The 115,343-nt window shown below is 40.1% G+C and carries 93 protein-coding genes, 3 tRNA genes and 1 other RNA gene (2 of these 97 cut by a window edge); 36 read left to right on the forward strand and 61 right to left on the reverse strand.

Annotation, left to right across the window (positions count from 1 at the left end):
* Both recB and recD read left to right on the forward strand, forming a co-directional pair.
* Nucleotides 1-14: the final stretch of an exodeoxyribonuclease V subunit beta gene (gene recB, locus L2737_RS12225; protein WP_248955892.1), read on the forward strand. 3,820 nt of this gene lie to the left of the window's left edge; 14 of the gene's 3,834 nt are visible here — the last part of the coding sequence; its start codon lies off the left edge, out of view; its stop codon occupies nucleotides 12-14.
* Nucleotides 11-2,041 (forward strand): exodeoxyribonuclease V subunit alpha, encoded by a 2,031-nt coding sequence (gene recD / locus L2737_RS12230; RefSeq protein WP_248955893.1) that lies wholly within the window; start codon nucleotides 11-13, stop codon nucleotides 2,039-2,041. The genes recB and recD overlap by 4 nt, the downstream gene beginning before the upstream one ends.
* Nucleotides 2,042-2,157: 116 nt before the next feature.
* Here the strand turns inward: recD and L2737_RS12235 are convergent, their stop codons facing one another.
* The 7 genes from L2737_RS12235 to L2737_RS12265 all read right to left on the reverse strand — a co-directional run bounded on the left by L2737_RS12235 (nucleotide 2,158) and on the right by L2737_RS12265 (nucleotide 11,082).
* Nucleotides 2,158-3,069 carry a DMT family transporter gene (locus tag L2737_RS12235; RefSeq protein WP_248955894.1) on the reverse strand — a complete coding sequence of 304 codons (912 nt, stop codon included), beginning with the start codon at nucleotides 3,067-3,069 and terminating at the stop codon, nucleotides 2,158-2,160.
* 250 nt (nucleotides 3,070-3,319) lie between these two features.
* Nucleotides 3,320-3,925 carry a LysE family translocator gene (locus tag L2737_RS12240; protein WP_248955895.1) on the reverse strand — a complete coding sequence of 202 codons (606 nt, stop codon included), beginning with the start codon at nucleotides 3,923-3,925 and terminating at the stop codon, nucleotides 3,320-3,322.
* Between the two features lie 99 nt (nucleotides 3,926-4,024).
* Nucleotides 4,025-5,230, reverse strand: a complete 1,206-nt coding sequence (gene prpF, locus L2737_RS12245) for a 2-methylaconitate cis-trans isomerase PrpF (RefSeq protein ID WP_248955896.1) — start codon at nucleotides 5,228-5,230, stop codon at nucleotides 4,025-4,027.
* 124 nt (nucleotides 5,231-5,354) lie between these two features.
* The gene (gene acnD / locus L2737_RS12250; protein ID WP_248955897.1) at nucleotides 5,355-7,964 is read right to left on the reverse strand and encodes a Fe/S-dependent 2-methylisocitrate dehydratase AcnD; all 2,610 of its coding nucleotides are present in this window, start codon (nucleotides 7,962-7,964) and stop codon (nucleotides 5,355-5,357) included.
* A gap of 128 nt (nucleotides 7,965-8,092) precedes the next feature.
* On the reverse strand, nucleotides 8,093-9,217 hold the full coding sequence (gene prpC, locus L2737_RS12255) for a bifunctional 2-methylcitrate synthase/citrate synthase (protein WP_248955898.1): 1,125 nt from the start codon (nucleotides 9,215-9,217) through the stop codon (nucleotides 8,093-8,095).
* Between the two features lie 191 nt (nucleotides 9,218-9,408).
* Entirely contained in the window at nucleotides 9,409-10,287 is an 879-nt protein-coding gene (gene prpB, locus L2737_RS12260) for a methylisocitrate lyase (protein WP_229368396.1), read from the reverse strand.
* A 120-nt stretch (nucleotides 10,288-10,407) separates the two neighbouring features.
* Nucleotides 10,408-11,082 (reverse strand): GntR family transcriptional regulator, encoded by a 675-nt coding sequence (locus L2737_RS12265; RefSeq protein WP_248955899.1) that lies wholly within the window; start codon nucleotides 11,080-11,082, stop codon nucleotides 10,408-10,410.
* A gap of 246 nt (nucleotides 11,083-11,328) precedes the next feature.
* On the opposite strand from L2737_RS12265, the gene L2737_RS12270 reads away from it, so the two are divergent.
* Together L2737_RS12270 and L2737_RS12275 are read left to right on the forward strand one after the other, a co-directional pair.
* On the forward strand, nucleotides 11,329-12,414 hold the full coding sequence (locus L2737_RS12270) for an acyltransferase family protein (protein ID WP_248955900.1): 1,086 nt from the start codon (nucleotides 11,329-11,331) through the stop codon (nucleotides 12,412-12,414).
* A gap of 318 nt (nucleotides 12,415-12,732) precedes the next feature.
* The gene (locus L2737_RS12275; RefSeq protein ID WP_248955901.1) at nucleotides 12,733-13,734 is read left to right on the forward strand and encodes a D-alanine--D-alanine ligase; all 1,002 of its coding nucleotides are present in this window, start codon (nucleotides 12,733-12,735) and stop codon (nucleotides 13,732-13,734) included.
* On the opposite strand, the gene L2737_RS12280 is transcribed toward L2737_RS12275, so the two are convergent.
* From L2737_RS12280 to L2737_RS12325, 10 genes are all read right to left on the reverse strand, one after another.
* Entirely contained in the window at nucleotides 13,731-14,036 is a 306-nt protein-coding gene (locus L2737_RS12280) for a hypothetical protein (protein ID WP_102528317.1), read from the reverse strand. The two genes, L2737_RS12275 and L2737_RS12280, sit on opposite strands and share 4 nt — an antisense overlap.
* 234 nt (nucleotides 14,037-14,270) lie before the next feature.
* Nucleotides 14,271-15,008 (reverse strand): substrate-binding periplasmic protein, encoded by a 738-nt coding sequence (locus L2737_RS12285; RefSeq protein ID WP_248955902.1) that lies wholly within the window; start codon nucleotides 15,006-15,008, stop codon nucleotides 14,271-14,273.
* Complete coding sequence (locus L2737_RS12290; RefSeq protein ID WP_248955903.1) at nucleotides 14,998-16,836, reverse strand: ABC transporter substrate-binding protein; 1,839 nt, start codon at nucleotides 16,834-16,836, stop codon at nucleotides 14,998-15,000. Before L2737_RS12290 ends, L2737_RS12285 begins: the two co-directional genes overlap by 11 nt.
* Nucleotides 16,837-17,009: 173 nt before the next feature.
* Nucleotides 17,010-17,609, reverse strand: a complete 600-nt coding sequence (locus L2737_RS12295) for a cytochrome c3 family protein (protein ID WP_229368403.1) — start codon at nucleotides 17,607-17,609, stop codon at nucleotides 17,010-17,012.
* Between the two features lie 8 nt (nucleotides 17,610-17,617).
* Nucleotides 17,618-18,088, reverse strand: a complete 471-nt coding sequence (locus L2737_RS12300; RefSeq protein WP_102528768.1) for a nitrate reductase cytochrome c-type subunit — start codon at nucleotides 18,086-18,088, stop codon at nucleotides 17,618-17,620.
* Nucleotides 18,089-18,099: 11 nt separating this feature from the next.
* Entirely contained in the window at nucleotides 18,100-20,589 is a 2,490-nt protein-coding gene (napA, locus tag L2737_RS12305) for a nitrate reductase catalytic subunit NapA (protein ID WP_229368468.1), read from the reverse strand.
* Nucleotides 20,590-20,591: 2 nt separating this feature from the next.
* Nucleotides 20,592-20,852, reverse strand: coding sequence for a chaperone NapD (locus L2737_RS12310; RefSeq protein WP_102528769.1), 261 nt, complete (start codon nucleotides 20,850-20,852; stop codon nucleotides 20,592-20,594).
* Nucleotides 20,853-20,891: 39 nt separating this feature from the next.
* A complete protein-coding gene (locus tag L2737_RS12315; RefSeq protein WP_102528770.1) occupies nucleotides 20,892-21,050 on the reverse strand; it encodes a periplasmic nitrate reductase, NapE protein in 159 nt (52 codons plus the stop codon).
* Between the two features lie 536 nt (nucleotides 21,051-21,586).
* On the reverse strand, nucleotides 21,587-22,516 hold the full coding sequence (locus L2737_RS12320) for a class I SAM-dependent methyltransferase (RefSeq protein WP_248955904.1): 930 nt from the start codon (nucleotides 22,514-22,516) through the stop codon (nucleotides 21,587-21,589).
* A 53-nt stretch (nucleotides 22,517-22,569) separates the two neighbouring features.
* Nucleotides 22,570-23,751 (reverse strand): AI-2E family transporter, encoded by a 1,182-nt coding sequence (locus L2737_RS12325; protein ID WP_248955905.1) that lies wholly within the window; start codon nucleotides 23,749-23,751, stop codon nucleotides 22,570-22,572.
* 515 nt (nucleotides 23,752-24,266) lie between these two features.
* Between L2737_RS12325 and L2737_RS12330 the strand changes: the two genes are divergently transcribed.
* A complete protein-coding gene (locus L2737_RS12330; protein ID WP_248955906.1) occupies nucleotides 24,267-25,166 on the forward strand; it encodes a TIGR01777 family oxidoreductase in 900 nt (299 codons plus the stop codon).
* Nucleotides 25,167-25,341: 175 nt separating this feature from the next.
* Here L2737_RS12330 and L2737_RS12335 read toward each other — a convergent pair whose 3' ends face one another.
* The 4 genes from L2737_RS12335 to L2737_RS12350 form a co-directional block, all read right to left on the reverse strand.
* Nucleotides 25,342-26,220: a LysR family transcriptional regulator gene (locus L2737_RS12335; RefSeq protein ID WP_102528774.1), complete on the reverse strand. Its 879-nt coding sequence runs from the start codon at nucleotides 26,218-26,220 to the stop codon at nucleotides 25,342-25,344.
* A gap of 222 nt (nucleotides 26,221-26,442) precedes the next feature.
* On the reverse strand, nucleotides 26,443-26,736 hold the full coding sequence (locus tag L2737_RS12340) for an antibiotic biosynthesis monooxygenase family protein (protein WP_102528775.1): 294 nt from the start codon (nucleotides 26,734-26,736) through the stop codon (nucleotides 26,443-26,445).
* 34 nt (nucleotides 26,737-26,770) lie between these two features.
* On the reverse strand, nucleotides 26,771-29,254 hold the full coding sequence (locus tag L2737_RS12345; RefSeq protein ID WP_248955907.1) for an ABC transporter permease: 2,484 nt from the start codon (nucleotides 29,252-29,254) through the stop codon (nucleotides 26,771-26,773).
* Nucleotides 29,254-29,985, reverse strand: a complete 732-nt coding sequence (locus L2737_RS12350) for an ABC transporter ATP-binding protein (RefSeq protein WP_248955908.1) — start codon at nucleotides 29,983-29,985, stop codon at nucleotides 29,254-29,256. Before L2737_RS12350 ends, L2737_RS12345 begins: the two co-directional genes overlap by 1 nt.
* Before the next feature lie 67 nt (nucleotides 29,986-30,052).
* Here L2737_RS12350 and L2737_RS12355 point away from each other — a divergent pair, with 67 nt between their 5' ends.
* The 4 genes from L2737_RS12355 (at nucleotide 30,053) to L2737_RS12370 (ending at nucleotide 36,159) form a co-directional block, all read left to right on the forward strand.
* The gene (locus L2737_RS12355) at nucleotides 30,053-30,616 is read left to right on the forward strand and encodes an arylesterase (protein WP_198589586.1); all 564 of its coding nucleotides are present in this window, start codon (nucleotides 30,053-30,055) and stop codon (nucleotides 30,614-30,616) included.
* A gap of 191 nt (nucleotides 30,617-30,807) precedes the next feature.
* Nucleotides 30,808-31,875, forward strand: a complete 1,068-nt coding sequence (locus L2737_RS12360; protein ID WP_102528779.1) for a DUF3083 family protein — start codon at nucleotides 30,808-30,810, stop codon at nucleotides 31,873-31,875.
* Nucleotides 31,876-32,140: 265 nt separating this feature from the next.
* On the forward strand, nucleotides 32,141-34,789 hold the full coding sequence (locus tag L2737_RS12365; protein WP_248955909.1) for a parallel beta-helix domain-containing protein: 2,649 nt from the start codon (nucleotides 32,141-32,143) through the stop codon (nucleotides 34,787-34,789).
* 143 nt (nucleotides 34,790-34,932) lie between these two features.
* A complete protein-coding gene (locus L2737_RS12370) occupies nucleotides 34,933-36,159 on the forward strand; it encodes an SO2930 family diheme c-type cytochrome (RefSeq protein ID WP_248955910.1) in 1,227 nt (408 codons plus the stop codon).
* 76 nt (nucleotides 36,160-36,235) lie between these two features.
* On the opposite strand, the gene L2737_RS12375 is transcribed toward L2737_RS12370, so the two are convergent.
* The 3 genes from L2737_RS12375 to L2737_RS12385 all read right to left on the reverse strand — a co-directional run bounded on the left by L2737_RS12375 (nucleotide 36,236) and on the right by L2737_RS12385 (nucleotide 40,901).
* Complete coding sequence (locus L2737_RS12375; protein WP_248955911.1) at nucleotides 36,236-37,264, reverse strand: AraC family transcriptional regulator; 1,029 nt, start codon at nucleotides 37,262-37,264, stop codon at nucleotides 36,236-36,238.
* A 12-nt stretch (nucleotides 37,265-37,276) separates the two neighbouring features.
* Nucleotides 37,277-38,290 carry a protease SohB gene (sohB, locus tag L2737_RS12380; RefSeq protein WP_198589587.1) on the reverse strand — a complete coding sequence of 338 codons (1,014 nt, stop codon included), beginning with the start codon at nucleotides 38,288-38,290 and terminating at the stop codon, nucleotides 37,277-37,279.
* A gap of 121 nt (nucleotides 38,291-38,411) precedes the next feature.
* Complete coding sequence (locus L2737_RS12385) at nucleotides 38,412-40,901, reverse strand: VolA/Pla-1 family phospholipase (protein WP_248955912.1); 2,490 nt, start codon at nucleotides 40,899-40,901, stop codon at nucleotides 38,412-38,414.
* Between the two features lie 259 nt (nucleotides 40,902-41,160).
* Here L2737_RS12385 and L2737_RS12390 point away from each other — a divergent pair, with 259 nt between their 5' ends.
* The gene (locus L2737_RS12390) at nucleotides 41,161-41,898 is read left to right on the forward strand and encodes a YciK family oxidoreductase (RefSeq protein ID WP_248955913.1); all 738 of its coding nucleotides are present in this window, start codon (nucleotides 41,161-41,163) and stop codon (nucleotides 41,896-41,898) included.
* Nucleotides 41,899-42,012: 114 nt separating this feature from the next.
* On the opposite strand, the gene L2737_RS12395 is transcribed toward L2737_RS12390, so the two are convergent.
* The 6 genes from L2737_RS12395 to pspA all read right to left on the reverse strand — a co-directional run bounded on the left by L2737_RS12395 (nucleotide 42,013) and on the right by pspA (nucleotide 46,615).
* Nucleotides 42,013-42,351, reverse strand: coding sequence for a ComEA family DNA-binding protein (locus L2737_RS12395; RefSeq protein WP_248955914.1), 339 nt, complete (start codon nucleotides 42,349-42,351; stop codon nucleotides 42,013-42,015).
* 186 nt (nucleotides 42,352-42,537) lie between these two features.
* Nucleotides 42,538-43,632 carry a TIGR01620 family protein gene (locus L2737_RS12400; RefSeq protein WP_248955915.1) on the reverse strand — a complete coding sequence of 365 codons (1,095 nt, stop codon included), beginning with the start codon at nucleotides 43,630-43,632 and terminating at the stop codon, nucleotides 42,538-42,540.
* Nucleotides 43,632-45,074, reverse strand: coding sequence for a YcjX family GTP-binding protein (locus tag L2737_RS12405; protein WP_248955916.1), 1,443 nt, complete (start codon nucleotides 45,072-45,074; stop codon nucleotides 43,632-43,634). Before L2737_RS12405 ends, L2737_RS12400 begins: the two co-directional genes overlap by 1 nt.
* Nucleotides 45,075-45,278: 204 nt before the next feature.
* Complete coding sequence (pspC, locus tag L2737_RS12410; RefSeq protein WP_102528789.1) at nucleotides 45,279-45,674, reverse strand: envelope stress response membrane protein PspC; 396 nt, start codon at nucleotides 45,672-45,674, stop codon at nucleotides 45,279-45,281.
* A complete protein-coding gene (gene pspB, locus L2737_RS12415; protein ID WP_102528790.1) occupies nucleotides 45,661-45,900 on the reverse strand; it encodes an envelope stress response membrane protein PspB in 240 nt (79 codons plus the stop codon). The genes pspC and pspB overlap by 14 nt, the downstream gene beginning before the upstream one ends.
* Nucleotides 45,901-45,919: 19 nt before the next feature.
* Complete coding sequence (pspA, locus tag L2737_RS12420) at nucleotides 45,920-46,615, reverse strand: phage shock protein PspA (RefSeq protein WP_248955917.1); 696 nt, start codon at nucleotides 46,613-46,615, stop codon at nucleotides 45,920-45,922.
* A 178-nt stretch (nucleotides 46,616-46,793) separates the two neighbouring features.
* Here pspA and pspF point away from each other — a divergent pair, with 178 nt between their 5' ends.
* The 7 genes from pspF to fabV all read left to right on the forward strand — a co-directional run bounded on the left by pspF (nucleotide 46,794) and on the right by fabV (nucleotide 54,619).
* Nucleotides 46,794-47,921: a phage shock protein operon transcriptional activator gene (gene pspF / locus L2737_RS12425; RefSeq protein WP_248955918.1), complete on the forward strand. Its 1,128-nt coding sequence runs from the start codon at nucleotides 46,794-46,796 to the stop codon at nucleotides 47,919-47,921.
* A gap of 73 nt (nucleotides 47,922-47,994) precedes the next feature.
* Nucleotides 47,995-49,623 carry an ABC transporter substrate-binding protein gene (locus tag L2737_RS12430; protein WP_248955919.1) on the forward strand — a complete coding sequence of 543 codons (1,629 nt, stop codon included), beginning with the start codon at nucleotides 47,995-47,997 and terminating at the stop codon, nucleotides 49,621-49,623.
* On the forward strand, nucleotides 49,623-50,651 hold the full coding sequence (locus tag L2737_RS12435) for an ABC transporter permease (protein ID WP_248955920.1): 1,029 nt from the start codon (nucleotides 49,623-49,625) through the stop codon (nucleotides 50,649-50,651). Before L2737_RS12430 ends, L2737_RS12435 begins: the two co-directional genes overlap by 1 nt.
* Nucleotides 50,641-51,531, forward strand: a complete 891-nt coding sequence (locus L2737_RS12440) for an ABC transporter permease subunit (RefSeq protein WP_102528795.1) — start codon at nucleotides 50,641-50,643, stop codon at nucleotides 51,529-51,531. The genes L2737_RS12435 and L2737_RS12440 overlap by 11 nt, the downstream gene beginning before the upstream one ends.
* Nucleotides 51,532-51,534: 3 nt before the next feature.
* On the forward strand, nucleotides 51,535-52,545 hold the full coding sequence (locus L2737_RS12445; protein ID WP_248955921.1) for an oligopeptide/dipeptide ABC transporter ATP-binding protein: 1,011 nt from the start codon (nucleotides 51,535-51,537) through the stop codon (nucleotides 52,543-52,545).
* On the forward strand, nucleotides 52,523-53,311 hold the full coding sequence (locus tag L2737_RS12450; protein ID WP_248955922.1) for a peptide ABC transporter ATP-binding protein: 789 nt from the start codon (nucleotides 52,523-52,525) through the stop codon (nucleotides 53,309-53,311). Before L2737_RS12445 ends, L2737_RS12450 begins: the two co-directional genes overlap by 23 nt.
* Before the next feature lie 105 nt (nucleotides 53,312-53,416).
* Nucleotides 53,417-54,619: an enoyl-ACP reductase FabV gene (gene fabV, locus L2737_RS12455; RefSeq protein ID WP_248955923.1), complete on the forward strand. Its 1,203-nt coding sequence runs from the start codon at nucleotides 53,417-53,419 to the stop codon at nucleotides 54,617-54,619.
* 303 nt (nucleotides 54,620-54,922) lie between these two features.
* Here fabV and L2737_RS12460 read toward each other — a convergent pair whose 3' ends face one another.
* Complete coding sequence (locus tag L2737_RS12460) at nucleotides 54,923-56,695, reverse strand: flavocytochrome c (RefSeq protein ID WP_248955924.1); 1,773 nt, start codon at nucleotides 56,693-56,695, stop codon at nucleotides 54,923-54,925.
* A gap of 379 nt (nucleotides 56,696-57,074) precedes the next feature.
* Here L2737_RS12460 and L2737_RS12465 point away from each other — a divergent pair, with 379 nt between their 5' ends.
* The 3 genes from L2737_RS12465 to L2737_RS12475 all read left to right on the forward strand — a co-directional run bounded on the left by L2737_RS12465 (nucleotide 57,075) and on the right by L2737_RS12475 (nucleotide 60,460).
* A complete protein-coding gene (locus L2737_RS12465; RefSeq protein ID WP_248955925.1) occupies nucleotides 57,075-58,139 on the forward strand; it encodes a porin in 1,065 nt (354 codons plus the stop codon).
* Nucleotides 58,140-58,315: 176 nt separating this feature from the next.
* On the forward strand, nucleotides 58,316-59,191 hold the full coding sequence (locus tag L2737_RS12470; protein WP_229368429.1) for a LysR family transcriptional regulator: 876 nt from the start codon (nucleotides 58,316-58,318) through the stop codon (nucleotides 59,189-59,191).
* 36 nt (nucleotides 59,192-59,227) lie between these two features.
* Complete coding sequence (locus tag L2737_RS12475) at nucleotides 59,228-60,460, forward strand: DUF819 family protein (RefSeq protein ID WP_248955926.1); 1,233 nt, start codon at nucleotides 59,228-59,230, stop codon at nucleotides 60,458-60,460.
* Nucleotides 60,461-60,660: 200 nt separating this feature from the next.
* On the opposite strand, the gene L2737_RS12480 is transcribed toward L2737_RS12475, so the two are convergent.
* The 11 genes from L2737_RS12480 to L2737_RS12530 form a co-directional block, all read right to left on the reverse strand.
* Nucleotides 60,661-61,551, reverse strand: a complete 891-nt coding sequence (locus tag L2737_RS12480) for an AraC family transcriptional regulator (protein WP_248955927.1) — start codon at nucleotides 61,549-61,551, stop codon at nucleotides 60,661-60,663.
* 93 nt (nucleotides 61,552-61,644) lie between these two features.
* Nucleotides 61,645-62,235 (reverse strand): HAD-IB family hydrolase, encoded by a 591-nt coding sequence (locus L2737_RS12485; protein ID WP_248955928.1) that lies wholly within the window; start codon nucleotides 62,233-62,235, stop codon nucleotides 61,645-61,647.
* A gap of 119 nt (nucleotides 62,236-62,354) precedes the next feature.
* On the reverse strand, nucleotides 62,355-64,226 hold the full coding sequence (locus tag L2737_RS12490; protein WP_248955929.1) for a SurA N-terminal domain-containing protein: 1,872 nt from the start codon (nucleotides 64,224-64,226) through the stop codon (nucleotides 62,355-62,357).
* Nucleotides 64,227-64,445: 219 nt separating this feature from the next.
* The gene (locus L2737_RS12495; protein WP_055023877.1) at nucleotides 64,446-64,718 is read right to left on the reverse strand and encodes an HU family DNA-binding protein; all 273 of its coding nucleotides are present in this window, start codon (nucleotides 64,716-64,718) and stop codon (nucleotides 64,446-64,448) included.
* Nucleotides 64,719-64,984: 266 nt separating this feature from the next.
* Nucleotides 64,985-67,336, reverse strand: a complete 2,352-nt coding sequence (gene lon / locus L2737_RS12500; RefSeq protein WP_102528569.1) for an endopeptidase La — start codon at nucleotides 67,334-67,336, stop codon at nucleotides 64,985-64,987.
* 130 nt (nucleotides 67,337-67,466) lie between these two features.
* On the reverse strand, nucleotides 67,467-68,747 hold the full coding sequence (clpX, locus tag L2737_RS12505) for an ATP-dependent protease ATP-binding subunit ClpX (RefSeq protein WP_102528570.1): 1,281 nt from the start codon (nucleotides 68,745-68,747) through the stop codon (nucleotides 67,467-67,469).
* 129 nt (nucleotides 68,748-68,876) lie between these two features.
* Nucleotides 68,877-69,488, reverse strand: coding sequence for an ATP-dependent Clp endopeptidase proteolytic subunit ClpP (gene clpP, locus L2737_RS12510; RefSeq protein ID WP_102528571.1), 612 nt, complete (start codon nucleotides 69,486-69,488; stop codon nucleotides 68,877-68,879).
* A gap of 88 nt (nucleotides 69,489-69,576) precedes the next feature.
* Complete coding sequence (gene tig, locus L2737_RS12515) at nucleotides 69,577-70,881, reverse strand: trigger factor (RefSeq protein ID WP_102528572.1); 1,305 nt, start codon at nucleotides 70,879-70,881, stop codon at nucleotides 69,577-69,579.
* Nucleotides 70,882-71,165: 284 nt separating this feature from the next.
* Nucleotides 71,166-71,241 (reverse strand) — tRNA-His (locus L2737_RS12520).
* Between the two features lie 7 nt (nucleotides 71,242-71,248).
* Nucleotides 71,249-71,325 (reverse strand) — tRNA-Arg (locus tag L2737_RS12525).
* Nucleotides 71,326-71,433: 108 nt separating this feature from the next.
* Nucleotides 71,434-71,510, reverse strand: a tRNA-Pro gene (locus tag L2737_RS12530).
* A 254-nt stretch (nucleotides 71,511-71,764) separates the two neighbouring features.
* On the opposite strand from L2737_RS12530, the gene folD reads away from it, so the two are divergent.
* The 4 genes from folD to L2737_RS12550 all read left to right on the forward strand — a co-directional run bounded on the left by folD (nucleotide 71,765) and on the right by L2737_RS12550 (nucleotide 78,413).
* Nucleotides 71,765-72,619 (forward strand): bifunctional methylenetetrahydrofolate dehydrogenase/methenyltetrahydrofolate cyclohydrolase FolD, encoded by an 855-nt coding sequence (gene folD / locus L2737_RS12535; RefSeq protein ID WP_248955930.1) that lies wholly within the window; start codon nucleotides 71,765-71,767, stop codon nucleotides 72,617-72,619.
* Nucleotides 72,620-72,828: 209 nt separating this feature from the next.
* Nucleotides 72,829-73,842, forward strand: coding sequence for an AraC family transcriptional regulator (locus L2737_RS12540; RefSeq protein ID WP_248955931.1), 1,014 nt, complete (start codon nucleotides 72,829-72,831; stop codon nucleotides 73,840-73,842).
* A gap of 221 nt (nucleotides 73,843-74,063) precedes the next feature.
* Nucleotides 74,064-76,322 (forward strand): outer membrane protein assembly factor BamB family protein, encoded by a 2,259-nt coding sequence (locus L2737_RS12545; protein WP_248955932.1) that lies wholly within the window; start codon nucleotides 74,064-74,066, stop codon nucleotides 76,320-76,322.
* A gap of 126 nt (nucleotides 76,323-76,448) precedes the next feature.
* A complete protein-coding gene (locus L2737_RS12550) occupies nucleotides 76,449-78,413 on the forward strand; it encodes an alkyl/aryl-sulfatase (RefSeq protein WP_248955933.1) in 1,965 nt (654 codons plus the stop codon).
* Nucleotides 78,414-78,560: 147 nt separating this feature from the next.
* On the opposite strand, the gene cysS is transcribed toward L2737_RS12550, so the two are convergent.
* On the reverse strand, nucleotides 78,561-79,940 hold the full coding sequence (gene cysS, locus L2737_RS12555) for a cysteine--tRNA ligase (RefSeq protein ID WP_248955934.1): 1,380 nt from the start codon (nucleotides 79,938-79,940) through the stop codon (nucleotides 78,561-78,563).
* A 142-nt stretch (nucleotides 79,941-80,082) separates the two neighbouring features.
* Between cysS and L2737_RS12560 the strand changes: the two genes are divergently transcribed.
* Together L2737_RS12560 and L2737_RS12565 are read left to right on the forward strand one after the other, a co-directional pair.
* Nucleotides 80,083-80,577 (forward strand): peptidylprolyl isomerase, encoded by a 495-nt coding sequence (locus L2737_RS12560; RefSeq protein ID WP_102528575.1) that lies wholly within the window; start codon nucleotides 80,083-80,085, stop codon nucleotides 80,575-80,577.
* A 6-nt stretch (nucleotides 80,578-80,583) separates the two neighbouring features.
* Nucleotides 80,584-81,306 carry a UDP-2,3-diacylglucosamine diphosphatase gene (locus L2737_RS12565; protein ID WP_248955935.1) on the forward strand — a complete coding sequence of 241 codons (723 nt, stop codon included), beginning with the start codon at nucleotides 80,584-80,586 and terminating at the stop codon, nucleotides 81,304-81,306.
* 102 nt (nucleotides 81,307-81,408) lie between these two features.
* On the opposite strand, the gene miaE is transcribed toward L2737_RS12565, so the two are convergent.
* Nucleotides 81,409-82,161 (reverse strand): tRNA isopentenyl-2-thiomethyl-A-37 hydroxylase MiaE, encoded by a 753-nt coding sequence (gene miaE / locus L2737_RS12570; protein WP_248955936.1) that lies wholly within the window; start codon nucleotides 82,159-82,161, stop codon nucleotides 81,409-81,411.
* Between the two features lie 333 nt (nucleotides 82,162-82,494).
* Between miaE and L2737_RS12575 the strand changes: the two genes are divergently transcribed.
* Nucleotides 82,495-83,091 carry a Yip1 family protein gene (locus L2737_RS12575; RefSeq protein ID WP_102528578.1) on the forward strand — a complete coding sequence of 199 codons (597 nt, stop codon included), beginning with the start codon at nucleotides 82,495-82,497 and terminating at the stop codon, nucleotides 83,089-83,091.
* A 103-nt stretch (nucleotides 83,092-83,194) separates the two neighbouring features.
* A complete protein-coding gene (locus L2737_RS12580) occupies nucleotides 83,195-84,244 on the forward strand; it encodes a glucosaminidase domain-containing protein (protein WP_248955937.1) in 1,050 nt (349 codons plus the stop codon).
* A 123-nt stretch (nucleotides 84,245-84,367) separates the two neighbouring features.
* On the opposite strand, the gene glnS is transcribed toward L2737_RS12580, so the two are convergent.
* The 16 genes from glnS to L2737_RS12660 form a co-directional block, all read right to left on the reverse strand.
* On the reverse strand, nucleotides 84,368-86,038 hold the full coding sequence (gene glnS / locus L2737_RS12585; protein ID WP_248955938.1) for a glutamine--tRNA ligase: 1,671 nt from the start codon (nucleotides 86,036-86,038) through the stop codon (nucleotides 84,368-84,370).
* A gap of 156 nt (nucleotides 86,039-86,194) precedes the next feature.
* Nucleotides 86,195-88,489 carry a Fe(2+) transporter permease subunit FeoB gene (gene feoB / locus L2737_RS12590; RefSeq protein ID WP_248955939.1) on the reverse strand — a complete coding sequence of 765 codons (2,295 nt, stop codon included), beginning with the start codon at nucleotides 88,487-88,489 and terminating at the stop codon, nucleotides 86,195-86,197.
* Nucleotides 88,482-88,721: a FeoA family protein gene (locus L2737_RS12595; protein WP_102528582.1), complete on the reverse strand. Its 240-nt coding sequence runs from the start codon at nucleotides 88,719-88,721 to the stop codon at nucleotides 88,482-88,484. The genes feoB and L2737_RS12595 overlap by 8 nt, the downstream gene beginning before the upstream one ends.
* Before the next feature lie 225 nt (nucleotides 88,722-88,946).
* Nucleotides 88,947-89,483: a GNAT family N-acetyltransferase gene (locus L2737_RS12600; RefSeq protein ID WP_248955940.1), complete on the reverse strand. Its 537-nt coding sequence runs from the start codon at nucleotides 89,481-89,483 to the stop codon at nucleotides 88,947-88,949.
* 75 nt (nucleotides 89,484-89,558) lie between these two features.
* On the reverse strand, nucleotides 89,559-89,837 hold the full coding sequence (locus L2737_RS12605; RefSeq protein ID WP_102528584.1) for a peptidylprolyl isomerase: 279 nt from the start codon (nucleotides 89,835-89,837) through the stop codon (nucleotides 89,559-89,561).
* A 97-nt stretch (nucleotides 89,838-89,934) separates the two neighbouring features.
* A complete protein-coding gene (locus L2737_RS12610) occupies nucleotides 89,935-91,770 on the reverse strand; it encodes a DUF885 domain-containing protein (protein ID WP_248955941.1) in 1,836 nt (611 codons plus the stop codon).
* Nucleotides 91,771-91,977: 207 nt separating this feature from the next.
* Entirely contained in the window at nucleotides 91,978-93,228 is a 1,251-nt protein-coding gene (locus L2737_RS12615) for a tetratricopeptide repeat protein (RefSeq protein WP_102528586.1), read from the reverse strand.
* On the reverse strand, nucleotides 93,228-93,848 hold the full coding sequence (locus tag L2737_RS12620; RefSeq protein ID WP_102528587.1) for an energy transducer TonB: 621 nt from the start codon (nucleotides 93,846-93,848) through the stop codon (nucleotides 93,228-93,230). The genes L2737_RS12615 and L2737_RS12620 overlap by 1 nt, the downstream gene beginning before the upstream one ends.
* Nucleotide 93,849: 1 nt before the next feature.
* Nucleotides 93,850-94,254, reverse strand: coding sequence for an ExbD/TolR family protein (locus L2737_RS12625; protein WP_102528588.1), 405 nt, complete (start codon nucleotides 94,252-94,254; stop codon nucleotides 93,850-93,852).
* Between the two features lie 14 nt (nucleotides 94,255-94,268).
* Entirely contained in the window at nucleotides 94,269-94,796 is a 528-nt protein-coding gene (locus L2737_RS12630; RefSeq protein ID WP_102528589.1) for a MotA/TolQ/ExbB proton channel family protein, read from the reverse strand.
* A complete protein-coding gene (locus tag L2737_RS12635; protein ID WP_102528590.1) occupies nucleotides 94,796-96,151 on the reverse strand; it encodes a MotA/TolQ/ExbB proton channel family protein in 1,356 nt (451 codons plus the stop codon). Before L2737_RS12635 ends, L2737_RS12630 begins: the two co-directional genes overlap by 1 nt.
* Nucleotides 96,151-96,933, reverse strand: a complete 783-nt coding sequence (locus L2737_RS12640) for a DUF3450 domain-containing protein (RefSeq protein ID WP_102528591.1) — start codon at nucleotides 96,931-96,933, stop codon at nucleotides 96,151-96,153. Before L2737_RS12640 ends, L2737_RS12635 begins: the two co-directional genes overlap by 1 nt.
* Before the next feature lie 602 nt (nucleotides 96,934-97,535).
* A complete protein-coding gene (locus tag L2737_RS12645) occupies nucleotides 97,536-98,711 on the reverse strand; it encodes a DUF547 domain-containing protein (RefSeq protein ID WP_248955942.1) in 1,176 nt (391 codons plus the stop codon).
* A 78-nt stretch (nucleotides 98,712-98,789) separates the two neighbouring features.
* The gene (locus L2737_RS12650) at nucleotides 98,790-101,642 is read right to left on the reverse strand and encodes a TonB-dependent receptor domain-containing protein (RefSeq protein ID WP_248955943.1); all 2,853 of its coding nucleotides are present in this window, start codon (nucleotides 101,640-101,642) and stop codon (nucleotides 98,790-98,792) included.
* 452 nt (nucleotides 101,643-102,094) lie between these two features.
* The gene (locus L2737_RS12655; RefSeq protein WP_248955944.1) at nucleotides 102,095-103,282 is read right to left on the reverse strand and encodes a porin; all 1,188 of its coding nucleotides are present in this window, start codon (nucleotides 103,280-103,282) and stop codon (nucleotides 102,095-102,097) included.
* Between the two features lie 223 nt (nucleotides 103,283-103,505).
* Entirely contained in the window at nucleotides 103,506-106,025 is a 2,520-nt protein-coding gene (locus L2737_RS12660) for a DNA polymerase II (protein ID WP_248955945.1), read from the reverse strand.
* A gap of 235 nt (nucleotides 106,026-106,260) precedes the next feature.
* On the opposite strand from L2737_RS12660, the gene dinG reads away from it, so the two are divergent.
* Genes dinG through L2737_RS12690 form a run of 6 tightly spaced genes read left to right on the forward strand, consistent with a single transcriptional unit; the run spans nucleotide 106,261 to nucleotide 111,806 of the window.
* Nucleotides 106,261-108,336: an ATP-dependent DNA helicase DinG gene (gene dinG / locus L2737_RS12665; protein WP_248955946.1), complete on the forward strand. Its 2,076-nt coding sequence runs from the start codon at nucleotides 106,261-106,263 to the stop codon at nucleotides 108,334-108,336.
* Between the two features lie 8 nt (nucleotides 108,337-108,344).
* Nucleotides 108,345-109,118, forward strand: a complete 774-nt coding sequence (locus L2737_RS12670) for a sulfite exporter TauE/SafE family protein (RefSeq protein WP_102528597.1) — start codon at nucleotides 108,345-108,347, stop codon at nucleotides 109,116-109,118.
* Entirely contained in the window at nucleotides 109,115-109,780 is a 666-nt protein-coding gene (locus L2737_RS12675) for a primosomal replication protein (RefSeq protein ID WP_102528598.1), read from the forward strand. Before L2737_RS12670 ends, L2737_RS12675 begins: the two co-directional genes overlap by 4 nt.
* 9 nt (nucleotides 109,781-109,789) lie before the next feature.
* Entirely contained in the window at nucleotides 109,790-110,497 is a 708-nt protein-coding gene (locus tag L2737_RS12680; protein ID WP_248955947.1) for a DUF2057 domain-containing protein, read from the forward strand.
* A 33-nt stretch (nucleotides 110,498-110,530) separates the two neighbouring features.
* Nucleotides 110,531-111,436, forward strand: a complete 906-nt coding sequence (locus tag L2737_RS12685; RefSeq protein ID WP_248955948.1) for a histone deacetylase family protein — start codon at nucleotides 110,531-110,533, stop codon at nucleotides 111,434-111,436.
* A gap of 37 nt (nucleotides 111,437-111,473) precedes the next feature.
* Nucleotides 111,474-111,806 (forward strand): late competence development ComFB family protein, encoded by a 333-nt coding sequence (locus tag L2737_RS12690; RefSeq protein WP_102528601.1) that lies wholly within the window; start codon nucleotides 111,474-111,476, stop codon nucleotides 111,804-111,806.
* 151 nt (nucleotides 111,807-111,957) lie between these two features.
* On the opposite strand, the gene ffs is transcribed toward L2737_RS12690, so the two are convergent.
* Nucleotides 111,958-112,054: signal recognition particle sRNA small type (ffs, locus tag L2737_RS12695), an RNA gene on the reverse strand.
* A gap of 696 nt (nucleotides 112,055-112,750) precedes the next feature.
* Here ffs and L2737_RS12700 point away from each other — a divergent pair.
* Nucleotides 112,751-114,883, forward strand: a complete 2,133-nt coding sequence (locus L2737_RS12700; RefSeq protein ID WP_248955949.1) for an OmcA/MtrC family decaheme c-type cytochrome — start codon at nucleotides 112,751-112,753, stop codon at nucleotides 114,881-114,883.
* A 278-nt stretch (nucleotides 114,884-115,161) separates the two neighbouring features.
* Nucleotides 115,162-115,343: the start of an OmcA/MtrC family decaheme c-type cytochrome gene (locus L2737_RS12705; protein WP_248955950.1), read on the forward strand. Its footprint extends 1,795 nt past the window's final position; 182 of the gene's 1,977 nt are visible here — the first part of the coding sequence; the start codon lies at nucleotides 115,162-115,164; its stop codon lies beyond the right edge, outside the window.

Raw genomic sequence — 115,343 nt, forward strand, 5'->3', positions numbered from 1 at the left:
AGTCAACATCATGAGTCAATTACTCCAGCTGCAAGCGGCCATACATCAGCTACTAAAGCATTGGCAGCAACAAGGGCTTATTACCCCACTTGATCGCCATTTCGCTTTAGAAATGGCCAAGATACAGTCCAGTAAAAGTGATGAGTTTTTATTGTTCATCTGCACCCTACTAAGTCAGCAGTTATCCAGTCAGCACAGCTGTTTGGTCATCAGTGGGATAGATTTAGCTAATCCGTTTTGTGAGCAACAAGCCCTATGTAAGCTCAACGTCGATCATCAGCAGTTAACTGACTCAATTACCAAATTAGATTGTGTGGGAGAGCCTAGTGAAAATACTCCGATGATTTTCGAACATGGCCGTTTATACCTAAACAAGTATTATCATTTCGAAACCGAAGTGGCGAGTCGCTTAAATCAGATGGCGAATATTGACTTAACTGTCGATACCAATCTGTTACCCGCTTACCTTAACGACTTATTTGATGAGGCTAAGCCAGCTTCATCACAAACCATTAATTGGCAAAAAGTGGCTACTGCAACGGCATTAACCAAAGCCCTAGCGGTGATTACCGGTGGCCCCGGTACTGGTAAAACGACCACAGTCACTAAACTATTATTATTGCTACTCACCCAGTCTGAACTCAGCATAAAGTTAGTCGCCCCAACCGGCAAAGCAGCGGCGCGATTAAGTGAGTCAATCAAAGCCTCTAAAGCCCGTTTGTTTACCCAAGTGAGTCAAACAGGTAAGCCAGAACTTCTCAAGGCGCTCAAAAATATCCCTGAAGAAGCTGCGACTTTACACCGATTACTTGGGGTTATTCCAAACTCCCATGCTTTTCGCCATAACAAAGACAACCCGTTACGATTAGATTTATTGGTGGTCGATGAAGCCTCAATGGTCGATTTACCCATGATGCATAAACTGCTCAATGCCTTACCCAGTCAAACAAGGTTGATATTGCTAGGCGATCAAGACCAGCTCGCTTCAGTTGAAGCTGGCGCAGTCTTAGCCGATATCTGCTCTGGGCTTGCAAATACGGACTCATCGTCTGTGCAGCCGTGGAAAATGCGCTATTCCGCTAAACAAGCTGATTTACTTGAGCAACTCACAGGTGAAGCAACCAGCGAGTTTATTCATCAATCGCCCATGATTGGTGACAACCTGTGTATGTTAATGCACAGTCACCGCTTTAAAGGTGATGCAGGGATTGGCTTATTAGCTAGTTCAGTAAACTATGTCGATATTCAAGGAGTCCGCCGAGAATGGCAGCATGGCCATCAAGAACTTACTTGGATTGAGCATCAAGCTGAAGGTCAAAGCTTGCCGTTAATGCAACTTTCGGTGGCAGCTTACAGTGAATATCTGCAGATGATCCTCGATAATCAGCATGTTTATGAACAAGCTAAACTGCTCAATGGTGAACAAGGTCATGAGCTAGGTTCCGTACAAGACAGTGATTACAATTCCCAGCGTCATCAGGCTGCAGATATTATCGAAAGCTTTAACAAATTCCGGATTTTGTGCGCCATGCGATCAGGTGAATTTGGCGTTGATGGTATTAACCTCGCCATCACCAATGTGCTTAAGCAAAATCATTGGATTAAGCCTAACCAGGAGTTTTATCTTGGCCGTCCAATCATTATCCAAAGTAACGATTACAACTTAGGATTATTTAATGGCGATATTGGTTTGATTTTGCAGGACGAACAAAAACCTGAACGGCTCATGGCTTATTTTGTCAAAGCAGATGGTAGCTTATTGAAAGTACAACCCGCGCGATTACCCCATCACGACAGTTGTTTTGCGATGACCGTACATAAAAGCCAAGGCAGTGAATTTGAACAAGTGGCGTTTGTGCTGCCGCAAAAGCCCAGTAATGCGCAATGGCAACTGCTGACTAAAGAGCTGGTGTATACAGCAATTACCCGTGCTAAAGAACACTTTATCTGCTTAGGCTCGCCTTATGTATTTGAACGCGCCTGTAAACAAGTGACCTCACGAGCATCAGGGTTGGCGCTGAGGTTATGGGGCAAGTCATAAACAGAACGAACAGGTTTTAAGAATATAATCGAAACTTAAGATATCAGTTTAGGATGTAAGATTTAGTATTGAAAAATAAATCCTAAGCTATTCAGCTAAGGCCGCTGTTAGCGGCTTTACTTTTTACTCTGACTCTTCCCCAGCACTACCATTAACATCCCCGTCAACACCACAATCGATGCAATCATTAAACGGCTAGTTAGGGTTTCAGCAACAAATATCACCCCGCCAAAAGCGGCAATAACGGGTACAGAAAGTTGCACGACGGCAGCTTTAGTGGCGCTAAGTCCATTAAGCGCGACATACCAAATACTGTAACCCATTGCAGAGGTCACGCTGCCCGCGATAATCGCTAGCCATACACCTTTGTCACTTAATTCAAGCTGCCCTAAACTGACTAGAAATAATACCAGAACTAAAGGTATAGACCTGACGAAATTGGCACATGTATCGCGTAGCGGCTGAGTTGTTTGTTTACCTTTTAGGGTATAAACACCCCAAGCAATTCCTGAAATGGTCATAAATAATAAACCATCCATCGAAGGTGAATTGATATCGGGAACAACTAAATACACAAACCCTACAAATGCCGTAATAACCCCAAGCCATTCAATCAGCTTGAGCCGCACTCCCTTAATGATTGCAAGCAGGATCATGGTTAATTGAACTGAGGCAAACAAAATCAATGCCCCTGTGGCGGTATCAAGTAGTGTGTAGGCATATGAAAAGCTGGCAGCGTAAACAAACAGCATCACACCACCTAACCAACTCCCAGCTGATTGATGTTGCTTTAGCATTAACTGTTGCTGCTTAATTAAAGATTGTTGATTATTCTTGCCCGTAACTTGAGCATCTGGATATCGAGGTTTTGTTAAAACTCCATTGATTTTTAAAATCAGTAATAAGGTTAATGCTCCAGATAATAAACGTATAACCGTAAAGCTCACCCAGTCAATGCTACCATCGCCCAGTGCTAAACGGCACAAAACAGAGTTCGCCGCAAAAGCTATCAATGCCAATATTGTCATCGATAAGGTTTTTACATTGGATTGTTGAATAAGGTAAACCTTCTAAATATTAATGGATGATTGTTGTGACTGATTGCAATAACTCGCTGCACTTACTTATATGCACTTACTTAGTTTCACTTACTTAGTTTCACTTACTTAGATGCAATGGCTGAGTGAAAGCTCGACTTATATTAAACAAGATAACTTGAATCCCCCCAATCCACATAATGTCCTGTCGTCATAAGTTGTGACAAATCGTGATAACGGGTTAACTTTGCAAGCTAAACACCAAAGAAACTAACACAGTAATGACTAATAAGATCGCAAACACTAATCGAATAGCTTTAGCATGCTTTGGCGAAGAAAAAGCTGGCTTTAATAAGCTGCCAAACACCAACCAAAGACTATCGACCAATGCTGCAACAACAATGCATATTACTGCTGTCATCAAATAACTGGTCGAAGAAGATGAAAGCGGTAGTAGAAACTGAGAGAAAATCGCGATAAAAGCGGCATAGGCTTTAGGGTTAAGTATATTCAACACTAAGCCATCTCTAAATTTAGGTGCTGACTGTTCTGTAATGTTTGGCACTACTGAAGCTGTGGCAATTTTAAAGGCAATATAAACCATATACAGCGAAGCAATAATTTGACAGATAATTCTAAAGTTTGGATAAGAAGTAAATAAGGCTGACAAGCCAAGTACCGTAGCCAGGATAACCAACAATAATCCTGACAATATGCCACACAAAAATGGCAGGCCTTGTTTAACACCAAATGTAGCCCCTATTGCAGCGAGCGCAATGGGCACAGGGCCTGGTGAGCCTAATAATAAGCTTGTGGCAATAACTAACGTCATTAAGGGTTCGAGCAAAATAACATTCCCTATAAAAAAGGCTTATAACGTTATCGTTATAAGCCTTGAAAAATCGATATTTAAAATTGTCTCTGATGATTAGGCCACTTTAAATAATTAAAAGCTATCGCCCGGAACTCTAACCCAGCCTTCCATTAATACTCTTGCACTGCGACTCATACTGGCCTTGTTAACTTGCCAGTTGCCATCAGTTAATGTCGCTTCTGCGCCCACTTTAAGTGTGCCAGAAGGATGACCAAATATCACTTGAGTGCGAGACGTGCCACCAGCAGCTAAATTTACCAATGAACCTTTAACTGCAGCGGCTGTGCCAATTGCCACAGCCGCCGTCCCCATCATCGCATGATGCAGTTTACCCATAGATAACGCTCTCACTTGCAAATCGATATCAGTGCGAGCAATGGCTTTACCACTTGATGATGTGTAATCACTGGGGACAGATACAAATGCAATTTTCGGCGTATGTTGACGGGCTCTAGCCTCATCGATGTGCTCAATTAACCCCATTTTTACAGCGCCATGAGCACGTAACATTTCAAAAAAAGCTAATGCATTTTCATCATTGTTAATGTCATCTTGCAGCTCATGACCCTGGTAGCCAATATCAGTAGCGTTGACAAAAATGGTAGGAATACCCGCATTGATCATTGTCGCCTTTACCGATGAAATACCTTTAGCTTTAAACTCAGGGGTAGATTGTGGCAGAATCAACTCATCAACCACATTACCAGTTGGAAACATAGCAGCATTCGCATCTGCTGGCGCCATGAACTCAACTAAGACTTCAGCAGCTGGAAATGTCACCCCATCAAGTTCAAAATCACCGGTTTCTTGCACTTCACCATTCACAATTGGCACATGGGCGATAATGGTTTTATTAATGTTGGCTTGCCAAATACGAACGACAGCAATGCCATTTTGCGGAATACGGCTCGTATCCACTAAACCATTTGAAATGGCAAATGAGCCCACTGCAGCCGTTAAATTACCGCAGTTACCACTCCAATCAACAAAGGGTTTATCAATCGCCACTTGGCCAAATAGATAGTCAACATCATGATCAGCTTGAGTACTTTTAGATAAAATAACCGTTTTACTGGTACTTGAGGTTGCCCCGCCCATACCATCAGTTTGCTTGCCATAAGGGTCTGGGCTACCAATCACTCTTAGCAATAACGCATCTCGCGCCGCGCCCGCAATTTGAGCGGTTTCAGGTAAATCAGTTAACTTGAAAAACACCCCTTTACTGGTGCCGCCACGCATATAGGTTGCAGGGATTTTTATTTGTGGAATATGAGACATATTATTTCCTAGACTATCGATAAGAACCGACAAAATCGGTAAAAACCGATACAAAATCAATACGAAAAGGCCGACGCTTAAATTACTAAAGCGCCGCCTTATGTTATGAATTCAACACCAATAATTAATGGTTCGCTTCTAAAAAGTCTTGAGCAAAGCGCTGTAAAATGCCGCCCGCTTCATAAACCGACAACTCCTCAGCAGTATCTAAACGACACTTCACCGTCACTTCAGTCTGTGAACCATCACGGCGATGGATAACTAACGTCATCATTGCACCAGGCGTGCGCTCGCCAATAATATCGAAAGTTTCAGTGCCATCAATTTGATAAGTTTGACGCGTTTCACCATTAATAAATTCAACCGGTAACACGCCCATTCCCACAAGGTTTGTACGGTGAATACGCTCAAAGCCTTCAGCGACAATCACTTCAACGCCCGCTAAGCGAACCCCTTTGGCTGCCCAGTCACGACTTGAACCTTGGCCGTAATCTTTACCAGCAATAATCACCAATGGCTGTTTACGTTCCATATAGGTTTCAATTGCTTCCCACATGCGGCTTTCTTGCCCTTCTGGCTCAATGCGAGCATAAGAGCCTTGTTTGGTTTGGCCGTTGTGTTGCACCATTTCATTAAGCAATTTCGGGTTGGCAAACGTCGCACGTTGAGCGGTTAAATGATCGCCTCGATGGGTCGCATAAGAGTTAAAGTCTTCTTCTGGCAAGCCCATTTTATCAAGGTAAGCACCGGCGGCACTATCAAGCATAATCGCGTTTGATGGTGATAAATGATCGGTAGTGATGTTGTCACCTAATACCGCTAATGGACGCATGCCTTTCATGGTGCGCTCACCCGCTAATGCGCCTTCCCAATAAGGAGGGCGACGGATATATGTGCTCTGAGGACGCCAATCATACTGTGGATCAATCTTTGCTGAAGAGCCATCTTGTAAAGAGCCATAGTCCACTTTTATATCAAACATAGGCTCATACACTTTGCGAAATTGCTCAGGTTTAACGCTTTGAGCTATCACTGCATCGATTTCAGCATCAGATGGCCACAAATCTTTTAAGCGAATGTCATTACCCTCATTATCTTGACCAAGCACATCTTTTTCAATATCAAAACGAATGGTGCCAGCAATAGCATAGGCAACAACCAGTGGCGGTGATGCTAAAAACGCTTGTTTAGCGTAAGGGTGAATACGACCATCAAAATTTCGGTTACCCGATAACACTGCAGTGGTGTATAAGTCGCGTTCAATCACTTCTTTTTGAATAACTGGATCAAGTGCGCCACTCATACCATTACAAGTGGTACAGGCAAAACCGACAATACCAAAGCCTAGGGCTTCAAGTTCAGTTAATAAGTTGGCATCTTCAAGATAGAGCTGAACCGCTTTAGATCCTGGCGCCAGTGACGTTTTAACCCAAGGTTTACGAGTCAGGCCTTTAGCATTAGCGTTACGGGCTAATAAACCAGCAGCAATGACATTGCGTGGGTTTGAAGTATTAGTACAACTGGTAATAGCGGCAATAATACAAGCGCCATCAGGCATCAAACCCGCTTCGTTTTCAACTTTGCCACTAATCCCTTGCTTAGCCAAATCACTCGTAGACACACGGCGATGCGGGTTAGAAGGTCCTGCGATATTGCGGCCAACGCTTGATAAATCAAAACGTAAAACACGCTCGTATTCAGCATTTTCTAGTGAGTCTGCCCATAAACCATTGGCTTTAGCATAGGTTTCCACCAATTTAACTTGGCTATCTTCACGACCTGTTAATGTCAGATAGTCTAAGGTTTTGTCATCGATGTAGAACATCGCTGCAGTCGCACCAAATTCTGGGGTCATGTTTGAAATTGTTGCACGATCGCCCAATGTCAGATTAGCAGCACCTTCACCGTAAAACTCAAGATAAGTTGAAACCACTTTTTGTTCACGTAAAAACTCAGTGATAGCTAACACGATATCGGTGGCGGTTATGCCAGCTTGGCGTTTGCCAACTAACTCAACGCCAACGATATCAGGCAGACGCATCCATGATGGACGGCCAAGCATTACGCTTTCAGCTTCTAATCCACCGACACCGATTGCAATGACACCAAGTGCATCTACATGTGGTGTATGACTGTCGGTACCCACTAAGGTATCAGGAAATGCCACGCCTTCACGTGCTTGTATCACTGGTGACATTTTCTCAAGATTGATTTGATGCATGATGCCGTTACCCGGCTGGATCACATCAATGTTTTCAAACGCCGCCTTAGTCCAATTAATAAAATGGAAACGGTCATCGTTACGTCTATCTTCAATGGCGCGGTTTTTCTCAAAAGCATCTTTCTCAAAACCTGCGTGTTCCACTGCCAAAGAGTGATCGACAATAAGTTGGGTTGGTACTACAGGGTTAACTTTTGCAGGATCCCCACCTTTTTTTGCAATCGCATCACGTAGACCGGCTAAATCGACTAACGCAGTTTGGCCTAAAATATCATGACAGACCACACGTGCAGGATACCAAGGAAAATCTAAATCGCGTTTGCGATGAATAATTTGTTTGAGTGAATCAGTAAGTGTTTCAGGTGAGCAGCGACGTACTAAATTCTCGGCATAAACACGAGAAGTATAAGGCAGTTTTTCAAAAGCCCCTGGCTCAATATCGTTGATTGCAGCTTGTGTATCAAAGTAATCAAGCGAGGAACCTGCAAGCGGTTTTCTATAGTTAGCGTTCATAACTACATCCATTGTTATTTGTTTTATGTAGGCAAATCTTAAGTGACAAAGCTGAGCTAAAGGTTAGCGAAAAGATTTGCTAAAAGACTGACGAAAAAGGCTAACGTAGTATCGTTAGCCTTTAAGGTTTATCTTTCGCTAATTGGCGTTACTGTACGAGGTTCAGCCCCGGTGTAATCAGCACTTGGTCTGATAATACGGTTATTAGTACGCTGCTCCATCACATGCGCAGCCCAGCCTGTTAAGCGTGAACAAACAAAAATAGGCGTAAATAACTTAGTTGGAATACCCATGAAGTGATACGCCGATGCATGGAAGAAATCTGCATTACAGAATAACTTTTTGCTATCCCACATGAACTCTTCACACGCAACAGAAATATCATAAAGGCTGGTATTGCCAAATTCATCTGCAAGCTTTTCAGACCAGGCTTTAATGATCACATTACGCGGATCTGAGGTGCGGTAAATCGCATGACCAAAGCCCATAATTTTTTCTTTACGCTCAAGCATGCCAGCCATTTGTGTTTTAGCATCGCTTGGTGAAGTAAATTTTTGAATCATATCCATAGCCGCTTCATTCGCGCCGCCATGAAGAGGTCCACGCAGGGTACCGATAGCACCCGTAATACAAGAGTACATGTCTGATAAAGTTGATGCACAAACACGAGCGGTAAAGGTAGAAGCATTAAATTCATGCTCAGCATATAGAATAAGTGACACGTCCATTACTTTACGATGCTGCTCAGAAGGCGTTTCACCGCGTAATAGCTTTAAGAAATGGCCACCAATTGAATCTTCATCGGTCACACAATCAATTTCTACGCCTTCATGGCTGAATTTATACCAGTAGCACATGATGGCAGGGAAAGCGGCAAGCAGACGATTGGCTGCTGTATTTTGCTCTGTAAAATCAACTTCTGGCTCAAGGTTACCTAGGAATGAACAACCCGTACGCATCACATCCATTGGGTGTGCATCTGCAGGAATACGCTGCAATACTTCTTTAAGCGCTTGCGGTAAATCACGCTGTGCTTTTAGGCCTGCTTTGTATGTTGCTAACTGGTCTAGGTTAGGTAATTCACCGTTAAATAATAAATATGCGACTTCCTCGAAGGTGGCATTTTCAGATAAATCAGCCACATCATAACCACAATACGTTAAACCAGAACCTGATTTACCCACTGTACATAATGCTGTTTCACCTGCGCTTTGACCGCGAAGGCCTGCGCCACTTAATTTCTTGTCTACCATAATGATGTCCTATTCTTTTATGTTCTATTTCTTATGATCAATTTCTTATGTTCTGAGCTTTGTAGGGGGCGGTTAAACCACACTATTTAACCTATCCATTTGCGAGTAACTTACCTTGTCCCAAAACAAGATTTGTGCATTTTTCATACAAACACACTCACAATTGGAGATATTTTATAAATAACTCATGTTTACTTGTTTTTGCCTTCAGCAAATAAGCTATCTAGCTTTTGCTCGTAATCGTGGTAACCCAAGTAATCGTACAAATCCATGCGGGTTTGCATCGTGTCGACAACGGCTTTTTGATCGCCATCTTTTAATATTGCGCTGTAAACATGTTCAGCGGCTTTATTCATCGCACGAAATGCACTTAATGGGTAAAGCACCATGTCAGCGCCCCACTCACCTAGCTGCTCTTTGTTCCAAAGTTCTGTTTGACCAAACTCAGTGATATTGGCCAAAATCGGCACATCTAATGCTTCAGAAAATGCACGATAATGTTCTTCAGTTTTAACCGCTTCAGCAAAAATGCCGTCAGCACCCGCTGCAACATAAGCTTTAGCACGAGCGATTGCAGCTTCTAAGCCTTCTTGAGCAAATGAGTCTGTACGTGCCATGATGAAAAAATCTGGGTCAATACGCGCATCAACTGCTGCTTTAATGCGATCGACCATTTCATCAGTTGACACGATTTCTTTATTCGGGCGATGACCGCAACGTTTTTGCGCCACTTGATCTTCCATGTGCACTGCTGCTGCGCCGGCTTTTTCCATATCGCGAATGGTTTTAGCGATATTGAAAGCACCGCCCCAACCAGTATCAATATCAACCATCAAAGGCAAATCACATGCTGATGTAATACGTTGTACATCAACAATGACATCATTGAGTGACGTCATTCCTAGATCTGGTAAACCGTATGATGCATTTGCTACGCCGCCACCCGAAAGATAAATGGCTTGATGACCAATTTGCTTTGCCATCATTGCTGAATAAGCATTGATAGTACCGACAATTTGTAATGGTTTATTGTCAGCTAGTGCTTGACGAAATTTTTTGCCTGCGCTCATGACTTCCCTCTCTTTTTTATGCTTTAAGCAGTATGAATTGCTAACTGGTTGATTATTCTTTTTACTATTTACTGTTCGTAATATATTTATTAATTGTTACTTTTAGTTGATAGCTACTTTCTAGTTGATAACTAATTTGGTTTCTAACTTGGTTTCGATATTTGCTTTCGAGTACATGATATGACGACGCATTAGCATTTCTGCCAGCTCTTCATCACGATTCGAAATCGCTTTAACGATATGTTTATGCTCATCAAATGCGGTTGTGACTCTTGGCCCCGCCATACCGAGTTGTACGCGATACATACGAATAAGGTGATACATACCTTCAAGAAGAACTGTAATGAGGTGCTTGTTTTTGCTGCCAATTATGATGCGGTAATGAAAATCGACATCACCCGCTTCTTGGTAATAGGACTCGCCTGTTTGAACTTCATCAAAATGACGGTTAAGTAATCCATTTAAATCTGCAATCTCAGACTCTGTCATATTCTTAGCAGCCAATCTTGCTGCCATGCCTTCTAAAGATTCTCGAACTTGATACAGTTCAATTAAGCCGTCAGGCGTTAACGCCACAACTCTAGCGCCAACATTAGCTTTACGTTCCACCAAATGGCATGACTCTAAGCGATTGATCGCCTCACGAATGATAGCTCTACTGACTTGGTACTTTGTCGACAGCTCAGTTTCACTAAGCTTTGAACCCGCTTGAATCTCACCTTCAACAATATCTTTGCGTAATTCAAAGAAAGTCTTATCTGCTGCAGTTATTGGCTGTTCGTTAAAGAATGTCATTGGAATATGATTGAACTCTACTTCGAATAATTGTCGACAATATAGGCTTATTAATGAGTATGGTCAATATAAAACCTGCACATTGTCGACAAAGGTCTAACGTGCACGTCAAGATTTCAATACATTTCGAGTGAGCATAAGAGGATTCAAACAAGCAAGGTTAATAGTTGTTATTTATTAACAATAAAAGCACAATGGAGTAACACTGATATTTCTAACTAAATAATAATAGAATCAAGGCTTAATATGTCAGATAGCGCTGAGTCACCAAGGGTAAATCCTGCTGAAAAAAAAGGCTTTTTAAACAGCATTAATCATTTTCGTGGTATAGCGATTATTTTTATCGTTATGGCTCATTGTTATAGGCCTGCAGGTTGGGAAGTTGAAACCCTTGCAGATAAAGCTTGGTTCAACTTAATGATGAATGGCACAGTATTTTTTGTGTTTATTTCTGGTTTTTTATTCCATCACGTGTTTTATCACCGTTGGGACTATAAAAAATACATGAAGAACAAAACCAAATTTGTCTTTTTACCATACATACTGTTATCGCTACCTTGGATATTCTGGCATTTGACGGTAGGTACTGATCCAGCGCTACATGTGATGTATGCCGACATTGAAAAGCCTGCAGTAGCAGCAAGCTGGTATGTCATCACAGGGAGGACCCTAACAGCTTACTGGTATATCCCAATGGGAATGATGTTATTTGCCCTTTCGCCATGGGTCATGCATTTAATTAAACGCCAGCACCTTCTGATAGTTGCTGTACCACTGTTTATTATTGCGATGTTAATTCACCGACCTGAATCAAACCTCAATGCGATACAATCACTTTTTTATTTTTTACCTGTTTATTTATTGGGTGTTTGGGGTTCAGCTCATCGAGACAAACTTTTCCCATTCATCGATAAGTACTGGGCAGTCATGCTGCTGTTAGCCATTGGATTAGCTGCTGCACAAGCTCATTGGTTTGGTGCTGGCACCCTTAATAAAGCGGCGCTAGAGTTCACTGTTCCGGATTTAATGTTGCCACAAAAAATGTTGCTCACATTTGTGATATTGGCCATTTTGAATAAGTTTGAACATATCAGTATTAAACCCCTACAAAAATTAGCAGAGGTCAGCTTTGCCATATATTTCATCCACCCTTGGATAACAACGCCTTGGTGGATGATATATAACAGTCCAGATATTTTCGGTTTTGAAGGAAGTGGCAACTTGCTTACGACATTAGTCGTTACGATGGGAGTAATAATCGTTTCATACTTTATCGCTACCGCTATTAAGACAATATTGAGCAAGAAAAGTCGCTATATTATCGGTTGGTAGCTGTCATCAATCGCAGTTTCATTACGTGTTTTAATCTAATAAAAAGCACCTATTAACGAGCATTTCATAAAAAGTATCTCGTAAAGACAGCTAGCGCAAAAACTAAGCCTTGTTATGAATAATAAGGCTTTTTATTTTACTCTTTGAAGCTCACTGAATCCCGTATAACAATTTATGACCCCTGTGTAAGAATTAATGACTGCGATTGTTGATTTGATAAGCAGTTATCTAAAACCTTGCTTGCACTAAACCTTCTCAGTTCATTATCATGAGTACACGACAAACCAGTTTTACACGGTCAACTTCTCTCGGGGCTTTATGACAATTATCAATGTACTTCTAATCTGCGGCGGCGGCAGCGCTGAACATGACGTTTCAGTATTGTCAGCAAACTATTTTGAATCGTCATTAGCTAAGTCAGATAGAATAAACCTACTTAGACTAGAGCTTGATGGTAACGGCCATTACTTTGATCAAGATGGTCACCGCTGCGAGTTAACGAGTCGCCGTGAAGTGCGTTTTGATGACCAAAACAAACCCGCTTGGCCTGTTGATTATGCTATTCCTTGTATTCATGGTTTCCCAGGTGAAACCGGTGATATTCAATCGTATTTTAATCTTATTCAACTGCCTTATTTTGGCTGTGAATCTGAAGCATCAAGCAACTGCTTTAATAAAATCACCGCCAAAATGTGGTTCACAGCGCTCGGTATTCCTAACACGTCATATATCTTCCTAAATGATATGAACCAAGATGCCATTGAGCAGACTCAAACGGCACTCAATGAGTGGGGTTCGGTATTTGTAAAAGCCGCATCTCAAGGTTCATCTGTTGGCTGCTACAAAGTGGATAATATCTCGCAAGTTGAGCAAGTTTTGAAAGACGCATTCAGTTTCGCTCCCTCAGTGGTGGTTGAAAAAACCATTGTTGCTCGAGAATTAGAAGTTGCGGTGTATGAGTATCAAGGAAAAGTGATTGCCACACTGCCAGGGGAAATTATTTGCGCCAGCAATACGTTTTACACTTTTGAAGAAAAGTATAATGCCAGTAGCAAAGCCAGAACCGATGTTGTAGCCCAAAACTTATCTAAAGAAGTGGCAGAGCAAATCAGAGAGTATGCGATTAAAGCATTTAAAGGGATGAAGCTCAGACATTTATCGAGAATTGATTTCTTTTTGACTGATAAAAATGAGATTTTGTTAAACGAAATTAATACCTTCCCTGGCTCTACTCCTATTTCAATGTTCCCCAAAATGCTCCAAAATCACGGTGAGGATTTTACCGCTTACCTTGTAGATAGCATCGAAAGTCAGCTTTAGCGCGACATATTAATAGAAATGATATTGGAAAATGTTTGCTGATGGCCAGCATTTTCTAATTCATCTCGCCAAGGGTTATCCTGCACTTTTACCATATAAAAATGCTGCCTGTATGTGTCTGTCACAAACGCAATACCGTGCTGCATCAACTCATAATGAATATCATTGATAAACACCAACGAGAAGCCTTGTCTTCCAGTTAATTGATTAATATCTTCTCTTGTTAAACTGACACCAGACTCTAATTGATCAAATTGCAGCTTAAGCCAATTAGCAAAATCTTTAGAACTCACCATAGACATAATACCCCTCCAAACAAAGCTCATATTGTTATCAGCGGATATCTCATCCGTTGAGAGCTGGCTGAATATGATAAGTATAGTTTGTTAAGGAAATTTTATACGAGACAATACTTTTTATAGACTAAACAGGAGTAGATCTAGCACTTTAGTACTGATTGCATTCCAATAAACCTGAGCGATTAGCGGATTGTTTTATCATTTCGTATGATATCAGTTCAGATGTCAGTCCATCCCTCATAACGAAGCTCCGTAGGCTAAATTGATTTTCGCCATAAAGCCATCTTGATACATTTCATTTAGTGCATTGACCAACGCCTGATGTTTAGATACATCTAAAGCCTCATTACACGCCATCGCCCGTAAAGATGTGTGGAATATAAGTTCAGGTTCACCTAATTGCATTTTTGATTGCGTCATTAATGCTTTAGCACTAATCAACTCTGCTGCCCAAAGGTCAATTCGGCTTCTATCAAGTTTCTTAATATTTAATCCATCTTCGTTTGTTAGCTGAACCTGATAACGAAACGAATCTAAATATTCACTAATACCACTGCCTAAATAAGTGCCAATAGACAAATGCTTAGCATCTTGAAGCGTTACCAAAGGGATTGATTTACTTTCCGCACTGAATAAACCATATCTTGAAATTAAAATAGGTCCAACCCAGCGATATTCACTTTCTATCTGTTGTGTGCGAACTATAGGTAACACACAGACATTTTGGTCTCTTGCGGTCATCGTTAAACCACGTTTAAGTGGGTTAAATATCACTTTGTATTCCATATTTGCACGAGTAAATAACTCATCAATGATGTCAATAATCATGCCTTGATGATGAGCATCAGTTTGCTCTGCAAAAGGTACGTGCTGATAGGTATATACAGTGATTTCAGAAGCAGATACAGAAGTGACAGCATTGATTGATAAATACCAAACACACAACAATAAATAAGCTAGCTTTTTACCAAGCATTTATTGCCTCCTCAAAAGGTAAGGTTTTTCCTTTTACTTCTTCTGGCATTAACTGCTTTGGCGAGCCAGGTTTATTTAACCAAATAGAAGGTTTTACCTGCTTATTCACTTTTGGCCCGCAAATTAAATCTTGATCTTGCAAACGAATTAAATGCTGATCTATTTGCGCAGCTAAAGCATTCATTCCATCAGTAACAGATAACTCACCTTCAATAATACGACTGATAGCTTGCCACCAATAACCAGCCATACCGGGATAGTCTGGTACATTGGTGCCTGTTGGTGTCCAAACATCCCTTGCATGGCTTCGATAAAACTCTACTAGCCCACCAAGATAAGGAGCTTGTTCAGTCATAATATCTGATGCGATGTCCGATTGACGTATTGGCGTTGCGCCGACTAACGTTTTCTTTAATGAAACCGTTTTAGACACAACAAACTGTGCATATAGCCAAGCTGCAATTTGATTTTCTTCTGGAGTGTGATTTAAAAAAGTCCAAGCACCAGTATCTTGATAACCTGATTTCATGCCTTTTTGCCAATACTTGCCTACAGGTGAAGGTGCAACACGCCACTTAGGGGTGCCATCATTATTCATCACCGATAAACCCTTTTTTGTGTAATCAGGCACAAAGGCGGTATACCAAAATATTTGTTGGGCAATATTGCCTTTGGCAGCCCAATCCCCAGACTCTGAGAACGTTAACTGTTTCGCTTCAGGAGGCGCGTATTTTATTAGCCACTCTTTATACTTCTCTATAGCATAAATCGCTGCTGGACTATTTAGTGCTCCACCTCGTTCAACACTAGCGCCCACTGGACGGCAATCTTCAACACGGATGCCCCACTCATCTACAGGAAGTCCATTAGGTAAGCCTTTGTCACCTACTCCAGCCATAGACAACCATGCATCCGAAATACGCCAACCTAAAGAAGGATCAGATTTAGCGTAATCCATATGACCATATACTTTGGTACCTGCGATTTCGCCAATATCATTGGTAAAAAAGTTGGCAATATCTTCATAGGCTTGCCAGTTCTGAGGAATTCCTAAGGGGTAACCATATTTTGATTCAAATCGCTTTTGATAATCTGAATTAGCAAACCAATCACTCCTATACCAATATAAGTTTGCAAACTGCTGATCAGGTAGTTGATAAATTTTCCCGTCAGGTCCTGTAGTAAAAGCAAGCCCAATGAAGTCGCTTAAATCGAGCGTTGGTAAGGTGAAATCTTTTGCGTGATGATTGATTAGATCAGTAATCGACATTACATGCTGCTGCCTAAAGTGACTGCCAATTAGATCACTATCACTGATATAAGCATCATAAAGTCGCTGACCTGTCATCAATTGAGCTGAAAACTTTTTAATCACATCATCTTCATTGGTCAACTCATGAATAACGTGAATACCTGTAATGTCGAAGAAAGCTTTAGCTAGCACATTGGCTTCGTATTGATGAGTATTTATTCGCTCCGACACCACCCGAATTTCCATTCCCTTAAAAGCTTGTGCTTTATGCTGAAACCACAGCATCTCTTTTTTCTGTTCAGCTAAAGATAAAGTAGATGGTTGAAATTCAGATTTTAGCCATTGAAGCTGCTGAGGGTTAAGCTGCTGTTCATAGGTATCTTGTTGAGTATGGTCAAGCTGCGAGTTTACGAGAAGTTTGCCTTGAGGATCAGCTTTATCAAATATTTGAGGTTCGACAGCGCTAACAGTAGTAGCGACAACAGCCGTACTAAGCGTGACTGAGACTACAACTCTCAGTAAGACTTTAGTGATGATTACAATACTAGTGTTCAATAATGGTATCAATTTCTGCATGCATCCTGCTTCAGTGTTCGATTCAAGATAAGTTAGCCAAATTAAGTCTTTATTACTACTGAATTATTTATCTATTTAATATAGCCCTATATGTATGAAAAAGGCCAGCTAATGCTGGCCTTTTATTGTTAATTTAAAATCTAGTTAAGATAAAATTTAAACGTTAAATATAATTAAAAACCTTCTACGCCAGCCATGTCAGGTAATTGATGTGCAATACCTTTATGACAATCAATACAGGTTTTCTCACCACTGGCGAGTGAAGTTGAATGCATTTGTGATGCACGTTTAGATTGACGCGTAAAATCCATGTAGTCGAAGTTATGACAATTACGACACTCTAATGAATCATTCGCTTTTAATCTATTCCACTCATTCTCGGCCAGGTGGCGACGTTTAGCTTCAAACTTTTCACGAGTATTAATGGTGCCAAATACCTTACCCCAAACCTCTTTAGAAGCTTGCATTTTACGGGCAATTTTATCAGTCCAGTTATGGGGAACATGACAATCAGGACACGTAGCGCGCACACCACTTCGGTTAGTGAAATGAATGGTCGTTTTCAACTCTTCGTAAACGTTATTTTCCATCTCATGGCAACCAATACAAAACTGTTCTTGGTTAGTTACTTCTAAGGCAGTGTTAAAGCCCCCCCAGAAAATCACACCAGCAACAAAGCCACCAAGAGTTAGAAAACCTAGACTGTAGTGAACACTTGGACGATTAAGTACCTTCCAAATTAACTTCAGGTTTTCTAGTAATTTTGAAATCATAAACGCTCCTAGTGCTCAGTTGTTGAAGAATGTTTCATTAACTCTTTAACATCAACGAAATCATTCTCGACAAGTATCTTGGCATCTAATTGAGATACATGGCATTGAGTACAGTAATAACGACGCGGCGATAAAGATGCCAAGAAGTTATTTTCTCTATCCATATAATGCGTCACACTCACCATAGGTGCTTGTGAGTGCCCAGTACTATTACGCGCATGGCACTGCATACATTTGTTTACTTTCAAATCAATCTGGTAACCATCAATGCGATGCGGAATAACCGGTGGTTGCATTGGATAATTGCGCACCTGTTTTACGTCAGAGTTAATCACCTTTTGCATCGCTGGCGGTGTTGGCTCAACTTCAATTGGTGCTAAACGCAACGTGGCAATTTTTTCTTCAGGTACTGATGCAGCCATCAAACTAAAAGAGAAGCCCAATAACGCAATCATTGATAAAATTTTACCTGCTTTCATGGTCGTTCTCCTTAGGCTTTGACAATCTTAACCGCACACTTTTTAAAGTCAGTTTGTTTCGACAATGGATCTGTCGCATCAAGTGTGACTTTATTAATCAGCTGGCTAGCATCAAACCATGGTACGAAAACCAATCCAACAGGTGGCTTGTTACGTCCTCTAGTTTCAACGCGGGTTTTAATCTCACCACGACGTGAAATGACTTTAACTTCATCACCTCGACGTAAACCACGCTTTTTAGCATCATCTGGATGCATGAAACACACAGCATCAGGGAAGGCTTTATAAAGCTCAGGAACACGTTGAGTCATTGAACCTGAGTGCCAATGTTCTAATACGCGCCCTGTGGATAACCAAATATCAAATTCTTCATCTGGCATTTCAGGCGCTGGCTCATATGGCAAGGCAAAAATCACTGCTTTTCCATCTGGCTTACCGTAGAACTCGAATCCTTTACCGGCTTTAACATAAGGATCAGCACCTTCTCGGAAACGCCATTTAGTTTCTTTACCATCAACCACAGGCCAGCGAAGACCATGCTCAGTATGATAGCGATCAAAGTCAGCTAAATCATGACCATGACCACGGCCAAATTCAGCATATTCTTCAAATAACCCTTTTTGGACATAGAAGCCAAAGTGCTTAGCTTCGTTATTCATAAACTTAGGATCAGTGTCACTTAACGGGAATTTCTCTACGTTGCCATTTTGGTAAAGGACTTCAAATAACGTTTTTCCTTTAAACTCAGGGTTAGCATCAAGCACATCTTTTGACCACACTTCGTCAGTGGTAAAACGCTTAGAAAATTCCATCAACTGCCATAAGTCAGACATTGACTCGCCTGGAGCTTGAACCATTTGATGCCAGAACTGAGTACGACGTTCTGCGTTACCGTATGCCCCTTCTTTCTCTACCCACATGGCAGAAGGAAGAATCAAATCGCCCGCTTGAGTCGTGACTGTTGGGTATGCATCTGACACCACAATGAAGTTATCAGGGTTACGGTAGCCCGGTAAGCCTTCTTCATTCATGTTCGCAGCAGCCTGCATATTGTTATTCACTTGCACCCAATAACAGTTTAAATCTCCATCTTTAAGACGTCGATTTTGCTCAACAGCATGGTAGCCCGGTTTAGGTGGGATAATACCACTTGGAATATTCCAAATATCTTCTGCAAGCTTACGGTGCTTAGGATTAGTCACAACCATATCTGCAGGTAAACGATGTGAGAATGTACCCACTTCACGAGCAGTACCACATGCAGAAGGCTGACCGGTTAACGAGAAAGGACTGTTACCAGGAGTCGAAATCTTACCGACTAACAAGTGAATGTTATAAATCAGGTTGTTACACCACACACCACGTGTGTGCTGATTAAAGCCCATGGTCCAAAATGAAGTGACTTTCTTCTTCGGATCAGCGTATAACTCAGCAAGTTCAATCAGTTTATGCTCTGGCACACCCGATAATTTACTGACACTTTCAACATCGTAATCAGCAACAAACTTTTTGAATTCTTCAAAATCGATTGGGGTTGAATCACCAGCAGTATCAACATTCTTGGCTTTTTTCTGCAACGGGTGTGATGCACGTAAACCGTAACCAATATCCGTTTCGCCTTTACGGAAATTAACATGCTTACTGATAAAGTCTTTATCGACTTTGTCATTTTGAATAATGTAATTCGCAATAAAGTTAAGCATTGCTAAATCTGTTTGCGGGGTAAATACAATCGGTAAATCAGCCAAATCAAATGAACGATGTTGGAAGGTCGACAGTACTGCCACTTTTACATGTGGTGCACTTAAACGGCGGTCAGTCACGCGAGTCCAAAGAATGGGATGCATTTCAGCCATGTTTGAGCCCCATAATACAAATGCGTCAGCCGCTTCCATATCATCGTAACAGCCCATTGGCTCATCAATACCAAAGGTACGCATGAACCCACCTACCGCTGATGCCATACAGTGACGCGCATTAGGGTCAATATTATTTGAACCAAAACCCGCCTTCATCAGCTTAACAGCTGCATAACCTTCCCAAACGGTCCATTGGCCCGAACCAAACATACCTACTGCAGTCGGCCCTTTAGCTTTAATGGTCTTTTTCCATTTTTCAGCCATGGTGTCGAACGCCATATCCCAGCTAACTGGGGTAAATTCACCATTTTTGTCGTATTTGCCGTCAGTCATACGTAACATCGGGGTTTGCAGGCGATCACGGCCGTACATAATTTTTGAAAGGAAGTAACCTTTGACACAGTTAAGGCCTTTGTTAACTTCACTTTTTGCATCGCCATGAGTAGCAACCACTTTACCGTCTCTGGTGGCTACGATAACTGAACAGCCCGTACCACAAAAACGACAAGGCGCTTTATTCCACTCTAATTTTGTCTGCTCTGAACTCGTAATCAGGTTACTTGCTGTTGCAGGTAATGCCATACCGGCTACGCCAGCTGCTGCTATAGCAGCATTGGCTTTCATAAATTCACGTCTGTTCATACTCATTCTTCACCCTCTTCTAGCTCTTCGCTTTGGTGATAAACCATAGTGGCTGTTAACACACCAGGGATAGCATTTATGGTAGAGATGTCATCCATTAAAGAACGCTGAGTCGGTCCTTCAATCACCACTACAATCTTCATTTCGTTGTTTACTGATAGTTCAGCATTTTCCATCGCCATAATCTTTTCACGCACATCACCCATTTGATCAGGATGGACTTGGACGATTAGGCTGGTTACATGAATTTCTTTTTTGCTCATCAAGAATACTTCTCTTTTATTTTTGTTATTAATTAATGGCTAACCAGCACCCGGTGGGCCTGAAAGGATTTGACTGAACCATATGGTAAAACCGAGTGCACTGACTAATAGTGCCGATAAGATTGGCGCTAAAAAAACCGTCAAGAAGATAAAAATCTTAAATTCCAGGCTTTTTTCGCTTTGCGGATCTGTACTCATGGAGCCTCCAGTAGAGGTTTAGAATAAAAGTGATGTAACTTAGTTGTTACATACTAAGATTTGCGAGAATTTTATCTTTAATCAAAGACTAAACTATATACTCACAAATTGGTAAAACGTATCTTTGTTGATCTAGATCATAAAAACAGATTAAACACTTGCAATACAAAGGTATCTTTTTGACTTATTCAACTAGAACTGATGGAAGGGAAAAGCATTAGCATACTTACAACAATCACAAAGGTTTGTTCAAATCAGAATATAATACTTAAGTATATATAGTCGCTTCCAGAGAAGTTATCAACTTGTTAAGTTATAATTTGCTAATATAGGAGAGTAAAAAGAGTTATTTTGAGTGTTTAAAGCTTCAGCGATTTCCATTTACGCAGCTTGGACTCGCTTACTTTGGTTCAATTGCTTTAGTTCAATTGCTTTGGTTCAAGATAAAACGACAAGTAAACGCATTTTCATAAAAAAGCACAACTGAATATATATTCAATTGTGCTGTTAAATTTCCAGTTTATTGATAATTATAATTACGGATTAACACTATATCGAAGTACTTTTAGCGACTTCTGCTCATCGATATCAGCAAAGACTGGTGGATTTTCAATACGCTCAACAAATGTCAAACTTGGCGCGGTTTCAGCAACCTGTTGCATCAAAAAATCGCAACCTAATTCAGGCGCATTCAAACACAGCAGCACTTCACCATCTTCTGCAAGTAACTCAGGTAGTCTACGTAAAAGTCTTACATAGTCTTTAGTTGCCACAAAACTGCCTTTTTGATTACTCGGTGGATCGGCAACAATTAAATCATAAGGGCCTAATTTAGTTAGCTTGCCCCATGACCTAAAAATATCATGACCTAAAAATCTAGCCCCTGATTCAAATCCGTTAAGCAAATGATTTTGTTTGCCAATGCTCAGTGCGCCTTTACTCATATCCATGTTAACAACTTCGGTAGCGCCGCCTTGTAAACCAACCACTGAGAATGCGCAAGTATATGCAAAAAGGTTTAATACTTTTTTATCTTTTGCATGCTCCTTAACCCAGCGACGACCATTCGCCATATCAAGAAAAATACCGTGGTTTTGACCACGCAACAGATGCACTAAAAAATCTGCGCCATTTTCTGAGACAATGTGCTTTTCAGGCACTTCACCTGCCACAATTTCAGTAACCGTTTTACCTGCATTACGGTATTGAAATACCAAGTTAAAGTTCAATTCACTATGATGTTGTTGCCAAACAGCTGCAACGGCATCAGTCAACATTAAGCGCTCACCTTCAGACAGCTCTTTAAAGCTGGTTAATAACAGTACAGGCTTAAACCAATCCAAACATAGGTGCTCTAAACCTGTAAAACGACCGCCTCGGCCATGGAAAATGCGGCTAAGTTCATCAGTTAATTGTACTTGGGCAAGTGCTTGGCCAAGTGGAAATTCATCACTATCAAAATTCATTTTTTACTTTCACAATATTCAATTATTTAATTAATTTATCGACGTTTTGCTGTTTAAGATTTTTCTGCCGTCTTAACAGCTTCTGCTTGTTGCAATTCGGATGAGTCAGAGTTTAAATCTATGCCATCAGCTAAGTCGTTTTTATCAGTCTGGCTTTCACTTGCTACATAATCATTTGCTACATAATCACTTGCCACTGTATCAGTAGACACTTCATCAGAAAGTAAAATAGCAAACCATTTACCGTCTTCACTGGACTCAAGTGCAATTTTGACAACCATGGTTAACGGTACAGATAGCAGCATACCAACAGAGCCTAGTAACCAGCCCCAAAAGATCAACGACAGAAATACCACTAATGTCGATAAACCTAGGCCTCTCCCCATGAATCTCGGTTCGACAGCGTTGCCCATAACCGTATTAGTCCCAAGATATAAAAGTGCAGTTACCCCTGCAGCACCTGGACCCATTTGAATAAACGCTAATAATACCGCCGGAATAGCCGCAATGATTGAGCCGATATTCGGAATATAGTTGAATAAGAAAGCCACTACAGCCCACAACAAAGCGTAATCAACACCAATAATAGATAAGCCAATGCCAATGATAATACCCGTAGCGATACTCACTAACGTTTTTATCACCATGTATTGATTTACAGAATGTAAAAATTTATCGATTTGCTTTAGACGCATATCTGGATCATCTAAAGCAAAATGCAGCTTCTTCGGTAAAGACTGAGCTTCAAATAACATAAAGATAATAGTCAGTATGATTAAGAATAAGTTGGCCATCACATTGCCAACACCAGACAACATATTAGTTGTCATGCTCAACGCCATACCAGGGTCAAAATATTCAAGAACTTTGTCTTTCGAAATATTGATATTCATTGAATTGAGTTTTTCTAACACCCAAGAAAACTGCTCAATTAATTGTTGACGATAGAATGGCATTTGTTGAGAGAACTCGTTTATCGAACTCCCTACCAAACTCGCAAGCCATAGCCCCATCATGACAATAAACATCATCAATAAAATAACAGAAAGCCATTTAGGTACACGATAGCGTGTCATGAATTGAATAGCTGGATTACAGATTACGGCTAAAAATGCAGATAATACAAACGGCACGACAATGGGGCTTGCTGTTTTAATTCCCGCTAAAATCACCACTAAACACGCCATGATAGCGAAACCACGAAACGCCATCGATGAAGAATTGCCGCCACTCATATTTAAACCCTTTGGTAATATTGGAATATCACATAGAAGTGCGCATGTATTTATAAGCTCGATTTAGAAGCATGATAGAAAACACAAGACACTTAATGTTGTTTTAAAATGGATTAAAAGACGTTTGCATTAATCCTGATGATTAAATCTACTATTAAACTAGCACAATAATAATAACTTACGCATTATACTCATAATCATTAGTCTATGAATGACTATATTACGGCTATTTTATTAAATGTGCTTCACAAAGAATAATCACATTACAGCGACTCTTCTGTCGTGAGTTTAACTTAGATTAACTGAACCAATACTAAATACGAACCCAATGAGGTAGAAATGCGTTTAGTAAACCTTATTATCCTTAGAGGTTTATAAGCAGAGGTTTATAAGATTTGCATGACAGCTGATCTACTGATGCTTTTATATCGTATCAAACTGTGTAAAAGAGTGGGTTTTATTGATTTTTAGCAACTGAGCTGTAGTTTCAACTGACAATTTAAAGTGGTGAGAATATGAAAATATTAATAACAGGTGCAACTGGGTTTGTCGGTAAACAGCTAGTCGCATTATTAAGTCAACAATCGCATCAGCTCACCATTGTGACTCGAAATATCACCCAAGCAACACAGACTTTAGGTGCTGAACATCAGTATTTAGATGACCTCAATCAACTAAAAAACTTAAATGATTTTGATAGCGTGATAAATCTTGCTGGCGAGCCTATTGTAGGTAAAAGATGGAATAACCAACAAAAACAGCAAATTTGCGACAGTCGCTGGAATATCACCGCATTGCTAACTCAGTTAATAAAACAAAGTGACACGCCACCAGCAAGCTTTATTAGTGCATCTGCGATTGGTTTTTACGGACGACAAGGTAATACCCCTGTAGATGAAGATAGCCAAGCTCACGATGAATTTAGCCATCAAGTTTGCAGTGAATGGGAGCACCTTGCCTTAAAAGCACAATCTGAGAAAACGCGAGTTTGTGTGCTCAGAATTGGGATTGTGCTGGGTAAAAATGGCGGCGCATTAGCTAAGATGTTACCGCCATTTAAGTTGGGTTTGGGCGGTCCTATTGGCAAAGGGGTACATGGTGTTAGTTGGATACACATTGACGATTTAACTCAATTAATTTTGCATTTGCTGACAACAGAACAAGCCCATGGTGTATTTAATGCAACGGCGCCTAATCCAGTAAACCATAAGCAATTCGCCGAATCCATTGGCTCAAGCTTGAACCGTCCTGCCTGCATTCCGACTCCTGTCATTGCACTAAGACTTGCTATGGGTGAAATGGCTGATTTAATTGTAGAAGGTCAATTTGTACTGCCTAAAAGAACATTGGCATCAGGTTTTAACTTTAAATACCCAGATATCTCACCCGCACTAGATTCGATACTTAAAGCTTAAGGTCGATAAACGCTTTAAAGAGTTCACTATAACGCTAAGGCAATCAATGGTTATTAAACCCATTGATTGCGCTTTCCATTACCATACTAATCCAATAACTTTTCGTTTGCCGCTTCGGATATCAGAAGCTATACCAAACCATATCAGTATATCAATGTAGAAATATATCAATAACTCACTTGTTCACTAACGCTGTCGTGGTTTCAATAAACCAATCATAACGTTTAGGTAATGGACGAAATTTTTTGCGGATCATAAACAGTGGCTCTTTAACTTGATGAGTTAACTTGGCTACAAAAATACATTCTGGTTGACTAAAACTGTTTACCGCAAACTCTGGTAATACGGTAAATCCAAGCCCTTTTGCAACCGGGAGTAATATTTGATTTAACTGATTGACATAGCTTGCAATTGGAATGCTACCAGCTTGCTCAGTTTTAAAATTACTGTTGATCAATAATTGCAGGTAATGCTTGGCATCAGGGTGAGAAATCAGCCCCAGTGAGGTAAGTTGTTCAAATGAAATTTCCTTGTCTTTATAAGCTGCCGGCACAATTAAACAAAAGTTATCATCACCTATTGGCGTCACTTCCAACTCAGGGTTAGAGACAAACTGAGTCACAATACCAATGTCGATATCGTTATTAAATACTTGCTCAATCACTCTTTTATTCGGCCCAGCTTCTATTGACACTGATAACTCAGGATGCAATATCTGGTAATCGATAAAGTGTGGATACAGCCACAAAGCAAGAGAGCCTGAACAACCAAAGCGACATTCCCCTATAAAAGGTGAATCCTGTTGAATATCACTGAGGAACTGCTCTTGTTGTTTTAACGCTTGCTCGCCATATTGCTGTAGTTGCATGCCAGCATCTGTAAGCTCAAACCTTTTACCAAAGCGCTGAATAAGTTGCACATTGAGCTGCTGTTCTAACTTCTGAACATGTTGACTAACACCGGGTTGGGTCATAAACAATTGTTCTGCTGTTTGAGTAAAATGCCCGACTTCAGCAAGTTTAAGGAAGGTCGTTAGCCATTTTTGATTGATCATAAAATCCACTGAGTCGCATCTGACAATCCCGCTACTATAGCAATAAACCCATATAACAATAAATTATTATAAATTTCATTCTTGATAAATATAGATACGAAAATGCCGTTAAGCTGACTTAACGGCATTTAATTAACGGATGAATATGATGAGTTCAACAAGCTAAATTAATCATCCAAGCTTTACTCATTCACCAAAGAAAATTTATTAACTGAAACTAATTTATTCACCGAAGCTGTATTTTCTTTTTACCTCGACAACCTCAACGGTATAGGACGCATACCATTTATCTTGGCCTAGTTTCTGCGCAACGCTATGCTTTGAATCCTGATGCCAGCGTTTGATGTCATCTTCTGACTGCCAGTAAGAAATTGCAATTTCTTGCTCCCCTTCTGACACGGCAATAAAATCAATACAGCCATATTGCTCAAATGCTAAATCACGCATAATCGCAACAGTATCAAGATAATGTTGATTTTGCTCGCCCACTTTAGCCTTAAAGATAACCGCAAACATATCCAAATCCTTTAGATGTTAATGGGTTTTAATACTAACCCGCTTTGAGCAATTCACTGCATGACTGATTCAGTAATTGACGACAGCGCCACATGCCTAAAAAGGCCACCACAGCGGCACCAGCTAATGGCGCAATCCCCCACCACGGCCAATGCATATATACCACTAATTCAAACACTTGAGTTTTCAGCATATACAATGCAAATTCAGCCACGATTACCGCTAGGATACCCGCTATTGCACCTAATAAAGCAAACTCTAGCCCAGTCGCTGAGCGAAGCAGCCAACCAGATGCACCAAAGGTTCTAAGCACTGCGAGTTCGCGCTGCCTGGTTGCCATTCCAGCTTCTGTTTGTGCTATCAATACTAATGCACTTGCTAGCAGTACTAGCGCCAGCACCAGTGACAAGGATAGTGAAACTTGCTCAATAATTTGTCTTAATTGCCCAACCATAGCACCAACATCAATCACAGATATTGTTGGGAATTGTTGGATGAGTTGTAGCACCACACCATTGGCAGTCAAATCACTCCCCGCTTGCTTTAAATCTTGATCATTTAAATGGAAGCTGGCCATCGAAGTATACGAAAATGGCTCCAAAGCTTTAGGCTTAAAAATCATGAAAAAGTTAGGTTGCAGGGTTTCCCACTGCACTTGTCTAAAGCTTGTTACCTTAACGCTTACACTTTGATTATCGATATTAAACGTCATCGTATCGTTGAGTGATAACCCTAAACGCTCAGCCACTTCAGCTTCAACCGAGACTTCATCATCCGCCTGATTAAAAGTCCCTTGGGTAATTTCATTATTCGGCGGCAGTGTTTCTCTGTACGTAAGGTTTAGCTCTCTTGAGATCCCAACTCGACCTTCTGCGCCATCTTTCTCTTCTCGACGAGAAATCAATTCTTCATCATTAATGTGAGTTAATCGGCCTCGGATCACGGGATAAATATCAGTTGCGATAATCTTGTTACTATCAAGAAAATCATCCAATGGTTTGGTATCTTCAGGGGCAATATTGACCAAGAAATAATTTGGCGCATCTTCAGGTAGTTGCTTTTGCCACTCATTCAATAAGTCTTGTCTAAGTGCAAGAATCGTCAATAACAACACTAAGGCACTACTAAAACCAACCAGTTGCACCGCATTTTGTCTCGCTCGGCGACGAAGTCCTGCCAAGGCTAGCTGAAATGGATTGGTGGTTTTCATGCCCACGCTATGACCTAAACGGATCATGGCAAAGCCTAAAATACTCAGTAATACACCCAGTAATAACACAGCCAGTACAACGGTCATGGTTAACGCGATACTGCGTGAATACAAATAGCCTAACAACGCCATTGCGCCAAGGCTTAACAATAAGTGTAACCACATGCCGAACTGCAGCCCTTCAAGCTGTCGCTGCAATACTCGTAAAGGTGGAATAGCCAGCAAACGCATTAAAGGATACGCTGAGAACATAAAGGCGCTGATTAAACCTGTGCTGACACCTAAGAGTAATGGTCTTGAATAAGGCGGTGAATAGGCTGCTATTTCAGCAGGTAAAAATTGATTGATACCAATATCCAGTAGCAAGCCACCGATTAGACCTAAAACAATACCCAATACTGTGACTAGCATTAAGTGAATGCCAAACAAGGTGCGGATTTGTTTTGAAGATGCGCCAAAGGTTTTGAGCATTGCAACAACATCATAATGTCGTTGGCAATAACGCTGCGCAGCAATACCTATCGCAGCACACGCTAATGCAATACCTAGTAAACTGGCTAATAATAAAAATCGTTCTGCACGTTTCACCGCTGAGGCAATTGGTGAATCACCTGACTGCACATCAGTCCAACGCTGACTGTTATTTAATAGCGGCTTAGCTTGAGTTTCAAATTCAGTTAACGCAGCGGCTTCACCTGCGAATTGATAGACGTAACTTACCCGGCTACCTGGTTGAATAATTCCAGTCGCATCGACATCATCTAAACGCATTAATAACACTGGCGATGAAGCAAACGGGTTAAAGCCAGCATCAGGTAATCGACTAATCTCAGCAGATAAATTTAATTCAGTATTACCTAACTCCAAGGTGGTTGGGTAACCTAATAACCCACCTAGTCTGTTTTCATACCATGCTTCACCTGTTAGTGGTAATGCTTGTGTAATGCCAGATGATAATTCGATTTCACCACGCAGTGGATAGCCATCACCCACGGCTTTTATTGTCACTAATTGAAAATTATCACCCGAATAAACCATCGAGTTAAATTTCATATTGGTCACATGCTTAATATCAAGTGACTCTGCGAGTATCAGTACTTGCTCATCTAGCGGCGCAGGGGAATCAATGATTCTATCTGCCGCAATAAAATTGGCCGCCTCACCGTTAATTGCCACTTGTAAGCGCTCGCTCACTCTCGCAAGCCCACTGACCGATAACACAGCTAAAGTGATAGCAAGTACAATCAGTAATAACTGACCTTGCATCAATTCGCGCTTAAATAAACGCCACGCTAATTGTAATTCCATTAACACGCCTCCTCTGAGACGTTTTGCTCTTCACTGACAGCGGGCTCAGATAAATGGCCGTTCTCCATCACTAACTGTCTTTTGCAGCGTTTGGCTAGCTCTAAGTCATGGGTGACTAGCACTAGTGTGGTGTCACTTTCCTGATTGAGCGCAAACAACATATCAGCAATTTTATCGCCGTTGGCACTGTCAAGGTTACCAGTCGGCTCATCAGCAAATAGCACTTTAGGCTCGCAAATAAAGGCACGTGCAATAGCAACACGTTGCTGCTCACCACCAGATAATTGCTTAGGTAAATGGGTTAAGCGGTGCGATAACCCCACACGTTCTAACATGTTCTCTGCTTTCTCTCGCGCATTCACGACACCTGCAAGTTCAGCTGGTAACATTACATTTTCCAGCGCGGTTAAGGTATCAACTAACATGAAAGACTGAAAAATAAAGCTGACTTTTTGTTTTCTCAGCGCCGCTTTTTGTTCTTCATTAAGCCCAGACAGGGCTTGACCATCCAGTAATATCTCACCAGAGGTTGGTGTATCGAGCGCAGCTAACAAACCCAGTAACGTTGACTTGCCAGAACCTGACGGGCCAAGAATAGCAATACTGTCACCCTGCTTGACATCCATATTAATGCCATTGAGGATAGTAAGCTCTCCCTCTTGGGTCACTACAGTTTTATTGAGGTTAGTAACATTAATGGCACTTGAATTATTTGCAAAATTAGTCGACATACGATCCTTCTTATATTTACCGGCTAAACGCCTGCTTACTGCGGCATTTTTGTTTGTAGCATCTACAATGTTTGTTTCCACTTCTAGCTATGCTGCCACGATTTTGATCTTAGGTGATAGTCTAAGTGCAGGTTATGGCATGTCAGAAGAGCAAGGTTGGGTACAATTGTTACGTGATAAGCACCCTGAACATGACATTATCAATGGCTCAGTCAGCGGTGAAACTACCGCAGGTGGTTTGCGTAGACTCCCGAATTTACTGGCTTCAACCCAATTTGACCTAGTCGTAGTTGAGCTGGGTGGCAATGATGGTCTTCGTGGTTTTCCGCCTAACAAACTGAAATCAAATCTTACAAAAATCATTAGCTTGTCTCAAGACAGTGGCGCTGATGTATTACTGACTGAAATTATGGTGCCACCTAATTACGGTCCAAGATACACTAAAATGTTCAACGATGTTTACCATCAACTTGCTGATGACTTTGACATTGCATTAGTGCCTTTCTTTATGTTGGACATTGCACCAAACCCTGACTTAATGCAACGAGATGGTATTCATCCAAATGTCGAGGCTCAACCACAAATTACGCAATGGATGGCGCCGTGGATCATAGATGCGTTAAAAAAGTAATCAAGGTTAAAATATTTCACTAGAAATGAGCAAAAAAGCGCAAATAGTAATTTTATTTTAAGGTTTTAAGATTAAACTAAACAAAATGGATTTGTTTAAAACGTTTCAATAATACCAATGATATGAAGAACAAGACTGAATTGTTCTTTTCGAGTTTTAATTGGTACACCCTATGGCTAAAAGGAAAAATTATGTCCGTCAGTCGTCAAAAGAAAGTGTATTTACCGACAGCTACACGTAAAAACCAGTACATCACAGTTGGATTTACGTTAACCGATGATTTATTAGGGTCATACAGTGACTTAGATAATTGCTATCAAGAGTTTAGTAAGCTGGTTTTCCAAGTTGCAGATAAACTAGAACTCTACAATGTTCATGTTATCGCGACTGATAAGCTACCGATGGTACGTTTCCATAGTGAAGCTTATTGTTTATCTACAGAAGAACAACTGCGCTTTTTCTACAACCCTGCTCATCATGAAGCCAATCGTTTACACACGCTTCCAGGGTATCGAGCGAAGAAGTTAAAAGTCGTTTTTCTGGCTACTGGTAATGAACTGCGTAGTAATTCAGCAGAGTTTCATGCCAAGGTTCAAAATTTCTTAGCTGAAATAAAGCCGTTACTCCCCAATAAAGAAGTACCGACAAAAATTCGCGATCATCAGCATATTTCTTATGACTTTTTCGCAAAAGCAAAAGGACTTAAAGAAACCTATGGTTACAAGTTACGTGCCGTAGATAGTCGCTATAAGCGCCGTGAATGTAACTTACCTGAATCGGTCAGTGCACTTAACTATGTCACTGTTAGCTTACCGATGGGCCGTCGTATTAAGAAGCAATTAGCTGCTGAAAATGCTACCTCATTTGGAGAGAAGTATCAGCGGGTTGCAGATCACTTTATTAAAGCCACCAGTGACAACAAATTACACCGAGTTGCAATGGTTGCGAATGGAAAAGTGCCGTTAGTCCGTAACAGTAAATATGAGCAATTAAACAGTACTGCTGAATTTCAGATGGTAGGGTTTGACCCAAGCGACGCAGCTCCAGCACCTATTTGCCACTGGGACGATACTAAATTAGCTGAAGCCATTCGCTTTGTGATTGTTGCAGCCAAAGACGATCGATATGATGAAGGCTATGGCCGCTTTATGAATCAAGTTCAGGATGCTGTGCGTCAATTCACCAGCCAATTTGATATTGATAAAGAACATATTGATGTCATTGTTCGCTTTCACCAGCACTTAAGTTACAAAGCCTAAACCAGTACTTTAATATACTAATTTTACGAAGTTTCTACCGCACAATAAGTTAGTACTCAATCAACGACAGCTTAGGCTGTCGTTTTTTTTCTCTGAAAAATATCTCCCTTATAACCAAAAACGCATGTTAAGAAAATGTGGCCAGATCTCACATTGATTAACAATTAACAAACAAGGCATGTTGGAGTCATACGAAATAAATCGTATCCACTCCACTGGCGGAACTTTAGGAGTAGGAAATAAATAATAAAAAGCAGGAGATGCTATGTTCAACAAGAAGATGCCATGGCTGGTGCCTACCATTGTAGCAACAGCTGTCACTATGAGTTTATCAGGTTGTGGTTCAGATGATGATGACACCACAGTTACCGAAACCCCACCAGTCGTTCAACCACCCGCAGAAACCGGCCCAACCTTTCCTGAAGGTGCGATAATGGTCGAAGCTGGCGATAACCTTACTATCAGTATTCAAGAAGCCCTAATTAACGCACAAAGTAATGATGTTATTGTGCTGCCTAAAGGTAACTTCAAAATCGAATCCACTTTATTGTTTGATGGTGATGTCGACGGCGATGGTAGCTTTGCTAAAAATATTACCATCATGGGGTATGGCCAAGATGATACCGTACTCGATTTCTCTGAAGCTAACTCTGGTGATGGCATATTCGTGCAAAATGCGATTAATATTATTATTCAGGATTTATCGGTTAACGAAGCAAAAAATAATGGTATTAAGCTAAAAAACACCAATGGCATCATCTTAAGACGCCTTGCGACAGTGTGGGAAGGCGAACTTGATGAAGGTAATGGCGCTTATGGCCTATACCCTGTGGAATGTGAGAACATCCTGATTGAAGATACCTATGTTCGCGGTAGCGCCGATGCGGGTATTTATGTAGGCCAATCTGAGTACATAGTGGTTCGACGTAATATCGCTAAAGAAAACGTCGCGGGCATTGAGATCGAAAACTCAAAATATGCCGATGTATATGATAACGAAGCTGTGGGTAACACAGGTGGTATTTTAGTCTTCGATTTACCGATTAATAATCACCGCTATGGCTCCAGTGTGCGTATCTTTAATAACAAGGTTTATGACAATAATACCCTGAACTTTGCCAATGCATCGTCAAATCCTGCTGGGGTTCATATTGTACCACCTGGGACTGGGGTGATTGTTTTATCGACTGATGATGTAGAGATTTTTAATAACGAAATTACTAACCACGACACTGTTGGCTTAACCATTTCAAGTTTCTTTATTGCCGAGCCAGACATCAGTACATTTGTGGGTAATTACGGTCAACCAGGTCAAGCGATTGCAGATGGTTGGCGCCCTACTCCGCGTAATATTTCGATTCACGATAACGTCATCTCAGGATATGGCCAAAAGCCTAAAGGTTATTTAATCGAAGACATCATTAAAGCCTATGTATTAACCCATGGCTCACTCCCCGGGATTTTATATGATGGCTTAGGGGAAATGTTGTCTAATAATGGCACAGCGGCATATCTAGGTTTACAAGAATTGCCGTTTAATCCTGATGGCAGTGACAATATTTGTGCGCAAAATAATGGTGATGTCAGTATTGGTCAATTATATGCCAACAATAATACCGATATGAATATTGCTGATGTGCTGTATGAAAAAACACAAGCTGAATTAATGAATTGTGCTCAAGTCAGTTTGCCTGTCCATACCGTCACCTTTGGCGATGAAATCTTTGGCTGTGGCGTCGACGACGATACCGCAGGTTGTGATGGTGGCACCTTAGTCGGTGGCGGAGGCTCTATCGGTGAAGGCGAAGGTGGCCTTGAAGGAGATGGCGACTTAAGTTTATGTGAAGCATCAGGAAGTAATGTCAGTTGGGATGCACTATTAAAAGCTAACTGCCCAAATTTGTCTGACTATAATCTATTTACCGACATGGCAAACCCTACCGATGCACCAAATTCTGGTGGATTACCTTACGATCTCAATACACCATTATTTACCGATCATGCCAGCAAATATCGTTTTGTTTATTTACCCGATGGAACGAAAGCCGACTACAGTGAGAATGAGTCATTCGACTTCCCTGTTGGCACTGTGATCAGTAAAACCTTCGCACTTCCAGAAAACACTAATGCACGCGGCTTCGCTAATGAAGATTTAATCGAAACACGGTTATTAATCCATCGCGAAACTGGCTGGAGTGCGCTTCCTTATGTGTGGAAAGCAGACAAGTCAGATGCTGTGTTAGCTAAAGCTGGCGCGATTCAAGGTAAGCAAGTCACCCATAAAGGTGAAATGCTCAGCTTTGATTATGTGGTACCAAACATGAACCAATGTAAACAATGCCACCAGTTTAAAGCTGATGAGGACAGTAATGCGGTATTCATGCCTATCGGACCTAAAGCACGTCATTTAAATCGTGATTATGCTTATATTGATGGCAGCATGAACCAGTTAACCAAATGGCAATCTGCAGGCATATTACAAGGACTTCCGAGCCTAGCAGATGTTGATATGGTACCTGAGTATCAAGATGGCGATGAAGACAGTATTAGTTCAATGTCAGATACTGAACTAATGGATGCTGCAAAAGGCTATTTAGATATTAACTGCGCTCATTGTCATCGCCCTGAAGGCAACGCGTCTAACACAGGCTTAAAGCTTGAGTATTGGCGTAGCTATGCTGAAGATGCAGGTTTTTCACACGGAACATGTAAGTCACCAGTCGCTTATGGTGGTGGTAGCTTAGGCTTTGATGTTGTACCAGGTAACCCTGAAGAGTCTATTTTACACTTTAGAATGGAAACTAATGATCCTGGAGATAGAATGCCAGAGATTGGCCGAAGTCTGTCTCACGATGAAGGTGTTGCCTTGATCAGTGAATGGATTAAGCGATTACCAGCGGCGTCTTGTTCATAGAATGCCACTTTAGAGGATGAACCTAGGTTCATCCTCTTTCATTTCACTAACCAATCATAACGACCAATCATGACCACCAATCATAACGACCAAAATTTATTCAAAGTTTGGGGCAAATAATTATAAAATGCAGGATACTGTTGATGACTCATTACGCTGAAATCAAAACTAACTTTCTAATACCGCTACTCATCTTACTATTAAGCTCAGTATTAATGGCTTGTGGTGGATCAGACAGTAATGATTCAAATACGTCAACAGCTCCTTCAGCACCTAGTACGCCAGCCACGCCAACAACACCTGAACAGCCAGAAGGTTCAGATGATGTTTGTCAGTTAACCAATACAGAAGTAAATTGGCAGGCGTTAATGAGCAAAGACTGCCCTAATTTAAGTGATTATGGCTTATTTATCGACCCTTCAATACCAACTCATGCACCACAAGAGCCAGGCCGTGGTTATCAGTTGTCCACGGAATTATTTTCAAATTATGCCAGTAAGTATCGATTCATATATTTACCCGAAAGTCAGTCGATGTTTTTTAACCCACAACAGACTTTTTCACTTCCTATTGGCAGCGTGTTAGTAAAAACATTTGCTCTGCCATTTGACACTCAGTTAACCGGAACCAGCAACGAAAAGCTGATTGAAACCCGACTGATGATCCACAGGGAAACGGGTTGGACTGCGCTAACATATCAGTGGCAACAAGACATTGCCTCACTGATTATCGCCGGTGCCAATGTCACTCATACCTTAAATAATCAAGGCGAGTCCATTACCTTTGATTACCATATCCCCAGTAAAGTGGAGTGCAAAATTTGCCACCAAATCAATGAAGAGGATATTAGTAGAATTAATCCAATTGGTTTAAAAGCACACCTATTGAATCGGAATATAGTTCAAGAAAATGGTAATAAAGTGAATCAATTGAGTTTTTGGCAAGATAGGAAAATGCTGTCTGGATTACCTGAATTAGATACTGTTGATCAATCTTATGCTCTAGACAATAGTGAAGCAGATTTAACAAATCGCGCGAAAGGATATTTAGATATTAACTGCGCACATTGTCATAACGAACAGGGCTTTGCGAGTATTTCAGGGCTGCGGTTAAGCTACTTTGTCGACCACACATCTTTTGAATATGGCGTTTGTAAACAACCTCCGGGCTGGGATGGTGGTCCTAATGGTTTAGCTTATGACATTGTGCCAGGAAACGCGGAGCGCTCAATAGTGCATTATCGTCAAATCTTATCTTCCCCAAAAGACAAAATGCCGCCGATTGGTCGAGAAATAATTCATTCTGAAGGCACTGAGTTAGTTAAACGTTGGATTGATAGTATGTCGGCAACCATAGCAACTTGCCAATAATGCAAAGCGAGTAACACCAAGCTAATATACAGGAGATAATTGTTAACAACGGACTCCCTGCTTTTTACTCAAAAAATTACTGTTTTGAGGCTTGATTGAGTCTTAGGAAATGTCCAGGAGGATAACCGATCCAGTGTTTAAAGCTTTGCCTAAAGTGAGATACATCGCCATAACCCAAAGTCTCAGCAATATCCTCAATGGATAGCTTATCAGTCAAAATTAAATTAATTGCCGCTTGGCAGCGAACTTGGTCGATTAACTTCTGATATGTCGTGCCAGCAGCAGATAACTTCCTACGTAAACTGCGATCGCTCATGTGCATACTTAACGCAAATTGCTCTAATTTAGGTGGGTTTGGCATAGAGTGCCGAATATTTGTTAGCACTTTATCAATAAAAGAAGTGGCGTCTGGCACCGATTTATTGTGTTTAACTTGCGAAAATTGAAATGCTAAGGGAGAATTTAGCACTTCCATTTTGATGCCCCACTCAAAAAAGTCGCAGTCAAATACCATGGTAGCACCGGTCTCTTGGCTGAGAAAGTCGGTATTGCAACATGGGCAAGCAAAATGGATCTCATCAATATAGACTGGGTCATCAACGAGTTGCCTCGCAGCGCCAAGTAAAGCGCAAACACTATGATGAAACTGAAAGGCAAACTTGTCTTCGCTGACTTTACCGGTATTGAGCCAACGCACCCATAGAGTGTCACCCTCAATTAGAACTAAGGTATCAGCAAAACTGCCTGCTAAATCAGGGTTTTGAATCACAAATTTAAGACATTGCCCCAAAGTTGTGAATTGATCAAAGAAGGGTAAAAGAACATCGAGGGAGGCAACTTGATAACTGGCACCCAAGCGGGCACCAATCTCTTTATCTGGACTGAGGGTGCGTAGTTCCTCCATCGCGAACTCAACTTGCCATACATAAACAAACTGCATCGCCTTAAGTTCTAATGGCCCTAAGCCCAGTTTTTGGTAGATATCAGCAGCAACCGTTTCACCTAGGTGAATATCGATAAAATTGAGTAAATTACGTAATTCAAAGGCAGGATAACATTGATCACCTACCATCATATTCGCTTTATAACCCGACTCTTGCTGCATCCATATCCTTAATTATTTAACTGCGTTTTCACGCTCCATCAAACGATTTAAAACCCCATCAACAGATAGCGAAGCACCATGTGCTATCTTATCTGCTAACTTCTTTTTCATTTGATATTTAATTTTGATCACTTGATGTTCTTTAGCTAGGCCTAAAATAACATCATCGCTGGTAGAAATAGCATCGACTAAACCCAGTTCAATCGCTTGCTGACCGTACCAATGCTCACCGGTTGCGACTTTAGCAATATCCATATCTGGACGATATTTGCTGACGAACTCTTTAAACAACACGTGCGTTTCTTCAAGTTCTTCCTGAAACTTCTCACGACCTTCATCCGTGTTTTCACCAAACACAGTCAATGTACGCTTAAAGTCGCCAGCAGTGTGCTGTTCGTAATCAATATCATGCTTTTTCAATAGTCGACTAAAGTTCGGTAATTGCGCTACAACCCCAATTGAACCTACAATAGCAAAAGGTGCTGCATACACTTTATCAGCCACACATGCCATCATATAACCACCACTAGCAGCGACTTTATCGATACAGATAGTCAAAGGAATTTGGGCTTGTTTTAGTCTATCTAATTGGCTTGATGCTAAACCGTAGCCATGCACCATACCGCCGCCACTTTCAACATTAACCAACACTTGGTCATCTTTATCAGCAACGGTTAAAATAGCAGTAATTTCTTCACGTAAAGAAGCAACTTCACCGGCATCAATGCTACCTTTAAAGTCGATAACAAAAACTTTTGATGGAGAAGTGTCATCTTTCTCAGCCGCTTTATCATCAGCTTTTAATTGCTTTTCATAAGCCTTAAATTGCTTCTTAGTAAACAGCTCTTCTTTTAACTCTTTTTCAAGCTGCTTTAACTCGTCAGTGACATCCGTTAGCTTAAGCTCACCTTTGTCTGCTTTTTGCTTCATGCTGCTAGCAAGTACAACAATCACAACGGCAAGAATTGCAACGACAATCGTGACGGCTTTAGCTAAAAACATGCCGTACTCAGATAAAAACTCCAAAATACACTCCGTAAAGAAAAACATAATTGTGGGTTATCTTAGCAGGAAGTTGAAGCTAGTAGACAATAAAAAACCCAGCAAATGCTGGGTTTTTAGTCAATTAACAATTAAACATCATTAATTAGCTACAAGGTACAATAACATCTGCATTATCAACAAGAATCGTTGCTGCACCTAAGCCTGCTGACTTAGCAAATGCCGCTACTTGAGATTGCATTTCAACTGTAGCTTGCGCAGCCATACCATCTGTTACGCCATCAATTTCATCAGGGCTAACAATCGAGCTGTGATGACCTTTAGCAAATCTCACCGCGCCAGAACCTGCATTAGTTGAACTAACGCAACCTAAACCTAGTGCAGAGATAAGAGGCTCTGTCCCTGATAGTGGGAAGCCTTCAACACTATTAGGTAATACTTGATCCGGTAAGTTACCAGCACCATCACCCGCCACTTCAATTAAATGAACAGGCAATTGGGTTTCAGCTAACATTGCACCATGGTTAATTGGGTCAGCTGAATCAATCGCGGTTTGCACTGCGAATGCAAAGGTAGGAATAAATTCAGCGTAAACCGCTTGCACAAGTGCAGCATACTCAGGCGTACCAGGTTCAAATCCACCTGTATTAGCCGCATCAACCAATGCTTGGAAATCTGCTGTACCTGTTACTGTTTCAAACAAAACAGGACCAAATGTTGGTGAGCCTGCAAATGAGCCAGCTAAACCACCAGCCGGCGCAACAAGTGAAGCAGCATTAATACCGTAAGCATTAGGTAATTCAGTACCTGTTGTTGGGTCAACTAAACCAGTAGATGCATAAGTTGATAATGTAGTACCAACAATGCCACCCAAGCTTAAACCTTGAGCACTGATTTTACTGATATCAAATACTTGTTGCCCACCAGCCTGCGCGATTTGTGTGTACATACCAGTTAGTAACAAACGAAGACCTAAATGATCTAATGTTGCTTGGCGGAAATTATCACGAACGGTTAAAGTGCTTGCCACGTTAACAAACACTAATGGGTTACCGTTAGCGTATGCAGGACCAAATACATCACTGGTTGCTGAGATATCATAAACACCGTTGCCAGTAGCATCGTATGAACGGTCACCATGTAAAGGCATATCGATGGCAATCGTTGCAATACCTGCCGCAGCATATGTACCTGCATAAGCTAATGCCATTTGCTTAGTACCGCCAAGACCATGCAGCGCCATCGTCGTTGGCCAACCATTTGTTGGTGCGACAAAAGGCAATCCCGCTTGCGCGCTGAATGCTGCTAACTTAGCCGCGTTAGGCAAAGTAATTTGAACATTAACATTTTCATAACCCATGATCGCAGGGATTGGGTTGAACTTGGTCAAATGCTTTGTGGTATCGGCATCAGTGCCATCATCAAGCATCCAAGACTTACCTGCCATTAACGCTGGGTTTTGCAATGCGGCGGCTGGGTCAACACCCTGCGCAACTGCTTGTGAGCTGAAGTTTGCAACACTCATCGTACCCGCTTCAAGTGCGAGTAATACAGATACAGGGCTATCACCTTGGGCAAACCAACGGCCATTTGGCGCAGTAGGCGCACCATCAACAATTGGAATAACACAACTAACAGATGAACAATCACCAAATATAGGCAGACGAATAACTGCGGTATAAATTTCAGCAATATCTGAAACCACATACGCTAAGCCGTCAGCCTCAGTTAAGCCAGCTGCTTGTGCAACAGTCACCACACCACCGAAACCATTATCCATCGGCATTGGCAGTTGAACAAATGAAGGCTTATAAGGATCGCTTGAAGCCATTAACAATTTAGAGGTTTCATAAACATCAGCAACGGACTGAGTGGTAAACAAACCTGAATAAGAAACCGTTTCTGGATCAACGCCGTGTTCGGCAGCAATACCTTTTTCGTAGCTGTTAACTAAACCTTGAAGCAATAACTGCTCGTCGGTTGCAAGCGGATCGGTATCAATATCTAATTTAAGTAAGTTATAAGTACTTGATGGCTCTATCGCACGACCAGCAGAATCTTGGATCAGGCTGGTAGTGGCATAAATATAAGATTGGTTTGATTTAAGCGGTTTAATTGGCACTATAGCGATGCTATTACCAGAAGCCTGTGCGACAAAATCAACCCCAAATTGAAGTTCATCGCCAACTTTACACGCTGAAAGCGTTAATTCTGCAGCACATTCTGGATCGGTTGATAATGCTCCACCAACTGTTGCTTCAAACATGCGCACAGCACCTGGTTGGAACACAGAAGCTGCATCTAAAGTGAGCATGACACCATTATTATCTTCTGGCAGATCGACTGAAATCGATATTGGAGAGCTAGTAGACCAGCCATCTAATGCGCCAAGAGCTAATGAAGGGTCGACATAATCAACACCGTCTTCACCAGGAATATTTAACGTGCCATCTGTAGTGCCGTTAAATAAAAGGTCATTTGGCAGTGGCACATCACCCGCTGCAGGGTCGAAAACCACTTGAGAGAATGGAATGAGTGGCTCGACTGAATCCTTCGCTTCATTTGAACTATCTTCACTACAGCCGCTAAGCCCAAGAGCAGATGCAATTGCAACACCCAATATGAGTCTTTTCATCTTTTTTCCCCAAATCTTGTTGTAATAATTTTAATTTCCCCAAAAATTGGTCACAATAGCGTAAACACATGACCATAAGGACTTATTTTTGTCCTTAACTCATCTCAAGTTAACGTAAAACTATTGAGTTAGCTACATATTTGTTACATGCAAAAGTACTACACGTTAACATTTATCAGTCATTTGTTTAAAACGATCGTTTATCTTTTGTTCGAATCTAGAATTGACGTGCTTTTGCAGCCGAAGGAAAAATAGAACCATGTTGGAATATCAAGCTAAAAAAGATTCATTAAATAATAAAACAATTCTTGTCACAGGTGCTGGCGCTGGCATCGGCCGTGTTGCAGCAATTACTTTTGCTAAACATGGCGCTACAGTCATCTTGCTCGGTAAAACAGTTAACAAGTTAGAAGCCGTTTACGATGAAATAGAACAAGCGGGTTATCCAAAACCTGCCATCGTGCCACTGGATTTAAAAGGTGCCACTGAGCAAAATTATAAAGACATGGCCGATACCATTGCAGAGCAATTCGGTCACCTAGATGGCGTTTTACATAACGCTAGTTTATTAGGCGCATTAGGCCCATTCGAACATATTGATTTGGAATCTTTAGAAGATGTAATGAAAATCAATGTAACTGCGCAAGTGATCCTTACTAAAGCGCTACTGCCTATTATGCGAGCAGCACCTTCTGCTTCATTAGTGTTTACATCAAGTAGTGTCGGCAGACAAGGTCGTGCTTACTGGGGCCCATATTCGTTTTCAAAATTCGCAACTGAAGGCATGATGCAAGTTTTAGCTCACGAGTGTGAAGGCACAAGTGTTCGTGTTAATAGCATCAACCCAGGTGCAACGCGCACAGAAATGCGCGCAAAAGCGTATCCAGGCGAAGATCCAGCAACATTAAAAACAGCTAAAGACATCATGCCAACCTATCTTTATTTGATGAGCGATGATGCAGCTGACATAAATGGACAGCAGTTAAATGCGCAATAATTGTATTTGAGTTTTGTGAAAATTAGATTCGAAATCATTTGAATTTAAATGAGTATAAAAAAGGAGCCACTGGCTCCTTTTTGTTAACTGATACTTTGCCAATTAATCAGTTGATTAAAAGCTAATCTGTTTCGCATTTTGTTCAATTAATTTATCGCCGACACCCGATACTTGGCTAAGTTGTTTAAGGTTACTGAATTTGCCATGCTTTGCACGATAATCAACAATCGCTTTAGCTTTAGATTCACCAATGCCTTTTAATTGCTGTAATTCAGCAGCACTGGCTTTATTAATATTAACTTTGGTCAGTTTGATATCATTAACTGCTTTTGTCGTTTTAGCTTGAGTTTGAGCTTGTTTGGCTACAATCGCTTCTTTTGCAAAGCTTGGCTGTGAAATCCCAATAGATAAAACGCAGACGCACATCACGCCCATTAGAAATGGATGTTTCATTGTTTACTCCTTTAAGTCCTATTTAAAACCGATCTTCTTCCCTATCCGTGATCGGGCAATTCAGTAAAGTTTCAAAGCGACAAAGCCACTTTAAGATGCCCCTGAAAAATCACTGTCATAAAACTGTAGTCAACAATCTAAATAGTTCAAATATTAATCAACTTTTATTATCAAACTCAATTTAACTTAGTCTTTATGGGTCTCTGACGCAGACTTAACTTTACTCTTTTGCATCATGGATGCAGAAAACGTTTTCAAGTCAGTTAATAATTGTTGATGGATCTGGCCAAGTTTAGGTCTATTTTGTTCTTTAAAACTTAAAGGACGACATAACGTCATTGCTTGATAACCCAATCTTGCAGTCAGTAAACCGCCACCAAGACCTTGTGCAAGTCTTGCAGATAACTTGCCTGTCATTTCAACAGATAATAATTGGGTACCGAGATCGGCAACCACTTCTGTTGTCCCAGCATAAACGATATTAATAATAATACTTTTAATCAGCTTAATTCGACTCCAATACCCTAATTCGATACCATAAATATCAGCGATAGCATTAATCATTCGTTGGTTACGCCAGAGAATAATCGCCATATCTAAAACAGCCAATGGACTAGCAGCCAGTAATAACGCTGACTCTGCTGCATACCGGCTAACAATTTGTTTAGCTTTTTCATCACGCTCAGAAACAACTAAATCATCAAACAGCAGCACCATTTCAGCATCGTTATGCTCACTAGTATTCATTGCGCTAAATTGCTGTTTCCCCGTACTTTCTGGGTACTGAGATAATAAAGGCGATATAAACTTTTCCGCCTCTCCTCGCTGCATACTTTGTGATAACCGCTCGCCAGTGACTTGAGTATCGGCAACATGTTTTAATTTTACTAATTTTCGCCATTCAGCCAACGTAACCGTAGATACCCAAGCAAGGATCACACCTGTCACCGAGGCATAAAAACCAAATAACCATGGGCTTTGTAAAAAAGCAGCATGCAGCCCTAGTAAGGTTTGTACAATCACAGCTAAACTTATGCCAACTAAAGAAAGCTTCGCTAATGGCGACCAACGTTTAGCTGACCGTGTAGGCTCAATAACATCAATGTCCTCTACAATTTCAGCTAAGGCTAACTCACACTGGAACTCAACCTCGGCGTAAGACTGACTCGGTTTGACTTGAGGCTCTTCTGTAGTTTCAGACGCAAATACTTGCTGCTGCTTTAATTTAGTTTGCTGCATTGATTCGTTATCACTTGAATGGTGCGATTGAGATAGCTTCATTATTGTAATTTATCCCCCAGTAAAAACTGCAGTAAGTGATCTAATCGAATATGTTCAAAGCGTGGATCTGACGTCGCGTTGTTATTCAATTTAGGCGGATTAAACGAAACAAAGTTGAAGCCCTGCTTTTGCCAAAATGCATTTTCTGGTAATGATTGCGGTACTTCACCAGGAAAAATAGTCAACATATTATGATTTTCATCGATACCGCGAACCACTTCTTGCTCGCCAGATGAGGTATTTACCATACCGTGCTGTGTTGCTTTAATTGCACTAATAGCCATGGTCTCTACTTCACAGCCTTCATAATTGGCGAAATGTTGACTATGTTTAAGCATATCGGTCAATAAGCTCAGTACATGGCTTTGTTGATCGCGCGTCACCCTATCCACTTTACTTGCCGCAAATAATAATTTATCGATTTTCGGCGATAACAAACGCTTTAATAAACTTGATTGACCAAAATGAAAACTTTCAACAATGCTATTTAACGCATTCCCCATATCTTCAAATTGTTCTTTACCGCTATTTAGCCCATTGAAGCAATCCACCAGCACCAATTGACGGTCAAAGCTTGCAAAATAATCGCGATAAAAAGGCTTAACCACGACTGTTACATATTCCTGATAGCGTTTTTTTAATACTTGGTAATAACTGTCATCTGGTGACGTTTCAAGCTCCGTGAGTTGCTCTAAAGATAAATTAACCAATGGGAAAAAGGCTAACAATGGCGTATCAGCAAACTCGCCTGGTAATAACATTCTCCCTGGCTGAGCAAGATAGAAACCTTGCTTGTTCACCATATCAATGAGTAAAGTTTGATATAAATCGGCAACTTGCTTTAACTTATGTTCATCTGCCACCTCCGCTAAATTAAGTGCGTTAATCGCGTCCTCAAAAGCAGAAAAATATGGCGAATGTCTTAAGCGGTTTTTCACTTCAAGTTGGCCCGCTACCCATTCAACGTAGCTTTGCTTCAACATAGGTAAATCCAACAACCATTCACCTGGGTAGTCAACAATATCGACATATAAAGTCGCCGTATCTGATATTTTGGCTAATATGCCCTTTCTGGGACGATATTTTATCGCTAAACGGAGCTCGGAAATATTACGTGTTGAAGCTGGCCAAGTCGCAGGAGATGAAGTCAGAGCATTCATCCCACCTTGATAATCAAAACTTGCTATGGCTAGGTCTGGCTGCATAGTGCGTTTAATACCAATAAGCCGATTATCCCTTGAGACTTGCCATAGCGGTAAAGGGTTTTGTTTAACGTTACTGCCAGCATGAAGCATTTGATTGACCAGCCCAGTAATAAAAGCAGTTTTACCCGCGCCAGATAACCCCGTTACAGCTAAACGCACATGTCTATCGGTGCTACGATGCACTAATTGATGCGTTTTTTTGGAAATTTTACTGATTGAACGATCAATAAAGCTCATAATTTATCTCAAGTTATCTGTTAAAAACCAACTCTTATACAAAAAGTATTTCAAAAAAGTGTTGGTGATCATTTTGGGGAGTTATTGCTGTGCTAATTACTATAACATTTAGGCAGGAAAGGAAAAAATCAAGGGCGGGATACCGCCCATTGGATTTTAGTTGCTCTGGTTAGAAAGAGCCTACTTACAACAGATTGAACAAGATTACAGATTATTAATTTCATGTTTCAAATCGAAATTATCTGAAGTCACGTGGCGCTCTAAACGTTGTAATCTAATCTCAAGCGCATAGAACTGACTGTTTACTTCATGAAGTGCGCGTTTAGCTGGCTCACCTGCTTGCCAAACTTTTTTCTTCACTTCAATATCTTTATGGTGCGGTTTTGTCGTCACCTCCTCAACCTTGCTGTCCAAAATTAACCATAATGCAATGTAGATGATTAATATTGGTCCAGAACCACCCACTAAAAAGATTGATACCGCAATAACACGTACTAACCAGGTTTCAAAATTAAAGTAGTCGGCAATCCCTGCGCAAACTCCTGAAATTTTACCCGCTTTGGGGATTCGGTATAATGTACGACCGTTAGCCTTGCTCATGTTTTCCCCTCCACTCTGGTGCTTCCGTGTCTAAAATAGCTTCCAATGTTTCGATTCGCTGGCCCATTTTATCAGCTTGGGCAATCAGTTCGTTCAGTTGTGTAAACTCTGCCTCAGTGAGCCCCTGGCTCACTTGTCGCTTACTGCGATAATGAAGAACCAACCAGATAGGCGCCACAATCACAAGAAAAATAATAATTGGGGCAATAAGAAGATCCATATCCATAACTCACCTCTGAAAAAGTTTACTTACTTGATTTAGTAGTTGTTTTAGTTGTTGATTTAGCTTTAACTTTTGCTTTTAAAGCCTCTAATTCTTCGTTGACTGAGTCTTCAGCTTCTAATGCAGCAAACTCATCTGCAAGATTACTTTTCTTACCGATATCATAAGCTTCAACTTGTGACTCTAAACCTTCAACACGACGCTCATAATTCTCAAACTTCACCATCGCGTCATCAATTTTGCTTGAATCTAACTGCTTTTTCACTTCTAAACGTGAAGTTGCAGTTTGCTTACGCATAATGATGGTTTTCTGACGAGCTCTAGCATCATTAAGCTTTTCTTGTAGTTGCTCAACTTCTTGCTTAAGACGGGCAATATGCTCTTCAACTACTTGCAGTTCCATTTCTAATGTTTCTAGAATGGTGACTGTTTTCTGTTTTTCAATTAATGCAGCTTTTGCTAAATCTTCTCTATCTTTCGATAAAGCTAATTCTGCTTTTGCTTGCCAATCGATAACTTGCTCTTGCACTCGGCTAATACGACGCAGTAGTTCTTTCTTTTCTGCTAACACTTTGGCAGAAGTTGAACGAACCTCAACTAACGTGTCTTCCATTTCCTGAATAATCAGACGAACCATTTTTTCTGGATCTTCAGCTTTATCTAGTAAAGCACTGATGTTCGAATTAATGATGTCTGCAAAGCGTGAGAAGATTCCCATAATGTGTCCCTCAAATATTTTGTTAATGTCGAATATTACTATTCACAAGCCGTGCCAACTTTTTATATGTGTTATCTTTCAACAGGTTAACCAAAATATTAACTTTTCCTTTATTTTAAAGCGCTAGCCAACTATTATGATTTTCACCACTTGTTAGCGTATTAGACTAAAAATTACAGTGACTAGACAATTTGAGCAAGACAATCTTATCGGACAATCCAATGCTTTATTAGAAGTATTGGAACATGTGTCTAAAGTTGCCCCACTATCTAAGCCGGTTTTAATCATCGGCGAACGTGGTACTGGTAAAGAACTTATCGCAGAACGTCTACATTATCTATCTGCCAGATGGGATCAAGAGTTTATTAAGCTCAATTGTTCATCCTTAAGTGAATCTTTACTAGAAAGCGAATTATTTGGCCATGAGTCTGGCGCTTTTACTGGCGCGAAAGGAAAACATGAAGGTCGATTTGAACGCGCAGATGACGGCACACTATTTTTAGACGAACTTGCTAACACTTCAGGGTTAATTCAAGAAAAGTTATTACGTGTCATTGAATATGGTGAGTTTGAACGTGTTGGCGGCAGTAAAACAGTACAAACTAATGTTCGACTCGTCTGTGCTGCCAATGAAGATTTACCTTCACTCGCTGAAAATGGTGAGTTCCGCGCCGATTTACTCGATAGACTTGCATTCGATGTAATCACGCTACCACCGCTTAGATGCAGAACAGAAGACATTATGCCTTTAGCTGAATATTTTGCTATCAGTATGGCAAGACAGCTGAATTTAGATTTTTTCGGTGGATTTAGTCCCATCGCAATAGAGCAATTAATGTCGCACCGCTGGCCGGGCAATATTCGTGAACTTAAAAACGTGGTTGAGCGAAGCGTTTATCGCCGAGGATCTGACGGTGATGAAATTGACCATATTATTCTCGATCCATTTGCCTCCCCTTATCGACCAACCGGTCGAGTGAAAACTCGAGAAAGACAAGCCCCAGCGACTTCTAGTGCAGAATCACATGTCAGTGCAGCGCCAATTGAAAGTAATAGCCCTGAGGACAGTAATACAAGCTCAGCAAGCAGTGCAGAAGGAACTCAACATCAAACAGGCCAACTCAATAGCCTGTTTAGTTTCCCTATCAACTTTAAAGATCATACAGAAAACTATGAAGTTGAACTATTAAAGAAAGCCTTGGCGGAGAGTCAATATAATCAAAAGAAAACCGCAGAGTTACTCGGATTAAGCTATCACCAGTTGCGCGGTATTTTGAAAAAGTACAACTTATTGGAAAAGGCTTAAGATGATATTTGCTCCTAAGTTATTAACACTGCTAAAATAGTCGTTTACAGCCTAAAAATTGAATGATGAAAAAATGCGTGTGATTAGAGAACGTTGGAATCCCTTAGCATTACTTTGCTTACTATCTTTTTTAGTAACAGCTTGTGGTGAGCTCAATGTTCCATCTGGGATTGTGTATTGCTCAGAAGGTAATCCTGAAACCTTTAATCCGCAGCTCATTACATCAGGCACCACCATCGATGCTAGCTCTAATCAACTCTATAATCGTTTAATTGATTACAATGATGACTCATCTGACTATAGCGCCGCACTCGCGACAGATTGGGCGGTATCAGATGATGGGCTGCAATATCGATTCACACTGCGCCAAGATGTACAATTCCACTACAACAATTTGTTTAGTCCATCCCGCAACTTTAACGCAGATGATGTCATCTTTTCGTTTGCACGCATTATCAATACAGAACATCCCTATCATTTAGTAAGCAGAACAGGTTATCCTTTTTTTCAAAGTATTGATTTTGCTAATTTAGTAAGCAAAATTGAAAAAATTAATGATTACGAAGTTGTGTTCCATCTTGCCAATAAAGATGCGTCATTTTTATCTAACCTTGCCACCGACTTTGCCGTTATATTATCCGCTGAATACGCTGCACAACAACTGGCAGCTGGCACACCTGAAAATATCGACTACTTTGCCATTGGTACAGGGCCATTTTATTTAGCTGAATATGCTAAAAACGAATATATACGCTTCAAACGTAATCAGTACTATTGGGGGGAACAAGCCAAGATTGATTTACTCGTTTTTGATATCACCCGTAAAAGTGAAGCAAGACTAGCTAAAATCATTACTCGAGATTGCCAAGTATCCGCACTACCCAAAGCCAATGAACTTGCTGTCATAAACAAACATAAGCACCTTGAATTACGTACTAAGCCAGGTTTAAACGTAGCATTTTGGGCATTCAACACCCAAAAGCCACCGCTGGATGATGTCAGAGTGCGTCATGCTTTGGCCCACGCTGTAGACAAACAAAACATTCTCAATGTGGTTTATCATGACACTGCCGTTGCCGCTTCGGGCATGTTGCCACCCGCATCTTGGGCTTATACAGAAACAGAAGACGCCAAGCATTACGATCCTGAAGAAGCTAAACGTTTGTTAAAAGAAGCTGGCGTCACAAATTTAAGCTTTGATATTTGGGCGATGCCTGTCGTCAGAATTTATAACCCTAATGCGCTTAAAACCGCTGAGCTCATTCAAGCGGATTTGGCGAATATCGGCGTAACGGTTAACATCGTCAGTTACGATTGGAGTGTATTCACGCAGAAACTTATTTCCAGTGAATACGACTCTGTACTCATTGGTTGGAATGCTGACAACACCGACCCAGATAACTTTTTTACGCCACTGTTAAGTTGCAGCGCACTTGAGTCCAATAACAATCGCTCCCGCTGGTGTTCTACTGAGCTGGATACTTTGTTATCACAAGCTAAAGAGACGCTTTCCAAGCCAGAACGAAAAAGGCTTTACAAACAGGCCGAGAAAATCATTCATGAGCAAGTACCTTTGGTCAATATCGCGCACGCCCAAAAGCTACTGCTGAAAAATACCAACGTGAGCATTAAAAATGTCAATCCATACGGTGGTATGTCATTTTCCGGTGTTGAGCTGATTAAACAGGAGGTTCAACCTTAATGTGGCGCTATCTTATAAGACGACTGAACCTTTTTATTGCTACATCGATAGTAATGATGGCGGTATTATTTTTTGCAACGGGCATGTTTCCTGTAGAAAAAGGCTATGCGCTTACCGGTATTCAGTTCCCTACCGAAGAACAACAAGTTCAAACTGTTGAAGACTACAAATTAGATAAAAACCAGTTCAGTCAGTTTTATGCCTATGTAACACAAAGATTATCAGGAAATTTAGGTATTTCAGTTAACTCACAGCAAGATGTGGCTGAAGAGTTAAGTGCCGTATTACCTGCATCATTTGAACTATCATTATTTGCTGGCTGTATTGCAGTCTTCTTCGGCGTACCGTTAGGGGTGTTAGCCTCGCTTAGTTCCAGTAAACCAGTGCAGCGTAGTATTTTAGCCATTACCTTAACCGGCTATTCCATTCCAGTATTTTGGCTTGGATTAACCCTCGCTCTTTGGTTTGGTGTGCAATTAGAATGGTTACCGATTTCTGGTCAAATTAACCTGTTATATGAAATAGAGCCCGTCACTCGTATTATGTTGATAGATACATTGTTATCTGAGTCAAGTTACAGCATGTCGGCGTTTAAAGATGCTTTACTGCATATCATACTGCCAGCTGTCACCTTAGCCGTATTGCCTTTTACTGTGGTTATCCGGATCACCCGCCAAGCTATGGTGACCGTCATGACTCAAACCTATATCCGTGCTGCAGAGGCCAGAGGATTAAGTACATACCGTATTCTAATCAGACATGCCCTGCCCAATGCGCTTATTCCAGTGTTAAAAGCATTCGGTTTAATGCTTGGCTCATTTGCAAGTTACGGCATTATTGTCGAAGTGATATTTGCTTGGCCTGGAGTCGGTTCTTGGTTGATTAATGCTATATATCAACGAGATTACACCGTAATCCAAGCAGGTATCTTGTCGGTTTCATTATTAATTATCTTTTTGAGTATTATGATTGAATTACTGCATACCACTATTAATCCCATTAATAGGAAAGAACTGTATGCCGATTAAAAAACTCTACCAAGAAGAACAAATAGACTCACCGCTTGGGCAGTTATGGCATGCTTTTGCATCTAACCCTTTTGCAGTTGCAGGTTTATGGGCGGTGATATTTCTATTACTTCTGGTTATTTTAGGTCCATTGCTCGCCCCTTTTCAGCCAGAGTTACAAAATCCAGATGCGATTTTACTGCCCCCATCTTGGGATCAAGCAGGTCATGTTTCGCACTTTTTAGGCACCGACGATTTAGGCCGTGATTTATTTAGTCGAATTTTACATGGCGTCAGGCTCACTTTTGGGATGTCATTAATCGTCGTGGTATGTGCCCTTGTTGTCGGTTTCATTATTGGCTCCTTGTCAGGAATGATGCGCGGCTTAAAGTCGAGTATTTTAGGCCATTTATTAGATGCATTGCTGTCAATTCCATCACTATTGTTAGCTATTTTAGTGGTCGCAGTCACAGGTCCTGGGCTATCAAATGTGTTTTGGGCTGTGGGTATTGCCTTAACCCCACAATTTGTTCGCGCGATTCATCAAGCTGTGCATGAAGAGTTACAAAAAGAATACGTTACAGCCGCTAAACTTGATGGTGCTAGCCAAATCCAGATATTTTGGTATGTGATCATGCCTAATGTGTGGGATGTGGTTATCATTCAAACCACCATTGCTATTTCAGTTGCGATTTTGGATATTGCAGCCTTAGGCTTCTTGAATTTAGGTGCACAAGCACCCAGTTCTGAGTGGGGGTCAATGATTTATCAAGGTTTAAGTAGCCTGCTTATTGCACCTTGGACAATTACAATCCCAGGGCTTGCCATTTTATTTACGGTGTTATCCATCAATTTAGTGGGTGACGGATTACGCTCGGCGTTAGCGCCGATAAGAAATTAACCTATGCCATTACTTGATATCAGAAACCTCACCATTGAGCTGGATACTCCACAAGGCACAGTCAAAGTGCTTGAAAAAGTCAGCTTAACCATTAACCCGGGTGAAGTGCATGGGCTGGTCGGTGAATCAGGTTCTGGCCGCAGTTTATTAGCGAAAGCGGTACTCGGTGTTTTAGGGCCAAACTGGAATATCATCGCAGACCGTATGATGTGGGATGGGCAAAACCTACTTGAAATGACATCTAAACAGCGCCGAAACTTAATGGGCACTGATATGACGATGATATTTCAAGACCCTTCAGGCAGTTTAGACCCGGTTAAAACCATCGGCAGTCAGCTAATAGAGTCTTTAACGCCAAATAAAGCGGTGCCTTTTTGGCGTCGTTCTAAAGATACCCATTTAACCGCTCAAAAATGGCTTCATAAAGTAGGGATTAAAAAACCTAAAGCCATTATGAAAAGCTACCCTTGGGAACTCACTGAAGGCGAGTGCCAAAAAGTCATGATTGCTATGGCTGTTGCAAACCATCCAAGACTATTAATTGCCGATGAACCTACTAATTCCATGGAACTGAGTACTCAAGCGCAAATTTTTCGGTTACTGTCACAACTCAATCAATTGCAAAACGTGTCTATTTTACTTGTGAGTCATGAATTAGAAACCTTGGTTAAATGGTGTGATCGCATCAGTATTTTATATAGCGGTCAAATTATGGAATCAGGCCCAGTTTCGGAGCTACTGACAAAACCTTATCACCCTTATACCAAGGCCCTGTTTAAAAACTTACCTGAACACACAGGTAAAATGCGCCATAAATCCTATTTGCCTTCTTTGCAGGGTTCGTCGCCATCATTGCAACATTTACCAGCGGGTTGTCGCTTAGGCCCTCGTTGTCCTGATGCGCAAAGAGAATGTGTTATTCAGCCCAATTTAGCCCATGAAAAAGATCGCTATTTTGCTTGCCACTTCCCATATAACAATGAGATAGAAGATGACGACGACGCCATTACTTAATGTCACTGAGCTCAGCAAGCGATACTTTATTGGTTATAAGCGTTTTAAAGCGCAGTATAATCAAGCGCTTTCAACTGTATCTTTTGAGCTTGAACGAGGCCAAACCTTAGCTATTGTTGGCCAAGTAAGTTCAGGAAAAAGTACCTTGGCAAGAATTCTAGTTGGTGCAGAGTCTCGTTCTACTGGTACGATCGAATATGAAGGCGAAGAGCTAGAAGCGCGTAATTTAAAGCAACGCTGTCATTTAATTCGTATGATTTTCCAAGACCCTAACACCTCCCTCAATCCACGATTGACCATTGGTGCATTACTTGAAGAACCTTTACGCTTTAATACCGATATGACAAGTGCTGAACGAAAAGCACAAGTGACTGATATCCTACGTAAAGTGGGCTTACTTCCAGAACATGCCAGCTTTTATCCGCATATGATATCGGAAGGACAAAAACAACGTGTCGCTGTGGGACGCGCTTTAATGTTAAACCCCAAGATTATTATTGCTGATGAAGCGCTAACATCACTAGATTTATCAGTACGGTCGCAAATTTTAAATTTATTGCTCAAATTACAAAAAGAAATGGGCTTATCTTATATTTTTGTGACTCACAATTTAAATGTGGTCAGACACTTCAGTGACAAAGTTATGGTGCTTAAAAAAGGGGTCATGGTTGAGAAAAACACCACTGAAGAGCTGTTCGAAAATCCACAACATGAATACACTCGCAGATTAATTGCAGAGCAAACTCAGCTCTCTGCAAAACGCTAAACTGCTCCAACCACTGAGTTAAATGGCCATTTTTAACAAAAATGAGTGCCATTTCGGCGGCTAACTATTTATCCTAGGGCCATTGTTAAAGGAAGAAACGAAATTATGATTATTAAACCAAAGACACGTGGCTTTATTTGTACCACTACGCATCCAGTTGGCTGTGAAGCTAACGTAAAAGAACAAATTGAATTAACTAAAGCGAAAGGCAAAATTGCTAATGGCCCTAAAAAGGTCCTTGTAGTGGGTTCTTCAAGTGGTTATGGCTTATCTTCGCGCATCGCATCTGCGTTTGGTAGCGATGCTGCCACTATTGGTGTTTTCTTCGAAAAACCAAGCACTGAAACTAAGCCTGGTACTGCGGGTTGGTATAACTCAGCTTATTTTGACAAGTTTGCTAAAGCTGAAGGCTTATATTCTAAAAGTATTAACTGTGACGCCTTTAGCCATGAAGCTAAGCAAAAAGTGATTGAGTTGATTAAGGAAGACCTTGGTCAAATCGATATGGTAGTTTACTCACTAGCATCACCTGTTCGTAAACTGCCTGATACGGGTGAAGTTATCCGCTCAAGTCTTAAGCCAATCGGCGAGACTTACACTGCGACAGCTGTAGATACTAATAAAAACACTATCATCGAAACATCAGTTGAGCCTGCAAGTGAGCAAGAAATTGCTGACACAGTCACTGTAATGGGCGGTGAAGATTGGGAATTATGGATGAGCGCCTTAAGTGAAGCTGGCGTATTAACCGACAACTGTAAAACAGTCGCTTATAGCTACATTGGAACTGAAATCACTTGGCCGATCTACTGGCACGGTGCGCTTGGTAAAGCCAAAATGGATTTAGACCGTGCAGCACATGTATTAAACACTAAGTTATCAGCAACCGGCGGTTCAGCTAATGTTGCAGTGCTTAAGAGTGTGGTAACGCAAGCCAGTTCTGCTATTCCTGTTATGCCACTGTATATTGCAATGGTGTTCAAGAAAATGCGTGAAGAAGGTGTTCATGAAGGTTGTATGGACCAAATTTACCGCATGTTCAGCGAGCGTTTATTCCGTGAAGATGGAACAGCTGCAGAAACTGATGCTGATAACCGCTTACGTTTAGATGACTGGGAGTTACGTGAAGAAATTCAGAAGCATTGCCGTGAGCTTTGGGCTGAAGTGACCACTGAAAATTTAGCTGAATTGACCGATTACAATGAATACAAAGAAGAGTTCTTAAAACTGTTTGGATTCGGTATTGACGGCATTGATTATGAAGCGGACGTTAACCCTAACGTGACGTTTGATGTTGTAAGTTTATAAGAAGAAACTAATAACATATCAATTAAAACCAAGTCTGATGACTTGGTTTTTTTATGTCTGTAGTTCTTATTAACGCCAAGCATGAGATTAAATATTTTCAACCTCCCTCTTCAAAACTCCCCCTTACTAATCAGTGTTAGCAGAGTGAAACTCTAAATTTAATAAAATTATTATTTAACGATGTAATGGGTATCAAACTAAAAATGAGTTGAAATCTATTGCGATGAACAAACAATAAAAAGGCCAAGTAGAAGATACTTGGCCTTTGTGGGGATATTAGTGATGATGAATTTTAATTACAGCTTATTTCTTTAAAGCATGTTTCGCTGCATTTTCGCCAGCTTTACGGCCAAATACAACCGTTTCAGCAATCGCGTTACCGCCTAAACGGTTATGTCCATGTAAACCACCAGTCACTTCACCAGCAGCAAACAGACCATCCATTTTCCAGCTTTGAAGGTTTAACACGTTAGCATCAGTATCGACTGCAACACCACCCATAGTGTGATGAATACCAGGTGCAACTTTAACTGCGTAGAATGGCGGTTTGCTTAAGTTAAGTGGCATATCATCACGACCGAATGCATCATCTTTACCCGCTGCTTGATACTTGTTGTAATCAACCGCAGTTTTAGGTAAATCGCTCATGCCAGTGATTTTAGCTAACTCTTCAATAGTATTTGCCTTACTTAGCATGCCTAAATGCTCGTAACCACGTACCATTTTCTTCTTCTCAACTAACTGCTCGTCAAAGACTAACCAAGCATATTGATCTTTTTGCTTAAGGATGGCATCTGAAGCACGGTCACGAGTGGTTAATTCACTAATGAAACGCTGACCATCCGTGTTCACCATGATGGCGCCAACACCACGAACGGTTTCAGAGATTAAGATACGGCTATCTTTACCAATTGTTGGATGCGCTTGTACCCAATCAATATCAGTCATAGATGCACCAATTTCTTTAGCAAGTAAAACACCGTCACCCGTTGCTGTGACGTTGTTTGAGCTTGTCATGTCTTTCATTGTTGGGCGGTAATAAGCAACCATCTGCTTATTCATACCATAACCACCTGTCGCAAGTACTACAGAGTCAGCTGCGACCATGTTGTAACCAGAATGACGACCATGAACAACAACACCAGCTACTGATTTATCATCGTTAAGAACGATTTTTTCAATGCGCGAATTCACTCGAACTGAAATATCACGTTCAATTGCTGCCTTGCGTAACGTATCAATAATATGTGGTCCAACTGATGCACCACCTGATGGACGGTGAGTACGTTCAACACGTGCACCACCAGAACGTTTTAAGTCGTCCATATTTGCACCTAAAGACTCAAGCCATGCTACTGCGCCAGCTGATTCTTCTGCTAAAATTTGAACAAGCTTAGGATCATTTTTATTACGACCGCCTTTCATTGCATCTTCTGCATACCATTCAACACTATCTTCAATGCCTTTGGCTTTTTGCTGCGGTGTGCCTACAGCGTTAATCCCACCAGCAGCTAACATTGAGTTACCGCCTGTGTATGGTGCTTTTTCAAATAACACCACATTAGCACCCGCCATTTTTGCAGAAATTGCAGCGTTGAAACCAGCAGAACCACCACCAACAACGATGACATCAACCGTTTCTACAGGGCCTTTAGCAATGGCTTGTTGAATTTTTTCTTGATTCCAATCACCATCCCACTTTTTCTTCGCTTTTGAATCAGCAAAAGGCATCTCCATCTCAAAGTTGTGGCAGTTATTACATGTTAGTTCTGGCTTAGCGTGACCTGAGTGACAAGAAGTACAGTTAATTTCACCTAAATGAGATGCATGAGGGTCAAACTCAAGTTTATCGTTAACTAAGTCAGCGTAACCACCATGGCAATCCTGACACTGTGTGTTCTCATGAGTTTGGCTATCAGTCATGCTTTTCTTGATATCTTTCATTTTGCCAGTTACGTGACAAGTTTGGCAGTCGCCCATCTCTGCATGGAATGACGCTAAATCATTTTTTGCAATCGCACTGCCCGAAGTAAGCATCATCACTGCTACTGCCGAAGCCAAATATTTAAGTTTCATGTGTTCGATCCTTTATGTGTGTTTTTTATGTCTCTTTGTTGAGAGCAAGATTACTCATTAAGGAGTATCAAAACTTAGACCTTTGTCATATTTAAGCTTCAGTTAAGTTTTAGTGAAAACCTATTCAATTTTCCTTAATCAGCAACATAAAACAAACACCTGTGACTCATGTTCATTTTATCAATAACCAAAATCACTACGATGTGAACCATCAAATCTTGTTACCTATTTAGATAGATAAACAATGACTCTACATAAATTTGTAACCTAGTTCATTAATGATGAAACCATTTAAAAAAGTGGCACATTAACCTAGTTAAGATTTTTATATTAATAATAAACAAGATAAAAATTCACTATTAAAACAATGGGATTGAACATGAAAAAATCACTACTATCGCTATCAGTTATAGCACTGCTTTCTGCAAACTCTTATTCAGCACTTGCCGATTCACCGCAGTTTTATGGCCGTTTAGAAATGGCTGTCACCAATTCAGATAACGGTACGACAACTCAAAATGGTAAGTCAGGAACGGTATTGGAGAATAACTTCTCACGACTTGGTGTACGTGGCAGTGAAACAATTGCTAACGATATTGAGTTACTTTATCGCGTTGAAGTTCAGGTCAACTCAGCAACAAATGAAGGCAACGATGACGTATTCAAAGCAAGAAATACCTATTTAGGTTTAAAAACAAATCTAGGTACGGTGTTGGTGGGACGTAATGACACAGTGATGAAAACATCAAAAGGGACTGCTGAAGCGTTTGCTTTAACCAATGCAGCATACAACCGTATGATAGCTGGTCAAGTTCGTAAAGCTGACGGTATTACGTATTACTCGCCAAAAATCGCTGATTTAATTACTTTCAACGCCACTTATTTAATGGATGATAACTACGCAGAATATGATGACAACGGTGAGCGCAGCGATTATGACGAACAGCAGTATGCTGTCAGTATTATTGCTGGTGATAAAAAGTTAAAAAAACAACCTTATTACCTAGCTGCAGCCTATAACACTATCGGTGGGGTCGATGCTTATCGCGGTGTGGCTCAAGTTAAGTTCGGCAACTTAAAATTAGGTGGTTTATTCCAAAACACTGAAAGCCAAGAATACAGCTATAAAGAAGGTAATTCATACTTCTTGAGTGCAGTTTATAATTTAAATGGCGTTAATTTAAAAGCTGAAATAGGTAAAGATGAGGCTGGTTTTGGTAAGTATTTCAAAAATAGCGCAATGTCTTCAAGTGACTATAAGCAAGCAACAGATGTTGATATTAACTCTTTAGTAATCGGCGCAGATTACCGTCTTTCAAAATCAACGATGGTATTCGCTCATTACGCCAAATACGAAGGTGAATATAGAGTCGAAAACGCTGGCCCTGTTATCGATTTAGATGAAGATAATATCTTTAGTGTTGGTGTTCGTTACGACTTCTAAAAAGATTAGGATGTAAGGTTATTTCTCTTTAATAGCCTTACATCCACTTGCAAGGTTACACTTTTACTAAAAATATGAACAAGGTTACAAAAAAAGGAAGTTAAATAATGATTTTAACGTTGTTTATTCATATTTCGCTATAATCCCAAACATCATTAAAAAACCTTTGTTTCATTATGAAAATCACCCTTAAACAACTTACTATTTTTAAAGCTATACATGATAACGGACAGATCTCAAAAGCTGCGCAGCAGCTTCATATGTCTGTTCCAGCTGTCAGTATGGCGCTAAAAGAGTTGGAAGGTTCTTTAGGCACACGCTTATTTGAACGAAGCAGCAATGGGTTAACCACCAATGATAATGGCGAAGTTATTCTCCCTTATGCCAATGAGATGTTGTCTAAAGGGACTCAGCTTGAACAAATGTTTGCAGAGCGAAATGCGGTTGGCGGTACGATAAAGATTGGTAGTAGTAAAACAGCAGGTAATTATATTTTATCGCGTAAGATCCCCCAGTTTAAAAAATCCCACCCACTGGTAGATATCAAGTTAGTCATTAATAATAGCCTGACAATTGAAAAGATGGTCTCAGAAAAAGAGCTGGATTTGGGTTTTGTTGATGCAAAACCAGGGCTGAACAACCTTAAGTATGAGCAATGGATTAAAGATAAGATTTGCCTTGTCACCAGTTGCGATAACCCGATACTAGAACAAACGATTACCGCTGAGTTATTGTCTGAACAATTATGGGTGCTGGATTCTACCATGTCAGTTTCAAGGCTCAGAAATACCCAATTATTACGCAGTGCTAAAATCAACATCAATAATGAATTATCGATGAATACCATGGGCGCAATTAAACGTGCCATAGGTACAGGCATTGGCGTTAGTGTTCTGCCATATCTTGCAGTAAAAGAAGAAATTCGTCGTGGTGAGATAGTTGAATTAGAATTAGCAGGCTGGGATTTTCAACGTAAATATTGGTCAATTAGCCGAAATGACGAAGCTTTATCGCCATTATTAGAAGAGTTCATTCGTTTTTGTAACGCATAATGCGTCACTTAACACTGTAAGGTAGCCAAAGCGTTTATGATCAACCAAGATCCTGTCATATTTGGCTTACTCACCACCATCATTGGTTTAGTTTTTTATACTAGCCAGTCCTCTCATCCAGTGTGGAAACAGGTTTACCGCTTCGTCCCTGTCATGGTGATGTGCTACGTACTCCCTTCTTTACTTAATACCTTCAATATTGTCGATGCCAGTCAAAGTGAATTAAATACGATTACATCCAAATTTTTAATGCCAGCTTGCTTAACCCTATTAATTATTAGTGTCGATATAAAATCAATGCTGTTACTGGGGCCCAAAATAATCATTTTATTTCTATTAGGCAGTTTTGGGGTGATCATTGGCGGCCCATTAACCTTACTGTTGTTTGCAAAAATAGCACCTGAGACGATAAGTTGGGTTGGCGCTGATGCGGCTTGGAAAGGAATGGCAACCTTAGCGGCTAATTGGGTCGGAGGCACCGCGAACCAAATCGCTATGAAAGAGATTTATCAGGTCGAAGAAAGCCTTTTTGCGATTATGATTTCTGTCAATGTCATATACTCGGCTATTTGGATGTCATTCCTACTGATTTGCGCTAATAACGCAAACTTCATTGATAAGAAAATAGGCGCTGATGCCAGCCAGTTTAAAAAACTCATTGAAGTGACCGACAGAGGCATATCAAACCAACAAGGTTTACCCACACTGAAGAGTTACATGTTGATGTTCAGCGTTGCCTTTGGCGTTACTGGTTTTGCTCACTTCGGCGCTGACATCATCGCGCCTTTTTTTGCCGAAAATTACCCCCAAACTGAAAAATATAGCTTAACCTCAACGTTCTTCTGGATTGTTATCATTGTCACCACAACCAGTATTGTCCTATCCAATACCAAAATACGGGAACTTGAATCAGTAGGTGCTTCTAAAGTATCAACAGTAATGTTGTATTGCTTAATTGCAAATATGGGTCTGCAGATGGATCTGTCTATGGTTGATGATTTTCCTATCTATTTTGCTATCGGATTTGTCTGGCTTTCTATTCATGTCATCGTGGTGATTGTAACAGGATTGCTGATGAAGGCACCTGTCGCTTATATGGCTTTAGCCAGTCAATGTTGTATTGGCGGAGCGGCATCATCACCAGTCGTAGCAATGGCATTTCACCGCTCACTGGCCCCTGTGGCAATTTTGTTTTCGGTATTTGGCTATGCTTGGGCAACATACATGGCTTGGATATGCGCAGAATTGATGAGAATGACAGCTCAATAGCTGTCATTTAAAGTTGAGTCTAAAGGTTACGTAACGCTGTTACAATTACGCTACCTCCGCTGCCTTAATTATTAGCTCTAAATACCTTTTTTAAGCGCTAGTTTTGTAAACGCTTGTTTTGTAGTACCTGTTTTTGTAAGCGCCTGAATGAGCGACGATTCGAGATTTAAAGACTTCATTTTAATCGATAAAGACAATAGTTAAACAAACCCTAAATAGACTCTGGTTTTTATCTGTTGGGGTTGAGTTATGTTTAGCTTTTCAAAAATCAGCGGTAGTTTTTTTAATTGGATAGCTTTATTCTGGCTTTGCTCATTAAGCCAAGTACCGTACAAGTATTTCACTTTCTTATTTAAATCCTCATCCGAGCCTGAATGTAAAAAAGTTGCATAACGCCCTTCTGATATCATTGACTCCATAAAATAGTCTGAAACATCAATGACAGAGCGTAAATCAGCTTTTTGCGTTTGAGTAACGCTGACTGCAATATCAATATTAAATTGCTGCAAAGGTTCAGCTGCAGATTGATAAATAAAATTAAACGTACGGCTTGTATCGGGTGAAAGGTGATGAGCTTGTCTAAAAGCTCTCATTGCCTCAATCGTTTGTGGTAAATATTGAGCTTGTGTACGATGCTCAATAGCAATTAGAGGAATAGCTTCAAGTTCAACCAATTCTATATTCACTTGATCAGCCGTTAATTCGTCATGACCTTCCGACAAGGTTTTTAATGGCTGCTGTTTCTCGAAAAAATTCCCCCAGTCAGGCGTTAACTGGAACTGACTTGGACTTTGACCTATCGCTTTAGTAAACGCCTCAGTAAAACTTGCTTCACTAGCAAAGCCGGCAGACTCAGCCACTGTTGAAATAGGTATCGCTTTATCAAAACCCAGCTGTTGCGCCGCTTCAAGATTACGTAATAAGCCAATATAATCTTCAGTCCTTGTATGAAATAAACTATGAAAGATAAAATCGAAATGACACTCAGGAACCTGAGCGATGCTCGCCAACAGTTTACAATCTAAACGAGATGTTAAATTGTTATCGATATGGCTTAGAACGTGCTCAAAGCGTTGGCTGATTTTTTCCACTGCTATTAACCTTAAATAGATGATCTTGAATTAAAAACTTATACTACAAATAATGCACTCAAAACGTTCGCGATGATTTATACAAACCAGTCATTAACTGACTTTATTCCAACAAAAATAAGCTTCATCAGCCAGTGCTAACAACTGCTTATCCTCTGTTGTGTCACCGTAGGCATAAACTTTTTCGAATGAATCCAGTTGATATGATTGCTTTACTCTACGCGCTTTTTCATCGGCGCTGCAATCGCCATTTAAATAAGCTCCTGTTAACAGTCCATTTCTTGATGCTAATGTTGCACAAATTAATTCGTATTGGTGCTTTTCACACCATGGCGTTAAATAGGCATCGAGTGATGCAGATACGATGACAATCACATCTCCTTGCGCTTTATGCCAGGCTAGCCTTTGTTTGGCTTCCGGTTTGATGATTGAATCAAGCGTCGAAGCATATTCTTTACCTTGGGCCCAAACGGCTTTATGTGAACGTTTAAAGAAACAAAAATAACTGACAACAGTGCGGATCCTTGATCCGCCAATAAGCTTCAATTTATAAAGCAAAATCAATGGCACTAGCAAGGGGTAACAAATCACTATGCGCCATTTAGGCGCACTGAAGTATATGAATGGCGTGTAGGAGTCTGTTTCTGTGATGGTGCCATCGAAGTCAAAAAGCGCAATATTCATGAAGATCCTTCTGCATGAGCCAATAAATGATTAATCATAATTGACTGACTTTGTTAAAAAACAAATATAAAAAAGCCAAGGTTTCCCTTGGCTATTTAATCTATCTAGTGTGCTAAAAATTATTCAGCTACAGGATATTCAATTTTAGCTTTTGCTTTCAACGCTGCAATAATAGAGCGGTAATCAGCTTCACTGTACTGAGGAGCTAAACGTTGTTTGATGCTATCAACAACATTGCTATCAATACCTTCAGCGGCATTCACTTTATCAAGTGCAATAACGGCAAAACCATTGGCTAATGCAGCGGTATCAAATGCAACTGCACCTGATTCTGGCGCTGGCATTTGGAATGCTTTAGTTGTAATAGCTTGGTCGATATCTTGACTGAAACGAGGTAATTGCGCTTTAGTTGCAATAGTCACTTCAGTGATTTCATTACCCGCTTTTAACTCAGCTAATAACTCGTTAGCTTTCTCACTGGCTTCAAGGTTAGCCTGGTCTTGCACTAAACGTGCTTCGATACCTGCTTTTACTTCACTCAGTGGTAAAGTACCTGCATCTTGGTGTTTCAATAAACGAATAACAACAACATGATTAGGTTCAAGCTCAATCACTTCGCTGTTCATACCGCTACCGATAACATCATCAGAGAAAGCAGCACGGATCAAGTCTGGCTTGTTTAGGTTAGCAGGTGCATTATTACGTGAGAATAACTCAGTCGACTGAACTTCAACATTAAGTGCTTGCGCAGTTTCATCTAACGTATCAGGCACTTCGTAACTAGTATCAGCTAAGATGCTTTGTAAGCTGTAGAATTCATCTACTGCTTTCTTATTCTTTAGATCAGCCACAATTTTGTCTTGAACATCTTCAAATGGCGCAGCAGCACCAGATTGAACGTCAAGTAACTTAACGATGTGATATCCGAATTCACTTTTAACCACTTGAGAATATTCATCTTGGTTAAGTGAGAATAATGCAGTATCAAATTCAGGATCCATTACGCCTTGTTCAAACCAGTCTAGTTGACCGCCTTGTTCTGCACTAAATTGATCATCTGAATCAGTTTTAGCAACGTCAGCAAAATCTTCACCTGCATTGAGTTTAGCAAGACTGGCTTCAGCTTTCGCTTCGTCTGCACTGTCATCGCCTGATGCAAATAGAATGTGCGCAGCTAAACGTTTTTCAGGAGTTTGGTACTGTTGCTTATTTTCTTCGTAAAAGTCTCGTGCATCTTCAACAGAAGCGTCAACACCTTCAGCAATGTTTGCAACATTTAGCTCTACATACTGCAAGCTCACTTTTTCTTGATCCATAAATTGCATCAAGTTGCTGTCGTAGTAATTTTTAATCGCTTCATCAGATACTGTAGCTGATGCTAAGTATGGTTCTGAATCAACAACTAAATAGCGAATATCACGAGTTTGTCCTTGGACTTCAGCTAATTGTTTAGCTTCGCCATCTAATACAAATTCAGTGCCGACTAACGAAGTCAGTAACTGACGACGCGTCATGTCAATGCGCATCATATTTCTGAAGCTAGCAGTTTGGTAGCCTAGCTGACGTAAAACAGCTAAGTAACGCTCATTATCAAACACACCATCCGTTTGGAAAGCAGGTTCATTAACAATCGTTTGTCTAATTTGGTCATCTGAAACACGTAGGCCTAAATCGTCAGCAGCTTGACTCATTAATTTGTCAGCAATAAGACGGTCTAATACATTCTGCTTGATACCATTCATGTAGTTATCGTCAGCAGATAATGCATCAAACATTTCACCCAGTTGTTGCTCTAGGCGGCCACGTTCGTTTTGGTAAGCTTGTTCTAGTTCATTTGCAGTAATATCGTCACCGTTAACTACGGCGACAGCAACATCAGTTGAAGTCCCTAGGTAACTACTTACACCAGCAAATGCGAACGAAAGAATCACTAGCACTAAAATACTTTTAGCAATAACGCCTTGTGAACCTTCGCGAATTTTTTCTAACATCTGAATTCTCGCTTGTTGCGATTAAAAATAAAAAGGCGCACCACTTCGGGATGCGCCTTCTTGTAATTTATATGGAGTTATCAGACGCTACCTCGGGTATGACCCAATTCCTCCGAATATCAAAACTAACTGTGTTCTTTCTGATATTTTTTTCGCAAAAAGCACTGTTAAAACAGTGCTTTCTACAAATGCCTTACAAAAGGCAACGATATTAACTATTTAGTTAACAGCGTCTTTTAGAGCTTTACCAGCTTTGAAAGCAGGAATATTTGCTGCTGCAATTTTGATTTCCGCACCAGTTTGTGGGTTACGGCCAGTACGTTCTGCACGTTGACGTACTTCAAAAGTACCAAAACCAACTAGAGAAATTTTATCGCCTTCTTTAAGTGCTTCAGTAACAGCACCAATGAAAGAATCTAATGCACGGCCAGCGCCTGCTTTAGAAATGTCAGCACCAGAAGCGATTTTCTCGATTAGTTCAGATTTGTTCATGTCATCCCCTTGAATGTTTATTTTCGCGCCGCAACCAAATCCGTCTTTAGAGCGGTCTGCGGAGGCTTTTTTGTTATAAGTTTGATACCACACCAAACTTAATTGGAAAACCATAAAAAATGTACTTGGATACAGCTCAAAGTCAGTTGCGCCAAGGGTTTGGTGCTAACTGACTCTCCACTTATCTAGGCTACCACAGCTTTCGCGTTTGTTAAGCCCCTTTTTTCACTTTTTTTAGGTTCAAAGCAACTTTTTTTGCTATTTAGCTACTTTTTGACCACTTCAAAGCCCTTTACAGGTCTCTCTAAGGCCAATTCAAGCACTTCATCAACCCATCTAACTGGGTGGATTTTAAGATCTGCAATAACATTCGCAGGAATTTCTTCTAAGTCGCGTTCATTTTCTTTAGGAATAAGAACAACTTTTATACCGCCACGGTGTGCTGCAAGTAACTTTTCTTTCAAGCCACCGATAGGCAACACTTCACCACGAAGGGTAATTTCACCTGTCATTGCCACATCACTTTTAACAGGGTTACCTGTTAAGCTTGAGACTAATGCAGTACACATCGCTGCACCGGCTGAAGGACCATCTTTAGGTGTTGCCCCTTCAGGTACGTGAACGTGAATATCACGTTTCTCGTAAAAGTCGCCATTAATGCCTAATTGCTCTGCTCGCGCTCTAACAACAGTCATAGCAGCTTGAATTGACTCTTGCATTACGTCGCCAAGAGAACCGGTATAAGCAAGCTTGCCTTTACCTGATACTGACGTTGCTTCAATTGTTAGCAAATCGCCGCCAACTTGAGTCCATGCTAAACCTGTGACTTGGCCAATCTGGTTATTAGACTCAGCTTTACCGTAATCAAATCGCTGCACACCTAGGAATGATTTCAAGTTATCTTGATTCACTTTTACGGTTTTAACAGACTTATCTAATAAAATCATTTTAACGACTTTACGACACACTTTAGACAGTTCACGTTCCAATGAACGCACACCAGCTTCACGGGTGTAATAACGGATCATGCCAATAATGGCACTATCTTCGATATTGATTTCTTTAGGCTTAAGTCCATTGCGCTCAATTTGCTTAGTCAGCAAATGCTTTTTAGCGATATTGAGTTTCTCATCTTCGGTATAGCCCGATAGACGAATCACTTCCATACGGTCAAGTAACGGTCCAGGAATATCCATTGAGTTAGATGTCGCAACGAACATCACATCAGATAAGTCATAATCAACTTCTAGATAATGGTCGTTAAATGCTGCGTTCTGCTCTGGGTCAAGGACTTCAAGTAATGCTGATGATGGGTCACCGCGCATATCTGAACTCATCTTATCAATTTCATCTAATAAGAATAATGGGTTTTTAACGCCCACTTTCGCCATTTTCTGAATGACTTTACCAGGCATAGAACCTATATAGGTACGACGATGACCACGGATCTCAGCTTCATCACGCACGCCGCCTAGTGCCACACGAACATACTTACGCCCAGTAGCTTTAGCAATTGACTGACCCAGTGACGTTTTACCGACGCCTGGAGGCCCTACTAAACATAAAATAGGCCCTTTAAGCTGCTTAACTCTGCTTTGAACCGCAAGATACTCAAGAATGCGTTCTTTCACTTTCTCTAAGCCGTGATGATCGGTATCTAAAATTTCTTCAGCTTTAGATAAGTCACGTTTGATTTTAGAACGTTGGCTCCAAGGCACTGACGTCATCCAATCAACATAGCTTCTCACCACTGTCGCTTCTGCTGACATTGGTGACATCATTTTTAATTTGTTTAGCTCAGCTTCAGCTTTTTCTTTGGCTTCTGCTGGCATTTTCGCTTCTTCAATCTTGCGAGCGAGTACTTCAAACTCGTCTTGACCTTCATCAAGATCGCCAAGTTCTTTTTGAATGGCTTTCATTTGCTCATTCAAATAGTACTCGCGTTGGCTTTTTTCCATCTGCTTTTTAACGCGGCCACGAATGCGTTTTTCAACTTGTAATAAGTCGATTTCGCCTTCCATCATCGCCATTAAATATTCAAGACGCTCGCCGACGTTAATCATTTCAAGTACAGACTGTTTGTCTTCTAACTTCAGCGGCATATGTGCAGCCATAGTGTCAGCAAGACGAGCCGCTTCTTCTATTCCTGTTAACGACGTCAGTACTTCTGGCGGGATCTTTTTATTAAGCTTAATGTAACCTTCAAACTGACTGATAGCGCTGCGAACGAGCACCTCTTCTTCTTTTTCAGCAAGTTCTTCAGATTCTAAGTATTGTGCCGTTGCAACAAAGAACTCTTCTTCTTGGGTGTATTTGTCAACTTTTGCACGCTGACCACCTTCAACTAATACTTTTACTGTACCGTCAGGCAATTTAAGTAATTGCAGAATTGACGCCACTGTACCAATTTCGAAAATATCGTCTTTTGTTGGTTCGTCTAAATCAGCTTCTTTCTGTGCGACCAATAAAATTTGTTTATCTTGTTCCATTGCCGATTCTAAACATCGAATTGATTTCTCTCGTCCGACGAATAACGGAATTACCATATGGGGATAAACCACTACATCTCGAAGTGGCAGCACGGGGAGTTCGATATGCGCTTCACGCTCTTGGGTCATAGTTCGATTCCGTTTGATGAATGGATTTTATAATCAGTATATTGGGATGTTTCTTGAACTTTCAATGGCTAATACGAAAAAAGGAGCCCAATGGACTCCTTATTTTTCATAAACGGCTAAAAGCGTCTATTTATTGTTCGCCACCAGCGACTTGATTGTCGGTGTTTTCATAAATCAATATAGGTGCAGACTCACCTTTTACTACTGATTCATCAACTACAGCCTTAATCACACCTTCTACAGAAGGGATGTCATACATGGTATCTAACAAGATATCTTCGATGATTGAGCGTAGACCACGAGCACCTGTTTTACGCGTCATTGCTTTATGGGCAATCGCTTTAAGTGCATCTTCACGGAACTCTAACTCTACCTCTTCCATCTCAAATAACGCACCATATTGTTTCGTCAGTGCATTTTTAGGTTGAGATAAAATTTGTACCAAAGCTGCTTCATCTAACTCTGTTAGCGTTGCAACAACAGGTAAACGGCCGATGAACTCAGGGATCAAACCAAATTTGATTAAATCTTCTGGCTCAACTTTACCTAGCGTTTGTGAAATCGTCGTTTTGTCAGCTTCGCCTTTGACTTCAGCGCCAAAGCCAATACCTGTTCCTGTTAAGCCGCGTTGCTCAATCACTTTTTCAAGTCCAGCAAACGCACCACCACAGATAAATAAGATCTTAGAGGTATCAACCTGTAAAAACTCTTGCTGTGGATGCTTACGACCGCCTTGCGGAGGAACAGAAGCAACAGTACCTTCAATTAATTTCAATAAGGCCTGCTGAACACCTTCACCTGACACATCACGTGTTATTGAAGGGTTATCAGATTTACGGCTGATCTTATCGATTTCATCGATGTAAACAATACCACGTTCCGCTTTTTCAACGTCGTAGTCACACTTTTGTAGTAGTTTCTGAATGATGTTCTCGACATCTTCACCCACATAACCTGCTTCAGTTAACGTAGTCGCATCGGCCATCGTGAATGGCACATCTAAAGAGCGCGCTAACGTTTCAGCAAGTAACGTTTTACCACTACCGGTTGGACCGATAAGTAGAATATTACTTTTACCTAATTCAACACCTTCAATCGGTGTGCCATTACGCAAACGTTTATAGTGGTTATATACTGCTACCGACAACACTTTCTTGGCCTGATTTTGACCGATTACGTAGTCATCTAGATGCGTTCGTAATTCATGTGGTGTTGGTAATTTATCATGATCGCGCTTAGGCGATATTTCTTTAATTTCTTCGCGAATGATGTCATTACAAAGCTCGACACACTCGTCACAAACATATACTGAAGGTCCAGCGATTAGCTTTCTAACTTCATGTTGGCTTTTTCCGCAAAAAGAGCAGTACAGTAGTTTGCCACTGTCACCGGTACTTTTGTTATCGCCCATTACCCTACCTCTGTTGCAGCCTGTTCACTGTTTTTAGAAAACCATCTGTACAATTAATAACCTGCACAGGAACAGTCAAATATTTTTTATACGCTATTCATCACAGAATAGCCTACTCAGGCCTAAAGATCAGCTACGCTTTTCAAAAACTGAATCAACTAATCCATAATCAGCAGCTTCTTGCGCACTCATAAAGTTATCACGGTCTGTATCACGCTCAATAACTTCAATCGGTTGACCAGTATGCTCAGCTAACATTTCGTTTAATTTATTCTTAATGCCTAAGATTTCTTGAGCATGAATTGCGATATCCGATGCTTGACCTTGGAAACCACCAAGTGGTTGATGGATCATCACACGTGAATTAGGTAAACAATGACGCTTACCTTCCGCTCCGCCTGCTAATAAAAACGCACCCATGCTACATGCTTGGCCAATACACACAGTACTTACATTCGGCTTAATGAATTGCATAGTATCGTAAATTGCCATACCGGCAGTAACTGAGCCGCCAGGTGAATTAATATAGATAGAAATATCTTTATCTGGGCTTTCTGATTCTAGGAACAATAATTGCGCCACGATCAAGTTAGCCATGTGCTCTTCCACTTGGCCAACCAAGAAAATTACTCGCTCTTTTAATAAACGAGAGTAAATATCATATGAACGCTCACCTTTAGCCGTTTGTTCAACAACCATAGGTACAAGAGCATTGAGTACAGATTCTGGCGCTTTATGCATTTTATGCTTCCCTAAAATAAAAATGGCTCGTATGAGGAACCTCATACGAGCCATTAAATGGCGAACCGCCAATCAAGTCAAGCGAAGGTTACGCTTTACCTGTTGCCTTGTTCATAAATTCTTCAAATTCGACATCTTTAAGTGTCACTTTTGCAGATTTTAATAAAACTTCAACAGCTTGCTCTTCAAGCGCTACGTTGCGCATGTTTTGCATAAGCTCTTTGTTGCCATTGTAGTATTCAACAACTTCACTTGGATCTTCGTAAGCAGAAGCCATTGAAGCGATTAAACCTTGAACACGTTCGTCTTCAGCTTGAAGTTCATTAGTCTTAATAACTTCACCTAAAAGTAAACCTACTTTTACACGACGCTCAGCTTGTTCAGTGAACAAATCAGCTGGAAGCTCAGGCATGTTTTCAGTTTGACCACCAAAACGCTGCATTGCTTGCTGACGAAGTACATTCACTTCACCATCAACTAATGCTGAAGGAATTGTGATTTCGTTAGCTGATAATAAGCCTTCGATAACTTGTTCTTTAACATTTGCTTTAAGCGCTTGTTCAAGTTCACGAGTCATGTTTTTACGGATTTCAGCTTTAAGCGCTTCTAAGCCACCTTCAGCGATACCGAATAAAGAAGCGAACTCATCGTTAACTTCTGGTAATTCTGCAGCTTGAACTTCAGTAAGGGTAATAACGAACTTAGCCGCTTTACCTTTTAAGTTTTCAGCATGGTAATCTTCAGGGAAAGTCACTTCGATTTCGAATTCATCACCGGCTTTATGACCAATAACACCAGCTTCAAAACCTGGGATCATACGGTTGCTACCAAGCTCTAGTTCGAAGTCGTCAGCTTTGCCGCCTTCAAATTCTTCACCGTCTACTGAACCTACGAAGTTCATTTTAGCTTTGTTGCCTTCTTCAGCAGCAGTTTCAACTACAGCGAACGTAGCGTGTTGCTTGCGAAGCGTTTCAATCATTGTATCAACGTCAGCGTCATTAACTTCAGCTTGTGGTTGCTCAACTGCGATTGCATCTAAACCAGTTAACTCAACTTCTGGGTAGATTTCGAAAGTCGCAATGAAGACGAAGTTTTCGCCTTCATTTTCGCCTGGAGCGAAAACAGGTGCGCCAGCTGGGTTTAACTTCTCAGCCATGATCGCTTCAATGAAGTTGCGTTGCATTACTTCACCAGTCACATCTTGACGGATAGCTGCACCGTAACGTTGGTTGATCACAGATACAGGTACTTTACCTGGACGGAAACCTGAAATTTTTGCACGTTTCGCTTCACGTAATAAGTTGTCTTTAACTAATTTCTCAATTTGTTCAGCAGGAACAGAAATTGTTAGGCGACGTTCTAGGCCTTGAGTTGTTTCAACAGAAACTTGCATTGTTTTACCTCGAAATATGTCTGACGTCCTTTGTAATAGTCGAAAGCTCAACTATTAAATATTCATTTCTTGATGATTAATGTTTACTAATAAAAGTGCGATACAGCAGCTTTTCAGCGCCATTACCCGTAGTAATTCGTATTAGATATTTATCAAGACGCGACATTATAGCGACGGTTTACTGCTGAGTCGAGTGTGAAAACGGGGTAAAATGGGGATTTTAGACATAAAAAAAGCGACCTAAGGTCGCTTTCTCTACAATCGTGCATTTTTAATGCAAAATTTGGGGTGACTGATGGGGCTCGAACCCACGACAACCGGAATCACAATCCGGGGCTCTACCAACTGAGCTACAATCACCATAATATGGTACGCCACTCAGGATTCGAACCTGAGACCCACGCCTTAGAAGGGCGTTGCTCTATCCAGCTGAGCTAGTGGCGCATGGTTTACAAATATTATCTGTATAACCTGTAAGCTTAATAAATTGATTTGGTCTTCAACTTATGTTTCAAGCTTATTCGCAAAGCCTATGCTTTACAAATATAAAATTGGTCGGTGATAGAGGATTCGAACCTCTGACCCTCTCGTCCCAAACGAGATGCGCTACCGGGCTGCGCTAATCACCGAGATGTCTACTGCAAATAAGTATTAAGTTGCCCTAATCGGCTTATCTGTGAGAACGGAGCGCATATTAGCGAGTCACTTTAATATCGTCAACGACTTTTTTTGCAAACTGGTTCATCTGCTGTTTTTACAAACAAAAAATTCTGTTTTTAATAAATCGTTTAGCCATTATTCATGACATGCCTATGCCTGACTGGTAGAATACGCCACGTTAAATTTTACCTCAATCGCGCCATATAAAGGAAACTATACACACATGACAGCCCAAAATATTGATGGCAAAGCGATAGCTCAATCTATAAGAACCACATTAAAAGAAAAAGTATTGGCGCGCAAAGCAGCTGGAAAACGTGTTCCTGGTCTTGCTGTAATTTTAGTTGGCGCTGATGCAGCATCACAGGTTTATGTTGGCAGTAAACGCCGCGCCTGTGAAGAAGTTGGGTTTGAGTCGTACTCTTATGACCTTGAAACCACCACAACAGAAGAAGAACTGCTTGCACTGATTGATCAGTGTAATGACGACCCAAAAATCGATGGCATTTTAGTACAGTTGCCATTACCTGATCATATTGAAGATTCAAAAGTCATTGAGCGTATCAGACCAGATAAAGACGTTGATGGTTTCCACCCATACAATGTAGGACGACTAGCTCAGCGTATCCCAGTACTTCGCTCATGCACGCCAAAAGGCATTATCACCTTAATCAAATCGACAGGAATTGACACCTACGGTTTAGATGCAACCATTGTAGGCGCTTCAAATATTGTCGGACGTCCAATGACGTTAGAATTATTGCTCGCTGGCTGCACAACCACAACATGTCATCGCTTTACCCAAAACCTTGAACAAAAAGTTCGTCAAGCTGATTTGCTGGTTGTTGCAGTGGGTAAACCTGGGTTTATCCCTGGTGATTGGATTAAGCCTGGTGCTATTGTAATTGATGTGGGTATTAATCGACTAGAAAGCGGCAAGCTTGTGGGTGATGTAGAATTTGATGTCGCTGCGAAAAAAGCCGCATTTATCACGCCTGTACCTGGTGGTGTGGGCCCAATGACCATTGCAAGCTTACTTGAAAATACCTTGTATGCCGCTGAGCAATATCATGACTAACACCTAGTCATGCAGACAATGACTGACGCTATTAATTTGTCGACAAATAATTCATAAGACCAGCATTATTGCTGGTCTTTTTTTGCAAATTTAAACATTAGCTCAAATAAATAGTCACTCACCCGCTCTCACATACTGGTGTTTATTATTCCTTAAATGGCATATAGTCAAAATTAATCACCAGAAAATGGCTAGTCATTTATAACCATATGAAACAAGTACAACCCTATACAACGCTGGCTTCATGGCCTATGGCGGTCTCTAGAGCGCTCGAAGCACAAGGTATTGATGCTAAGCCATTGTTGGCTGAAGCGGGAATTGATATTGCGCTGTTAAAGCTTTCGCCAGAAGAGCGTATTCCGGTAATAAAAATGACCCACTTCTGGAAAATCGTAGAGCAGAAAACAGCGAATCAAGCATTTGGGCTAACTGTCGGTGAGTTTGTGCACTCAATGAACTTCCGGGCGCTAGGACTATTGTTTGTTACGTGCCAAAACCTTGCTGAAGCGTTAGAGAAATTGATTCGTTATCAGGTCATTATTAGTGACTCAGTTAATACTCGTCTGATTAGAAAAGTCGACAGTATAGGGTTAGTCATCGAGCCATTAGATACCGTCGATATCAGCCCACTTGCCATTGATGCTTTTTTTTCTTCCCTACTCAAACATTGTCATGAATTATTAGGCGATAACAAGCTCATTGAACGTATCGAATTAATGCGTTCAGCGCCTGAAAACCCAAAGGCGTGGAAAAATTTATTCAATTGTTCAATTACATTTGATGCTGAATATAATGCCGTATGGATGAAAAGAGAAAGCTTAGAGCAACCAACGAATATGGGGGATGTTTTTTTAGCCCATCAAAATGAACAGGTGGTGCTACAGTATCTTGAAAAAATGCAAACGAGCTCTTGGGCCTATCGCACAAGCCAAATAATCCACAAAACCTTGGTCAATAATGAACCGACCTTGGCCAGTGTTGCCGCCGTATTTAATATCACCGAACGTACACTTAGCCGACGTTTAAAAGAAGAACAAACTTCGTTCAGATTATTGTTACAACATAAACGAATCGAACTTGCTGAGTACTACCTCAGCAATAAAGCGATCAGTATCACTGAAATTACTTTCAATTTAGGTTTTACCGATATTAGTAACTTTAGCCGTGCTTTTCAGCGTTGGAAAAACCAAACACCAACTGAATACCGCGCTCAAATTAAATAACTTCCCCTACTTCAACCCAATTTAGGCACTTTAAGACAGTTATATGTCGTAAAGTGACAAGTCACATCCATCTATTTCTCGCTAGGTTAGCAATACACATCACCTGAAATACTAACGATGTTCTAGCAGTAAAGGTTAACTAGCATATCCATTATAAGTCTAGGCCACTGGTCTTTATTTCGAGTGATAACACAAAAATAATTATAAAGAGAGAATTCGAAATGGAACTTAGAAAAACTAACACTCAATTAGTCTTGTTAGCCTTACTCACAACATTGAGCTCAGGATGTGATGATAACGCTGAATCCACTCCCAAAAACACGTTAGAAGCTATCAACTATGGACCACTTAACAACTCAGTCGCAATAAAGCCAACAACAGAAGAAATTGCGTTAAAAGATAGGTTACTTGTTAACGGTAATACCGCTGCACTCGTTACAGCACTCGACTTGAGCAGTCATGTTCCTGACAGCGGAATTGCACCTGCTTTATATAGCTTAGCCAATAACACCTCTGAAAAGGCTATAACTAATCAATGGAAGCCCAGCGATATACCTACTCACATAGAAACAATAAATAGTGAGTCAAAAGGGTTTTATACATTGCACAGTGATACCCGTAATAGCGATGAAGTCATGTCTGTCACACCACCAGAAATGATGATGGAATGGATTGCTGACAGAAATATAATCAGTTTGGAGGGAGGGGTATTTGATCAAAACAGTAATATCTATACAGTGCCACTTGATCCTGTTGATGACATTTATCTAGTGTCAATAAATCCTGATACGGGGGCTCGACGTTGGCACTTACCAAATAAGCGCATTGGACAAGGTGGCTCGCCGCTCATTCTTCCAAGTATTAAAGATGACAGTAACGATATTATCTATATTGGTAGCTACGAATATATTACGGCTGTAGATACTCAAGGCAATGTTATTTGGGATGTTGAAACCGGACTTAAGGCACCAGAAAATGCCCAAGAATTCGATGTTCATAACTTCGGTTTAAACTATCACGCAAACACAAATAGTGTCATCGCATTATACGCTGATGGACATATGGTCGCCCATGACCGAGATACCGGCAGAGCAATTATGGCGCCATTTTCATTACCAGGCTCACCAGCGACTGCGACAGACTTTAAAGCAGACTACTCAAAATTAACGCCTTTGGTTGAAAACGGCTTAAGTAAGGTTTTTGCTAATAGCGAAACCTTCTTTGGAGGTTTAAATATCATTCTAGGTGGAGGCCATGAGGTAGCTAACTATTTTGGTATTGACAATAATACCGGTCGTTTATTTGTAGCAGGTACCGCCCCGGATGAAGTCGATGGACACACAGATGAGCTCTCAAGTTATGGTGCCTTATATGCCATCGATTTAACCCAAATTGATGGCGAAGCAAACATGTCGATTTTATGGCGTAAAGACTTTGAAGGTGGCACTGCTGCAACACCGACCATTTCATTTGATGGACAACGAATTTATACCGCAGACTCTGTTGATAACATTCTCGCTATCGATGCAAATTCAGGAGAATTGATTTGGGACTTTTCAACTGGAAGTGGTCAAGTGATTGGCTCAATTGCAGTATCTCGCGAAGGTAATGAGATTTACGCTTCCACTGGAACTAATATTATCAAAGTTCTCGATATGGATGTTTGTGCTGGTGACGGTTTTGAGTGCAATCAAGCTATCTGGCTAGCGGATATGGAGAGTGCCTATCAATCTGAAGTGTTACAGCAGTCCACCCCGCAAGCACACATTTATACCAATGTACTCAAACCAGCCATTGAAGGCTTTTTTCGCTCTGGTGGTAATACCGAGTTTAACTTCGAGCATAAAGCTGGAAACATGGTATTAGCAGGCATAACGGCAAATGGAATCACCGCACAAATTGGTTATGGCTACATCAGCCCATTAGGGAAGGTTTTACCCTTCCAAATATCTCAAGTGTTGTTTGAGCGTGAAACAGGCAAGATCCGTTACATCGCACCAGGAGTTGAAGAAAGTATCTCTGTCATGGCACAGGCCCCAAATGGCAATCTATACATGAGTAATTCACCGCTACGCCGCATCCTTAATATTGGTATATTACGTGCTGTCGGTGTGAATGCCGCCAATGACGCACTGAAGTATTTCGGAATGGATATTTTAGGCGGTATTGCAAAATACTCTCAGCAACCAAACCAATCTATTCATTATGCCAAAGAATCTGCAGAAACGCTGTTAAACCGAATTACAAACCTAATTGACAAACTTTCAGGGCTAAGTGATGAAGTCATTAATGCGGAAATAGCAAGGTTAGCAGTGCCAACGACTCAATTTGAAATGAACTTAATTAAAGCAAATAACAATGGTGAAATTAATCAAGCAGAACTGGATTTAGGGCTGATGACACATTCAATTGCAACTGTGAATAACATGACTGAATTGAAAGCTGCAGAAGAAGCATTACAGACTTGGCTTGCACACTAAGTACGCTACCAACAAGTAAATTAATGCTTTGACAAAACGTGGGCTTATACATTTTAAGCCCACCTTTTAAGTGTCGTTTTAATACTATCTCACTTTTTGCTTCTCAATCGCTGTAGAGGGACCTCAATGTTTAAACCTTTAAATTTTTATTTCATCAGTCTTGCTCTTTTGCTTTTAATCGGTTGCGATAGCGCGCCAATTAATCAAACCGATGACATAACTAGAACCACCAAACGTAAGCATCAACTGGTTTACCAACAATTAGATATCAATGACCAAGAAGACTTCAACCAAGCAACTAAAGGGTTAATTGCCCCACTTGAAAATGCCTTCATTAAATCTGATGACGGAGCCGTCATTTGGGATACTGCTGCGTATGACTTCATTGGTGGTAAAGCACCTCATTCGGTTAATCCAAGTCTTTGGCGACAAGAAACCCTGAATAATATCAGCGGCCTGTTTGAAGTTACCAAAGGTATTTATCAATTGCGTGGTTTTGACTTTGCTAATATGACCATTATTGAAAGTGATAATGGCTGGATTATCGTTGATCCACTTACCTCAACTGAAACCTCAGCTGCTGCACTTGCTTTTGCACGTAAGCATTTAAAAAGTAGACCTATCAAAGCCATTATTTTTACCCATGCGCACATTGATCATTTCGGTGGTGTGCTGGGCGTGGTAACTGAAGCAGAAATTGCTCAACAAAAAATAACTATTATCGCCCCTTCAGGCTTTATGGAAGCCGCCACCAGTGAAAATATTCTTGCAGGAGTGGCCATGGCGAGACGTTCAGGGTTTATGTATGGTAAAGACCTAGAAAGGTCGGCAGAAGGACATGTTGGGTCTGGCTTAGGCACTGGCCCTGCCTATGGCACTTTTACCATTGTTCAACCGAATGACACGATTAATGAAACTGGCGAAACCAGAAACATTGATGGGGTGGAGTTCGTATTTCAAAATGCCCCTGAATCTGAATCACCTGCAGAGCTGACCTTTTACCTACCGCAGAAAAAAGCCTTTGGTGGAGCAGAGTTGGTCTCGCGCAATATGCATAATCTATACACTTTACGTGGAGCTCACGTCAGGGACGCACTAAGGTGGAGCAATTACATTAACGAAGCTTTACTGATGTTTGGAGATGCAGAGGTCTATTTTGGTAGCCACCACTGGCCTATTTGGCAGAAAAACAAAATTCATGAATTTTTAGAACAACAACGAGATTTATATAAATTCACCCATGACCAAACGGTGAGAATGATTAATCAAGGGCTAAACGGAGAAGAGATTGCAGAAAAAATAACATTGCCCGATTCATTGTCTAAAAAATTCTATAACCGAGGCTATTACGGTACATTAAGCCATAATGCCAAAGCCGTTTATCAATTTTACATGGGGTGGTATGACGCAAACCCAGCAAATTTAAACCCTTTGCCCACACAAGATAGTGCTTGTGATTATGTCGAACTGATAGGTGGTCATGATCAAATTGTCTCTAAGTCGCAAGCCTTCTTTGATGATGGAAACTATAGATTCAGCGCTGAGCTATTAAATAAAGCAATCTTCTGTGATGAAGACAATCAGGCGGCCATCAACCTACTTGCCAAAACATATCAGCAATTAGGCTTCCAGAGTGAAGCAGGCTCGTGGCGTAATGCTTATTTATCTGGCGCTAAAGAATTACTAGATGGCCCTACACAGCAACAAATTAAGCTCTCAAAAATGAAGGGATTATTGAGCAATACTTCAGTAAATAAATTTTTCGATACGCTAGCTATCAGACTGGATGCAGAAAAAGCTCATGAGCTAGAGTTGCACATTGGTATTCATTTTTCAGACCTAAATGAACATTACTTGCTGGTCGTTAAGAATGGTGTACTGAGACAAGAATCCCAGCCTAATCTCGATACATTGAATGCTAATGTCAGTCTCACACATGAGTTGTTTATTAATATGCTCATAGGTCAGTTAAGCGCTAAAGAGCTACTGCTGTCTGATGTTCTAGAAATTGAAGGTAGTAAGCTAGACTTACTTACTTTCCTCAATTTATTTGATAAACCGACTGCTGATTTTAATATTGTTACGCCATAGTGGTATTTAATACAGTTACAACAAACTTAATCAATTTAACACCTATGGCGTTATGATTATCTCAATCATAAAAACACATTTGAATTGATAAAAAAGCCTGCAAATTTGCAGGCTTTAATCGAATGAATAAACAATATAGTTTAGCGACTATTTTTTACGCCAAGTTGTGCCTTCTTCGCCATCCTCTAAAACAACATTTAATGCGTTTAGTCTATCGCGCGCCGCATCTGCTGCAGGCCAGTCTTTTTCTGTACGTGCACGATTACGCTCAACAATAAGCGCTTCAATCTCTGCAACTTCGTCATCACTTCCTTCACCTTGGAAGAAAGTATCAACATCACGATTGATTAAGCCTAATACATTAGTCAAGGATTTTAGGCTCACACCTAACGCACTTGCTTGTGTCATATCGACTAATTTCAAACGATTAATTTCGCGTACCATTTCAAAAATAACTGAATAGGCTTCAGGCGTATTGAAATCATCATCCATTGCTGTGTTAAATTTAACAATAAACTCATCAGCAGGTGCTGCAGCGACTGTCAAATCTAAGCCTTTAAGTGAGGTATAAATTCGCTCTAGTGCAGACTTTGCCTGCTTCAAGTTATCTTCAGAGTAGTTTAACTGGCTACGGTAATGACCAGACAGTAAGAAATAACGAACCGTTTCAGGGTCGTAATGCGCTAATACATCACGAATAGTAAAGAAATTGCCTAATGACTTAGACATTTTTTCTTTATCAACCATGACCATGCCTGTATGCATCCAGTAGTTCACATATTGTGAACCATGGGCACAGCAGGATTGAGCGATTTCATTTTCATGATGGGGGAACTGTAAATCACTACCGCCGCCATGAATATCAAAATGCTCGCCTAAATGCTTACTGTTCATTGCTGAACATTCGATGTGCCAGCCCGGACGACCTGGTCCCCATGGCGATTCCCATGTTGGCTCACCTGGTTTAGACATTTTCCATAATACAAAATCCATAGGATCGCGCTTAGTATCTTCTACTTCTACACGCGCACCAGCTTGAAGTTGCTCAAGGTTTTGCCCTGATAGGCGTCCGTATTGCGCATAAGAAGACACACTGAATAACACATCGCCATTATCAGAGACATAAGCATGCTCTTTGGCAATTAATGTTTCAACCATTTCGATAATTTCATCGATATGTAATGTCGCGCGAGGTTCAAAATCTGGGCGCATCATGTTTAATGAATCGAAATCATTATGCATTTCGCCAATTAAACGCTTTGTTAACGTATCGCAACTTTCTTTGTTTTCAGCAGCACGTTTAATAATTTTATCATCAACGTCAGTAATATTACGAAGGTAATTCACGTCATAACCACGGTAACGTAAGTAACGAACAATCATATCGAAAGAAACAAAAGTACGACCATGACCAATATGACATAAATCGTATATGGTGATCCCACATACATACATGTCAATTTTGCCTGGATTAATCGGCTTAAATTCTTGCTTTTCACGACTCATACTATTGTAAATTTTCAACATCGATGGTTCTCTTTTACTCGTTTTAATACCAATATAATGGGAACAAAGTCTATCATGAGCAACACTGTTTTGAACACTGCACTTTAAGCCTCAAGTTAGATAAGTTAGAATCGCGCAACAATTTTTATCTAGGTATTTAAATATGATCACTTTGCACACAAACATGGGCGACATCAAAATTGCTCTAAATGCTGAAAAAGCGCCTCTTACTGTTGAAAATTTCATCAAGTACGTTAAAGACGGTTTTTACGACGGTACCGTTTTTCACCGTGTGATTGATGGTTTTATGGTTCAAGGTGGTGGTTTCACTGAAGATATGGTTCAGAAAACACCTAACGCTGCTGTAAAGAATGAAGCGAATAACGGCCTATCAAACAAAGTTGGCACATTAGCAATGGCGCGTACTTCAGATCCGCATTCGGCTACGGCGCAGTTCTTCATTAACGTCAGCGACAATACTTTCTTAGATCACAAAGCAGAAACTGGCCAAGGTTGGGGTTACTGTGTATTTGCTGAAGTAGTTGAAGGCATGGACATCGTAGAAAAAATTAAAGCTGTAAGCACGGGTAACCGTGGTATGCATCAAGATGTACCACTGGAAGCAGTAGTCATCAACAGTGCGTCTATTGCTGAATAATCAATAGTGCATACTGTATTTATGGGCGATTTGCACTTAAGTGCAGATCGTCCTGATATCTCACAAGCCTTTATCGATTACCTCGATTCAGATTTATCTGACGTTGAGGCGATGTATATCATTGGTGATTTGTTTGAAGTTTGGACCAGTGATGACATTGCTGAACCATTTACTGACGTCATAGCGGCGCACATCAAACAAGTGTCTGAAAACATGCCAGTGTTTTTTATTCATGGTAATCGTGATTTCATGATAGGCAAAGAATTTGCTGCTAAATCTGGCATGCAATTGCTACCAGAGATTAAAATACTCGATTTATATGGCATCAAAACGGTTGTGCTGCATGGTGACAGCTTATGTACTCTTGATAAATCTTACCAACGATTCCGTCGTTTTAGAAATTCGGCCATTGTGAAATGGATATATTGCCACTTACCTAAGTCGACTAGACAAAAAATTGCAGCTGATATCAGGCACAAAAGTCAAAATGGCAATAAAGATAAAAGCTATGTGATTATGGATGTTGAGCAAACAGCGGTTGATGCATTACTCGGTGACACTGATTGCCAAAGAATGATCCACGGCCACACTCATCGCCCAGCCATTCATGAGTTAAACAATAATAAACAACGTATCGTTGTCGGTGATTGGTACGATCAAGGCAGCATTTTAATTGTAAAAAAAGACAGTGCTGAATTACAGCAACTGCCCTTCTCTGCTAAAAAATAATCAGCTCTAGTTGCTGATAACTTTTATTCAGCCACCCAATAATCGCATTAAATCATCCTATGGTGAGCAATCATGCTCTGATTAAACTGATTGTCTTGAGGTTTAAACAGGTAAGCCACTATGAAACTTAAAGTCTTCGTCGGGCAATAAAATCAAATCTTCTTCTACAGTGGCAAAAAAAGCGACCCTTTCACTGATATCTTTGCCTGAAATAGACTCTGCAAGTGATAAGTAGTCTTGGTAATGCCGCGCTTCAGAGCGAAGTAAAGAGATATAAAACTTTTCTAAATCAGCATCAAGGTGTGGAGCAAGTTTTGCAAAACGCTCACACGACCGAGCTTCAATAAACGCTCCAATAATTAACTTATCGACTAATGCATCAGGTTCAAACGTTTTAACATGCTTCATCATGCCTTTAGCATAGCGACCCGCTTCAAGAAGTTCATAAGGGACATTCTTTTTTTCCATCAGCTCCATGACTTGATAGAAATGATGTAATTCTTCTTTAATCAGCAGCACCATTTTATCAACGAGATCTTGTCCATAAGGACAGTTTTCTCTCACAGTAACTTGCTTGGTAATATTACTTTTACCTTTTAAAGAGCTTAGATCGCCAATACGTTTGTAAGCAAACTCTTCATAAGGTTTAACCCACTCAGTTAATCTGCTAGCACTTTCTTTATCTACAGCGTATTTCCGAATAAGGAACATCGCACTTTGCGCCGCTTTAAGCTCACAAAGTAAATGGTCGCGTAATATAACCGATAAATTATCAGAATGGCTCGCTTTTTTAATCCAACTATCTGGTGTCTCACACTTTAAAAAACGATAAATGGGCGCCAATAATTGCTGCATGTACTTAAACTTTTGTTAGGGTTTGAACGTATTTTACCTTCGTTGAGGATATTTCTACAGATAAAACACGATTAACCCTTGACGAATCGATGCTTATGTTCAATAAATAGTCTATACATCTTCGTAACAATAGTTGCTAAAGTTGTATTTCGATTGCCTTTAATGGATAAACTTCTATAGGGATGAAGTTATTACTGTAATTAAATCGCTCAAAAAGCAGAGCATTTAAGACAGTATGTGTTGGACTGATTAAGGCGGTTGATATATGGGGCTATGATCAGTTCGTCTGAAGTTTGGCGAGCTATGTATGAATGCTAAACAAGGATAATAACAATGATACTAAATCACTTAATGGGGCTATACACTCATCCGAAGGAAGAGTGGAAAACAATTGAACGCAACCATGAGGCTGTCAAAAGCAGTCTCAGTCACATCTTACTTATCGCATTAATTCCTGCAGTATGCAGCTTTATCGCAACAGCTTATATTGGATGGCACCCAGCAAATGGTGAACCATTATTTTTAACCCCACAAAGTGCGATGTTTATGTCTGTGGGTATGTATTTCGGATTAATTGGCGGTGTTTTAGCGCTAGCTTATTTATCTTATTGGATGGCTAAGACCTTCGACGCCTCTCCAACATTCACTCAAGCCTTAGAATTAGCAGCTTACACAGCGACACCATTATTCATGGTCGGTATTTCAGTTTTATATCCAGTGTTATGGTTTATCATGCTGGTTGGACTTGCTGGTTTAGCCTACTCAGTATATTTACTCTATGCAGGCGTACCTATCATCATGAATATTCCCGAAGAAAAAGGCTTTATTTATGCCAGCTCTGTAGTGACTGCAGGACTCGTGTTATTAGTCGGCTTAATGGGAAGTAGCGTTATTTTATGGAGCTTAGGCTTTGGACCTATGATGCAATAAATATTTATATACTATAATTAAAGGCGCTTTCGGCGCCTTTTTTATTGCGTAAATAATTTTGCCTTTTTCGCGCAGTTTGAAATAATTATGTTTAGGATAAAATATGACCAAAAACACCTACCAAAAAATACTCTTTGTTGTATTACTCCTAGCCAGTCTTTTTGCCATTAATTACTGGGTAAAATCTCCTCCTTCGCCAATTGAGCAAGAGAATAATTCATATGTTGTAAAGTCACCTAGCAAATCTGCTAATACCGAACCTTCAAGCACCTTACCTTCAAATACCAAGCCTGCTAATGCAAAACCTAAACCTGTAATAAACAAGAGTAGCCAACCACCTGCTAAAGACATTAGTTTGAACTCTTTAGATGAACTAATCGAATTGTTTAACTCACTTAATTACAACACAGAAAGTTGGGCCGCTGGAGTTAGAGAGGTCCCTCGCTTAACGTTTGAAAGTGTCAGCGAGAAATGGCAACAAACATCTAATGAAATACCGGTACAACTAAAAAAAATGGTGTTTTTTAGGTTAATGGCGCCACTTATTCTTATCAGCAATGAGAACATAACAATAGAAAGAGAAACAGTTAATGAGGCTTCCTTAAATGATGAGCAACTGATCACTATTGCTCGTAAATACCGAGTCATTAGTGATCCAGTTGAAACAATAACCGAAGATCAACGCCAGCAGCTATTAAAACGTGTTGATATCATGCCACCTTCTCTAGTATTGGCTCAGGCGGCAGAAGAAAGCGGCTGGGCAACCTCGAGGTTTACTCTTGAAGGTAATGCTTTCTTTGGCCAATGGGACTTCAGTGGTAATGGCATGATCCCAAAACAACAACGAAAAGAGTTAGGCAATTATGGCTTAGCTCGTTTTGACACGCCTCAAGCTTCTGTTGAAGGCTATATGCTCAATATCAATACTAATGCTGCCTATTTGAAATTACGTGAGCTACGAAGAGATTTAAGAGCAAATAATCAGCCAATTACAGGTTTAGAGTTAGCCAATACATTGGATAAATACTCGGAACGAGGCCAGGCATATATTGATGGAATTCAACAAATGATTCGATTCAATAAACTTGAACAAGTAGATGAAGCTTATCTCAGCGAAAGTGCTCCGCTACATTTGATAACAGCTAATCAATAACTTATTTTCAATTCGCTTTTGAGCTTTTAAATGCTAATAAAAAAATGCCAGAGTATTCACTCTGGCATTTTTAATTTTAAATCCCGTTTTAAGCAACGAGGCATTAACTGCTATATTGACTGATTATGCGAAAGAGTCACGCAATGGCACAGTCAAATTGAACACTAAATGCTCTTTACTAGAATCTTTATTGTCCGCACAGAAGTAGCCTTCACGCTCAAACTGATAAGCTTTTTCAGCTTCAGCATTCACTAGGCCTGCTTCTGCAACTCCCTGTAAGACAACCAATGATTCACTATTGATAACTTCATCAATAGTATCGAATGCCGCTGGGGTTGCATCAGTAAATAAACGATTATAAATGCGGAACTCAGCAGGTTTAGCAGTACTTGCTTCGACCCAATGAATCACACCTTTTACTTTACGACCGTCACTTGGGTTCTTACCCAAGGTTTCATTATCGTAAGTACAATAAACCGTTGTGACATTACCTTCGTCATCATGTTCAAAGCGCTCAGCTTTAATCACATAAGCATTACGTAAACGAACTTCTTTGCCTAATACTAGGCGTTTGAAATGCTTATTTGCTGATTCACGAAAATCTTCCGCATCGATAAATAACTCTTTACCAAAAGCTAATTCGCGCGTACCCATTTCTGGTTTATTAGGGTGCATTGGTGCATTGATCGTTTCAGGCGTTGCTGAAGGATAATTCTCAATAACCACTTTAATTGGTCTCAATACAGCCATTGCTCTCGGTGCATTTTCGTTTAATTCTTCACGAATACAAGCATCTAGAACACCACCTTCAATCAAGTTTTCTTGCTTGGTCACACCAATGCGTTGACAGAATTCTCGAATCGATGCAGGTGTATAACCTCTACGACGTAACCCTGCAATAGTAGGCATGCGAGGGTCATCCCAGCCGTTAACTAAATTATTAGTCACTAGGTCGTTCAATTTACGTTTTGACATCAAAGTGTATTCAAGATTCAATCTTGAAAACTCATATTGACGAGTACGGTTAGGCTGATTGAAATCATCCAAATGATCTAATACCCAATCGTACAAACGACGGTTATCTTGAAACTCTAAGGTACATAATGAATGCGTAATATTTTCAATGGCATCAGAAATACAATGAGTAAAGTCGTACATCGGGTAAATACACCACTTATCACCGGTTTGGTGATGATGTGCAAAACGAATACGATAAATTACAGGGTCGCGCATACACATGAACGGCGAAGCCATGTCAATTTTAGCTCTTAGTGCACATTCACCTTCTTTGAATTCTCCTAAACGCATTTTCTCAAATAACGCTAAGTTTTCTTCAACAGAAGTGTCGCGATAAGGACTGTTCTTACCTGGCTCTTTTAATGTGCCACGGTACTCACGCGTTTCTTCTGCATTTAAGAAACAGACATAAGCCAGACCTTTAGTGATTAACTCAACCGCATACTGGTGTAGTTGATCAAAATAATTAGACGAATAACGAATTTCACCAGACCAATCGAAACCTAACCAACGAACGTCATCCTGAATTGAATGAACATAATCGATATCTTCTTTTTCAGGATTGGTATCATCAAAGCGCAAGTTACACTGACCTTGATAATCTTGTGCAATACCAAAATTCAAACAAATAGACTTCGCATGACCAATATGTAAAAAACCATTTGGCTCTGGCGGGAAACGGGTTTGCACACTAGTGTGCTTGCCACTTTTTAAGTCTTCATCAATGATATTACGTATGAAGTTACTTGGACGTACTTCGTTGTCCACTTGACTCATGGAGTTCCTCTTAGTGCACGATGGTAAAATTTTCAGACCTTCGATGATCCTACAGTTTTACGCGAGTTACAATGCCTGTTTGATAAAAATAATAGTCTAAAAACAAAAAACCAGCATTTATCAAAATGCTGGTTTTAATTTGAACATTAAAAAGGCTTATTCAGTGATAACTCTTACACCTGGAATAATCTGTTGGTTCTTTTTACCTTGTTTCTTAAGCCAGAAATAATAGCCCACTAAAGCAATAGTAAAGAACGAAATCCAGCTGACCGATTGCACTGGGTGTTTGGCAATATTAGCACCTTGATACACCACGGTAGCACTGCCGTAAGCTAAAGCAAATGTCCATAAAGCCGCGAATCGAGCCCACTTGTTACCGAACTCATTCACTAATGCACCCATTGCAGCAACACAAGGCGTATATAGCAATACGAATAATAGGTAAGAAAATGCAGCCACCTTAGTGGTAAAGCCAGCTTGAAGTGCGCTAAACGTTGAGCGATCCACGCCCTGCTCCTCAGCAGCTTCTTCAATACTTTCAACATTACCCACATCTAATGACAATGGATCCTCAGGTGCAATACCAAATAGATTCTCAGGAATTGTACCTAATGCTTCTGAGAAGCTTTCAGAAAGGCTTGCAAGCTCTTCATCACCATCAGATGGATCTGAATAAAGACTGTTTAATGTGCCTACAACAGCTTCTTTCGCAAAAATACCTGTAATAATACCTACTGTTGCTGGCCAGTTATCTTGCTCAACACCCATTGGCGAGAATAACGGAGTGACTTTTTGGCTTAATACACTTAGTACAGATTCTTTACTGTCTTCATGACCAAAGCTACCATCAGTACCAATAGCATTTACAAAGTTAAGCAAGGTCACCACAATCACAATGGTTTTACCTGCACCCAAAATAAAACTTTTTGTACGCTTAGTTGTACGGGAAAACACTGCTTTAAGCTTAGGCATTTCATAGCTAGGCAATTCCATTACAACCGCGCTGCTACTTCCTGGTAATACTGTGCTTCTTAGTAATAAACCTGTACCCACTGCAGCAATAATACCGATGATATAAAGTAAAAAGACTAAGTTTTGTCCTGACTCAGGAAAAAACGCAGCAGCAAACAATGCGTAAACCGGTAAACGTGCACCACAAGACATGAATGGCGCCATCATGCCTGTCACTATTCTTTCTCTTTCACTGCCTAAAGTACGGGTAGCCATAATCGCTGGTACTGAACAACCAAAACCAACAATCATTGGAACGAATGCTTTACCCGGAAGACCGATACGACGCATCAAACCGTCGACCACAAAAGCGGCTCTAGACATGTAACCCGACGCTTCTAATACTGACAAGGCTAAAAAGAGCGCTGCAATGACAGGAATAAAAGTCGCTACTGTTTGGATACCCTGGCCAATACCGCCTGCAAGGATTGTTACAAGCCAAACTGGCGAACCAATCGACTCCAGTAGTGCACCGAACTGATCAACAAATACAGCACCTGCAGCGATATCGAAGAAATCGATAAATGCACTACCAACATTGATACTGAACATGAACATCAAGTACATAACAAATAAGAATACTGGCACCCCTAAAACCGGGTGTAATAATACTTTATCTAACTTGTCACTGGCACTTTCGTGCCCTGCAATATCAACTGAACCATCGAAAACTTTTTGAACGAAATCAAACCGTGTTGTAGCTACCAACACTTCAATATCAGTACCTGATTGTTCTGCTATTTGGGTGCATTCTTTGACAACATCTTTAAGGTTAGTGCTATCACATTGACCGCAACCATTACCATTGCCCAACATAGCTAATGCACGACCGCGGCTGAGCTCTTCTGAATGGCGCTGTAAAGTTTTTACGCCTGATTCAATACTTTCATCGTATTGAAGCATAAGCGGTGATTCTGTAACTTCACCATTTAATAATCTTAATACTTGATCTTGCACTTGCTTTACGTCTGCTTCTTTTCTTGAGCAAACAGCAATAACAGGACAACCTAATTCTTTACTCATTAACGCTAAATCAGTGTTGATACCCAATTTTTTGGCAGCGTCGATTTTATTAAGCACCACAACCATAGGAACACCAAGTTCTCTAAGTTGTACAGTTAAGTAAAGGTGTCTTTCAATGTTTGTCGCATCAACTAAATTAATGATGCCGTCAACACGTTGCTCAGCGAGATATTGTTGTGCAATTTGCTCATCTAAAGAACAGTCACAACTATTGCCAGCTGGTAGTAAATCATATATTCCCGGTAAATCTGTTAAATGAACATCTGTACTATCTAGGGTGAAATAACCTGTTTTTTTCTCAACAGTCACACCAGACCAGTTCCCCACTTGCTGGTTAGAACCTGTCAAAGCATTAAATAAAGTAGACTTACCTGCATTTGGGTTGCCTACTGTTACGCAATGGAATTCTTTAGTCATTTGTTACTACCACCTCAATAATATCCGCTAAATCACGGCGCATACATAAACGACTGCCTCGTAACTCTAATTCAACGCCTGATCCCATCGGTGCACGGCGGAGCATTTTGAACGCTGTATGAGGTGTAATCCCCATTGATAACAATTTACGCTTTACCGTTTGAGGTAAAGAGAGTTGACCGATTTCAGCAATCTTCGCCGTGTCTCCGGGGTTGAGTTCACTGAGCTTCATTAGACATTCACCTTGCGTTCATAAATTTTGTTATGGGCTGATTTTATATGAGCCATGTAAGCAATACCTTTACCTAGATCATGTTTTGTAAGTGGAAACGAGAATTGTTTTCAATTGTATTGGTAATTATGTGATAAATATCCATGTTTAAGAAGATATTTTGTGTATTAATTTTGTAAATTTACAGATAAAAGAAATTCATGTTGTCTTTCGTGTTATCTAGGCTTATGAACGAATGTCAGATTGAAGCAGGCCAAATACGTGTTCATCAATTTTCACATCACCGATTCTATGGTTTTCTCTAAGCAAACCTTCCTCAATGAAACCACACTTTCTCATGACTTGTGCTGAAGCATTATTCTTTACAGCGCAATGACCAATAAACTTTTCAATATTAAACTGGAAAATTCCCCAATCAATTACCGCTTTAAGACTTTCTGTACCATAACCAAATCCCTGCTTACTCGGTGTGATCAAGTAACCAACTTCAGCCCTATTCATTATTTCACAATCACGAATAAATCCCGTCAACCCAACAAATTCATGAGTATCAACAGTTTCAATAACCAATGTTAGCCATTTACCTGATTGAAAATCCCAAGGTAATAAGCGTTGCTCAAAAGTAGTTTTAATATCTTCTTCTGAAGTAAATTCCCTAATATATTTCAAAACCGATGGGTCTGAATTTATGGCGAAAACATTAGCCCAATCTTCCTTTTTAATTGTTCTGATCACTAACCTATCCGTATACAGTTCAACCATTTCACATTCCTTATGCGCTTCATATTTTAAAGACAAAAAAGGCAGCCGAAGCTGCCTTCAACGATTAATGTTGAATTAACCGCGGCTAGTCACCTCAAGCAGGTGATAACCAAATTGAGTTTTTACAGGACCCTGCACTTCATTTAATGGAGCACTAAATACCACTTCATCAAATTCACGAACCATCATTCCAGGACCAAATGAACCCAATTCACCGCCTTGTGCACCTGAAGGACAAGAAGAGTTCGCTTTTGCGATTTCAGCGAAATCAGCACCTGCAACGATTTGTTGCTTCAATTGTTCACACTGCTCTTCTGAACTAACTAAAAGGTGTCTTGCTGTTGCCTGTACCATGGTGAACCCCTACTTTTAAATAATAAAACGTAAAATATTAGGGAGCATCAATTGCTCCCTAAATTTAAATAACAATCGCTAAGCTAACAGTAATTAACTATTTTGCCAATTCAGTTTCAACCCAACGTGCAATCTTTTTCTCCATGACCGCCATTGGTAATGAACCAGTGGTTAATATTTGGTCATGAAAACCTTTCAGATCAAATTTCTCACCCAGTTGCTCTTCAGCATCAGCTCTTAGCTTCAAAATCGTAAGTTGACCGATTTTATAAGATAAGGCTTGGCCCGGAATTGCCATATACCGTTCAACCTCGGCGACAATATCTGACTCCGCCATTGGCGAGTTATCTTTCATGTATTGAATTGCCTGCTCTCGACTCCAACCTTTAGCATGCAAACCAGTATCGACCACTAAGCGCATTGCACGTAACATTTCATCTGACAGCTTACCGAAATATTGGTAAGGGTCATTAAATAGGCCCATTTCGATCCCTAAATACTCCGCATATAATGCCCAACCTTCTTCAAATGCCGTGTAACCTTGAAAGCGTTGAAATTCAGGTATACCAGTAAGCTCTTGCTTGATGGCAATTTGAAAATGATGACCAGGAGCGGCTTCATGTAAAGAGAGCGTCGTCATGCCCCACTTTGGTTGAGCTTTTAGGTTATAAGTGTTGATGTAAAACACACCTGGGCGAGACCCATCCACAGCAGGAGATTGATAAGAAGCGCCTGCTGCTGATTGTTCTCTAAAGCTTTCTACAGGTTTTACAACATAATCTGCTTTGGGCATAACATTGAAGTATTTTGGTAACTCTTTATTAATGTCATCTTTCAACGACATATAACCATCAATAAGCCCCTGTCTTTCACTGAAGAAATACTCAGGTTCACTCCCTAATGATGCAAAAAACGCAGTTAAATCGCCTTCAAATTTTACTTGTTCTCTCACCACATCCATTTCAGTTAAAATACGTTTTACTTCAGACAAACCAATTTGATGAATTTCATCTACTGACATTTTTGTTGTTGTATGGCTATTGGCTAGAGATTGATACCATTCTTTACCATTAGGAAGTCCCCACCAACCGTCAGATGCTCTAGCATGAGGTAAATACGTCTCATTAAAGTAGTTTCGTAATTGTGTTAATGCTGGTAATAAATCAGCTTCAATTAACACACTATATTCATCTGTTATGGCTTTCTTTTCAGCTTCGCTAAAATCATCTGGTAGTGCATTAATTGGCGCATAAAATAAGCTTTCACTTGGTGATGAAACTAATTGAGCATCTAATTGAGGAATAATACGTTCAACTAACACTTTAGGCAGCACAACTTTGCTCTTAATACCTTCATCCATTTGAGATTGGGCTAACACAGTCCAATTAATAAAACCTTTTAGACGACCTAACCAATTTTGATAGTCTTCAACTGTTTTGAATGGTTGGGCACTCTCACCGCTGCCTAACTGAATCATACTAATGACAGTGCTATAAAACTGATTCATAGGCATCAAGTATTCAGGATAAGACTCAGCAACTAAATCCATGTGACGATCATAGATAAACATGTCAAAACTCAGCGCTAAGTTTTCAGGTAGTTGCTCGACATCAATAGATTTAGCTTGCTTTAAATAGCGAGAATTAAGCTCATGTCTTTGTTTAAGGTAGGCCGGTGTTAATGAACCACCAAACTGATCGTTGTAATCATTTACCCCTACATATGTGGCATAAATGGGTTCTAAAGCCAATAAATCTTTAAAATAGCTATCAGCCATTTGGTTATATAGCTCTGCTTCTGATTGTGTTGCAGATTCAGGTGCTTCTGTAGTCGAAGTATTTTTGTTACTAACATTATTAGTAATATCTTTATCACTACAAGCTGATAAGGCAACAACAGCTGCTATAGCTACTGCTAGAATATTTTTGTTCATTGGTATTTCCCTATTTGCGGCAACAAGTTTACCGAAATCAATTGTTAATCTAGTTTTAATTTTTATGAGTAATTTATGGAATTTAGCGACTAATAGCCAGTAGAAAACTGTAACAGAGGATAACAAAGAAAACTGATTATTACAGATAACTATAAGATTAACAGGCATAAAAAAAGCCCCATAAAGGGGCTTTTTTATTAACAAATATTATAACGTAATATTGTTAATACGTGCTTTTTCTTTAATATAAGAAATATAGCTATTAGCACTACGCTTCGTCTTGCTGTACTTAGCAGCTCGATTTGCACGTTTGTAAGCAGACTTATACTGCTTCAAACTTAAATGCGCTAATGTTAACTCAAGTTCTGCTTCACCTGGCTCATCTAAGCCAATTGACAGTGCCTTTTCAAACACAGGAATTGCAGATTTTGGCTTTTCAGCTATTGCTAAAATCTTACCTTGTTTAAGGTAAAGATCAGCGTCACCTGACAACTCAGCGGCTTGGCCATAAAGTTTAGCAGCTTTCGTGAAGTCCTTAGCATTATGATAGAAACCGGCTAAAATCTTAATTGTCTTTTCAGACTCTTTGATTAAACCAGATTTCATATGCTTTTCATAAAGCTTAGCAGCATTAATCGGAGCACCGTTTTGCGACATAAGCTGAGCTAGACGAGTAATGTTACCGTCAGACTCAAGAAAACCATTTTTATAAGCTAAATCATAAGTTGCTAATGACTTAGTGTAATCTTCAGTCATCAAATAAAATTGAGCAAGCTGAACCCAAAGACGTTTGTCGTCTTGGAATAAAGGCACCATAACTTCTAGTATCTTTACAGCTTCTTTATACTTCTTCTGGTTGAAGAAAGCAGTCAACTTCATTTGGTAAAGGCCTTTATCAGGCTTTTCAACTAACGAAAGACCTTTATCGGCTACTTCAAGGACTTTATCCCACTGTTTAAGTTCACTGTAGGCAATACCGACACGTCGGAATACTACTGGGTCAACTTTACAAGTGAAATCCATCCACTTGTAGTAGTAAGGAATAGCGTCTTTGAACTTCTTTTCCTGAAGTAACAAATCAGCATACAGACGTAATGTCGCAGCATGATCTGTACCACCAAGAATATCAGCATCAACAGCAGTTTTTAAGTATTTAACTGCTGTCGCCATTTGACCCTTTTCAGCATAAAACGAACCGATCATACGATCGATATACGCTTTATCGAAATCATTTTTAGTATTAACTTCTAATAAGATTTCAATCGCTTGGTCAAGACGGCCTTCTGTATATTCTTCAAAAGCTTTTTGAACTTTTTTACCAGCACTTGCCCCAACAGCTCTAGATTGACGGTCATCAATCGGACACTTTTCAGCGGCTTGAGCTGTAGAAACAGCAAGTAGAGAGCTAGATGATAAAGTCAGTAATAACGCACTAGCTAGTGTAGATATCTTACGCATTAGTTACCTCCTTTATCCAATGAGAAATCAAGCTGTACTGTCATATTAGGAACTTTCATTGCTTTTCCATCAATGATCTTAGGCTTATATTTCCATTTCTTTAGTGCTCTAACTGCTTCGCGGTTAAATAAACGCTTAGGTTCAGCTTTAATAACTTTAACATCTTCGATTCCGCCGAGTTCATTAATAGTAAATGAAAGTTGAACATAACCTTCTTTACCATCACGTGCTGCAGCAATTGGGTATTGAGGATCAATACGTACAATTGGTGTTGCATCACCGTCTCGCGTCATCATGTTGCCAAGTTTAAAACCTGTGCTAGCACCGCCTGCCACAACACCACTCATATTAAATGCCATATTCGTATCAATATCTGATGACGTGTCAGGCGGAGTCGTATCCGGCTTTGGTGGTTGCTCAGGTGGCGCTGGTGGCTTCGGTTTAACCCTTGGCTTGTCCTGAACTTTCGTATCCTGCTTATCCATACTGATCTCAATAATAGGAGAATCAGTTTTGGTATCGGCGCGCTTGGCGCCGCCACCGACCAAGAAGGCCATGAAGACAAACAGGGCGAAAGTAACAGCAGCACCTAAAATGAGTGATACTATTGCTCTCAGCATATTAGTCTTTCCCCGCTGAAATCGAAATTTTATCGATACCCGCTTTCTTAACGTTGTCCATAACCTTAACTACAAGGCCATGCTCGGCTTCTTGGTCTGCTTCGATTAATACAGCCGCTTCAGGTGATTCAGCTAACATACGTTCTACGTTTGCTGTTACACGCTCGATGTCAACCTGACGGTTTTCCATCTTAATTACGCCTGTCTTACTCACACCAATAAAGATGTTTGCAGATTTCTGTTGTGTCGCTGTAGAAGCTTCAGGTTTCTTATAATCAAGACCTGAAGGCTTAATGAACGAAGTCGTCACAATAAAGAAGATAAGCATAATGAACACGATATCTAGCATCGGAGTCATATCTACTTGTGCTTCTTCTTCTACATTTAAATGCTTTTTACGTGCCATTTTAAATACTCTCTCTAGTGGTGTGGCAAGCTATCTTTAAGCTTTTCGAGACTGATTTTCATTTTTGCATCTAATCGAGTGCTAAAAAATACACCAGATAATGCTGCAACCATTCCTGCCATTGTCGGCATGGTTGCCATTGAAATACCAGCCGCCATCATACGAGCGTTACTCGTACCATGAACTGCCATCACATCGAACACTGCAATCATTCCGGTTACGGTACCAAGTAGACCAATCATAGGACAGATGGCTACCAAGGTTTTGATCATCAGCATACGAGCATTCATATCTTGTTTTGCTTGGGACATCCAAGCTTCACGGATACGGTGCGCATACCAAGAGGTTGAATCCTCTCGATTATTCCATAAGTTAATAATACCTTTATGCTCTTTTGGTGCTACCCAATTGACATACCAAAAGCGCTCTAGCATCAATACCCACATTAGGAATAGTACAGCCGCTACCAGCCAGAGGATATCTCCTCCGGTGGCCATGAAGCCCCTGACAGAGTCCCAAACATCCATCAGGATTAGCATCATTAGTCAGCCCTCTTCTCAGCATGCTCTGCAATAATACCAGCGCTTTGCTCTTCAAGAACTTGAACCACTGTTTTACTACGTGCTACTACGATTGCATGCATAAGCATTAATGGTAGTGCAGCAACTAGACCTTGAACAGTTGTCATCAATGCCATTGAAATACCACCAGCCATTAAGCGTGGGTCACCTGTACCGAACAATTGAATTGTTTGGAAGGTTGCAATCATACCCGTTACTGTACCTAGTAGACCCATCATTGGAGCGATAGCTGCTAGTACTTTAATGATTGAGATACGAGCTTCAAGAGCAGGTGTTTCTTTCAAAATTGCTTCGTCAAGTTTCAACTCAAGTGTTTCAACATCAACATCTTTGTTCTCTTGGTAAACCTTAAGAACACGACCTAATGCATTGTTACCTGGATTATTGATATCTTTACGTTGCGCTTTAACTTTAGCACCAACAACATATAGCGTTACTAGACGTTCAATCGAAATTAAAGCACCAAGAACAAGTAAGCCAATAATGATGTAACCAATTGGTCCACCCGCTTCAATACGTTCTTCGATTGTCGCTTTTTGAGTGAATACGCTAAGTAATACGCCACGTGCAGGGTCAACGAATAATTTTTCGTAACCTGAAGTTGCACTAGTGAATGACTTAACACTTGAAACCTGAGCGCCACCCGGTTGTTGTGATAGTTGTTGAATTAAACCAAGGTCTGCGTTGTAAACAACATATTGACCGTCAGCTAATAAGTTATATGCACCAACACGAATAACAGAGGTGTTCTGAACACTACCGTCTAAACCTGTAACGTCTGCATCAAAACTAACAACTTTGCCAGATTCAACCATTTCGAAAAGCTGTGCTTCCCAAAACTGCTCTAGTTCGTTAATTTTAGGTAATTCTTTACGAGCACCTAGTTCTGCAATAAATGCATCACGACCTGGGAACTGTGCAGTAATGTTAGATGAAACTAACTTACCAGCAAAATCACCGGCTTCACCTTTAACAACACCAAACATTTCGCCTAAATCACCAGAAGCAATCTTACGATCTTCTTCTAGTTGGGCAATTTTACGTTCGTTGTCAGTAAAAGCTTGAGCTAAATCTTTACCACGTTGAGTTTCAGCAGCTAAAGCTGATTTTTCACGCTTTAAAAGAGCCGCTTTATCGCCACGCTCATTCAAAAACTCTGCTTCACGCTTTTTGTTTGTTTTACTTGCGTTTGCACGATCTGTTTGTACTTGTTTCAACAATTGTTCAATCGTCTTTGGTGCATCAGCAGCACTAACCATTCCAGACGTTAGTGACAGAGTTGCAGCAACGATTGCTGTAGTAATAAACTTTTTCATTATTGCGCAGCCTCCGCAGCAGGGATTGGTAAGGCGAATAGATCAGGAGCACCTTGACCACGAGCCTGTTTAATTGCTTTGCTTAAGTTACGAAGATAGCTATCTTCTAACTTATCCCAGCTTTTAGAATCTTCGTTATACATCCAAGCCGACTTTTGATCTTGGCTTTGAGCATATAAACTTACTCGACCGAAATTTAAGAAATCAACTAGGATTTCTTTACCGTCAAGTTCTAATTGGCCTGTTTCTGCAATAAGTTTTGAACCGTATTCACGTTCAATATTGTATGCATCAAGGATTAAACGGTACTTTTCAGCTAATGTAACTTCAGCACTGTTTAATGTATCTTTTAAGCGTTGAACACGAGTTTCACGCGCTTCAAGATTGAATGGTAGGTCTAAAGCAATGAATTGCTCTAGTGCATCAACCATTTTAAACATTAAAGGAACAACACCTTGTCTAAGAGCATCAACACCGTCGATATCATCTTGAATTAGTTTCATAGTTGCTTCTTGATCTGCAACTAAGCCTGCAACGTAATCGTTGTATGATTTAAGAGACTCACGTTCATCAGCAACTGAGCCATACTCAAATAGCATGTCTTGTGCTTGATCAAAATATTTGTCTACTTTGTTTTGCGACGCAGCAGCATCTGTATGAATCTTAGTATCTGCTTTTTGTACATCGCTTAGAGGATCTGCAATCACGAAGTTGCTGCTAGCTAATGCAAGCGCGCCAACAAGTGCAGTAGCGATTTTTGTTCTATTGCTTACCTTGGACATAGTTCCCAACCAATTTATAGTGAATTAGAAAGCTTAACTAATGAGTAACAACCAAGATTAATTTGTTAATCTTTGTTGCTGCTACTAAGTCTATCTTTCTCTTGTGATTGTTAGTTTTTTCTTCCCTATTCTATACCTGCTAAGGCATAGACCCGCTCGCATCATTTCACAATATGTTGACCTGTGTCAACAATTGAGAACATCAAAACAGCCATAAAGAAGTGTTTCATTTAAACTCACTACTGAAAGCTCAATTTATACACATATCAAAAAGGTTCTTACTTTGAGAAATAGATTAGAAATATCCAGTAAGCTCAAAATCACTTCAACAGGAGTAAATATCATCTCATCACATTAATAAAATGGCTCAGTACGCCAATAATATAAATGGAAAAATGTGTAATGGATAAACTCTCTTCGAATAAACATGCAGTTTAATCTTATTTATCCTTTCAAAATAAATATAAAAGTAAAGACAATTACCACAAGTAGTAAGGATTACCTCCGTAATAAAATAAACATCAACAATGATAAAATCACCTATTCAGAACATAAAAAAATGGCTGAACAAATTCAGCCATTTTGATAAAAACAAATTATCTCTATTGTTCTTCAGTCTTAATGTCAGTTATTGTTACTTCACCAGCATTCTCTAATCGAATCTCATCAACTTTCATCAACATTTCAATTTGTTCAGGTGAAAAACGACCATAAGTAACACCTCTGTCAGAATAGACTTCAGCAGCTAGCCCTAAGGTCGGAGTTGATGCATTAGGAACCCCTTCTCCTTTTCCGCCAGAAGTGATGCCAACAGAATCCATTAATGCTGCGCTATTTGCTGCACTAGACATACCTCGACTTTTCTGAGATTTAAAAAGGTCAGTTATTTTCCAATCATTAATATTTGGTTTAAGCGTCGGGCCTTCTCTTAAATAATTACTCATTGTTCCATGAATATATTTACTTAAATGTGCAGTTAAGTCTGATTGGAACTCTGGAAAGTACTTCTCTTTTCTCTCATAGAGACTTGAAACTCTAAAGGTACTTTTTCCTTGGGAGTAAGTGCCTCGATTAGAGTTAATGAATTCACTAGCATTAGACCTTAAATTCTGATAAACATTTCGGGAGGTAAAAGCATTTTTACGAATGCTTGGTCCTCCTACATTTCCCTGGTACATACCGTATATGATTATTGGGTTAGCATCATAATTTTTAAATAATATTTCATTTTCAATATCATTTAAACTTAGTTCAACACCCTCAATAGTCAGAGTTTTCTTTGAAAATATAGTTTCATCATCTTCAAATTCATCATCTATTTTCTTTATTGGGTACATGTCAATTAGCTCAATTAACACGGTTAAATTATACAAATTTAACCAATAAGCTAATTGTTCATCTCGATTAAGCTTACTTAATGAAACCTCACTAGGGACAGTTTCAAGACTTTTCTGAATATTTTCTAATAATACCTGATTATCATCATCTTGAAATTGTTCATAAAAAAAACGGTTTCCCTCTAAAGCTGTTAATTTATTAATCCTTACCTTCATTCTTGTGCCAATAGAGGCATTAGATTCTTTAGCTTTAGCTCTAGTTGACTGCCCAACAGCGAGTACGCTGGCTTTCAATACCGCATCGTAATCATCATATAAAATTTCAACGTTTGAATTTGCATCGTATTTAGAGAACTTGTCAGAAATCTCACTCGCTATAACACCTGTGCAAGTTAACAGTGCAACATTTAAACACATTAATTGAGTTGTTATTTTTTTCATAATTGAATCCATTCGAATTTGAAATAAAAATGGCCTCATAAGAGGCCATTTATCAATGAAAATATTTATACAATAATTTTAGAACTTCAATGTTGCACTTGCATGTAAGTAACGACCTAACGTGTCATAGAAACCAGAAACTTGGTTACCATTTGACGCTAGTGTATTACCAACCATTGGAGGCTCTTTATCAAGAAGGTTATTAACACCTGCTTGTAAAGATAAATTATCAGTGATGTAGAATGTACCGATTAAATCAAAGTAGTTTTGAGCATCGATACCATCAGCGACTAAAGTATCTACTGGGTTAGTTGATGTGTAATCAACTTCGCCATAGTAGCGCCATTTAGCAGTAGCCATCCACCAAGTGTCCATACCATAGCTAATAGAAAGGTTATGTCTCCACTTAGGTTGAGCAAAACAATCTACACTAATATTACCTGAACAATCGTAAGTTAGCTCATCAAGACCTGATACAGGCTCAACTTCTTTCTTGATGTTATAACTACCAATTAATTTCGTAGATAAAGTACCACCAAATAAATCTGTAACATGGTTAGCACTTAAATCAACACCCTGCCAATGACGACCACCAAGATTAGAAGTTAGGTTGTTTACGAAACCAGTTTCACCAATCCATAAACTACCTGCTGCACTACGATTGACACTATCACAGAATAAATTATCATTAATACAGGCATCTAATGATAGTTGAGCACCTGGTGTACCAATTACATCTGTAACTTCAATATCCCAGTAATCAAGAGCAAAGCCAAGACTATCAAATGGCTGACCAACTAAACCTACCGTATAAGTGTCAGCCGTTTCTGGTTTAACTTCAGGGTTACCACCACCAAATTGGTTGTATTGACCCGCTGGTGAAGCAGAGATATTACCGTATTGCGCTGCAGTTACACCAGAGCGAGCACAAGCTTCTGCTGATGCAGATGGAGTTGTTCCAGTACATGCATCATTACCACTCCACAAACCTACACTTTGTGCTGAGAATAACTCGGCAACATTTGGAGCACGGATTGCACGGTTATAACTACCACGTACCTTCCAGTTTTCGAGTACACCCCAATCAATACCGACTTTGTAAGTAGGCTCTTTACCTGAAGTACTGTAATCAGAGTAACGACCACCTAATTCTAAGATTAGGCTATCAACTAAGAATACATCTTCAACTAAAGGAATACTTAATTCACCAAATATTTCATTAACATCATATCCACCGTTCAGGCTTGGCGTTGGACCACCCTGACCAAGTAGTAAACCTTCTTCGAAAACTTCATCAGAAAGTCTATCGAATTCAACTTCTCTTCTTTCGAAACCTAATACTGCAGCAATTGGGTTTTCAGAGCTAGGTAAAGCAAAATCAAACTCACCAGTTACGAATGCGTTGTAAACTACTTGAGTAGTTACACCTGAAAGCATTGCTGTACCAGTTAACTGACCTGCAGCTTCTTCTGTTACGCCATTATAAGTAAATACTTCATAAGGAATACATTCATCAGTACATTCATCAGAACCGATTGCGCCAATTGCAGTACCGATACGAGGACCAAAGAAATCATTTACATAGCCAGCTCGTGAGCTTGTTTGGCCGTGTACATAACTTACATCGTACGACCAATTATCATTAATGTAACCGTCAGCACCGACTACGATACGGAAAGAGTTATGTTCTAGTAATGAAGCACGAGGGCCGCCCTCTACGTTACGTTTACCAATATATGCAACGAATTGATCATCAGCACCGATACCGAAAGCATCTTGTAATTGTGTTTTTTGGCCATCGCTTAATAAAGGATTATTAAAATCTAAAAGATATTCTTCGTTAAAGAATGTACCAGACTCAGCGATTTGAGCATTGGTGTTATCATTCATGTACGAAACTTCTAAATAAGGGTGGAAGTTTTCGTTTACTTCATAATCAACAAATGCACCCATAGTGTAACGTTCATCAGGGCGTTGAAAATGGTTAACTGGAGCATAGTTATAACGGTTTGTTCCATCATCTGGAGTGAAACCATTATTTTCGTTTAAGCCCCAAAAAAGCTCATTAGTGTAATCAACTGCACCATCTACAACTGGGTAGAAGAAGAAGTTTGGAACAACAGCGTTAGCAGAACCACCACAAGAAGTACCAGCACCATTCAATGCACAAGAAGAGTAATCACGTGAACCTTGTAGTAACTCATCTGTCTTTTTCCAAGTAGCGTAAACAGTTGCATGACCTTTACCATCAGCAAAAGAACTACCCATAGTCACATCGATATTAAAAGTTTTACCATCAATACCAGAGCTACCTGTAGGGTATTCAAAATTTCTATCATCCATTAAACCTTGGATGTAGCTGTTATCATTATCATGCTGATAACCAGAAGCACCAACATTTACTTGGAAACCTTCAAATTCATCATTCATTACAAAGTTAACAACACCCGCAACAGCGTCAGCACCGTAAGTAGATGAACCACCACCAGTTAATACTTCAACACGTTTGATTAACGCAGCAGGAATTTGGTTAACATCAGGAGATTGTGAGTAAACACCACCTGACGGCAAACGACGACCATTTACAAGAACTAGAGTACGGTTAGCACCCAAACCACGTAAATCAAGTGTCGCGGTACCAGAAGCGCCGTTTGATGAAAGTGAGTTTTCTGATGTTTCGATCTGAGGCAGGTTATTCATAATGTCTTCGACATTGGTAAAACCGGCTAATTTAATATCTTCAGCTGTTGTAATATGAACTGGAGTAGAGGTTTCAATATCTGTACGTTTAATACGTGAACCTGTTACTTCGATACGTTCAACTTTAGCGCCTTCTTCAGCAGCAAAAGCTACCGGTGAACTAAGTGCTGCCGCAGCTGCACCGCTAATCATTGCTAGACGCACTGATTTCGCTAATAAATTCTTATGCATTGTCAATCTCCCTGGACTTATATCTTTCTTATTTTTCCAACTGAACAAAATCAAGTTGGTGAATGTGTGCGAGTTACACCGCTACTACATTTCAAGAGCAATAAAATCACAAATAAAACATTTATTCAACATATGTTTCATTAACATAACGAGAGATTGAGGCATTAACGCAGTTGATCTGTTCAAATATATGAACACAAACAGAGTTATACTCTGCAACACCCATTCAACCATTTGAAAATAAACAATTAAATTAATCACCATTAAAAACGCTTAATGTTAAAAATTTGTTCCTATCTGGTTCTTTTTTAAGCTCTAACAAGTAGAAGATATGCCTAATAAAAGCACAAAGCATGTACAAGTAATTAACATTTGTTGTTTCATTCATAAAAAAAAGGCCAAAAAAAACACCCTTAAGAGGGTGTTTTTCAGTTTAAAAGCGGCTAGTGCGATTAAAGCACGTAACGAATACCGAAACCAATTCCGTCATCGTCAGATAACTTCATTGCAGCTTCTTCACTTCCACTAAAGTCGCTGTTATCAACACGACCTTCTAAGTAGATAACTGTATTAGCATCCCAGATGTAATGTAGGCCAGCAACTGTGAATTGACGCTTAAACGTATCACCGTTGTAATCTGCTTTATATTCATCACCAGCATCTAAGATGTTGTATGAAAGGAACGCACGAATGTTGTTATCAAAACGGTATGATAAAAGCGTTTCCACGCCATAAGCTTCAGAAATCAGACGACCTAGATTATCTGTATCATGGAATTCTTGTTTGCTGTAGTTAGCCGCTGCGTATAGGCCTTCAGCATCCCAACCACCGTAAGTTAAACCGAAGCCATAAATGATATCAGTTTCTTCGATTTTTTCATTTTCAACTGTAGAACCTTTAAACTCACCTACGTTAACACCTGCAGTAACAACAAAGTTGTCAGTGGCTTGGTAAGTTAATGCTAAGCCGTAAGTGTTGTTGTATTCAACGGTCGCAACAGTTTGTTGAGCACTGATCAATGGCGCTGTAGGATTTTCAGGGTTGATACTGCCATCTGAAAGCACATCGAATTCATCTTGTTTAAGCTGTGCTTGGACTGCAAAACTAAAATCACCGAATGCATTACGGTATTGAACTGTTTTGTCACCACGACCGGTACCGTTTACAGAACCATCACCTTTGTTGTACGTGTAAGTACCAGATGCATCACCATCCCATACAAAGCCATAGTTAGTGTTGTAAACTACGTCGTACCAAGCACCCCACTGCTTACCAATTGTCACTGAACCGTAAGTGTCATGATTCACACCAACATAACCTAAACGGTTAGCTAGGAAGTCACCATTTTCATAAGACAATTGGTCATTGTTGTACTGGATTTTACTGTCACCGAAAGGATTTACGCCCCACTCTAATTTAGCAAATGCATTCCAGCCATCACCCATTTGGCGATCGAAACCGAAATTAATACGTGAAGCGCCATTTACAACTTCAGTATCACCTTGTCCGTGATATACACGCGCATCAATAAATCCGCCGATTTCTACAGCGTTTTTATCATCTTTATAGATTTCGATAGCTGAAGCTGCAGGTACGAACATAACAGTTGCAAGTGCTGAAGCGATTAAAGTCTTTTTCATTAAGCTAAACCTTCCCATTTTATTTTCATCATAATTTCTGATAACAGTCCATTTTGTTTGTATTATCCTTTCATCAAAGGCTAGCATGCTGAAATATATCAAAACAAAGAAATGCGTGCTTTTTACGCCTGAATAAACTAAAACAACACATCAAACAGCACAATCAACTACCAAACCACTCAAAAATAGTAACGATTTACCACAAACGCAATATTAAGTAACACTAAATTAACATCATCTGATTACTGCTTAGACTTTCAAACCCTTCTCCAACTAACGCTAAAACAGGTTCAGCAATCGGTTTTATCTGTTTCTCAACATAATATTGATAATCAATTTTTTCACCGGTGGCCTCTATGGGCTGAGCGCCATTTAATGTCATACGGTATTCAATCATAGTGCCCCGCTTGCCCGCTTTATCATTTCCTGTTAATTGACAAAGTCTAATCGCAGCTTTTACATGAGGTGACGATTTCGCAGTGTATTCTTCAACATGTCTTTTTAATCTTTTTCTAAATATAAGTTCATCATCCAATTTACCGTCATCAAGATCTTGCAGCTCTTGTTGCAAATACGCCTTCACGTCACCTTTAGTAAAAAGTAAAAAATACAAGCGATATTGAATCCTTCTCGCAACTGGGCTCCAATCACTTCGCACCTGCTCCATTCCTTTAAAGGTAAGTTCAATTTGTCCTTCTTTATCTTCTGTTGCGCCTACATAACGTTTTTTACTGCCCGCATCAGAGCCTCTTAAAGTCGGCATCACAAATTGTTTAAAATGACTTTCAAATTCTAACTCAAGATAGCTTTCAATTCGGTATTGCTCCTTACAGGTTTTCGTCCACTTGTCAGTGACCATTTTTGCAAGTTTATTTCCTAACTTGGCGATATCTTCAATTTGATGATGTTGACCAAGCCAAACAAAAGTTGAATCAGTATCGCCATAAATCACTTTATAACCTTCTGCTTCAATCCATGTTTTAGTTTGCTTCATTATCTGATGGCCACGCATCGTAATTGAGCTTGCGAGTTTTGCATCATGAAACACACAACCTTTAGAGCCTAAAACCCCATATAAAGAGTTCATGATTATCTTAATAGCTTGAGAAAGAGGTTTATCATGATTAAGTTTAGCTAACTCTCTTTGCGCAGCGAGCTGAGCAATAAGTTTTGGTAAAATGGGATTGTCACGACTAAATTGAGCCTCTAAAAAGCCTGGGACCGTATGCTCCTTAAGTTGATTTTCCGCTTCTATTAATCCTTTGGGGTCGATTAAGAAAGTACGAATAATTGAAGGGTATAAACTTTTAAAATCGAGAACTAATACATCCTTATAAAAACCAGGAATAGAGTCCATCACATAACCACCTGGTGACTCTAAGCCATGGCTTGTTGCTCTTGCGGGGGCAACGTAGCCACTTCGATGTAAATGCGGAAGGTAGAGATTATTAAAAGCAGCAACCGATGCTCCTACTCGGCCAAATTCTAACCCCGTCAACTTTGCTCTTTCTAAGGCAAAAGCCAATAATTGTGTTTTTTCAAAAATATCCCAAACCAGTCGGCAATCTGTCAGGTTATAAAAAGCGAGTGCTTTTTTGTCATTAGCAAATAAATGGCAAATCTCTTGCCCTCTATTTTCAACATGATCAATGGCTTTACCTTCTTCTAATAAATGCTGCGAGACATGTTCGAGTGAATAACGCTCAAATTGATAAAATGCCGCTTTTATCCAGTCAATACCATCTAAAACAACCCTTCCTGGTAAAGACAGCGTTTCTGGTCTGAATTTATCTTCAACTTTCCATGTCAATTCTGTACCGCCACGACCGATTAACAAAGGAATTCGATGATACTGACAACGCCTATATAGAAGTGCTAAATCAAAGGTAACCACTGCCCAGCCAATAATAATGTCAGGATCATACTCATTGAACCAATGAATTAACTGATGGATTAATGCCACTTCGTCATCAACCCATTGAATATATTCAAAGCTATCATCAGACTCATTAATCTCATCAGCGTCAAAATCAGGTCGACCAAGCATAATGACTTTTTTATATAAGGGGCTTTGATTATCAAGTGCTGATTGAGAGCCATATAATCCAACTGAGTACAACTCTCCAGATGGGCTGCATTCAAAATCCAGTGAAATCATTGATAATGGAATGGCTAAATCTGCCTTTCTTGTTTTGAATGCTGCATAGCATGCTAGTGAGTCATTCGAATGGCTAGCACTAGCAAAAGTAGCCACCTCAGTCAGTGATAAAGGTGTTTCTGCACTGCTTGAGTCAGCAGAAACAATGAACTCTGCATCTAACGCAATAAATCGCTCAATTAGATAACGTTGCTCTGCCCTTATATCGGCTTCATAGATCTCGATTCCTGCATCATTGGCAATTCTAAGCAATTGCTTCTGTACTGTCGTTGATTTTAAATAGATGCATGAAACAGCTTGATGCTTAAAGTTTTTTAAGCTGATAGGCTCAATACGTATACCTGAATTGAAATGACCGAGAATCAATTCACTGTCACTTTGTCTACAAAAACAGATAACTTCAGCTTGTTCTAGTTCAATGAGTGCCGGTCCTGTTTCTGTTTTTATATAATATTGCAGCATTAATCGGCCGTGACGATAAGTCGCATGTCTAGTCAGCACCCTTCCTTTAATCGAAAGTAAAGCATCATTGTTAGTTTTAGTGCTAGTGCTAGTATCAGTGCCTATTGAATTTTGTATTGTCATCTACAATGTTGCCCTGAAATCGTCTGTTTATGCATGATTAACCTATCGTTGGGGCAAATAAGTATTTTCAGTTACCTAAATAAACTTATCTTTACCACTAAATTACTTACCTGTGTCGTTAAAGACGCTATAAACGTTCGATTATTTATTCCGAACATTTAAAATCACTGTTATTATGTACAGCATATACCAGCAAATAAAGAATTAGTAAGTAAAGATTACTAATGGGCCATACATGTTAACGGATCATATTAAAACTCAGATCCGCACTATCTATAAAGATATTGCGACTGCGATGCCAAATTTTCGTTCTCGTAGAGAGCAAAACTACATGGTGGCTGAAATATCTAAAACATTAGCTGGTGATTATGATAAACATCGCAGGATCATGGTTTGTGAAGCTGGTACCGGTATTGGTAAATCTCTTTCTTATATCTTAGGTACTATTCCACTTGCATTAGCCAGCAAGAAAAAAGTATGTATTGCTACCGCAACGGTGGCCCTTCAAGAGCAATTATTGCACAAAGACCTGCCTTTTTTTTTACAGCAATCAGGTGTCGACTTTAAATTTGGTCTCGTAAAAGGCAGACAGCGCTACGTTTGCCTAGCAAAACTTGCAGCAATGATTGGTCCAGAAGACACATCACAATTAGCAATGTGGCAAACCAAACCTGACCAAAGTCAAATAGACTTACTAAAAGTACTGCATCAAGATTTTCAGGCAGGTAAATGGAATGGCGAAATTGATACTTTAGAGCAACCATTACCAGATTTCTTATGGCAACAAATTTGTTGTGACAAGCACAGCTGCCATCGTCAAATGTCCAGTCACCACAACTGTCCATTTCATAAAGCGCGCGAAGACGTCGAAACTTGGGACGTATTAATTGTAAACCACAGTCTACTATTTGCTGACTTAGAGCTTGGAGGCGGGGTGATTTTACCTGAGCCTGAAGATATGTTTTACGTTATTGATGAAGCCCATCACCTGCCAACCGTTGCCAGAGACTTTTCCAGTGCGCAAGCCACACTAAGAGGAGCCAGTGACTGGTTAGAAAAAGCCTCGAAAACTTGCTCAAAACTGCAAAATCAACTTAAAACGACTCATATCATTGCGCCAGTACAAGCCATGCTTGACCATATTGGCGATTTAGTGACTCAACTTAATCAAGTGGCGCATTTTTGCGATACGCAGCCTAAATTATTTGCTAACCCAGAAACCCGATTACGTTTTGAAAATGGCAAATTACCAGAGTCATTACTAATACAGGCCGAAAATTTAGCGACCACCTCAAATCTAGCCGTCAAACAGTTTAACAAAATTCAATCTGTGCTCAGTGAAGCCATTAAAGATGGTGAATTGCCTAAGCATCAATCTGAAGCCGTTCTCTCAGAAGCGGGGTTTATTCTGCAGCGACTTGAGAACTTAAGTAAGCTTTGGAAAATGTTAGCTAAAGAGGATTCGAAAAAAGGTGCTCCGATGGCACGTTGGGCAGAATTAATTACCGGAAAACAACAGGATTACTTATTCTGCGCCTCCCCTATTGAAGTTGGCTTTATGCTTGAGCACATGCTGTGGCAAAAAGCAGCGGGGGTCGTCTTATGTAGTGCAACGCTTCGAGCATTAAATAATTTCAATCATTTTGCTCATCAAGTAGGTCTATCCCTTGATGATGGCAGTCGCTTCTTAGCACTACTATCGCCATTTGATTACGAAAATAATGCCACTTTATTTATCCCACAGATGAATAACGAGCCAACAGAAGATGCCTATACTGATGAACTAGCAGAACAAATCATTGCACTAGTTGAAGATGAAATGGCGACATTGGTTTTATTTGCCTCATATTGGCAAATGGAAAAGGTCACAGATCAAGTCAGTGGCAAAATACCTAAAGAGCAACTTTTTGTTCAAGGAACCATGCCAAGACAACAAATATTGCAACAACACAAACAACGCTGCGATGAAGGTAAACCAAGCATAATTTTTGGTACTGGCAGTTTCTCAGAAGGGTTAGATTTACCGGGAGATTATTTAACTAACTTAATCGTGACTAAATTGCCGTTTGCGGTGCCAACCTCACCCGTTGAACAAGCACATGCTGAATACATAAAGAGTAAAGGTGGCAATCCATTCCTGCAGCTAACTATTCCAGATGCTTCACGCAAATTAATCCAGAGTTGTGGTAGATTACTCCGTAAAGAAGATGACTATGGTCGCGTAACCATTTTAGATAGACGTCTTATTACTAAGCGTTATGGCAAATCATTACTTGATGCCCTTCCGCCATTTCGTAAAGTTATAGAATAGGTAATTATTTGGAATTCTTGTTAGATCCAAGCCACTGGGTAATCTTGGCCGTTATTGGTCTTGTGGCCGGTTTTATTGATGCTGTAGTGGGTGGTGGTGGATTATTATCTATTCCTGCATTATTAACAATGGGAATACCGCCCCATTTAGCACTTGGTACCAATAAACTAGCAGCTTGCTTTGGTTCAATGACTGCTGGGTATACTTATTATAAGCAACAGCTTATTAACTTAAGATTTTGGCGAACCGCCTTTATCGCGACTTTTTTCGGTGCAATTTTAGGCAGTATTTTTGTATATCTTATAGATGCTGCTTGGCTCGAGAAAATCTTACCTTTAGTTATTATCAGTATCGCCATCTATACCTTATTTAGCCCCAAAGCAATGGGCGAGAATCTAAAAGCCGCTCCGATGACATCCCCATGCAAACAAAAACAAACTGCTCAAGGTGTACTATTAGGTGGATACGATGGCTTTGCCGGTCCTGGGATTGGTGCATTTTGGACGGTATCAAGCATAAGACTATACAAATTGCCACTACTAAATAGTTGTGCATTAGCGCGTGTAATGACTTCTGTTAGTAATGTCACTGCATTAGTCATCTTCGCTTTACTAGGAGAAGTCGACTGGGTTCTAGGGTTATGGATGGGGGTTTGCATGATGGCAGGCTCATTCATTGGCGCTAAATCGGCTATTAGATTCGGTATTCCCTTTGTAAAACCTCTGTTTATTATTACTGTTTTATCAATTGCAGCACATCTTGCTTGGACAGCCTGGTTATGAGAAATACCAACCAACTTATTTATCAATTAAAGCAGCAGCTCAGCTCGCTTGAACAAGATGCACTGCATCATGATCAACAATTGCCAGCCCAGCAAAAGAAAATGCTGCAAGATATTGAACGTTTTAACTCACAACTATTTATTCAACAAGGAGCACAACTTAGCCCTTGTATTCAGCAACTGAAAAAAGACATTCAACAATTAGAAAAGCAACTTTCTCTTAAACTCGATGTCAAAATAATCGAACTGAGTTGCCAACGTATTCAAGATCGCTTTACCGCATTGCGCCGCGCACTCGTTACAACCAATATCAATGTTAAGACTGCAGAGCAGAAACGTGCCAACAGTCGCGCAAGGTATGCTAAGAAACAACAGCAACAACATTCAGACAGTGGTTTTGGCTGGATAGCCAGTAATGTGATGAAGAATAGCCACCAGATATATCAAGAGTTAAATAAACATTTGAATTGGGCTACAACTTTTGAACAAAAAATTGCAGAAATGGAAACTAAGCTTGCAAACTGCCACAGTACTGACAAAATCATGATACAAAATGAAATACTTTCTCTACATCGTCGATTAGGGAAATGTCGTCAAGCAATCAGTTATATTGAAGAAAGAATTCAAATGTTTGAACGACCGCATCGAAATAACAATCGTTAAGGAGCAACAATGAAATTTACCCTTCCGCTCAGTGCAGCGTTATTAGCTTTAGCGACTTCAACGTCAGCTATGGCGGCTAACCTAACTATCCCAATGTCATTTGAATATCTTGCACTTGACGGTAAAGAAATCGATACCAACATGTTTACTCATAAGACTGACCTTGAACTTGATAACGGCAGCCATAAAATTGCTATTCGCTATCATGATATGGTTGATGATGATTTTAGTGACAGTCAAAGCTTTGTAAAGTCATCACCTTTTATTGTTGCTATCAATGTTGATGGTGATCATGAGTATCAACTTAAGCCAATTGACGGTGAATTTGTTAAAAAGCCAAAGTCATTTGCTAAAGACCCGCAAATCGTTATTTCTCGTAAAGACAACGGTGCTGTTGATTACAAAGTGACGCAAACTGATTATGAAGAGAGTACTTTTATCAGTAATTTGTTTAGCGGTAATAAAGGTGAAGATATTGATACGCTAGCAGCTTCTGCGACTGACAGTAATACGAAAACGCTACCTGTTGCTGCAGTAGCAACAAGCGCAACAGTTACAGCAACTGCCCCTGCGGCTTCAAAACCTGCAGTAAAAGTTGCAACTCCAGCTGCAGGCGAGACAGCAACACACCCAGAACAAATGCTTCAATATTGGTGGTTACAAGCAGATGAAGAAACAAGAAAAGAATTCATGAGCTGGGCAATCAAGCAATTGTAAATTGATTATCAAAATAAGCGTGTAAATTTCACATTGAGTATTCCACTTGTTTATCACGCCAGCTATTCTAAGCTGGCGTTACCTTCTACCCACCGATTTCCAACAAGTAAATATCAGTTGCTGCAGCAATACCTGCTGAACAATCAAATAGCTAAACCCTCCGATTTTCATTCACCGGAAATGATTCAAGTTGAAGTACTCAAGCAAGTGCATCAAGACAAGTATGTTGATGATTTCATCGACAACAAACTTGACCTTAAAGTCATGCGCCGAATCGGATTCCCTTGGAGTGAAGCACTATTAAATAGAACCTTACACGCCGTTAGTGGTACAAGCTTATGTGCAAATTTAGCCATCGAACATGGCGTTTCTTTACATCTCAGCGGTGGATACCATCATGCCCACTATGATTTTGGCAGTGGATTTTGCATATTCAATGACTTAATAGTCGCTGCCAATGGCATGATTTCTAATGGTAAAGCGACTAAAGTGCTTATTATTGATTGTGATGTTCATCAAGGAGATGGCACCGCAACCCTATCATCACAATTCGACAATATTATCAGTTGCTCTTTTCATTGCTTAAAAAACTTTCCTTCAAGAAAACCTCATTCAGACCATGACATAGAATTTGATAAAGGAATTGATGACCGCCACTTTCTTCATTCACTCGAACAAGTGGTTCCTTACCTCATCAATATTCACCAGCCAGACCTAATTTTATATGATGCTGGGGTCGATATTCATAGAGATGACGATTTAGGCTATCTCAACATTTCGACAGCAGGTATTTTAGCGCGTGATAAGTTTATATTTAAAACCGCTAAACAAGCTAATATCCCTATTGCAGCAGTCATAGGCGGTGGTTACAGCCGAAATGAAGCCGAATTAACTCATCGTCATAGTCAACTTTTTATTGCAGCCAATTCAATCTGGTAGCAAACTGATATAAAAATTCATTCTCTTGGAGTAAAACATGCAAGTTGATATTCGTAATTACTATGAAGTGCTATTAATGGAAATATTAAGAGATGAAGGTTTATTAGAAGAACTGCCAGAAGAGTATTTAGCAGATCTATGTTGCGTAACCTTAAACCAGCTTCCAGTGCGTTACATCAGGCATTTAGTCGATACGTATTTTTTCGAAGATTACAACGAACTGCAAAGCATGAAAAATGAAATACAACTCGCATTAGAGAAATCTCGTGAATTTTTGAAAGCCAACTTAAAAAGACGTATTGCGGAAGAAGAAGCTGAAGCAAAGGCAAAACTTGAATCGATACCGAGAATTGAAAGTACTGAAAATTAAAAGTACTGAAAATTAAAAGTACTGAAAATTGAAAGTACTAAAATCAAACAGATCTAAACTGAGAAAATTGAATACAAAAGTTTTCTCTATAAAATATGTATGAGTAAGACATTAAGAATTTTGATGGTAAAACAAGAAGAATTTGGAGGTTCCCCTAGAGCCACACCCCGGCACACGAGTCACTTGCTGCGGTTGCTCCCTTCCAGGCCTGGCCGAGTTCACAAGTTATCATTGCGGGGGGACCCTAAGGTCACCATAGATTTCACATAAAACCTGTTTTATGTGAACGGCAGGATTATCCCCCACACCTGTGACATGATCAAGTTAAATCGCCATACTTTCATCATCTTTATGTTTGTTTGAACAATGATTACTCAATTGAATGCTTTTTCGTACATTGCCAAAATCAATAAAGCCATTCATAAGTCACTTTTCTCTGCTTTAGATTAATTAGAACAACCTTTAATTTAATCAAAAGCCACCAAAGCCGATCTAGATCACACTTCCTAACAAAAGTGAGATTTTAACGCTAAAAACCACATAAAAAGTCATTCAAATACAAACAAAAGTCACACAATTCACTTATTATTAGTAATGGTAATTTTAGCAGTAAGTAATGTATTGGATGGTACGTTAGTTAATGATTCTATTAATTAAGTTTACTCTAATTAAATAATCCATATAGTTTAGTGAAAAACACTACAGCAACGCTCAAGCAACAATTGCGACGCAAGCGCTTTTCACATTTTACAATTTCAACATTTTAACTTTCAAATTGTAGAATTAAGTAATACCTCTTTCGGAATAGTAAGATCTAAATCACAGTGATTTTAGCCCTAACTAAATAAAATAAAAGAGCTTTACATAGACTTGGATATTATCCATACACTTGATTTTATGATGAAGAATCAAGTTTAAAACAAAATCTCTTGCAGGGAACAATGATGAAAAAATTCAATTTTAATACTACTGCTAAAGCGGTATTTAGTGCTGGGCTTTTAGCCTTCGCGCTAACCGGCTGTGGCAGCGACGGAACTGACGGCGAAGATGGCGAAGATGGCACCGTTGGTAAGCCAATCGGCTCTGTAACCACTCTAACGAGCACGATTACCACTGCTAGTGTTGATGAAAGCCAATTTCTAACTGTTGATTTTAAGCTTGCTGACGCCAATGGCGTAGCTGTAACTGGTTTAACTCAAGCAGATATCGCCACTATTTCTTTTGGCCGCGTCGGTTCTGCTAATGAACCAGGTGAAGACGAAATCGTTAATCCAAGTATTGATAGACAAATCTGGTTAAGCTATTTCAATAAAGATAAAGGCGACGGTTATTTTACTGGATCAAATTACTTTGATGGCAGTAAAAGTGAGTGTGAGGATTGTTTCGTTGATAATAATGATGGCAGTTACTCAATCACAATCGACCAAGCAATTGATACTTTAGAAAAGTATGAATACATGGCTGACGCTACCAATGGCGTTTACATGTCAATCAAGACATCCAACAACAATGCTCAAACTATCGTAGACAATAGTTTTTTCTACTGGGTACCAGCTACTGATGTTGAAGTTGAAAAGCCACTTCAAATTTTAGCAAATTCTGACTGTCAAACTTGTCATAGAGCAGATCAAGCAGGCGAACTCTCTATGCATGGCAGTAAACACGTAACGGAAGAAGCTTGTTCTTTCTGTCATACAGATTATAACAGTTATAGTAAGCAAGACACTGATGCAGATGGAACCCCAATTGGTGATGCTTACGAATATGATGGTTCGATTAAAGGTATGGTTCATAGTATTCATACTACGGCTAACTTCTCAGATGACGGTGTATACCCACAAATGACGTCAAACTGTTTGACTTGTCATAATCCGAATGAAGATTTTAACCTAACTGATAGCTGGAAAGCTGATATTGATACCACTGCATGTTGGAGCTGTCACAGCCCTAGCCCTGCTGCTGAAGCGGCTGGTGTTCCAAAATCACATAGGCAAGGAAATAATTGTCTAGATTGTCATACAAGTGAAGGCAGTGGTCGCAGTACAGAAGAAGCTCATTATGATTTGAACAGTAACTTCTTAGCAACTGCGCTAAAAGTTGAGTTTTCATCGATGACAGTTGCTGATGATGAATCAGAAATTAAAGTTAATTTCACCGTTAAAAATGGTGATGAATTAGTAGCAATAAATCAAATTGATCCACGCCCTTACCAATACGGTGGCTTTAATAGTGCAATCGTTATCAATGGTGTACTGACTGATGACTTCTTGGTTAATTACCAAAAAGTAGGTTATGACACATTTGCTGAAGAAGCTGATGGCTCAATTACAGCGACTATTAGTGCTGCTGACTTTGAAATCGCGACATTAATAGATGCTGGATCTACTATTGTACTAAGCAGCCAATTACATGTTTGTTCTGGCAAAGGTGTGGTTGAATATTGTGATGCTGATGATTTAGATGCGGGTGACCAAGATGCTCCATACGTAACGTCTGATACTTACTACTTCAATTTAGATGGTAGTTCAGTGGTTGAATCTCCACGTATGCAGCATGCTGAAATGGCTGATTGTCAACAATGTCATACAACGCAAATTACGCATCGTTATACCAATGATATTGATGGTTGTGCATCATGTCATAATGGAACACGTGCAACATCAGGTGGCGAAGCATCTAACTTAGCAACTAAAGTTCATGATAAACATTATGTCTATGACTCAAGTGGATCTTTATTCTTTAAGAAAACTGAGTGTCAAGCTTGTCACGGCGATGATGGTTTCTCTATCCAAGGCATTGCTACTGATGCAGCTCCCGTAGCATTTGGTAAAGATGATGTTGGCCTGTTAGTTGTGTCTCCTCAATCAGCAGCTTGTTTAAGTTGTCACGTACCTCCTTACGGATTAAGTGAATCAACAATTAGCCACATTGAAACTAATGGCGGTGTAGTTGGAACAATCGATAGTCTAGGTGTACCAGAGGCGGATTATGACGCATTAAATGTGATAGAGACTTGCTCTACTTGTCACAACGATAGTCAGATCCTTGAAGCACACTCCGACTGGGGTGGACAATAAAGGTTAGCTAGCAATACAAAGAGTCGCCACCGTGCGGCTCTTTTTTGCTTTAAGCCAATAAAAACAAGGTTTACTTGAGAAAATGTATACCTCTTTAGAAATAGACTGATCTGCTTCACAGTATCAGTCTAGGTTTAAAGATTTTTCTCTGATTGTGGATTAACCTTGTATTTGATGAATTTAAAACCCAAAAAGCTAAATTGACTCAAGAGACTACGTATCTCGGCAATACAAATAGCCAAGTCAAATTTATGCAATGTCTTATTACGCAGGGACAAATGATGAACAAGAAAAATTCTAAAATAGCACTGATGCTTGTAGCAAGTGCAGTCAGCGTAGCCTTAACAGGCTGTGGCAGTGACGGTGATGATGGTAAAGATGGTAACCCTGGTCTTCCAGGCGGTACTCCAGCTGAAGCAATTGAGCAGCTTAACCTAGAAGTCCTTTCTGTTACTTATGA

Origin of the sequence: Shewanella electrodiphila (assembly GCF_023283985.1) — a bacterium.
Lineage (GTDB): Bacteria > Pseudomonadota > Gammaproteobacteria > Enterobacterales > Shewanellaceae > Shewanella > Shewanella electrodiphila.

What these genes read in the sequence shown, in the direction of transcription:
- recD (WP_248955893.1), top strand. Translation starts at nt 11, where the DNA reads ATGAGTCAATTACTCCAGCTGCAAGCGGCCATACATCAGCTACTAAAG.
- L2737_RS12235 (WP_248955894.1), bottom strand. Translation starts at nt 3,069, where the DNA reads ATGACAATATTGGCATTGATAGCTTTTGCGGCGAACTCTGTTTTGTGC.
- prpF (WP_248955896.1), bottom strand. Translation starts at nt 5,230, where the DNA reads ATGTCTCATATTCCACAAATAAAAATCCCTGCAACCTATATGCGTGGC.
- acnD (WP_248955897.1), bottom strand. Translation starts at nt 7,964, where the DNA reads ATGAACGCTAACTATAGAAAACCGCTTGCAGGTTCCTCGCTTGATTAC.
- prpC (WP_248955898.1), bottom strand. Translation starts at nt 9,217, where the DNA reads ATGGTAGACAAGAAATTAAGTGGCGCAGGCCTTCGCGGTCAAAGCGCA.
- prpB (WP_229368396.1), bottom strand. Translation starts at nt 10,287, where the DNA reads ATGAGCGCAGGCAAAAAATTTCGTCAAGCACTAGCTGACAATAAACCA.
- L2737_RS12265 (WP_248955899.1), bottom strand. Translation starts at nt 11,082, where the DNA reads ATGACATTCTTTAACGAACAGCCAATAACTGCAGCAGATAAGACTTTC.
- L2737_RS12270 (WP_248955900.1), top strand. Translation starts at nt 11,329, where the DNA reads ATGTCAGATAGCGCTGAGTCACCAAGGGTAAATCCTGCTGAAAAAAAA.
- L2737_RS12275 (WP_248955901.1), top strand. Translation starts at nt 12,733, where the DNA reads ATGACAATTATCAATGTACTTCTAATCTGCGGCGGCGGCAGCGCTGAA.
- L2737_RS12280 (WP_102528317.1), bottom strand. Translation starts at nt 14,036, where the DNA reads ATGTCTATGGTGAGTTCTAAAGATTTTGCTAATTGGCTTAAGCTGCAA.
- L2737_RS12285 (WP_248955902.1), bottom strand. Translation starts at nt 15,008, where the DNA reads ATGCTTGGTAAAAAGCTAGCTTATTTATTGTTGTGTGTTTGGTATTTA.
- L2737_RS12290 (WP_248955903.1), bottom strand. Translation starts at nt 16,836, where the DNA reads ATGCAGAAATTGATACCATTATTGAACACTAGTATTGTAATCATCACT.
- L2737_RS12295 (WP_229368403.1), bottom strand. Translation starts at nt 17,609, where the DNA reads ATGATTTCAAAATTACTAGAAAACCTGAAGTTAATTTGGAAGGTACTT.
- L2737_RS12300 (WP_102528768.1), bottom strand. Translation starts at nt 18,088, where the DNA reads ATGAAAGCAGGTAAAATTTTATCAATGATTGCGTTATTGGGCTTCTCT.
- napA (WP_229368468.1), bottom strand. Translation starts at nt 20,589, where the DNA reads ATGAACAGACGTGAATTTATGAAAGCCAATGCTGCTATAGCAGCAGCT.
- L2737_RS12310 (WP_102528769.1), bottom strand. Translation starts at nt 20,852, where the DNA reads ATGAGCAAAAAAGAAATTCATGTAACCAGCCTAATCGTCCAAGTCCAT.
- L2737_RS12315 (WP_102528770.1), bottom strand. Translation starts at nt 21,050, where the DNA reads ATGAGTACAGATCCGCAAAGCGAAAAAAGCCTGGAATTTAAGATTTTT.
- L2737_RS12320 (WP_248955904.1), bottom strand. Translation starts at nt 22,516, where the DNA reads ATGAATTTTGATAGTGATGAATTTCCACTTGGCCAAGCACTTGCCCAA.
- L2737_RS12325 (WP_248955905.1), bottom strand. Translation starts at nt 23,751, where the DNA reads ATGAGTGGCGGCAATTCTTCATCGATGGCGTTTCGTGGTTTCGCTATC.
- L2737_RS12330 (WP_248955906.1), top strand. Translation starts at nt 24,267, where the DNA reads ATGAAAATATTAATAACAGGTGCAACTGGGTTTGTCGGTAAACAGCTA.
- L2737_RS12335 (WP_102528774.1), bottom strand. Translation starts at nt 26,220, where the DNA reads ATGATCAATCAAAAATGGCTAACGACCTTCCTTAAACTTGCTGAAGTC.
- L2737_RS12340 (WP_102528775.1), bottom strand. Translation starts at nt 26,736, where the DNA reads ATGTTTGCGGTTATCTTTAAGGCTAAAGTGGGCGAGCAAAATCAACAT.
- L2737_RS12345 (WP_248955907.1), bottom strand. Translation starts at nt 29,254, where the DNA reads ATGGAATTACAATTAGCGTGGCGTTTATTTAAGCGCGAATTGATGCAA.
- L2737_RS12350 (WP_248955908.1), bottom strand. Translation starts at nt 29,985, where the DNA reads ATGTCGACTAATTTTGCAAATAATTCAAGTGCCATTAATGTTACTAAC.
- L2737_RS12355 (WP_198589586.1), top strand. Translation starts at nt 30,053, where the DNA reads ATGTTTGTTTCCACTTCTAGCTATGCTGCCACGATTTTGATCTTAGGT.
- L2737_RS12360 (WP_102528779.1), top strand. Translation starts at nt 30,808, where the DNA reads ATGTCCGTCAGTCGTCAAAAGAAAGTGTATTTACCGACAGCTACACGT.
- L2737_RS12365 (WP_248955909.1), top strand. Translation starts at nt 32,141, where the DNA reads ATGTTCAACAAGAAGATGCCATGGCTGGTGCCTACCATTGTAGCAACA.
- L2737_RS12370 (WP_248955910.1), top strand. Translation starts at nt 34,933, where the DNA reads ATGACTCATTACGCTGAAATCAAAACTAACTTTCTAATACCGCTACTC.
- L2737_RS12375 (WP_248955911.1), bottom strand. Translation starts at nt 37,264, where the DNA reads ATGCAGCAAGAGTCGGGTTATAAAGCGAATATGATGGTAGGTGATCAA.
- L2737_RS12385 (WP_248955912.1), bottom strand. Translation starts at nt 40,901, where the DNA reads ATGAAAAGACTCATATTGGGTGTTGCAATTGCATCTGCTCTTGGGCTT.
- L2737_RS12390 (WP_248955913.1), top strand. Translation starts at nt 41,161, where the DNA reads ATGTTGGAATATCAAGCTAAAAAAGATTCATTAAATAATAAAACAATT.
- L2737_RS12395 (WP_248955914.1), bottom strand. Translation starts at nt 42,351, where the DNA reads ATGAAACATCCATTTCTAATGGGCGTGATGTGCGTCTGCGTTTTATCT.
- L2737_RS12400 (WP_248955915.1), bottom strand. Translation starts at nt 43,632, where the DNA reads ATGAAGCTATCTCAATCGCACCATTCAAGTGATAACGAATCAATGCAG.
- L2737_RS12405 (WP_248955916.1), bottom strand. Translation starts at nt 45,074, where the DNA reads ATGAGCTTTATTGATCGTTCAATCAGTAAAATTTCCAAAAAAACGCAT.
- pspC (WP_102528789.1), bottom strand. Translation starts at nt 45,674, where the DNA reads ATGAGCAAGGCTAACGGTCGTACATTATACCGAATCCCCAAAGCGGGT.
- pspB (WP_102528790.1), bottom strand. Translation starts at nt 45,900, where the DNA reads ATGGATATGGATCTTCTTATTGCCCCAATTATTATTTTTCTTGTGATT.
- pspA (WP_248955917.1), bottom strand. Translation starts at nt 46,615, where the DNA reads ATGGGAATCTTCTCACGCTTTGCAGACATCATTAATTCGAACATCAGT.
- L2737_RS12430 (WP_248955919.1), top strand. Translation starts at nt 47,995, where the DNA reads ATGCGTGTGATTAGAGAACGTTGGAATCCCTTAGCATTACTTTGCTTA.
- L2737_RS12435 (WP_248955920.1), top strand. Translation starts at nt 49,623, where the DNA reads ATGTGGCGCTATCTTATAAGACGACTGAACCTTTTTATTGCTACATCG.
- L2737_RS12440 (WP_102528795.1), top strand. Translation starts at nt 50,641, where the DNA reads ATGCCGATTAAAAAACTCTACCAAGAAGAACAAATAGACTCACCGCTT.
- L2737_RS12445 (WP_248955921.1), top strand. Translation starts at nt 51,535, where the DNA reads ATGCCATTACTTGATATCAGAAACCTCACCATTGAGCTGGATACTCCA.
- L2737_RS12450 (WP_248955922.1), top strand. Translation starts at nt 52,523, where the DNA reads ATGACGACGACGCCATTACTTAATGTCACTGAGCTCAGCAAGCGATAC.
- fabV (WP_248955923.1), top strand. Translation starts at nt 53,417, where the DNA reads ATGATTATTAAACCAAAGACACGTGGCTTTATTTGTACCACTACGCAT.
- L2737_RS12460 (WP_248955924.1), bottom strand. Translation starts at nt 56,695, where the DNA reads ATGAAACTTAAATATTTGGCTTCGGCAGTAGCAGTGATGATGCTTACT.
- L2737_RS12465 (WP_248955925.1), top strand. Translation starts at nt 57,075, where the DNA reads ATGAAAAAATCACTACTATCGCTATCAGTTATAGCACTGCTTTCTGCA.
- L2737_RS12470 (WP_229368429.1), top strand. Translation starts at nt 58,316, where the DNA reads ATGAAAATCACCCTTAAACAACTTACTATTTTTAAAGCTATACATGAT.
- L2737_RS12475 (WP_248955926.1), top strand. Translation starts at nt 59,228, where the DNA reads ATGATCAACCAAGATCCTGTCATATTTGGCTTACTCACCACCATCATT.
- L2737_RS12485 (WP_248955928.1), bottom strand. Translation starts at nt 62,235, where the DNA reads ATGAATATTGCGCTTTTTGACTTCGATGGCACCATCACAGAAACAGAC.
- L2737_RS12490 (WP_248955929.1), bottom strand. Translation starts at nt 64,226, where the DNA reads ATGTTAGAAAAAATTCGCGAAGGTTCACAAGGCGTTATTGCTAAAAGT.
- L2737_RS12495 (WP_055023877.1), bottom strand. Translation starts at nt 64,718, where the DNA reads ATGAACAAATCTGAACTAATCGAGAAAATCGCTTCTGGTGCTGACATT.
- lon (WP_102528569.1), bottom strand. Translation starts at nt 67,336, where the DNA reads ATGACCCAAGAGCGTGAAGCGCATATCGAACTCCCCGTGCTGCCACTT.
- clpX (WP_102528570.1), bottom strand. Translation starts at nt 68,747, where the DNA reads ATGGGCGATAACAAAAGTACCGGTGACAGTGGCAAACTACTGTACTGC.
- clpP (WP_102528571.1), bottom strand. Translation starts at nt 69,488, where the DNA reads ATGCATAAAGCGCCAGAATCTGTACTCAATGCTCTTGTACCTATGGTT.
- tig (WP_102528572.1), bottom strand. Translation starts at nt 70,881, where the DNA reads ATGCAAGTTTCTGTTGAAACAACTCAAGGCCTAGAACGTCGCCTAACA.
- folD (WP_248955930.1), top strand. Translation starts at nt 71,765, where the DNA reads ATGACAGCCCAAAATATTGATGGCAAAGCGATAGCTCAATCTATAAGA.
- L2737_RS12540 (WP_248955931.1), top strand. Translation starts at nt 72,829, where the DNA reads ATGAAACAAGTACAACCCTATACAACGCTGGCTTCATGGCCTATGGCG.
- L2737_RS12545 (WP_248955932.1), top strand. Translation starts at nt 74,064, where the DNA reads ATGGAACTTAGAAAAACTAACACTCAATTAGTCTTGTTAGCCTTACTC.
- L2737_RS12550 (WP_248955933.1), top strand. Translation starts at nt 76,449, where the DNA reads ATGTTTAAACCTTTAAATTTTTATTTCATCAGTCTTGCTCTTTTGCTT.
- cysS (WP_248955934.1), bottom strand. Translation starts at nt 79,940, where the DNA reads ATGTTGAAAATTTACAATAGTATGAGTCGTGAAAAGCAAGAATTTAAG.
- L2737_RS12560 (WP_102528575.1), top strand. Translation starts at nt 80,083, where the DNA reads ATGATCACTTTGCACACAAACATGGGCGACATCAAAATTGCTCTAAAT.
- miaE (WP_248955936.1), bottom strand. Translation starts at nt 82,161, where the DNA reads ATGCAGCAATTATTGGCGCCCATTTATCGTTTTTTAAAGTGTGAGACA.
- L2737_RS12575 (WP_102528578.1), top strand. Translation starts at nt 82,495, where the DNA reads ATGATACTAAATCACTTAATGGGGCTATACACTCATCCGAAGGAAGAG.
- L2737_RS12580 (WP_248955937.1), top strand. Translation starts at nt 83,195, where the DNA reads ATGACCAAAAACACCTACCAAAAAATACTCTTTGTTGTATTACTCCTA.
- glnS (WP_248955938.1), bottom strand. Translation starts at nt 86,038, where the DNA reads ATGAGTCAAGTGGACAACGAAGTACGTCCAAGTAACTTCATACGTAAT.
- feoB (WP_248955939.1), bottom strand. Translation starts at nt 88,489, where the DNA reads ATGACTAAAGAATTCCATTGCGTAACAGTAGGCAACCCAAATGCAGGT.
- L2737_RS12595 (WP_102528582.1), bottom strand. Translation starts at nt 88,721, where the DNA reads ATGAAGCTCAGTGAACTCAACCCCGGAGACACGGCGAAGATTGCTGAA.
- L2737_RS12600 (WP_248955940.1), bottom strand. Translation starts at nt 89,483, where the DNA reads ATGGTTGAACTGTATACGGATAGGTTAGTGATCAGAACAATTAAAAAG.
- L2737_RS12605 (WP_102528584.1), bottom strand. Translation starts at nt 89,837, where the DNA reads ATGGTACAGGCAACAGCAAGACACCTTTTAGTTAGTTCAGAAGAGCAG.
- L2737_RS12610 (WP_248955941.1), bottom strand. Translation starts at nt 91,770, where the DNA reads ATGAACAAAAATATTCTAGCAGTAGCTATAGCAGCTGTTGTTGCCTTA.
- L2737_RS12615 (WP_102528586.1), bottom strand. Translation starts at nt 93,228, where the DNA reads ATGCGTAAGATATCTACACTAGCTAGTGCGTTATTACTGACTTTATCA.
- L2737_RS12620 (WP_102528587.1), bottom strand. Translation starts at nt 93,848, where the DNA reads ATGCTGAGAGCAATAGTATCACTCATTTTAGGTGCTGCTGTTACTTTC.
- L2737_RS12625 (WP_102528588.1), bottom strand. Translation starts at nt 94,254, where the DNA reads ATGGCACGTAAAAAGCATTTAAATGTAGAAGAAGAAGCACAAGTAGAT.
- L2737_RS12630 (WP_102528589.1), bottom strand. Translation starts at nt 94,796, where the DNA reads ATGATGCTAATCCTGATGGATGTTTGGGACTCTGTCAGGGGCTTCATG.
- L2737_RS12635 (WP_102528590.1), bottom strand. Translation starts at nt 96,151, where the DNA reads ATGAAAAAGTTTATTACTACAGCAATCGTTGCTGCAACTCTGTCACTA.
- L2737_RS12640 (WP_102528591.1), bottom strand. Translation starts at nt 96,933, where the DNA reads ATGTCCAAGGTAAGCAATAGAACAAAAATCGCTACTGCACTTGTTGGC.
- L2737_RS12645 (WP_248955942.1), bottom strand. Translation starts at nt 98,711, where the DNA reads ATGAAAAAAATAACAACTCAATTAATGTGTTTAAATGTTGCACTGTTA.
- L2737_RS12650 (WP_248955943.1), bottom strand. Translation starts at nt 101,642, where the DNA reads ATGCATAAGAATTTATTAGCGAAATCAGTGCGTCTAGCAATGATTAGC.
- L2737_RS12655 (WP_248955944.1), bottom strand. Translation starts at nt 103,282, where the DNA reads ATGAAAAAGACTTTAATCGCTTCAGCACTTGCAACTGTTATGTTCGTA.
- L2737_RS12660 (WP_248955945.1), bottom strand. Translation starts at nt 106,025, where the DNA reads ATGACAATACAAAATTCAATAGGCACTGATACTAGCACTAGCACTAAA.
- dinG (WP_248955946.1), top strand. Translation starts at nt 106,261, where the DNA reads ATGTTAACGGATCATATTAAAACTCAGATCCGCACTATCTATAAAGAT.
- L2737_RS12675 (WP_102528598.1), top strand. Translation starts at nt 109,115, where the DNA reads ATGAGAAATACCAACCAACTTATTTATCAATTAAAGCAGCAGCTCAGC.
- L2737_RS12680 (WP_248955947.1), top strand. Translation starts at nt 109,790, where the DNA reads ATGAAATTTACCCTTCCGCTCAGTGCAGCGTTATTAGCTTTAGCGACT.
- L2737_RS12690 (WP_102528601.1), top strand. Translation starts at nt 111,474, where the DNA reads ATGCAAGTTGATATTCGTAATTACTATGAAGTGCTATTAATGGAAATA.
- L2737_RS12700 (WP_248955949.1), top strand. Translation starts at nt 112,751, where the DNA reads ATGAAAAAATTCAATTTTAATACTACTGCTAAAGCGGTATTTAGTGCT.